The organism is Bradyrhizobium sp. Pha-3 (genome assembly GCF_042258325.1).
Classification (GTDB): Bacteria; Pseudomonadota; Alphaproteobacteria; order Rhizobiales; family Xanthobacteraceae; genus Bradyrhizobium; species Bradyrhizobium elkanii.
The window spans coordinates 3,697,196-3,811,444 of the sequence record NZ_CP170151.1; the positions used below are offsets into that span (position 1 = coordinate 3,697,196).

Annotated in this window: 104 protein-coding genes (2 of these 104 only partly in view); 50 read left to right on the forward strand and 54 right to left on the reverse strand. The window is 62.4% G+C overall.

Features of this window, described 5'->3' with window-relative positions; genetic code table 11:
- The 3 genes from ACE10X_RS17015 to ACE10X_RS17025 all read left to right on the forward strand — a co-directional run.
- Positions 1–1,657: the 3' end of a VCBS domain-containing protein gene (locus ACE10X_RS17015; protein WP_375764329.1), read on the forward strand. Its footprint begins 11,522 nt before the window's first position; only the last 1,657 of its 13,179 coding nucleotides appear in the window; its start codon lies beyond the left edge, outside the window; it ends in the stop codon at positions 1,655–1,657.
- A 193-nt stretch (positions 1,658–1,850) separates the two neighbouring features.
- Positions 1,851–3,584, forward strand: a complete 1,734-nt coding sequence (locus ACE10X_RS17020; protein ID WP_375764330.1) for a type I secretion system permease/ATPase — start codon at positions 1,851–1,853, stop codon at positions 3,582–3,584.
- 8 nt (positions 3,585–3,592) lie between these two features.
- A complete protein-coding gene (locus tag ACE10X_RS17025) occupies positions 3,593–4,963 on the forward strand; it encodes an HlyD family type I secretion periplasmic adaptor subunit (protein ID WP_375764331.1) in 1,371 nt (456 codons plus the stop codon).
- 262 nt (positions 4,964–5,225) lie between these two features.
- On the opposite strand, the gene ACE10X_RS17030 is transcribed toward ACE10X_RS17025, so the two are convergent.
- The 5 genes from ACE10X_RS17030 to ACE10X_RS17050 form a co-directional block, all read right to left on the reverse strand.
- Positions 5,226–5,603, reverse strand: a complete 378-nt coding sequence (locus ACE10X_RS17030) for a TadE/TadG family type IV pilus assembly protein (RefSeq protein WP_375049592.1) — start codon at positions 5,601–5,603, stop codon at positions 5,226–5,228.
- A gap of 2 nt (positions 5,604–5,605) precedes the next feature.
- Positions 5,606–6,184 carry a TadE/TadG family type IV pilus assembly protein gene (locus ACE10X_RS17035; protein ID WP_375048904.1) on the reverse strand — a complete coding sequence of 193 codons (579 nt, stop codon included), beginning with the start codon at positions 6,182–6,184 and terminating at the stop codon, positions 5,606–5,608.
- Positions 6,181–7,506, reverse strand: coding sequence for a TadE/TadG family type IV pilus assembly protein (locus ACE10X_RS17040; protein ID WP_375764332.1), 1,326 nt, complete (start codon positions 7,504–7,506; stop codon positions 6,181–6,183). The genes ACE10X_RS17035 and ACE10X_RS17040 overlap by 4 nt, the downstream gene beginning before the upstream one ends.
- Positions 7,507–10,047: 2,541 nt before the next feature.
- Positions 10,048–11,607: a hypothetical protein gene (locus ACE10X_RS17045; RefSeq protein ID WP_375764333.1), complete on the reverse strand. Its 1,560-nt coding sequence runs from the start codon at positions 11,605–11,607 to the stop codon at positions 10,048–10,050.
- Between the two features lie 613 nt (positions 11,608–12,220).
- The gene (locus ACE10X_RS17050; RefSeq protein WP_375764334.1) at positions 12,221–13,297 is read right to left on the reverse strand and encodes a hypothetical protein; all 1,077 of its coding nucleotides are present in this window, start codon (positions 13,295–13,297) and stop codon (positions 12,221–12,223) included.
- A gap of 359 nt (positions 13,298–13,656) precedes the next feature.
- Between ACE10X_RS17050 and ACE10X_RS17055 the strand changes: the two genes are divergently transcribed.
- The 14 genes from ACE10X_RS17055 to ACE10X_RS17120 all read left to right on the forward strand — a co-directional run bounded on the left by ACE10X_RS17055 (position 13,657) and on the right by ACE10X_RS17120 (position 28,443).
- Positions 13,657–15,159, forward strand: a complete 1,503-nt coding sequence (locus ACE10X_RS17055) for a hypothetical protein (protein ID WP_375764335.1) — start codon at positions 13,657–13,659, stop codon at positions 15,157–15,159.
- Positions 15,160–15,631: 472 nt separating this feature from the next.
- Positions 15,632–15,844, forward strand: a complete 213-nt coding sequence (locus ACE10X_RS17060) for a Flp family type IVb pilin (RefSeq protein ID WP_375764336.1) — start codon at positions 15,632–15,634, stop codon at positions 15,842–15,844.
- Between the two features lie 374 nt (positions 15,845–16,218).
- Positions 16,219–16,725 (forward strand): prepilin peptidase, encoded by a 507-nt coding sequence (locus ACE10X_RS17065; RefSeq protein ID WP_375764337.1) that lies wholly within the window; start codon positions 16,219–16,221, stop codon positions 16,723–16,725.
- 1 nt (position 16,726) lies between these two features.
- Entirely contained in the window at positions 16,727–17,692 is a 966-nt protein-coding gene (gene cpaB, locus ACE10X_RS17070) for a Flp pilus assembly protein CpaB (protein ID WP_375764338.1), read from the forward strand.
- An 11-nt stretch (positions 17,693–17,703) separates the two neighbouring features.
- Positions 17,704–18,894 (forward strand): CpaE family protein, encoded by a 1,191-nt coding sequence (locus ACE10X_RS17075; RefSeq protein ID WP_375764339.1) that lies wholly within the window; start codon positions 17,704–17,706, stop codon positions 18,892–18,894.
- Positions 18,891–20,333 (forward strand): CpaF family protein, encoded by a 1,443-nt coding sequence (locus ACE10X_RS17080; protein WP_375764340.1) that lies wholly within the window; start codon positions 18,891–18,893, stop codon positions 20,331–20,333. The genes ACE10X_RS17075 and ACE10X_RS17080 overlap by 4 nt, the downstream gene beginning before the upstream one ends.
- Entirely contained in the window at positions 20,330–21,262 is a 933-nt protein-coding gene (locus ACE10X_RS17085) for a type II secretion system F family protein (protein WP_375764341.1), read from the forward strand. The genes ACE10X_RS17080 and ACE10X_RS17085 overlap by 4 nt, the downstream gene beginning before the upstream one ends.
- Positions 21,259–22,161: a type II secretion system F family protein gene (locus ACE10X_RS17090; RefSeq protein ID WP_375764342.1), complete on the forward strand. Its 903-nt coding sequence runs from the start codon at positions 21,259–21,261 to the stop codon at positions 22,159–22,161. Before ACE10X_RS17085 ends, ACE10X_RS17090 begins: the two co-directional genes overlap by 4 nt.
- 14 nt (positions 22,162–22,175) lie before the next feature.
- Positions 22,176–23,570: a pilus assembly protein TadG-related protein gene (locus tag ACE10X_RS17095; RefSeq protein ID WP_375764343.1), complete on the forward strand. Its 1,395-nt coding sequence runs from the start codon at positions 22,176–22,178 to the stop codon at positions 23,568–23,570.
- Between the two features lie 422 nt (positions 23,571–23,992).
- Positions 23,993–24,430: a hypothetical protein gene (locus ACE10X_RS17100; protein WP_209909516.1), complete on the forward strand. Its 438-nt coding sequence runs from the start codon at positions 23,993–23,995 to the stop codon at positions 24,428–24,430.
- A 539-nt stretch (positions 24,431–24,969) separates the two neighbouring features.
- A complete protein-coding gene (locus tag ACE10X_RS17105) occupies positions 24,970–26,628 on the forward strand; it encodes a type II and III secretion system protein family protein (RefSeq protein WP_375764344.1) in 1,659 nt (552 codons plus the stop codon).
- Positions 26,629–26,640: 12 nt separating this feature from the next.
- Positions 26,641–27,042, forward strand: coding sequence for a hypothetical protein (locus ACE10X_RS17110; protein WP_375764345.1), 402 nt, complete (start codon positions 26,641–26,643; stop codon positions 27,040–27,042).
- Between the two features lie 173 nt (positions 27,043–27,215).
- Positions 27,216–27,764, forward strand: a complete 549-nt coding sequence (locus ACE10X_RS17115; RefSeq protein WP_375764346.1) for a tetratricopeptide repeat protein — start codon at positions 27,216–27,218, stop codon at positions 27,762–27,764.
- A 136-nt stretch (positions 27,765–27,900) separates the two neighbouring features.
- A complete protein-coding gene (locus ACE10X_RS17120) occupies positions 27,901–28,443 on the forward strand; it encodes a hypothetical protein (protein WP_375764347.1) in 543 nt (180 codons plus the stop codon).
- A 231-nt stretch (positions 28,444–28,674) separates the two neighbouring features.
- Here the strand turns inward: ACE10X_RS17120 and ACE10X_RS17125 are convergent, their stop codons facing one another.
- The 7 genes from ACE10X_RS17125 to ACE10X_RS17155 form a co-directional block, all read right to left on the reverse strand.
- Complete coding sequence (locus ACE10X_RS17125; protein ID WP_375764348.1) at positions 28,675–28,962, reverse strand: DUF5658 family protein; 288 nt, start codon at positions 28,960–28,962, stop codon at positions 28,675–28,677.
- 331 nt (positions 28,963–29,293) lie between these two features.
- Complete coding sequence (locus tag ACE10X_RS17130; RefSeq protein WP_375764349.1) at positions 29,294–30,379, reverse strand: acyltransferase family protein; 1,086 nt, start codon at positions 30,377–30,379, stop codon at positions 29,294–29,296.
- Positions 30,380–30,636: 257 nt separating this feature from the next.
- Positions 30,637–31,035 (reverse strand): hypothetical protein, encoded by a 399-nt coding sequence (locus ACE10X_RS17135; RefSeq protein ID WP_375764350.1) that lies wholly within the window; start codon positions 31,033–31,035, stop codon positions 30,637–30,639.
- Between the two features lie 68 nt (positions 31,036–31,103).
- Positions 31,104–32,003: a phosphatase PAP2 family protein gene (locus tag ACE10X_RS17140; RefSeq protein WP_375764351.1), complete on the reverse strand. Its 900-nt coding sequence runs from the start codon at positions 32,001–32,003 to the stop codon at positions 31,104–31,106.
- A gap of 1,307 nt (positions 32,004–33,310) precedes the next feature.
- Positions 33,311–33,874 carry a hypothetical protein gene (locus ACE10X_RS17145; RefSeq protein WP_375764352.1) on the reverse strand — a complete coding sequence of 188 codons (564 nt, stop codon included), beginning with the start codon at positions 33,872–33,874 and terminating at the stop codon, positions 33,311–33,313.
- Complete coding sequence (locus tag ACE10X_RS17150; RefSeq protein WP_375764353.1) at positions 33,871–35,028, reverse strand: ERF family protein; 1,158 nt, start codon at positions 35,026–35,028, stop codon at positions 33,871–33,873. Before ACE10X_RS17150 ends, ACE10X_RS17145 begins: the two co-directional genes overlap by 4 nt.
- Entirely contained in the window at positions 35,012–35,875 is an 864-nt protein-coding gene (locus ACE10X_RS17155; RefSeq protein WP_375764354.1) for a YqaJ viral recombinase family protein, read from the reverse strand. Before ACE10X_RS17155 ends, ACE10X_RS17150 begins: the two co-directional genes overlap by 17 nt.
- Before the next feature lie 859 nt (positions 35,876–36,734).
- Here ACE10X_RS17155 and ACE10X_RS17160 point away from each other — a divergent pair.
- On the forward strand, positions 36,735–36,953 hold the full coding sequence (locus ACE10X_RS17160) for a hypothetical protein (protein WP_375764355.1): 219 nt from the start codon (positions 36,735–36,737) through the stop codon (positions 36,951–36,953).
- A 57-nt stretch (positions 36,954–37,010) separates the two neighbouring features.
- Here ACE10X_RS17160 and ACE10X_RS17165 read toward each other — a convergent pair whose 3' ends face one another.
- Positions 37,011–37,256 (reverse strand): helix-turn-helix domain-containing protein, encoded by a 246-nt coding sequence (locus tag ACE10X_RS17165; RefSeq protein WP_375764356.1) that lies wholly within the window; start codon positions 37,254–37,256, stop codon positions 37,011–37,013.
- Positions 37,257–37,514: 258 nt separating this feature from the next.
- On the opposite strand from ACE10X_RS17165, the gene ACE10X_RS17170 reads away from it, so the two are divergent.
- Positions 37,515–38,465, forward strand: a complete 951-nt coding sequence (locus tag ACE10X_RS17170) for a restriction endonuclease (protein WP_375764357.1) — start codon at positions 37,515–37,517, stop codon at positions 38,463–38,465.
- Between the two features lie 232 nt (positions 38,466–38,697).
- Positions 38,698–39,852: a peptidase M15 gene (locus tag ACE10X_RS17175; RefSeq protein ID WP_375764358.1), complete on the forward strand. Its 1,155-nt coding sequence runs from the start codon at positions 38,698–38,700 to the stop codon at positions 39,850–39,852.
- Positions 39,853–40,003: 151 nt separating this feature from the next.
- Here ACE10X_RS17175 and ACE10X_RS17180 read toward each other — a convergent pair whose 3' ends face one another.
- From ACE10X_RS17180 to ACE10X_RS17205, 6 genes are all read right to left on the reverse strand, one after another.
- On the reverse strand, positions 40,004–41,332 hold the full coding sequence (locus ACE10X_RS17180; RefSeq protein WP_375764359.1) for a site-specific DNA-methyltransferase: 1,329 nt from the start codon (positions 41,330–41,332) through the stop codon (positions 40,004–40,006).
- 75 nt (positions 41,333–41,407) lie between these two features.
- Positions 41,408–41,857 (reverse strand): hypothetical protein, encoded by a 450-nt coding sequence (locus ACE10X_RS17185; RefSeq protein WP_375764360.1) that lies wholly within the window; start codon positions 41,855–41,857, stop codon positions 41,408–41,410.
- A 23-nt stretch (positions 41,858–41,880) separates the two neighbouring features.
- Positions 41,881–42,369: a DUF5681 domain-containing protein gene (locus ACE10X_RS17190; RefSeq protein ID WP_375764361.1), complete on the reverse strand. Its 489-nt coding sequence runs from the start codon at positions 42,367–42,369 to the stop codon at positions 41,881–41,883.
- The gene (locus tag ACE10X_RS17195) at positions 42,353–42,901 is read right to left on the reverse strand and encodes a hypothetical protein (RefSeq protein WP_375764362.1); all 549 of its coding nucleotides are present in this window, start codon (positions 42,899–42,901) and stop codon (positions 42,353–42,355) included. Before ACE10X_RS17195 ends, ACE10X_RS17190 begins: the two co-directional genes overlap by 17 nt.
- Before the next feature lie 417 nt (positions 42,902–43,318).
- Positions 43,319–44,407: a hypothetical protein gene (locus tag ACE10X_RS17200; protein WP_375764363.1), complete on the reverse strand. Its 1,089-nt coding sequence runs from the start codon at positions 44,405–44,407 to the stop codon at positions 43,319–43,321.
- Between the two features lie 263 nt (positions 44,408–44,670).
- On the reverse strand, positions 44,671–44,937 hold the full coding sequence (locus ACE10X_RS17205; protein ID WP_018270931.1) for a hypothetical protein: 267 nt from the start codon (positions 44,935–44,937) through the stop codon (positions 44,671–44,673).
- 425 nt (positions 44,938–45,362) lie between these two features.
- On the opposite strand from ACE10X_RS17205, the gene dinB reads away from it, so the two are divergent.
- Both dinB and ACE10X_RS17215 read left to right on the forward strand, forming a co-directional pair.
- Positions 45,363–46,610: a DNA polymerase IV gene (gene dinB / locus ACE10X_RS17210; protein WP_375764364.1), complete on the forward strand. Its 1,248-nt coding sequence runs from the start codon at positions 45,363–45,365 to the stop codon at positions 46,608–46,610.
- 216 nt (positions 46,611–46,826) lie between these two features.
- Complete coding sequence (locus tag ACE10X_RS17215; RefSeq protein WP_092084574.1) at positions 46,827–47,036, forward strand: hypothetical protein; 210 nt, start codon at positions 46,827–46,829, stop codon at positions 47,034–47,036.
- An 80-nt stretch (positions 47,037–47,116) separates the two neighbouring features.
- Here the strand turns inward: ACE10X_RS17215 and pyk are convergent, their stop codons facing one another.
- The 6 genes from pyk to ACE10X_RS17245 form a co-directional block, all read right to left on the reverse strand.
- On the reverse strand, positions 47,117–48,532 hold the full coding sequence (gene pyk, locus ACE10X_RS17220) for a pyruvate kinase (protein ID WP_375764365.1): 1,416 nt from the start codon (positions 48,530–48,532) through the stop codon (positions 47,117–47,119).
- A gap of 3 nt (positions 48,533–48,535) precedes the next feature.
- Positions 48,536–49,843: a glycerate kinase gene (locus tag ACE10X_RS17225; RefSeq protein WP_375764366.1), complete on the reverse strand. Its 1,308-nt coding sequence runs from the start codon at positions 49,841–49,843 to the stop codon at positions 48,536–48,538.
- Between the two features lie 30 nt (positions 49,844–49,873).
- Positions 49,874–51,232, reverse strand: coding sequence for an oxalate/formate MFS antiporter (oxlT, locus tag ACE10X_RS17230; RefSeq protein WP_375764367.1), 1,359 nt, complete (start codon positions 51,230–51,232; stop codon positions 49,874–49,876).
- A gap of 65 nt (positions 51,233–51,297) precedes the next feature.
- Complete coding sequence (locus ACE10X_RS17235; protein WP_038381970.1) at positions 51,298–52,080, reverse strand: fumarylacetoacetate hydrolase family protein; 783 nt, start codon at positions 52,078–52,080, stop codon at positions 51,298–51,300.
- Positions 52,080–53,099 (reverse strand): 2-dehydropantoate 2-reductase, encoded by a 1,020-nt coding sequence (locus ACE10X_RS17240; RefSeq protein WP_038381969.1) that lies wholly within the window; start codon positions 53,097–53,099, stop codon positions 52,080–52,082. Before ACE10X_RS17240 ends, ACE10X_RS17235 begins: the two co-directional genes overlap by 1 nt.
- 85 nt (positions 53,100–53,184) lie before the next feature.
- The gene (locus ACE10X_RS17245) at positions 53,185–53,598 is read right to left on the reverse strand and encodes a CBS domain-containing protein (protein ID WP_375764368.1); all 414 of its coding nucleotides are present in this window, start codon (positions 53,596–53,598) and stop codon (positions 53,185–53,187) included.
- A 238-nt stretch (positions 53,599–53,836) separates the two neighbouring features.
- Between ACE10X_RS17245 and ACE10X_RS17250 the strand changes: the two genes are divergently transcribed.
- The 4 genes from ACE10X_RS17250 to ACE10X_RS17265 all read left to right on the forward strand — a co-directional run bounded on the left by ACE10X_RS17250 (position 53,837) and on the right by ACE10X_RS17265 (position 58,489).
- Positions 53,837–54,679, forward strand: a complete 843-nt coding sequence (locus tag ACE10X_RS17250) for an IclR family transcriptional regulator (RefSeq protein ID WP_038381967.1) — start codon at positions 53,837–53,839, stop codon at positions 54,677–54,679.
- 186 nt (positions 54,680–54,865) lie between these two features.
- A complete protein-coding gene (gcl, locus tag ACE10X_RS17255) occupies positions 54,866–56,653 on the forward strand; it encodes a glyoxylate carboligase (RefSeq protein WP_375764369.1) in 1,788 nt (595 codons plus the stop codon).
- Positions 56,654–56,689: 36 nt separating this feature from the next.
- A complete protein-coding gene (gene hyi, locus ACE10X_RS17260; protein WP_375764370.1) occupies positions 56,690–57,475 on the forward strand; it encodes a hydroxypyruvate isomerase in 786 nt (261 codons plus the stop codon).
- A gap of 126 nt (positions 57,476–57,601) precedes the next feature.
- Complete coding sequence (locus tag ACE10X_RS17265) at positions 57,602–58,489, forward strand: 2-hydroxy-3-oxopropionate reductase (protein WP_038381964.1); 888 nt, start codon at positions 57,602–57,604, stop codon at positions 58,487–58,489.
- 145 nt (positions 58,490–58,634) lie between these two features.
- On the opposite strand, the gene ACE10X_RS17270 is transcribed toward ACE10X_RS17265, so the two are convergent.
- The 21 genes from ACE10X_RS17270 to ACE10X_RS17370 all read right to left on the reverse strand — a co-directional run bounded on the left by ACE10X_RS17270 (position 58,635) and on the right by ACE10X_RS17370 (position 82,727).
- A complete protein-coding gene (locus ACE10X_RS17270) occupies positions 58,635–60,995 on the reverse strand; it encodes a xanthine dehydrogenase family protein molybdopterin-binding subunit (protein ID WP_375764371.1) in 2,361 nt (786 codons plus the stop codon).
- 15 nt (positions 60,996–61,010) lie between these two features.
- The gene (locus ACE10X_RS17275; protein WP_375764372.1) at positions 61,011–61,472 is read right to left on the reverse strand and encodes a (2Fe-2S)-binding protein; all 462 of its coding nucleotides are present in this window, start codon (positions 61,470–61,472) and stop codon (positions 61,011–61,013) included.
- Between the two features lie 16 nt (positions 61,473–61,488).
- Positions 61,489–62,382, reverse strand: coding sequence for an FAD binding domain-containing protein (locus ACE10X_RS17280; RefSeq protein ID WP_375764373.1), 894 nt, complete (start codon positions 62,380–62,382; stop codon positions 61,489–61,491).
- Positions 62,379–63,392, reverse strand: coding sequence for an ABC transporter permease (locus ACE10X_RS17285; protein WP_375764374.1), 1,014 nt, complete (start codon positions 63,390–63,392; stop codon positions 62,379–62,381). Before ACE10X_RS17285 ends, ACE10X_RS17280 begins: the two co-directional genes overlap by 4 nt.
- The gene (locus ACE10X_RS17290) at positions 63,385–64,401 is read right to left on the reverse strand and encodes an ABC transporter permease (protein WP_375764375.1); all 1,017 of its coding nucleotides are present in this window, start codon (positions 64,399–64,401) and stop codon (positions 63,385–63,387) included. The genes ACE10X_RS17285 and ACE10X_RS17290 overlap by 8 nt, the downstream gene beginning before the upstream one ends.
- On the reverse strand, positions 64,398–65,936 hold the full coding sequence (locus ACE10X_RS17295; RefSeq protein ID WP_375764376.1) for a sugar ABC transporter ATP-binding protein: 1,539 nt from the start codon (positions 65,934–65,936) through the stop codon (positions 64,398–64,400). The genes ACE10X_RS17290 and ACE10X_RS17295 overlap by 4 nt, the downstream gene beginning before the upstream one ends.
- Before the next feature lie 72 nt (positions 65,937–66,008).
- Positions 66,009–67,109, reverse strand: coding sequence for a TMAO reductase system periplasmic protein TorT (torT, locus tag ACE10X_RS17300; RefSeq protein ID WP_375764377.1), 1,101 nt, complete (start codon positions 67,107–67,109; stop codon positions 66,009–66,011).
- Positions 67,110–67,212: 103 nt separating this feature from the next.
- A complete protein-coding gene (locus tag ACE10X_RS17305; protein ID WP_375764378.1) occupies positions 67,213–69,174 on the reverse strand; it encodes a hydantoinase B/oxoprolinase family protein in 1,962 nt (653 codons plus the stop codon).
- A 3-nt stretch (positions 69,175–69,177) separates the two neighbouring features.
- Entirely contained in the window at positions 69,178–71,205 is a 2,028-nt protein-coding gene (locus ACE10X_RS17310) for a hydantoinase/oxoprolinase family protein (protein ID WP_375764379.1), read from the reverse strand.
- A 166-nt stretch (positions 71,206–71,371) separates the two neighbouring features.
- Positions 71,372–72,331 (reverse strand): helix-turn-helix domain-containing protein, encoded by a 960-nt coding sequence (locus ACE10X_RS17315; RefSeq protein ID WP_038381953.1) that lies wholly within the window; start codon positions 72,329–72,331, stop codon positions 71,372–71,374.
- Between the two features lie 105 nt (positions 72,332–72,436).
- On the reverse strand, positions 72,437–73,402 hold the full coding sequence (locus ACE10X_RS17320; protein ID WP_038381957.1) for a LysR family transcriptional regulator: 966 nt from the start codon (positions 73,400–73,402) through the stop codon (positions 72,437–72,439).
- A gap of 217 nt (positions 73,403–73,619) precedes the next feature.
- Complete coding sequence (locus ACE10X_RS17325) at positions 73,620–74,597, reverse strand: biotin-dependent carboxyltransferase family protein (RefSeq protein WP_304556060.1); 978 nt, start codon at positions 74,595–74,597, stop codon at positions 73,620–73,622.
- Positions 74,587–75,462, reverse strand: coding sequence for an allophanate hydrolase subunit 1 (locus tag ACE10X_RS17330; protein WP_038381949.1), 876 nt, complete (start codon positions 75,460–75,462; stop codon positions 74,587–74,589). Before ACE10X_RS17330 ends, ACE10X_RS17325 begins: the two co-directional genes overlap by 11 nt.
- 42 nt (positions 75,463–75,504) lie before the next feature.
- A complete protein-coding gene (locus ACE10X_RS17335) occupies positions 75,505–76,905 on the reverse strand; it encodes an acetyl-CoA carboxylase biotin carboxylase subunit (RefSeq protein ID WP_375764380.1) in 1,401 nt (466 codons plus the stop codon).
- Positions 76,906–76,921: 16 nt separating this feature from the next.
- Positions 76,922–77,164 (reverse strand): acetyl-CoA carboxylase, encoded by a 243-nt coding sequence (locus ACE10X_RS17340; RefSeq protein WP_018270951.1) that lies wholly within the window; start codon positions 77,162–77,164, stop codon positions 76,922–76,924.
- A gap of 38 nt (positions 77,165–77,202) precedes the next feature.
- Positions 77,203–77,931: a 5-oxoprolinase subunit PxpA gene (gene pxpA, locus ACE10X_RS17345; RefSeq protein ID WP_018270952.1), complete on the reverse strand. Its 729-nt coding sequence runs from the start codon at positions 77,929–77,931 to the stop codon at positions 77,203–77,205.
- Positions 77,932–78,022: 91 nt separating this feature from the next.
- Positions 78,023–79,210, reverse strand: coding sequence for an ABC transporter substrate-binding protein (locus ACE10X_RS17350; protein ID WP_038381947.1), 1,188 nt, complete (start codon positions 79,208–79,210; stop codon positions 78,023–78,025).
- Between the two features lie 31 nt (positions 79,211–79,241).
- The gene (locus tag ACE10X_RS17355; RefSeq protein ID WP_375764381.1) at positions 79,242–80,315 is read right to left on the reverse strand and encodes a branched-chain amino acid ABC transporter permease; all 1,074 of its coding nucleotides are present in this window, start codon (positions 80,313–80,315) and stop codon (positions 79,242–79,244) included.
- A 3-nt stretch (positions 80,316–80,318) separates the two neighbouring features.
- Entirely contained in the window at positions 80,319–81,233 is a 915-nt protein-coding gene (locus ACE10X_RS17360; protein WP_375764382.1) for a branched-chain amino acid ABC transporter permease, read from the reverse strand.
- A 1-nt stretch (position 81,234) separates the two neighbouring features.
- The gene (locus ACE10X_RS17365) at positions 81,235–81,957 is read right to left on the reverse strand and encodes an ABC transporter ATP-binding protein (RefSeq protein ID WP_375764383.1); all 723 of its coding nucleotides are present in this window, start codon (positions 81,955–81,957) and stop codon (positions 81,235–81,237) included.
- Positions 81,954–82,727: an ABC transporter ATP-binding protein gene (locus ACE10X_RS17370; RefSeq protein WP_375764384.1), complete on the reverse strand. Its 774-nt coding sequence runs from the start codon at positions 82,725–82,727 to the stop codon at positions 81,954–81,956. The genes ACE10X_RS17365 and ACE10X_RS17370 overlap by 4 nt, the downstream gene beginning before the upstream one ends.
- A gap of 100 nt (positions 82,728–82,827) precedes the next feature.
- Between ACE10X_RS17370 and ACE10X_RS17375 the strand changes: the two genes are divergently transcribed.
- A complete protein-coding gene (locus ACE10X_RS17375; RefSeq protein ID WP_375764385.1) occupies positions 82,828–83,748 on the forward strand; it encodes a LysR substrate-binding domain-containing protein in 921 nt (306 codons plus the stop codon).
- A gap of 143 nt (positions 83,749–83,891) precedes the next feature.
- Here ACE10X_RS17375 and ACE10X_RS17380 read toward each other — a convergent pair whose 3' ends face one another.
- Together ACE10X_RS17380 and ACE10X_RS17385 are read right to left on the reverse strand one after the other, a co-directional pair.
- Positions 83,892–84,254 (reverse strand): hypothetical protein, encoded by a 363-nt coding sequence (locus tag ACE10X_RS17380; RefSeq protein ID WP_375764386.1) that lies wholly within the window; start codon positions 84,252–84,254, stop codon positions 83,892–83,894.
- Between the two features lie 8 nt (positions 84,255–84,262).
- Complete coding sequence (locus ACE10X_RS17385; RefSeq protein WP_375764387.1) at positions 84,263–84,790, reverse strand: hypothetical protein; 528 nt, start codon at positions 84,788–84,790, stop codon at positions 84,263–84,265.
- A gap of 66 nt (positions 84,791–84,856) precedes the next feature.
- On the opposite strand from ACE10X_RS17385, the gene ACE10X_RS17390 reads away from it, so the two are divergent.
- Positions 84,857–85,468, forward strand: a complete 612-nt coding sequence (locus ACE10X_RS17390) for an exopolysaccharide biosynthesis protein (protein ID WP_038381942.1) — start codon at positions 84,857–84,859, stop codon at positions 85,466–85,468.
- Positions 85,469–85,576: 108 nt separating this feature from the next.
- On the forward strand, positions 85,577–85,849 hold the full coding sequence (locus ACE10X_RS17395; protein WP_016842183.1) for a DUF2312 domain-containing protein: 273 nt from the start codon (positions 85,577–85,579) through the stop codon (positions 85,847–85,849).
- Positions 85,850–86,062: 213 nt separating this feature from the next.
- On the opposite strand, the gene ACE10X_RS17400 is transcribed toward ACE10X_RS17395, so the two are convergent.
- Positions 86,063–86,656, reverse strand: coding sequence for an alpha-ketoglutarate-dependent dioxygenase AlkB (locus tag ACE10X_RS17400; RefSeq protein WP_375764388.1), 594 nt, complete (start codon positions 86,654–86,656; stop codon positions 86,063–86,065).
- A gap of 511 nt (positions 86,657–87,167) precedes the next feature.
- Between ACE10X_RS17400 and ACE10X_RS17405 the strand changes: the two genes are divergently transcribed.
- The 9 genes from ACE10X_RS17405 to ACE10X_RS17445 all read left to right on the forward strand — a co-directional run bounded on the left by ACE10X_RS17405 (position 87,168) and on the right by ACE10X_RS17445 (position 98,372).
- Positions 87,168–88,154 (forward strand): ABC transporter permease, encoded by a 987-nt coding sequence (locus ACE10X_RS17405; RefSeq protein WP_375764389.1) that lies wholly within the window; start codon positions 87,168–87,170, stop codon positions 88,152–88,154.
- Between the two features lie 59 nt (positions 88,155–88,213).
- Positions 88,214–89,236 (forward strand): sugar ABC transporter substrate-binding protein, encoded by a 1,023-nt coding sequence (locus ACE10X_RS17410; RefSeq protein WP_028334112.1) that lies wholly within the window; start codon positions 88,214–88,216, stop codon positions 89,234–89,236.
- Between the two features lie 115 nt (positions 89,237–89,351).
- Positions 89,352–91,463 carry an SMP-30/gluconolactonase/LRE family protein gene (locus ACE10X_RS17415; RefSeq protein WP_038381935.1) on the forward strand — a complete coding sequence of 704 codons (2,112 nt, stop codon included), beginning with the start codon at positions 89,352–89,354 and terminating at the stop codon, positions 91,461–91,463.
- 3 nt (positions 91,464–91,466) lie between these two features.
- Complete coding sequence (locus ACE10X_RS17420) at positions 91,467–92,585, forward strand: SMP-30/gluconolactonase/LRE family protein (RefSeq protein ID WP_375764390.1); 1,119 nt, start codon at positions 91,467–91,469, stop codon at positions 92,583–92,585.
- Complete coding sequence (locus ACE10X_RS17425) at positions 92,582–94,123, forward strand: sugar ABC transporter ATP-binding protein (RefSeq protein ID WP_375764586.1); 1,542 nt, start codon at positions 92,582–92,584, stop codon at positions 94,121–94,123. Before ACE10X_RS17420 ends, ACE10X_RS17425 begins: the two co-directional genes overlap by 4 nt.
- Positions 94,124–94,253: 130 nt before the next feature.
- Positions 94,254–94,928: a GntR family transcriptional regulator gene (locus ACE10X_RS17430; RefSeq protein ID WP_229189506.1), complete on the forward strand. Its 675-nt coding sequence runs from the start codon at positions 94,254–94,256 to the stop codon at positions 94,926–94,928.
- Positions 94,929–95,039: 111 nt separating this feature from the next.
- Positions 95,040–96,719 (forward strand): AMP-binding protein, encoded by a 1,680-nt coding sequence (locus tag ACE10X_RS17435; protein WP_375764391.1) that lies wholly within the window; start codon positions 95,040–95,042, stop codon positions 96,717–96,719.
- Between the two features lie 68 nt (positions 96,720–96,787).
- Positions 96,788–98,035, forward strand: a complete 1,248-nt coding sequence (locus ACE10X_RS17440) for an acyl-CoA dehydrogenase family protein (protein WP_375764587.1) — start codon at positions 96,788–96,790, stop codon at positions 98,033–98,035.
- Between the two features lie 142 nt (positions 98,036–98,177).
- On the forward strand, positions 98,178–98,372 hold the full coding sequence (locus tag ACE10X_RS17445) for a hypothetical protein (protein WP_375764392.1): 195 nt from the start codon (positions 98,178–98,180) through the stop codon (positions 98,370–98,372).
- 126 nt (positions 98,373–98,498) lie between these two features.
- On the opposite strand, the gene ACE10X_RS17450 is transcribed toward ACE10X_RS17445, so the two are convergent.
- Complete coding sequence (locus ACE10X_RS17450) at positions 98,499–98,738, reverse strand: hypothetical protein (protein WP_375764393.1); 240 nt, start codon at positions 98,736–98,738, stop codon at positions 98,499–98,501.
- A 286-nt stretch (positions 98,739–99,024) separates the two neighbouring features.
- Here ACE10X_RS17450 and ACE10X_RS17455 point away from each other — a divergent pair, with 286 nt between their 5' ends.
- On the forward strand, positions 99,025–100,317 hold the full coding sequence (locus tag ACE10X_RS17455; RefSeq protein WP_375764394.1) for a c-type cytochrome: 1,293 nt from the start codon (positions 99,025–99,027) through the stop codon (positions 100,315–100,317).
- Positions 100,318–100,382: 65 nt separating this feature from the next.
- Here ACE10X_RS17455 and ACE10X_RS17460 read toward each other — a convergent pair whose 3' ends face one another.
- Both ACE10X_RS17460 and ACE10X_RS17465 read right to left on the reverse strand, forming a co-directional pair.
- Positions 100,383–100,661, reverse strand: a complete 279-nt coding sequence (locus ACE10X_RS17460; protein WP_375764395.1) for a hypothetical protein — start codon at positions 100,659–100,661, stop codon at positions 100,383–100,385.
- A gap of 16 nt (positions 100,662–100,677) precedes the next feature.
- Positions 100,678–102,648, reverse strand: a complete 1,971-nt coding sequence (locus ACE10X_RS17465; protein ID WP_375764396.1) for a 4Fe-4S binding protein — start codon at positions 102,646–102,648, stop codon at positions 100,678–100,680.
- A 152-nt stretch (positions 102,649–102,800) separates the two neighbouring features.
- Between ACE10X_RS17465 and ACE10X_RS17470 the strand changes: the two genes are divergently transcribed.
- From ACE10X_RS17470 to ACE10X_RS17515, 10 genes are all read left to right on the forward strand, one after another.
- A complete protein-coding gene (locus ACE10X_RS17470) occupies positions 102,801–103,556 on the forward strand; it encodes a biotin/lipoate--protein ligase family protein (RefSeq protein WP_375764397.1) in 756 nt (251 codons plus the stop codon).
- Positions 103,553–104,092, forward strand: a complete 540-nt coding sequence (locus ACE10X_RS17475; protein WP_038381926.1) for a DUF6505 family protein — start codon at positions 103,553–103,555, stop codon at positions 104,090–104,092. The genes ACE10X_RS17470 and ACE10X_RS17475 overlap by 4 nt, the downstream gene beginning before the upstream one ends.
- Positions 104,089–105,096: a DUF6352 family protein gene (locus tag ACE10X_RS17480; RefSeq protein WP_375764398.1), complete on the forward strand. Its 1,008-nt coding sequence runs from the start codon at positions 104,089–104,091 to the stop codon at positions 105,094–105,096. Before ACE10X_RS17475 ends, ACE10X_RS17480 begins: the two co-directional genes overlap by 4 nt.
- Positions 105,093–105,608, forward strand: coding sequence for a DUF3305 domain-containing protein (locus tag ACE10X_RS17485; RefSeq protein ID WP_028345030.1), 516 nt, complete (start codon positions 105,093–105,095; stop codon positions 105,606–105,608). The genes ACE10X_RS17480 and ACE10X_RS17485 overlap by 4 nt, the downstream gene beginning before the upstream one ends.
- A complete protein-coding gene (locus tag ACE10X_RS17490) occupies positions 105,605–106,225 on the forward strand; it encodes a DUF3306 domain-containing protein (RefSeq protein ID WP_375764399.1) in 621 nt (206 codons plus the stop codon). The genes ACE10X_RS17485 and ACE10X_RS17490 overlap by 4 nt, the downstream gene beginning before the upstream one ends.
- 128 nt (positions 106,226–106,353) lie before the next feature.
- Positions 106,354–107,133 (forward strand): Cro/CI family transcriptional regulator, encoded by a 780-nt coding sequence (locus ACE10X_RS17495; protein WP_375764400.1) that lies wholly within the window; start codon positions 106,354–106,356, stop codon positions 107,131–107,133.
- Positions 107,134–107,162: 29 nt separating this feature from the next.
- Complete coding sequence (locus tag ACE10X_RS17500; RefSeq protein WP_028345027.1) at positions 107,163–107,381, forward strand: twin-arginine translocation signal domain-containing protein; 219 nt, start codon at positions 107,163–107,165, stop codon at positions 107,379–107,381.
- A 2-nt stretch (positions 107,382–107,383) separates the two neighbouring features.
- Complete coding sequence (locus ACE10X_RS17505; protein WP_375764401.1) at positions 107,384–110,326, forward strand: formate dehydrogenase subunit alpha; 2,943 nt, start codon at positions 107,384–107,386, stop codon at positions 110,324–110,326.
- A 12-nt stretch (positions 110,327–110,338) separates the two neighbouring features.
- The gene (gene fdh3B / locus ACE10X_RS17510; RefSeq protein WP_375764402.1) at positions 110,339–110,935 is read left to right on the forward strand and encodes a formate dehydrogenase FDH3 subunit beta; all 597 of its coding nucleotides are present in this window, start codon (positions 110,339–110,341) and stop codon (positions 110,933–110,935) included.
- Positions 110,936–110,976: 41 nt separating this feature from the next.
- A complete protein-coding gene (locus ACE10X_RS17515; RefSeq protein ID WP_375764403.1) occupies positions 110,977–111,969 on the forward strand; it encodes a formate dehydrogenase subunit gamma in 993 nt (330 codons plus the stop codon).
- Positions 111,970–112,000: 31 nt separating this feature from the next.
- Here ACE10X_RS17515 and ACE10X_RS17520 read toward each other — a convergent pair whose 3' ends face one another.
- Both ACE10X_RS17520 and ACE10X_RS17525 read right to left on the reverse strand, forming a co-directional pair.
- Positions 112,001–112,123: a hypothetical protein gene (locus tag ACE10X_RS17520; RefSeq protein ID WP_304499659.1), complete on the reverse strand. Its 123-nt coding sequence runs from the start codon at positions 112,121–112,123 to the stop codon at positions 112,001–112,003.
- Positions 112,124–112,303: 180 nt separating this feature from the next.
- Positions 112,304–113,179: a helix-turn-helix transcriptional regulator gene (locus tag ACE10X_RS17525; protein ID WP_375764404.1), complete on the reverse strand. Its 876-nt coding sequence runs from the start codon at positions 113,177–113,179 to the stop codon at positions 112,304–112,306.
- 138 nt (positions 113,180–113,317) lie between these two features.
- Here ACE10X_RS17525 and ACE10X_RS17530 point away from each other — a divergent pair, with 138 nt between their 5' ends.
- On the forward strand, positions 113,318–114,249 hold the 5' portion of the coding sequence (locus tag ACE10X_RS17530) for an MFS transporter (RefSeq protein ID WP_375764405.1). The gene runs 313 nt beyond the window's last position; the window shows 932 of its 1,245 coding nt (coding positions 1–932); its start codon is at positions 113,318–113,320; its stop codon lies off the right edge, out of view.

Genomic DNA, 114,249 nt, shown 5'->3' on the forward strand with positions numbered 1-114,249 from the left:
AACTGTAAGTGCAACGTTCGCCAATCTCAGCAGCGTTGTCACATTCGCGAACAATCCCGGAACTCAGGTCACGGGCAACGGAACTTTTGGCAACGACGGCAATGGTCATGCGACCTACGTTTTTAATGTCGACAAGGGCGGAAACAACGGTTCCTCCTACGACATCACGATTGCAGCTGGCGCGTTCCAAGATACGAACGGCAACACAAACACTTCAGCCACGAAAACCGGTCTGAAGCCCGCTGGGGTGTCTGGCGAGACGATAGACCTTGGACTCACAGGACACGTGGGCAGCGACGATTTTACCATTGCCGGTATTCCGTCTGGCTGGACGCTTTCGGAAGGACAGATGAATGCTGACGGCAGCTGGTCTGTACAGACGCTTCATGCGGAGACTCTTTCGATCACCTCTCCACTCGGATATGTAGGGGCTGTTTCATTACAGATCGTGGATCACTACACCAGCGCGGATGGTGGTGCAGCGACATCCTTCATCTCGAATAACGTTGAGGTCTACGCGAAGAATTCGCCGATCTTCGCGTGGTCGGGCGATGACAATCTGACCGGAGCTCCTGGCCACGACACGTTCGTGTTCTCGCAGCCAATCGGGAACGACGTTGTCCACAGCTTCGAGGTGTCCTCCGACGTGATCGACCTGATTAGCTACGGATGGCAGAGCTTCGCGGACGTCCAGGCCCACACCGTGGACGACGCGAGCGGCAATGCTGTGATCACGTTGGCCGACGGACAGACGATCACACTCGATGGTGTGCATGCATCGGATCTCACCGTGGCGAACTTCGAGTTCGACGTGACGCCGACCGTCGATAATCCGGGCGTGATGACGATCGGGGACGGGGCTATGCTGCCGCTTTCCGGTATCATCAACAACACGGGCGAAATCGACCTGCAGGGCTCGGGCGATGACACCTGGCTGCAACTGATCCAGACCGGCATCAAGCTGGAAGGCGGCGGCCAGGTGACCCTTTCCGACGATGACCACAACATCATCGCTGGCACGGCTCCCAACGTCACGCTCGACAACGTCGACAACGTGATCTCCGGCGCGGGCCAGCTCGGGCAGGGCAGCCTGACGCTGAGCAACGAGGGCACCATCGACGCCACCGGCACCCATGCCTTGGTGATCGACACCGGCACCAATGTGATCGCTAACGCCGGGACGCTGGAGGCGACCGGTGCGGGTGGGCTAGTGCTCGCCAGTGCGGTGACCAACAGCGGACTGATCTGGGCCAATGGCGGCACGGTCACCGCCGCGGGCGAGGTTACCGGTAGCGGCAACGCCTTGATTAGCGGGGCCGGCACCATCGAGTTCGGGTCAGCCTCGGCGGCGGGCGTCACCTTCGACACGACCGCCGCTGGCCACCTGATCCTGGATGATGCGTTCCACTTCTCCGGCACGGTGAGCGGCCTCGATGGCAATGACGACATCGATATCAAGGGCATCAGCTTCGGCGCCGGCACCACGTTGAGCTTTACCGAGAACCAGGCGGGGACCGGCGGCACTCTGACGGTGTCGGATGGCGTCCACACGGCCAACATCGTCCTGCTCGGTCAATACGATCCGACCGGCTTTGCCGAGAAGGCCGACACCACGAACGGCACGGTGATCACCTATGATCCGCACCACATCGCCTGAGGGGTGCGAACTTCACGGGGGAAAGACCGATCGGGGGAGAAGCCAAACCCCGTAAGTTTACCCTCCTGCCGTTTTTGCGTCGGCAGCAGCTTTAGCGCGGCCGCCGGCTATGCTAAGCAGGATAGATTGGATGATTGATTTACTTGGACCTTTTGGCTGCCACCTATTGGCTGTCAGTCATCATTTTTAGGGGATGGCTTCGGCCAGGTTCCGCGTGAGCACCCTACGTAAAAGAGCGGACGAATTGCGGCAGGCACTGCAAGCCTGCCAAGGTTATTTTGTCACTGCAGCCATATTCAGCCTGGCCATCAACCTGCTCTATCTGGCCGGCCCGCTGTACATGCTGCAGGTCTACGACCGCGTGATCTCAAGCGCCAGCGAGGTCACGCTGCTGATGCTGACGCTTGCGCTGTTGCTGGCGTTCATGGCGCTCGCGGGTCTCGATGCGGTACGCGCTCGTGTGCTGACGCGCACCAGCATCCGCCTCGATCGAAAGATCGCGCCGCGGGTGATGACCGCCATCATCGACCATTCGACAAGGATCGGCGGTGCCCGCAGCCAGCTGCTGCGCGATTTCGATACTTTCCGCCAGTTCATCACCGGGTCCGGAATTCACGCGATCTTCGACCTGCCCTGGGCGCCGATCTATATCGCGGTGATTTTCGCTTTGCACCCGTTGCTGGGCGCATTTGCGCTGGGGTGCACGATCATCCTGGTGCTGATGGCCTTCCTCAACGAATGGATCGTCAAGCCTCCGCTTTCCGAATCCAGCGAGGCGGCAAATCGAAATTACAGCTTTACCGAGATGAGCCTGCGCAACACTGAAGTGGTGCGCGCAATGGGGATGACCGCCGGCCTCCTGACGCGCTGGGGTCGGGACCGCGACCGTATGCTCGAGCGCCAGGTCGCCGCAAGCGATCGCGCGGCCACGATGCAGAGCTTGATTCGCTTCCTGCGTCTTTCGATGCAATCCTTAATTCTCGGTCTCGGCGCTTATCTCGTGATCGAGCGGCTCACCACCGCTGGCGCCATGTTTGCCGCTAGCATCTTGCTTGGCCGCGCCCTGCAGCCGGTCGAACAGATCGTTGGGTCATGGCGCAGCCTCAACTCCGCCCGCGGTGCATTCCTGCGAGTGCGCGAGCTGTTGGCCGCCAATCCACCGCGTCAATCGGGACTGATCCTGCCGCGGCCCGAGGGCCGCGTGTTGGTCGAAGGCCTGTCCTTTGCCGCGCCCGGAACCTCGAGGCCCATTCTGCGCGGGGTCACCTTCCAGGTCGAGCCGGGTGAGGTCCTCGGGATCATCGGCCCCTCCGGAGCCGGCAAGTCCACGCTGGCGCGCCATATCGTGGGCGTTCAGGCGCCATCCGCAGGTGCCGTTCGCCTCGATGGATCCGATGTTTCGACCTGGATCAGGTCGTCGCTCGGCCAGCATCTCGGCTATCTGCCGCAGGATATCGAGCTGTTTGCCGATACCGTGGCCGCCAATATCTGCCGGTTCAAGGACGGAGACGACAAGGCCATCATTCTGGCAGCGCAAATGGCCGACGTGCACGAGATGATCCTGCGGCTCGCTGACGGCTACGATACCCAGGTTGGTGAGGGGGGCGCGATCCTGTCAGGCGGCTACCGCCAGCGCATCGGCCTCGCACGCGCGGTCTACGGCCATCCGAGCCTGGTCGTGCTCGATGAGCCGAGTTCCAACCTCGATTCCGAGGGCGATGCGGCGCTCGCCGAGTGCATCACGCAGTTGAAGCGACGCGGGACCACGGTGGTGATCATTTCCCATCGGCCGGCCACCATCGGCGTGGTCGACAAGATACTGGTGTTGCGCGAAGGCACTGTCGAGATGTTCGGACCCCGCCAGGAAATCCTGTCGCGTCTGACCCGGCCCGTGCCGGTTCCGGCAGTTCGGGGCGCGGTGGGCTAGGAGAAATCATGGCATTGCTCGATGTCGCAGACCTGTCGATGCGCCCCGGAGCCGCCCCGCGCGGGACAAGGCATACGAACAAGGATGGCGCGCCGAACGACTCCATTCGCGGCGTCGCCGTAGCGGGGTGGCTGATCATCGCGATCTTCTTCGGCGGCATCGGCACCTGGGCGGTGACCGCGCCGCTCAACGGGGCGGTGGTCGCCAATGCCGTGGTGAAGGTCGATGGCAACCGCAAGAGCGTCCAGCACCTCGATGGCGGTATCGTCAAGGAATTGCACGTCAGGGAAGGCGACAGGGTGCTTGCAGGCGATTTGCTGATCGTCTTGGACGAAACCCAGGCGCGCGCCGAACACGAGGTGCTGACCCAACAATATGCCGTGCTGCGTGCCACGGAAATCCGGCTGCTGACCGAGCTTGACCACGGCTCCCAGCTTGTCATGCCGCCGGATCTGAAAGCGCGCTCTGACGATCCGTACCTCAAAAGCGTCTGGAATGGACAGGTCAGTCAGTTTGATACCCGCAGGGCGTCGCTCGAAGGGCAAAGAAGTGTCGTTCGCGAGAAGATCAATCAGCTGGGCTCGCAGATCGTTGGCGCGGAAGCGCAGGTGAAATCGTTCACCAATCAAATCGACTCAGTGCGCAAGGAGGCCAGGGACGTCGCTCCGCTCGTCGAGCGAGGCCTGATCGCCCGTCCCCGCATCCTGCAGCTGGAGCGGACCGCGTACGGCCTCGAGGGCCAGATCGCCGATGCAAACGCCAGCATAGCCAAGGCGCGCCAGGCGATCGCGGAGCAGGAACAGCAAATCGCCCAGTTCGACAATGACCGGATGACCGACGTCACAAAGGACCTGCGCGACACCCAAGCCAAGCTGCTGGAGGTCATCCCGAAGGCGATGAATGCCAAGGCAGTGCTGGGCCGAATGGAAATCCGCGCTCCCTATACCGGACGCGTGGTCGGGCTCAGCGTGTTTTCGGTGGGCGGTGTGATTCAGCGCGGCGACAAGATCCTGGACATCGTGCCTGACGAGGATTCGCTGACAATCGAAGCTCAAGTGGCGGTCGAGGATATCAGCGATGTGCACCCAGACACGCGCGCTGAGGTGCATCTGACCGCGTACAAGCAGCGGATCGTTCCGATTATCCATGGCGACGTCATCCTGGTCTCGGCAGATCGCCTAACGGATCCCAAGACCAACAATCCCTACTACACGGCCTTCGTTCGGATCGACCAAAACGAGCTCGCGGCCCTGCCCAACATTCATCTTTACCCGGGGATGCCTGCAACGGTGATGATCCCAACGGTTCAGCGTACAGCTTTTGACTACATCGTGGGGCCGCTCGTGATGTCGTTCAATCATGCGTTTCGGCAGAAGTGAGTGTTGGACTGATCCCTTGAGACCAGTCTGGTTTGCTGGCGCTTCATTGTTTTGAAGTCGCTGTTGCGCCCGTGCCACCAAAATGCTGCTGTGCAGGTCGATGCTGCTCGCTGCAACAGGGCGCGCTCTCACGACAGCGAAACTTCGATACAATGTGAAACTCTGACAGCCCGGTTGGGGGTCTCTTTCGTAGGACGCAACGCGTCCAGGTGGAAGCATGCGTTTGTTAGATGCTTACCGGCGACGTCGGAACGATTCAATCTCAGGGAAAGCAGGCCGTCGCCGAGAGCGGAATCACCAATGTCCTGGAGCCCACATTCATTGAATAGTTGACCGACGCGCTGACCGAATTGCCGCAAGCAGCAGCGGTATAGGTGAAGGTAGGTGATACATCTGGGCCGAAATACCGGCTCTTGGTGTAGGCAACCGTTGCCGCGGCATCCGAGCAGACGGTGGTTTTGACCGATGCACACCTGGCGCCGTCTTCTACGGCAAAGTGGAGGCTGCCAATCAGAAAGAGACCGACACATAGCGTGATGGTGCCGACAAGGAGCGCGATCAGAATGGGCGCAATAAGAGCGAATTCGACCGCTGTCGTTCCTCCTTGATCAAGTCGCAAAGTTTTCAGGAGCTTTCGCACGGTCAACCTAATCTGATCATTGCCGTTCCGGTGAGGGAAGTCGGGAGACCGCTGGCGATACTGAGGCCCGGGAATAATGGCGTGTAGGTAAACGTTGTTTGCACAACGATGTAATCACCAGGCTGCAAGGTTGGCATGCCGGCGGCAGAGCAATCAGCAGGCTTTGACGTGACGTCGCTGACGCGCTGCAGCGCGTTCGACGAATCAATGCAGTAATACCCCTCCGACGGCGAACCCGCGATCATTGAGACGCGCGTTCCCAGGGACGTGCTCTGCAGGGCATTCTGCATGGCCGTTGTCAGCCCGGGGCAATTCGTCGTTGCCGGCAGATGGGATAGATCGCAGCTCTTCCAGGCGGCTTGGCCGGCCGCCTGCGTGGCGTTCTCCACCTGCATCCGCTGGTAGATGTAGAGCGATACGTCGGCAACGTTCGCCAGCGCGACCGCGAGGATGATCACGAAAAGACCGAATTCGACGGCCGCAACGCCGCGCTGGTCGGCGGCGATTGCCTTCGTTCGATGAGCGAAACCCAACGCAGCTTTGCGGGGCGAGTTCAGCCAGCTCGAGAGTCCAGGTTTCATAAGACCAACGTCGCTCTGCCAGGTATCGTCGTGGAGGGCATCGACAATCCCGCGGGGATACATTCGCCATTCGGCAGGATCATCCCCGTCCCGTTCACGGTGATGTCCTTGACGACCAGGGCAAAGCAGGACTTTCCGAACCCGGCCTTGTTGACGGCGCCGCTCAATGTGACGCTCGCGTTCGGCAAATAAACGAGGCCGGTGATGTTCCACACTGGGCTATTGCCTGCTGCCGAAATATCTACACCGCTCGTCAGCTTCGGATCCTGATAGATGGCGACGCCTGACCAAGTTCCGGACGTCGGTGCGGCGATGTCGAGCGTGCCTCCCCCGGTAGGACTATGAGTGTATGAAGCCGAATTATCGCCGGAAAAAACCACTGTAAGTCCGGTCCCCTTGGTCGTCGCAAACGAGTATCCGTTGGTGTCCAATTGCCCGTTCTCGATGACCAGGACCGCCCCCGCCGGTGCGTCGATGGAGACGTCTCCGGTGAGTTGGAGGTCACCACAGACCACGAAGGTACCGCCGAGTGACCGGGATCCGGACCATTGGTTACTGGCCGGTAACGCCGGATCTTTCTTTTTGGTAGGTTCCTGCGGATAGGAGCTGCAGGGGTCGGGTGGGATTTTGCTGGCGAGGGCGGCATAGCTATCGGAGACCGCGGGCACATTCGAATACTGCGATACGCCGCAGCCGTTATTGGTGTTGTGTGCCGCACCGATCGGTGCCCCAAGGTTGCCGCCGTTGCATGTCGATCCGGTGTTCGACATCGTGTTGCAGCCCATGCTAGCCTTTGGTGCGCCGTTGGACCGGATCCCTTGAGATCCTAGCGCCAGCAAACAAAAGTCCGTCGGCGTGCTCGGCCGTTTTGCAACCGATGCGGCGCCGATCTGTTTTGCTGGGCCACCATTTAATGTTGCGTCACCTCTGTATCCAACAACCTGCGACAGATACAGCGGCACATAGCCCGAAATGGTCGCGCTATAGCAGTTGTTGCCGCCGCTTGGACATGCTGCCGAGTTGGAAACGGTGACGCGGATGCTGCCCACACCATCTACAAATCCATATCGCGACGCGACCGCCTTGGCTTCGATATCGTAGTTTGAGCTGTTGTTGGTCGCAGCGGCGAGAGCTGCCGCATCGGCAGCGTTTTGCATGCCGCGCGTCCTCATGGACCAGTTCGATACCTCGAAGCCGATGCCTAGGGCTCCGATCAGAGGAACGAGCAGGACACCCATGATCACGTTGACGGCGCCGCACTGATCCGAGCGCAGACGGCGGATATGAAAAAACATCGGACAAACGGCCACGGCAATCCTCATTGATCATTTACGAGGACCGGAAAAGCGCAAATCAATGCTCCAGGCGTTACATAAAACCATTAAGAGAATGCCTATTTTTCCCAGAATAAGCGATGGAACGACTATTCAATTGCAGCCAGAATCGGAGGTGAATCCAGGTTTGTTTGCTAAGATCTTTCCCGTGGAAACCACGGGCGCCGCGAACGTGGTGAAACGCGAAGGGTTGAGGGAGGTATCGTAGGCCGCGGAAAGGCGGCCGCTCTCAGGCGACTCAATCTAGCTCTGGTCGGACCCCGTATTCTTACGGATCAAGGTTAACTCTCGTGCCGCATCCGGCTGGCCTGTTGCGGGGCCGCTCGCTACGCGATCGGGCACGAGGGAGCCTGAGTCCGAGACGGCAAACGGGGGCAACCTGAACGGCGCGCTCGGAATGTCGCAGCGGCTCTCCGGATCAGGTCGCGCAGGCGGTGGCGCGCGCGGCCTACGTCATCAAGGCGACGGAGCTCGGACGGCCGCTGTTGCCGCATCCCGAGCTCCTCGATCGGGAGAACGCCCTGCGCAAGGCGTTGGCAGGGCCGGTTCAGGCAAGGACAATGTCCCTGCTCGCCTGCTCGAGCGCAACATCCAGATCCAGACGCTTCATTCGCAGCTCCTAGAAGAGGAGCAGCAGGCTATCGGCCGCGCCGGCGGACGCGAGCAAGCCGCCGCTGGCAGTCACGCAGTGGCGGCAATCCAACGGGGAGAGTTGCGGTCGGCTCGGAGGGGATTCTGGGATTTGCTATTGAGTGGAACCCGTACGTCCGTCCATTCCGGTGAGACGGCTCGCCCTACGCTGCGCGTCCGAGGGCACTGGCCGTCCGAGCCGATCCTCATACAGTAGGGCGAGCCGCAGCAGATTACTCGGAGGCTTTCTCGGAATCGACGTCGCGAAGCTGAAAAATCCCATCGCGATCGCCTAACAAGCCGGGAAGGAGAGGTTTGCTTTTTCCGTGAGGTCGATGCGTCGGCGCCCGCATGCGTCGAGTCTTTTAACGGATCGCCAGCCGGCTTGTCGGTGTGCATTTCTGTTACGAGGCTGGTCCGACTGGCTACGGCCTTTATCGCCTGACCCCTGTGGCTCGGTCGCGAACGCGACAGTGGGTGTCGTCACCGGTGATCCCGAGGAAGCCGGGCTATGGAGTGAACATCAACCGCCGAGGCGCGCCATCAACTCGATGATGCACGACCCCATAACGTCGTCTGGAGGATCGAGAGCGAGTTTGGCGCACCTACGAACTTTACCTAGGCGCAAACCAAGTGTTCGGCAATGCCGAAGAGCACTTCGAGCCTTACGTCGCTGGCAAATGTGAAGATCCAGCGCAGGATCTGGCCCGGTGCACGGTGATCGACATGCGAGACGTCATCTCGGAGATCCGCAATCGGGTCTAATTAGCGTACCGCGTACCTCCGAGGGCCGCGTCGGCATGCCCGGCGTGCCCTGGGTTTTTCTCGTCAACGCCTGCGGATTGCATGCGTGCCGGTCTCCCAAGGAGACCTTCATATTCGCCCCACGATCCACGGTTCGTCCCAAGCGACCAGTACTGCAACGGTCAATGCGGCAATGACGTAGAGGAGAAATTCGGTTCTCGTGACGTTGAACATCATTTGAATCCTCGTTCGCCCCCGGTCACCTGTGCTGAGGGGCGTGTGTGGTTCTATATTCCACGGACGCATCGTGGGCACGCTAGCCGAAATGACTAATCTGGAGCAAGGACTCGGCTTGGAAGAAACGGAGATTTCGATAGCACAGGCGACGCGCCGATCATGCACTCGGCGATAAGACGGTGGTCCTCTCGGCATCGCCGCCGACCTTCTGTTTTGCTCGTACGCGCAAATACCATTACGCTATTAGCAAAACTGAATCTAAACTTAAACCACTGTCTTGGTGCAACTTTTTGCGCCGGACATCTTTTCAAGATGCGGTTTTTGCGTACCGTCGATTTTCACAGATACGAATTTCGTCCGGAGAGGCTGGCTTCAGCGCGACCCTACGCCCGCAGGCGGCATCGACCTTGCAATGGTTGACCTCAACTCATTGGCAAGTTGGCCTGCGATCCGCCGGCAGATGGCAGTGACCGGGATGGTCGCTCGGTTTCGACGAGCTGCGGCGCGGCATTCCGGATCGGATCGTGCAGGCGGTGCAGCGCACGTCGTACGTGATCAAGGCGACGGAGATGGTCTGGCCGCTGCTGCGGTTTCCTGAACTGCTCGATCGGGAGAACTGCGCAGGGTATTGGCAGACTAGGTCCAGGCAAGAACTATGTCCCTCCTCGAGCGAAACATCAAGATTCAAAAGCTTCATTCGCAGCTGCTCGATGAAGAGCGCAGCCGACAATCGGCAGCGCCGGCCGACGCAGGCAAGCCGCCGCTGGCGGTCACGCAGTGGCGGCAATCGAACCCGGAGAGCTGCGGGAGGCTCGGAGGGGACGCCGCAAACTGTTTTCGAAAAGGGGCTAAGTCCGCCAAGGCTTCTCTTAGGGCCGAGGGGTCGGATCGGGATCGCCATCGTCGTTTCATACTAGACTAATGCAACGCCACAGTTCGATCCCTGGCCTGCTGGATGCCACCGACAAGCGCCTTTGCATATAGCTCGCGTGCCTTTGTCACGTCGCCGCGTGTTCCGTAGGTCTTCCACGCGGAAAGAACGAGCGGATCATAGGTCTCCGCGAGCATGAAGCTCGCCTGTGCGCTACCCGTCCCCTCAGCGTGTTCGAGCACGATCCGCGCTGCACCGATATCCCCTCGGCCGAGCAGGGTGCTGGCGCGCGCCAGCAGCCTGGCCGCTTCCGGACCGCCTTGCGCCTCAGGGACCACTGGCTGCTCTGTCGGAGCTGCCTCCGCGGCATGAGTCAGCGTGGGTTCGCCGGCCGGTGCCGGCGCTTCAGCCCGGTCGCGCTTCTTCTTTAGAGGCTGTCGCAGCTCTCTTGTCGCATGCTTGGCGGCCTTCTTCACCTGCACCGCTTCGTCACCTGCCTTGCTTGATGGCGCCAGGTGGGTCTGGAGGTCCCGCCGTGCCCTCGCAAGCTCGCGAGTCAGCGCTCCGGCCCTGTCGTGCTCCGTCTTCAAAAACTGTCGCAGCTCCGCGATGGCGCTCTCGGCGGCCTTCTTCGCCTGCACTGTCTCGTTACCTGCCGCGCTTGACAGCGCCAGTTGGTTCTCGATGTCGCGCCGCGCTGTCGCAAGCTCGCCAGTCAGCGTCTCAGCTCTGTCGTGCTCCTTCTGCAGAGACCGTCGTAGCTCCGCCATCCCGCTCTTTGCGGCCTGACTAACCTCCGTTGCCTGATCGCGCTCCTTGTTCGCCTGCGCTCCCCGCATCTCAATGATCTGCTGCGCCCTCGCCAGTTCATTTGCCAGGGCCTCTGCTCGGCGCCGCTCCTTTTCGGAAGACTGTTGCTCTTCCAGCTGCGTTGCCTCCGCACCTTGCTTGCCCTGTGCCGTATCCCAAGATGCTGGTGAGATCGCCCGATCAGCTTGCTGATGAAGAGCCGGATCCCGCGCCGATGAATCGGCTTCTTGCAGGTCCTCTCCTGGGACCTGCGTCTCTTGATTGACGGCCTCCACGCTAGCTGCGTCAGGCCTGACATTGTCCTCGTCACCAATGTATCGCGTCACATGGGCGCCGAGCTCAGCGTGGAAATACCAGCCGATGAGCGACGCCCCGACCATCGCCGCGGCGATCGAGCAGATGGCACGCCGCGCGGTCCGTCCGCGCTCCTGTTTGCTCTGCGCGGCCCGCGCTTCAACCAGGACGCCAGCGACTGGGTCCGCGTTCGTAACCAGACGGGTTAATTCCGCCACCCTCGCACGTTCGGCCAGGCCCGAGGGGAAACAAAAGGAGCGGGGCCCTGGCGACGCCGGGGGGACGATTGATCCAGTTTCCTTTGGCGGAATAAATTCATCACCTTCCTTTGGAAGATGCATTGTTTGCCAATGCGTCGGCGTGATCTCGCTTGGCTCGCCATTTTTCCTAACCCACCCATGCCCCTCAGCCGACCATTGAGCAGATTCGAAGCGTCCACTTACGTCATCCTCAAGAATGACGAATGTTCCATCCTTTGGAGCGGTGTCGATCACGTGGCGCATGCAAAGACGCCTATTCGATGCGGTTATCCAATTTTTTAGAAGGACTTCGCCAATGCGCAGATTCTACTCCACCTCACCAAAAGCCTCAAGAAATAGTCATTTAGGTTTTTGGCGGTAGTCCAACCGCAGCACGGCGGCGGGCACTTACCAGGTGCGCGCGTTATGGCCACAGGCCGAACTTGTCCGCCACAGCGGCCGTTTTCAGGCGGCTGAAGGAGTCAAATCCGTATTTTTGCGGGTTAATGTTAACTCACGTGCCAAAGCAGATCACCGTTTATGCGCGTGACGCCGTGTGACTGCGCCAGAGCTCTTTCGGCCTCGGTTATCGCCGCTCCGTTGAGCGGAGCCAACTGTGTTGTCACTGCCGGCGCTGGTGTGCAATTTGGCGATCCGAATGCCAGCGTATCGCCGGCTCCGAGCTCTCGAACGATCGCGTGAGGTGAACGTAGCGGGTAATCGACCGCGCCGGCCGACGCGGCCAAGCCGCCGTTGGCGGTCACTCAGGGGCGGCAATCCAACACGGAGAGCTGCCGGGCGGCTCGGAGGGATTCCGGGTCGTGTTATTGACATGAGCTATTACGCAAAAGGAAATCAACGGCCGGATTCGTTAGTTTCACAGATTGTCTTGTGCAGATGTGTCGGAAAGTTGAGATAGAGCTGAGGGGCGCCGCGGGGCTAATGCATCATATACAGCAGGAATCGACCAGGGGAGCCCGAGCATGAGCAGGGGGGTATAGAGCGCTCCCCAATAATCGTTGAATGGCTTGCCGACTACAGCAAATATGCAGAGGTAGGTCGTCACGGTGACGGCGGCTCTAAGCCCATCGCGCCATGCGAAAAGTCCTAGCAGCGCGGCCGGCAAAAGCGCGGCCGTTATCCATAGTGGCGTCAGATTGAAAAGACCGTTGAAATGCGCGGTCTCAAGGACGAACCTGATCCCGCCAAACCTTATCCATCCATTTGGATCGGCGCGATCGGTGGACGCGATTTGTTGCATAACCTCGATCCAATGCCACGAAAAATATGCAAAGTATGCTGAGAGGCCTAAAGCCCAGCCAACCAGTTCTCTCGCATTCGCTCGATATGCGGCAAAGGCAACGCAGATCAGGATATACGGTGCAGCCAGTTCTCGGATGAATAGTGCAGCCAGCGCAGCTAATAGACCGACAAGCCATTGGCCATTGCCATAGTTCACCACGGACAGCAATATTAGCGCGCCGGTTGCCACTTCTGACATTACGATGCCTCGATCGCGGGCCAAGAGAATAATGCTAAAAAAAATCCCGACGATCGCAGGTATAGCTAGCGCTATGTTGCCCTGTGCGCGGATCATCCGGTAAGCGAGAAGAAGCGTCACTGACGTAAGAACCGACAGCAACTTTTGCGCCCAGACGATCGATGGTAGAAGCGAGAGAAGCTCCATCCAAGCCGGGGTTCGCCAGTTGAACACTGACCGTAGGCCGTAGCCGTGCGCCAAAAGAATTTCGTGAGCGGCTTCATAATAGCCTACCCCACTGTGCATGAGCGCTAAAATATCTAGGTAAGTGTCTGGATCAGTATATTTGTGAACGACTGAACTCGTGATCGGCGCCGTTTCCGCAAGAACGACGAGCCACAACGCTGAAATGAACGCAACTAAAACGATGGTGAGAGCAATTCTTTGCGGCATGCCCGCGAATCGTGTCATCATTAGACCTCTCGGAATTGTTGAGAGAAACCGGGGAGTTCTTTAGCCCCACTTGCGGAACGAGAGTAAAACTCTCCCGAGATTGGTCAATGGAGTGGGAGTTCTGATCGTAGGCGTCCGTGTTTCTCGAGATTGGCGCCGACCAGCGATATGGTTGTGTCGACGCTTCGCTCATCTTGCTACGCGAGGCGCGCAAGCTCGGCCCCATCATCACGCATGATCGTGAGCGACAACGGCGGCGATATTGGCGCGCCCTGGCGAGAGGGACTCGGGATCTAGTAGCACTGCGTCGCGCCCCGGCAAGCCGATGCGGACGGCCACATGTTTTTGGAGACAATAGTCGGCAGCGCGGGATAGAAAGCATGCCCTCAAGCAGTCATTCGCTTCAGGTGGATACGGAAATCGGGCCGAGCGCGGAGCCTGCACCCAGCGATCACCTTCGGCCTTGGCTACCGCTCATATTCGCCGCTACCGCCTATTTGACGCTTATTACCAGGAGCGTCAGCCTATTAAAGGATGCTGACATTTACTGGCATATCGTGGTCGGCCAGTGGATCGTTGATCATCGTGCCGTGCCTCACGTCGATCTGTTCTCCTTCACGATGCGCGGTGCACCCTGGATAACCAGTGAGTGGCTATCGGAAGTCCTTTATTTCGTAACGTACAAACTGGCCGGATGGACGGGGCCCTTAATTCTGGCGGCGCTTTCAGCGTCGGTCGCATTTTACTTGCTAGCGCTCTTGCTTCTGAAGAGACTGCCCAACATACCGGTCATGATCTTGCTGACGGCCGGAATTGCTATGACGTCGTTCCACATATTCACTCGACCACACGTCCTGGTCTTTCCCCTGATGGTGCTGTGGGCTAACGCCCTGGTCGAGGCGAGCGAACAACGACGGGCTCCTTCCTTCGCATATCTCCCGCTCATCACTCTTTGGGCGAATCTCCACGGAAGCTTCACGCTAGGTCTGGCGCTGATGGGGCCGTTTGCGCTGGAGGCGCTTTGGACCGCAGACAAATCGGCCCGCGCGACGGTCGCGGTCCAATGGCTTCGATTTGGAGTACTGGCTCTTGGTGCCGCCTGCATCACCCCATATGGGCCGGAATCGATTTTGGTCACATGGCGCGTTTTGCGTCTCGGAGCGGCTCTTTCAAGGATCGGCGAGTGGCAACCGCTTAACTTCGGCGAGATGAATGCTGTCACACCATGCTTGATGGCCGGCCTTGCCTACCTCCTGTACAGCGGGCTCAAGCTGCCTCCGATCAGGATCGCCGCGCTCGTCGCGGTAGTTTATCAGACGCTCGCCCACGTGCGTTATATCGACGTCTTCGCCCTGGTTTCGCCATTCTTCATTGCCGGCCCATTGGCACAACACCTCTCATGGCCCGCATTGCAGCACAGTCGGAAAGTGGTACCCCCGACTAGGTCCGCGATTCTTGCGGCGATTGGGGCCCTTGTCATGGCTAGTGGCGCAGTCATCGCAGTGATGAATATCACGCCGCCACTTATGCCACGCGCTGCAGTCGAATTGCTCAAGGAGCGAAGGGCCGATCGCGTTCTCAATGATTACTACTTCTCCGGATACCTGATCTTCCAGGGCATTCCGGTGTTCATTGATTCGCGCGCTGAGTTATACGGTCCGAATTTCATCATTCGTTACGTGCGCGCAATTGCGCTCGATGACGTAGCGGATTTCGTCAGGTTGCTCGACGAGTACAAGATCGACGCAACGCTGCTGTTCCCGTCGACTGCGGCGGTGGGCCTGCTCGATCGGTTGCCCGATTGGGAGCGCGCTTATGCAGGTGATGTAGCCGTTGTCCACGTCCGGCGTACTCATAATGCAGGCGGAGACAGCGTGAAGTAGACCTGCTTGCTGTTTTCAAAATCCTCGCGGTCGTGGTACGCACCGCGGCCAGCAATTTGGACGTCGTTCGAAGCTCTGTAATCGGATGCAAGCTAGCTTTTGCGAGTATGTCATCGAGTTCAGGGATTTTGGGCATAACCCACTAGATGCCGGTCGCAGTCCCCGTTGGCTTGAGCAAGGCGAACTGTATTTTCCTTGCCTGCTTTCGAACCGGGAGTGCGCACACCGTATTTGCACGGATCCAGTGCGTCCGGGTGGGAGAGCGCCAGGAAAATCCCAGCTGATTCAAGGTATTCCGTTCAATGCTTGTGCGGTATCCGATCGCCTTGAGTTGGCGGGGGCTGCCCCAGTAGGGTTAATAAACGATTACCCGATGACAGCTATCTCGCGACGGATTATAAACAAATCCGAGTTGGCACCCGATTTGCCCGCCAACTTGTGGCGTAAATTTTCTAACAAGGGATTTTGTCCTATGCTGAAGTATTACATCAAGACCACCGAAGCCTTTAAGCGTCTCCGCGCCGACCAGGATGGCGTTGTGTCGTTCGAGTACGTGATCGTTGCCGCTTGCATCATTGTTGCAGTCGGCGCCGCTTTCGGCCTCAGCGGCGGTGGTGCGCTTTCCAGCGGCCTGTCGTCTGCCATCAGCGCCGTCGTCGCGAAACTCACCGCCGCGCTGGCGTAAGAGGCTCAATACCGGGACATTGGCAAAACCAATGTCCCGGTATTTCCAACGCATCTGTTCGAAGAGTTGGATTGTCGCCCTTCGCGCGAAGGAGGGGGACTACAACGTTTGGGTTTTCTGCCCAAATTGTCGACAGAGCGAAGTCGCTGCGGACGGGCTCCAACCGCATCGTGTCGTTTGAATCCGTCATTGCTGCGTCCTCTGCTATTGCCGCTGTGCGTGCCGTATCCTCGGCCAGTGCAGGTAGTGGCGGCGCTCTCAGTACCGCAGTAGGAGGTTAGTGCAGTCATTCACCTGGTTCGCGCGGCCTCGAGATTTGTTTCTGAAGTGTGCTGATTTTTTATTCTTTGTTCGATTTTTCAGGCGCGTGTTTGATGAGTTGGATTGTTCCCATAGCTTCGGGTTTGGAAATCCTGTTGTTGCTGTATGTGGCAACGATTGACATTGCGACACGACTGATCAGCAACGAGATTTGCCTGGTCTTAGCGTTCCTCGGGATCATCGGTCAATTGCTCACGCCGATGCAGCTTGCCCAATCGCTGATCGTCGGAGCTGTTCTTTTTCTCGTTCTGCTCACCATCTACCAGCGCGGCATGATTGGCGGCGGCGACGTCAAGTTGCTCGTCGCATTAGCGATCGGTCTGCCGCTGTCCGGCGTGATCCAATTGTTGACCGCGACTGCGCTGGCTGGCGGCGTTCTCGCTGCCTTGCATCTCATGATGCGTCGCCTGCCACAACCCCGGCTCGCGCCTGCCGGATCATCTCTGATACGTCGCGTCTATGCAGTCGAGCGGTGGCGCCATTTGCGGCATGCGTCGCTGCCCTACGGGGTCGCCATCGCATGCGGGGGTATCTGGACCATTTTGAGCAAAGGATTTTGACATGTCATCCGCTTTGCGCGTCTCGATCATCATGGTGCTGCTACTGGCGACGACGGCGCTGGGGCTCATCGCCTATGGCATGAACCAATCAAAGGGGCCGGCAGCGGTGGTTGCGGCAACTGCACCAGCTCCGGCCGGGCCTGCCACGGTCGGATATTTTGTTGCGGCGCATCCGCTCTCGAAAGGGACTTTGGCACGTGAGGAGGATTTCACCGTGCGCCAGGCGACGTCGGAGAGCGTCCCGGCGGGCGCGATCCTTGAGACGCCCGACTCTAAGGCGGGACTTCCCGGTTCGCTGGTTCGCAGGTTTGTTGACACGGGCAGTCCCGTGACGTTGCAGGACATCCTGCGGCCGCGTGATCGTGGTTTCCTCGCCAGCGTTCTGGCGCCGGATAGCCGTGCGATTAGCATCAAGGTGGACGAGGAAACCGGCGTCTCTGGTCTGGTTAGGCCCGGAGATTATGTGGACGTGGTGTTGACCCAGGTATTCGAGAAGGCGAATCCCGCGCGTCGGGCGGTCAGCGAAACCGTGCTGGGCAACGTGAGAGTCATCGCCGTCGACCAGGAGATTGCTCAGGGCGGTCGAGCCGCGGCCGCTGTGGTTGGCAAGCAGGCACAAACTGTCTCGCTCGAACTTACGCCAGACCAGGTCAAGAAAGTCACCGTCGCAAAGCAACTTGGAACGCTGTCTCTGGTTGTGCGAGCGGCGGCGGAACAGTGGGCCAAAGCCGACACGAATGCAATGTCAAGCTGCGATGTTTCCCCCGAGCTCGCGCGGCAAAACGCTATCGCCGGCCAGAGCACAACGATCGCAATCTATAGCGCCACCGGCCTGAAGCAATACTCGGTAAGACGACAGGATTCGGACGACGGCGATGCGAGCGTCGGTTGCGATGTAATGTCGGACGCCACCCAGCACGCTGCATCCGCAATGGACGATCCTGGCAAGGTGTCGGAGAAACGTTGATGAGTATGAACATGGCCGTGGTGGAATCACCCGAAGAGACGACGTCCGCCGTCATACGTAACCGTATCGTCTGCTTCGTGAACGATGAGCTTAGCGCCGCGGCGCTGCGCAAGGGTCTCGAGGGTAGCAATCTGGTGATCCGGCGTGGCACCATCCGTCATGCCACTCGTATGCTCGAGACCGACACCGACCTGTACGCGCTGGTGACCGACATCAGCGGGATCGATGATCCCTTCACCGAACTGGAACGTCTGGCGAGCGTCTGCCCGCCCGATGTCAAGGTCTGTCTCATCGGCGAGAACAGGGAGATCACATTCTATCGCGAATTGATGGAGATCGGCCTTACCGAGTACCTCCCAATGCCGATTACCCGCGATATGGTGCTGGACCAGTTTCGTCCAAAGCTGGTTGGCGATGTCGCGCCCGCCCACAACGATCGCGGTGGACATGTGGTGTCGATTTGTGGTGCGCAGGGCGGTGCTGGAGCAACGAGCGTCGCGATCAACCTCGCGCTCCAACTGGCCGAGACCACCAAGGCTAAGGTGGCGCTGCTCGATTTGCATCTGCAGGGTGGCGAGACTGCGGTGATGCTTGGCGTTCGTCCCGGACCCGGCCTCCGCATTGCCCTCGAAAATCCGATGCGGGCCGACACGCTGTTCCTCGAGCGGGCGGCGATCGAGGTGAACGATCGGGTTGTCCTGATTTCCGGCGACGAAGACCTCGATGCCATGCTCGACATCACCGAGGCGGGCGTGCGGCACGTGCTGGGTCTGCTCCGGCAGCGGTTCAATTATGTCGTCGTCGACGTGCCGGTGCCGTTCTCGGCATCGATCTATCCCGTGATCCAGTTGTCGCGTCATGTGCTGGTGCTGCTGGAAGCCGAGGTGACCGGGCTGCGCAACGCGCATGCGTTACGAACCGCTGTCACCAACATCGCCGGCAAGGATCGGGTCTTTACCCTGCTCAATCGTGCCGACCGCGCTGGCGGCCTGCCCAGAGCGACCATCGCCAAGGCGCTTGGTGCTGAGCCGGACATGATCATCCCGGATCTCGGCAAGGGAATGACCCAGGCGGTCAATCTCGGCATTCCGGCGCTGAAGCACGTATCGAGGCTGCGCCGTCATCTCACCCCGATCGTACGGGAGATCACCGGCGTCGGCTCCGTGAAAAGGGCCGGGTGGAAGAGGTGGCTCGGGCTATGAAAAAGTTCGGCAGGCGCGCAGACGAAATGCCAGTGCGGATGCCCGGAGCGGTGCTGGTCGCGCCGCCAGCAGCACCTAGCGCGCATCCGGTCCCGCCGCCCTTGCCGTCGGAGGAGCCAAGCGCAGCGTTACCGGCACCCAGCCTGTTTGCGTCGGCGCCGAAGCATGAAGAGCCTTCGCACCATCCGGTGATGCCGGCGTCGCTGCGCGAGCGGGTGATCGAGCAGATCGAGCCGGCGATCGCCACGACGGTCTCCCGCGACGTCCTGCGTCGGCAGATCGAGGAAATCATCCACGGTATAGCCAACCAGGAGCGCCTCGAGCTGTCGGGCCGCGAGCAGTTGTTCCTCGCGGAGGAAATCGCCGACGACATGACCGGCTACGGACCGCTTCGTCCGCTTCTGCTCGATGAGTCGATCAACGACATCATGATCAACGGACCGAGCAGCGTCTATGTCGAGCGGGCCGGCAAGCTCGAGCGGGTTGCGGTTCGGTTTCGCGACAATGATCACATCGCCTCCGTCGCTCAGAAAATCGCTTCGCAGGTCGGTCGCCGCGTCGACGAGTCCAGCCCGATGGTGGACTGCCGTCTGCCTGACGGCAGCCGCGTCAACATCATTCTGCCGCCGCTGGCGATCCACAGCCCGTGCATCTCGATTCGAAAATTCCCCAGCCGGCGCTTGAACATCGCTGGAATGATCGAAAACGGCACGATGACCCCCGCTCTCGGACAGCTGCTGGAGATTGCCTCTCGCTGCCGGCTCAATGTTCTGGTCTCCGGAGGCACGGGATCGGGCAAGACGACGCTCCTGAATGCTCTTAGCCAGTACATCGACCACAGCGAACGCATCGTCACGATCGAGGACGCCGCGGAGCTGCAACTGCAGCAACCGCACGTGATCAGCCTAGAGACCCGGCCTCCCAGCCTTGAAGGTACGGGCCAGGTGACGCAACGCGATTTGTTGTGGAATGCGCTACGTATGCGACCAGATCGAATCGTGGTGGGCGAGGTGCGCAGCGTGGAAGCGTTCGACATGCTGCAAGCGATGAACACCGGTCATGACGGCTCGATTTCCACCGTGCATGCCAACAGTACCCGCGATGCTCTGACCCGCATCGAAAACATGGTGCAGATGGGACAAGTCAGTCTGCCACCGCGCGCGATTCGAACGCAGATTGTCGCCGCATTGGATCTCATCGTGCAAGTCGAGCGTATGCGTGACGGCCAGCGCCGTATCGTCCAGGTCAGCGAGGTAATCGGCCTGGAAGGCGAGGTCATCACCACCAATGACATCGCTCTGTTCGAGTACAAGGAAGAGGACGTTCACGGCCGGATATCGGGGACCTACCGGTCCACCAACGCGATCCCGAAATTTAAGAGCCGCCTTGTCTATTACGGGCTCGACCGAGCCTGGGCGGAGGCAATGAGGCAGATATGACACTGACGACCTTGACTCTCATTGTGCTGGCGCTCCTGTTGTGCGCAGCGGTCAACACGCTGTGGCTTGATGCGCGGCAACGGCGGATGGATCGTCAGCTCGAGATTGCTCTACCGGCATCTCAACTGGCTGACTTGCCTTCGATACGCCGAGCGGAAACGGCCTCACGTTGGCAGTTTCTCGAATGGTTAGCCAACTATCATCCTGATATCGTTTACGTTCTGCATCCGGTCTATGTGCTGCTTGCCGGTGTCGCCGCCGCTGGAGGCGTCGTCTATGCCAATCGCCTGGTGGGACTTTCCGTGTTCACGGTGTCCGTCGTGGCGGCTGTCGTTGCGGTCCTGGTGGTGCGCGGCCTGTTCGGATGGCAGCGACATCGCTTTACCAATCAGCTTTTCCGTCAATTGCCCGATGCCATCCAGCTCGTGACCAGCACTGTCCGATCGGGTTTGCCCGTCAATGAGGCATTCCGAACCATTGCTCGTGAGATGCCGCAGCCAACATCAGGGCAGTTTGCGATCGTTTGTACTGAGCTGAGTGTAGGGAGAGCGCCGGAGGAGGCGGTGGAAGCTGTCTATCGGCGAACGCAGGTGCCGGAGTATGCGATGTTCGCGGTGACGCTTGCGGTCCAGCTGAAGTCCGGTGGTAGCCTGGCAGAGACCCTCCAGAATTTGGGAGAGACCGTAAGCCAGCGGGTTGCGCTGGCTGCTCGCGCGAAAGCGCTTGCGGGAGAGGTGATTTTCTCTTCGCGCGCACTTTCCGTGTCGCCTATTGTCGTGGGCGGGGTGATGTACCTGGTCAGTCCGACAATGATCGATCAACTGTTCTATGATCCCACCGGAAACGTGCTCCTGGTTTATGCCGTGTGCTCGGTGCTGATGGGGCACTTTGTCATCCGTTGGATGGTCAAGAGGGAAACTACGCTATGACCGGCGGTATCGAGATCGCGGCCCTCGCCATAATCGTCGCGGCGGCGACATTCGTGTTGATCATTCGCGAGATGCATATCCGCGCCCTGGACACGCGAGTGTCGAACGCGGTTCTTGGCATTCCTGACCGATCGAGCCCGTCCAGGGACCTGGTCGGCTGGCTCTCGTCGATCGGCGCACGCTACCGCAGGCTCTACGCCGACGAGGACATCGAGCAATTGCGAGCGGTTCTGCAATCGGCGGGTTTCAATCATCACCGGACGCTTCCGATCTGGATCGGTCTCAAGATTGTTTGCATGGTTGCTTTTCCGATCCTGACCTTCTCTGTCGCTCAGATCCTCGGAGATTCGCTCAGCGGTGCGCTTGTCTTCACGCTGATCGGCGTCGTGATCGGAATCATGGGACCTCGCCTGATCCTGTGGCAGCTCAGGCGGCGGTTCGACAAGTCTGTTCGTGCAGCCACGGCGGATACGATTGATTTGCTGGTCGTGTGCGTTGAAGCTGGCATGGGTCTCGAGAGCGGACTGCAACGTGTCGCAGAAGAAATGAAAGAGGCCAATCCTGAGATCGCTCAGGTGCTACGCGGCCTTCTGGATGACCTCCGCATTTTACCGAATCGCATCGATGCATTCGAGAAGCTAGCAAACACGTCGGAAGGCCTGCGCCGCTTCGGCACCATGGTCAGCCAAAGCCTGCAATACGGAACACCATTGGGCCAGGCGTTACGTAGCATCGCGGTCGACCTCCGGCGGGAGCGGATTACCAAGCTTGAGGAGAGGGCGCACAAGCTCGGCGCCAAGCTGACCATTCCGATGGTGTTGTTCCTGCTTCCGGCAATGTTCGTCATTCTGGGGGCAAGTACGTTCTTGCACCTCATTCATGCGTTCAAGCAAATCTAGCTACGGATAAAGCCATGACCGGAGTTTCCTGTCCGAAAGTTGGTCAATCCATGGTGCAGAACATCTCGCGTTTGATGCGGGATCGGCGCGGTGTAAGTGCGTTGATGTTCGTGGCATCTTCTGTCGGGTTTATGAGTATGGCTGGCTTCGGAATGGAAGTCAGCACGTGGTATCTTGAGCGGCGGCACGGACAAAACACTGCCGATGCAGCGGCCATTGCCGGAGTTTTGGCGATGATCCAAACCACGGGTACCCAAAACTCAGGCACCTACACCAGCGCACAGACCGCGGGCAGCAGCGTCGCGACTGACAACGGATATACGTCGGGATTGACGGACACGACGGTCACGATCCAGCCTGGCAACTATAGCGGCGGGACCTTTAGCGCCGACAGCGGATCTTGTTCGTCAAACTGCGATGCCGTGAAGGCAACCATCGTTCGGGGGATAAAGCGTAGTTTCACTGCTCTCGTCATGGGAAAGGGCTCGACGAATGTCACCGAGGTCGCGATTGCCGCCCGTTCAAACACTGGAGATGCATGTTCGCTAGCCTTGGGCGGCGGGCTTGGATTCAGTGGCAGCGCTGCAGTCACTGCGACAAACTGCTCTTTGGCCTCGAATAAAACCGGCCCGCAGTCCATTTCATTCAACGGCGCCGGCGCTAACAAAACACAGGCGAACGCTGTCCTGGTCGGCGCAGGCGGCTGTACACAAAACGGCTCCGGTAGCCCATGCACTCAGCAGGGCAATCTGATGTACCAGCCGTCCTCACGTGACCCGTATGCAGCGCTGCTAACAGACAATGCCGCGATTCCCTCAACGGTCAATGCCGCGAACTGTAATTCGGCTACGGCAGCCTCTCCGCACGTCATCTCCGCCGGAGTGTACTGTGTGGGAACAAATCTGACGATCAACAATGCTGGAAGCAGCCTGACACTCACTCCGGGAACCTACTTCTTCTATAATTCGTCCATCAGCGTGTCGGGCGGTACGCTCATTTGCAATGGTTGCACGATTATCTTCACCGGCACGAACGCCAACAAGCTTGGGTTGAGCGTCACCGGCGGCACTGTGACGATGAGTGCTACAAAAACACCTAAATACGCGGACGCGAACTATGCGGGCATCCTGTTCTATTTGGATTACAGATATGGAACACAGCAAGCCGGCTCCTGCGGCAACCCGCAGGTCAAGATAACAGGTAGCTCAACCATCACCCTGAACGGCGGGTTGTACTTCCCTAGCTCCAGCGTCTGTGTAACGGGCGGTGCATTCGCTACGTCAGAGAGCTGCTTCTCGCTCGTGGCCTGGTCAATATATTACAACGGGAATGCTACTGAGGCGCTGAGCGGCTGCAGCGCCACCGGCACCCAAACGGCCCAAACCAGGGCCGTAAACCTCGTGCAGTAGGGGTGAAACTATGAGGTGCCGCAGTTTCCTCGAGAACCAGCGTGGAGTCGCTGCATTTGAGTTCATCCTGATTGCTGCGATGGTGTTCACGCTTGCGCTCGCCGGAGTGGGTATTGGCGACGTCGCGCAACGAAACATTGCGATCCACACGGCGGTCAGAGCCGGCGGAGAATACGCTCGTTTTTTCCCCACCGATCAGACTGGCATCCAAAGCGCGATAACGAGTGCTCTCCCCTCGGGATGGACGTTAAGCGGAACGCCCACTGTCACGTGCTCCTGCGTAGGAGTAACGACGTCCTGTAGTGGAATTGCGACAGGTACTACATGCAATCCTCCATTTCTGGTCAAGGTCTCGGCCAGTATGCCTGCTTCAAGCATGAATGCGCTGGTCTGGTTGGGATCATTCAACAATCGTGCAAGCTATGAAGTCCGTATCCAGTAAAGCACTCGACCGGTCTGGAGCCGTCTCCTTTGAGCTCGCGCTCATCTTCATATCGTTTGTCCTGCTCTTTATTACAGTCAGCGACGTGGCGCGGTTCTATGTGACCGCAAACTCAGTCCGCACCCTGTCGAGCGAACTGGTGCGGCAAACCCTGATCTACTGCGCCACCCAGCCGCAAACGAGTGCATGTACGTTGCCGTCGACGGGTACAAACAGTGTCGCTACCGCGGAAGCGGTGGTGCCATTCCTCAAAGCGGCCGGTTTCGTTTCGTCACCCTCTGCTTCGCGAACCGCAATGAATACGACTACCGGCGCGATGAGCATCACGGCGAGCGCGAGCTACAAATTCAGTCTGATGCTACCCGTATGGAAAGGGGCCATCAGTCACGTTGCTCAGAGTACTCAGCTTGGCTACTGAGAACATCGCGGCGCCGTTTAACTAAGACGGGCGGCAATTCGCCTAGCGCGACGATAAATGGTCCCGCTGGGGCAGGGTCATTTGCTGTGTGGTGAGACCGCGCCGGGCATGTTCGCCAGGATTCCGTTCTGAGGAGGCCCGATTCGTTGGGTCTGATTGGAGGACTCAGGGCTGGGCAGGGCGTCAGAAGGGCCTCAGCCTGTTGGGCAGGCCGGCGAATGGCCCGGCGGGCTCCGGAAGTGGTGCGCTGTGGCAACATCGCGGAGTTTTCTCCGACGTTGTCGCAGTCCGGGAAAGCTCTTTCCTTGCAATCGAGGCGCGTGACAGAGGATGATCCAGGAGCCGCCATTTGCGGCCTGGCGTCGGGACGTGCCGGACCGAGTTGGTCTTGTGCTTCGGTTCAGCTTGCCAGGGTAAGTAACTATTTGTAGTTGAACAGGTTGTAAGCTCCATGGCGTGGTGCACGAAGGAGACTAGTCAGAACGCCGGGAGCCGTAAATTTACGGATGGCTGCGACAGCGGCGACGAAGGGGATTCGAATGAGTGGCGGTCGCGTCTGGGGTAGCGCGGAACGGAGCCTTGTCACCTTGGGCGCGATCGCTCTCGGTGCTGCGCTTGCCTTGCTTGGTTCGGCTGGTCACGCGGGGGCAGCAGAGCGGCGGGCACCTTCCGGCGGCGTCTTCGTCAGCGAGATGAACGACGTCCAGCGCGTTAAGGTGACCGTCAACAAGTCACGCACCTTCAGGGTCGAGACGGCGTTCTCTACGATCGTCGCGGGCTCGCCCGAGATCGTCGACGTGAAGTCGCTCAGCGACCACCTGATCTATGTCCAGGGCAAGAAGACCGGCACCACCAACGTCATCCTGTTCGACAGTTCGATGAAGCAGATCGGCATTCTCGATGTCGAAGTCACGCTCGACATCGGCAATCTGCAGCAGAACATCGCGGCCGGCACCGGTACGCGCGGCATTCGCGTGTCTGCATCCGAAGGCCAGGTGGTGCTGAGCGGAATGGCCGCCGATGCGGTCGCCGCGGAGCGGGCGCTGGCGATTGCCAAGGGCAGCGTTCCCGAGGGCGGCATCGTCGTCAATGCCATGAGCGTTGCGGCGCCGCAGCAGGTGATGCTCGAGGTGCGCTTCCTCGAGGTCAACCGGCAGGCGGGACGTGACCTCGGTGTGAACCTGTATGCCGCGAACGCCAACGGCACCAACGTTGCGAATACGGGACGGGGATCGTTGAACACGTCAGCGGGACGGGATCCTATTGGTGGTATCAATACCGCAAATGGCCCCCTGGGCACGGGAGGGGGGCAGGTGGGCGCTCCTCCCACTGGTAGCCTTCCTCTGCTTGCTACGGCAGGCACACTCATAGGTTCCGCCGGCGGCATATCTCCGGCCCCGTTCGGAAGCCTGCTGACCAGCATCTTGAGGACCAGCAACGGCAGTTCGGTCGACCTTCTGATTACTGCACTGGAAACCAAGGGACTTGCTCGCCGGCTGGCCGAGCCGAATTTGACCACGCTTTCCGGAGATGCCGCCCGCTTCCTCGCCGGCGGCGAATTCCCGGTGCCGATTCCGAGCAACACGACAAGTGGCTTTCCCACGGTGACGATCGAATACAAGAAGTTCGGCGTCGAGCTGGCCTTTGTGCCCACCGTGCTCTCGCGCGGCGTGATCAACCTTCGGGTCGAGCCCTCGGTCAGCGAGCTTGATTTCGCCAATGCGATATCGATCCAGGGGACAACGGTACCATCCTTGACCCGCCGCGACGCGCGCACCACGGTCGAATTGCGTGACGGCCAGAGCTTCGCCATCGCCGGCCTGTTGCAGACCCGTAACCGGCAGGACGTCTCACAATTGCCTTGGATCGGCTCGGTGCCTGTGATTGGAACCTTGTTCAGCAGCAAGTCGTACCAGCAGGAGGAAACCGATCTGGTCATCATCGTGACGCCGCGCCTGGTCGCGCCGGCGGCGCCCGGCCAGCAACTGGCGTCGCCGCTCGACTCCCGCCTGCCGGCCAACGACGTCGATTTCTTCCTCAACGGCCAGATGGAAGTCCGCAAGCGCTACGATGACTACGTCAACTCCGGCGGCGAGGTGAAGGGACCCTATGGCCACATCATCGCGCCCGATGCCGTCGTACGCGCTCCGCCACCGGCCGTTGGTGCAAACCAGCCGGTCGTGAAGACCCTGAACTAGAGGAGGCGAGAGATGACCATCCGATATCTGGCTTTGCTCGCACCCGTCCTGCTCGGCGGCTGCTACGGCGTCTACGGGCATGACGAGATGGACCGTTACGTTCAGCGTTCCGACACCATCACGATGAGCGCCGGCAACGCCAAGGAGGTCAACGCCGTCACCCACACGATCCATCCATGGCCGGCATATGTCGGCGATCGCCGGATCGCGTATGACGCGCGGCGCACGGGCGGTGCGGTGACACGCTATGGCAATCAGCAACGCCCGCTGGATCAGCTCCCCAACATGGGCCAGCCGACCGAAGCGATGGGCCAGCCACCACCGGTCACCACAATTCAGAATGTCAACACAACCGGATTGGGAGCGGGGACCGGAGGATCGGTGGCAGTCGGGGTAGGCGGAGGAGGCAGGTAACCAGCTGAAGGTTCAGCCTCTCGGGTACGTCCGTCTGTTGGGACAGAGAGTTTGGAAGTGAGGCTGTGCCGTTGGGTTCTGGCGCGGACAGTGTTCGGTCGCGCCGTCCGTTTTCGTAGGTAGTTTTCACGATGGTTTGTCTGATGACGCAGGGAAGTCGCCGGAGCTGGAGCATGGGACGAGGATTGCGGCGTCTCATTCCGGCGCTCGCCTGCTGCTGGCTGGCTGTGGGCCTCGCGGCCTGCGACTACACGACGCGGGAGGCCGCGATCGTTGCGCCCGTGGATCCGCCGGGCGGCGACCCCGTGCAGGAGCCGACCGACGTCAAATACTATCCCTCCGATGAACCGGTGCGGCTGGGGTTGGAGTTCTACAACCGCGGCAACTACGGGATGGCCCAGCGCTATTTCAAGGACGCCGTCGAGAAGGCGCCGAAGGACGTGACGGCCTGGGTCGGGCTGGCGGCGAGCTATGACCGGATACGCCGCTTCGATCTCGCCGACCAAGCCTATGCGTCAGCGATCCGGCTGGGCGGCGAGACTATCCAGATCCTCAACGATCAGGGCTATTCCTACATGCTGCGCGGCAATCTGAGCGCGGCGCGGAAGAAGTTTGAGAAGGCGTATTCGCTCGATCCGGGCAACCCGGTCATCGCCAACAATCTCGAGCTTCTCAACGGCAGCCGGAAGTTCATCGAGCGGCCACCAAACAATCAGCCATAGATCGCCCCTCGCCGCAGTGGCTTGATTTTAATGATGTTTTTGTCTGCAGACCGGTCTCTGGAAGAGTCCCGTTAAGACAAGTTAAATGCTTTCGACCCAAGATGGGCCAGACGTTTTTTAACGTATGGCCTGTTTCATGAATCGCCTTTTCAAGCTGCAATTTCTGGGTCCCTGTGTGCTGTTCGCCGCTACGCTTTGCGCTGAACTCGCTGCGCGGGCATTGCAATACGCGCCGAGCTCCGAGCTGCTCTGGTTCATCAATCTCAGGATCTTCGGCATCTTTCAGCGTAGCCACGCATTGTTGAGCGGGTACGTCGCGATCGACGGCTTTCAGCTCTTCGGGGTCGCGCTGCCGCTGTTCCTGCTGGCCTGTCTTGCCCTCGCAGCCAAGGCGAGGCCCGCATTCACGGTCGCAACGCACTTGAGCGCCGGCTATGCGGCCTTCCTGGTCTATTCCTGGCGTGCCGGCGTGCCCACCACAGCACAGGCTTCACTCGGTTTGAACGCGATTCCCTCCGGCGCTGGCCTGTACGTGGTGGCAACGATTTTGGGCGCTTGCTCCCTGTCGTTTGCGATCACGCATGTGCTTTATTTCCAGGCCGTCGGAAAGGAAATTGCAGCCTTGGTGCGATGGCTGCGACCAGGCTTGCAACGATCCGCCCTTCGCCCCAGAGCCTAGCCGGACGGTTTGCGGCTGCTGACACTCTTCATGAAACACCTAGTTTTACGCGCGGGGCGCGAAGCGCTGCTCGATTCGCTACGCGGCATCCTGGACAACAATCTGAGGGGCGCTGCGAGCAGGCATTATCACGAGCGCAGAAGATAAGCCGGTTGGCGGCCGGCCGTGCAAGAATTGATCGGGGTGATGAATAGGACTTGTCTAATCCGTGCGGCGAACGGCGGTCATGGTTCAGTTTGCGCCCGCGATGATGAGGAGATTGTTTATTACGGGCGTGGAGCAAAACGCTACCACCATGGTGATGTTGAAGAGGTTCTTGCTGCGCCAAAGCAATGCCATGACGACAAACGTCAAACCGAGTTTAGGGATCAGCCACCAGACACCGAACCATGCCTGAGCCATTTGCATGAACGGGTTCGCCTCGCCGAATCCAAGATCCAGAATCCTATTCGTGGTTACGAGGTCAGCGCATCCGAGTATCAGTACTGTGAACACCAGCAGTCCCTTAACCCAATTCATTTCAGCCTCTCGGTGCCGAACGTCGGAATGGTAAAGACCAAGTTGATAATGCAGATTCGTTAATTGTTTGCGCGAGCGGTGTTGCCACTTCAACGGGCTAGGATACGAAATGGTTCCGAGCTGCGTCGTCCCATCGCTCAGTCAACTTGATCAGACAACCTCGTACTCGAACGCGGCGCCCTGTGGTCGTTCTGCGCAAGCCAAGCCTCTGTCACCTCGACGGTCGCAATGACCCTGAAGTGCTCTGGGTCGCCAACGATTTTGCTCGCGTCGGTATGGATCCAAACTTCATCGCATCAGTCCCACCAGTTCGTTGACCTCGCTCAGGCGTTTATCGGCTTGTGCGTACGAGGTGCATGCACCGAATTCCTCGTACCGCATTACGCGCCGGTCGCTCGATCGCCAAATAACTGCCAATGAACACCGCGAGGGAAATTCCAGCGACAAGCGGATAGATGGACAACGGCCAAGTAGCAGGCAACCCGAACACGGCTACGACGCCGATGAAGAGAGCGAAGTGCGTCATATAGATCGAATACGAGATGACCCCGAGAAAGTACAGTGGCCCGGATCCCAGTAAGCGGGACGCGATAGACCTTTGATCGGTCGCCGCAAGCACCACAAATGGGTACAGGAGCATCAGGGCCTGCGAGTTGATCCGGTCGCAATATGCCAAGGTGGTGAGAAGGACGACGCCCGACCAGAGCAGTGCAGAGGATTTAGTGCAGAAGTTGTAAAGGCCGTCGCGCCTATCGTAGCATGAGAAGACTATCCAGCCCGCGGTGAAGCTGAAAACTCCGCGAAGCAAGTCGACCCAGTAGCTCCATTGGCTTTTCGGCTCATAGAGCTTTGGGATAAAGAGATTGCTGTCGAAGTGGCGCACGAACAAGGAGTAGGACGTCGCCGACAGCAGGACAATGCAGAGCAGTCTGATAGCGGCAGACCGCGGCGCTTTCTGGAAAAGCAGTAATGGAAACAGGAGGACGTAACAGAACCATTCGACGGATACTGACCATGCCGGTGAATTCCAATGAACTCCGGAGCCAATTATCGGCCACGAGTTCAGCATGAGCACCTGAAGTAAGAAGTCCGCGAGTGCGTGTCTGACAGGGTAGGTCGTTGGATCAATTTGCAGCGGCCAGACGATGGCACCTCCAACAATGACTAATGTCACGAGGTAGAGCGGACAGATCCGGGCGATACGCGCGGTCAAATAATGCGAAAACCGGAAGTCCTCGGGGCGATAAACGTACGAGAGCGTGAAGCCACTAAGACAGAAAAATAGATCAACGGCGTTATCCCAGATGAAGGGAGCGTCGGTGGGGTAAAGCTGCTGAAAATGACCTAGAGCAACCGCCATCGCCGCTATTCCGCGCAGCCCAGTCAACGCTCGTAGTTCCGGCCGCGAATCCTTCATTTGGCTGGCTCATTTCAGCTTCGACCTCGCGGCCGCCCCCGCGCGTTCCGTCAGCCTCTCGCAGCCCGCGGTGGAGGACAAGACTGGGTTTCTACGGGGTGACGCTATCCTCGAATATGTCGAGGCCATAGTCCTCTGGCTGGGATCGACGCACCAAGGAAGGCGAGCGATCCACATTCACGCAGAAATGGGTCTATTTCATCGGGCGGGTAGCCTCTGAGCAGGCGCAGCAAAAACAACTGCTGCGCAGGACGACCTCAGAGGCCAGCTAGGCTCGGCGATTCGACGCCCCAGCCATGACCGCCGGCAATTCCGGTCACCATGAGCCGAGAGATTGCTTCGTGACGGGTGAGGTTGAACGTGTTGCGGTCAAACCCTCTCTCAGGGTCGAGGCGCATGGCCGGAATGCCGCTTCGGTGCAGGTGACGAATGTGCAAGCCCCATTCAGATCGTTGCTGCACCAGGCGCGCCTTCACAGATACCAAATTCCTCGATCTCACCGATGATAGACTGGACGGCACAAATTGCTGTTGGTTGCTGCCATACCGTGACAATGAGCCGGTTACCCGCTCTATGGACCGCAAAAGCGTTGTGCGTTGCGGCACTCGCTCAATCGGATCAAGATGATTGCCCCGACTGACACTGTCGATCGTCACGTCCTTACGCCACTCCTGGAAGACGGGGCAGCTCTTTTTCGTTTAGCTGGCAATCAGAGAATGTAGCCTCATGGCGCGCTCGGCTCTGAACGAAGGGTCAGTTGTGCGCGGTCCCATATCGCGACTGCTCTCAGCACGAAGATTACCGCGCATGTGATGGCGGCACCGGCAATTATATCCACGAAATAGTGTCCGCCAATAACTGGCGTCGCACTGATCATGATCACATTCAGTGCGGCCAGTGCCGGGAACAGAAGCGGGATGCCTCTCGCCGTATAGACGAAAATGATTCCGAGCGCGGTATGGAAAGACGGAAAAGTCACAATCCCGTCGATGTTGCTCAGCGAGAGCTGCCGCAGGCTGCCGTCGCGCAGCCCGTTCAGGAGCGGGAGATAACTGAGATAATCCGCCGAAACCGACTGCAGTACTCGGTGGGTCGGCCACGCGCCAGTCGCGGGCAACACGGCCGAAATGATGACCATGATCACCAGCGTCGCAGCGCAGACCGAGATGAATTCTTCTGTTCGATGTACCCGCCTGGTAATGTTCAGCACCAGGAACAGCAGTGCCGTTTGCGCCTCTGTCGAGTTGTAGCCGATCTGCAAAATCCGCTTCAGCCCGGGATTTGACTGCACGTAATCAAACGCCGCAAGCCAGTCGAGGCCGATTGTCGCGTCTGCCTTGGCGAGGTAGCGATCAATCAGCGGGAAATTGAACGCCGCAACTAGGCACGACAATATGGTCAGCGTACAGCCGAGCGCCAGGTATTGCGCGACGCTGCCGCAGAGCCAGGCGAGGCGGGCATCCGGCCGGGCGAAGCGATAGACGATGTAGATTGCCAGCAACCAGCCGACGAGGGCGACAAACCATAGCTCGATCACGACGTGAATTCCGAGAAACCGCGCAATGATGAAGTCCAAAAGCGCAACACACGCGGTCACCGCCCAGCGAAAACCTTCGCCGCTCAATTCTAGCACTCCCAGAATGATTTATAGTTTGAAATGGCAGGAGCTTACACGGCAACCCACGCACGAGCAATGCCAGATACACCCGTGTTCACCCGGAGGGTTAACTGCTAGAGGAGGGGGTATCGTTTTTACTGCGGCGCTAACGTCGATGCGATCGATTCGTTCCTCGTGCCCGAGTTGCTCGCTCGGGCGCATTGGTTTATTCCGCCGTCGCGGTGATGGAAAAGGGCACCTCGACGTCATTGGCTGGGATCGTGGCCACCGGTATCTTCTTGGTTTGGCATAACGCGGCCTCAGCGCCAAGGCCCCGCACGCCAGAGCGTCCATGAACATAGGAGCCGACCATTGGCCACGCATTCCACATGGCGAGCTGCAATGTGAAATCCAAGACCGCGCTGCGGACAGGGGTAGCTGATCGGATTGACAACAATGGCCAGACCTCGAGAGCAGCCGGCTACGATCAAGCGGGCTAAAAGGGCAAATTTGAGCGGCGAGAGCCGTCAGATAGCTCGAAGTCGCATTTGCGCCCGCAGCTCCTGCCGCGGAGCGAGATCTTGAGCGGAATCGCCCTGCTCAATCTGCTGAATTTTCACCGCCGCTGCGTTGTTAGACGACGCCCATAAGCTGAATGCCTTCGATCATATCGCGCGCCGACCGTTCGATGACAATTAGGTGCAAACTGCGTCGGCGAACGTCGCCTCTATTAAGAGCAGGTAGATCGACGCCGACCACGTATCAAGCGAATTGAAGGCTCGGCTGAATGCGACGAAAACATCGAAGTGCGTCATGTAGATCGAATAGGAAATAACGCCAATGCAGCGGTACTGATCCAAGCAGGTGTGATGGAGCCGATGTCTGGTTCGTCGGGGCAAGCACAATGAACGGAAACAGAAACACAAGTGCCTGTGACCTTAGCTCCGGCCGCGAATCTCGCATAGGTGGGCCGCCGCTCCCTCAAGAGGCACGACAACGGTGTGCATGCCGAAAATGAAACTGAGGAAAGCAATTGCCCCAGACTAACCGGCTTATTGTATTCCCTGTAAGGGGAAAGGGCAGGGTATCCCAACTAAGCGGGCAGGGAAGTGCGCGTCGAATCGCGGTCTATCGCTTTCAGCGCAATAGCTCTGGGTTGAGGTGAACCCGCTGTGGAGCGCCACCAGCCTGTTTCGACGGAGAGTTGATTGATCGCTCGGGGGGCTGTCGTTAGTAGGCCCGTTATGCTGTTCGGCGGCAGATGAAGTCGGCGAGGCGGCAGTGCTCTTCGCTTGGCCATGGGTTCATGGTTTGCCCGAAAGATGGAAGCGAGACTAATCTGGAAATCGATACCTTCTGATCTCCCTGATGAGCAGCAGTCGTCTGGCTTGCGCGGTAGTGAGCAGGCCCTCGAACAAGATGAAGACCTCGCGTGCCTGGACGTAGACGTCGGTGTTGATGAAATGCTGATCGAAGCCGTACGACGCCAGACGCGCCTCGATCTCGGTCGTGGCAACAGGGTCGAGCCGCCAACTCAGCGCGTTCTGATGTGTGTAATAGTCGGCCTGGTCTTCGAACTCTGGCGCGATCCCGACTAGGTCGATACTACGTAAGGCGGCCTCAATCGCCTTTTGCCGATAGGTCACAAGCAGCTGGTGGCGCAAGAGGCGGTAACGCTGGATCTCCCAGGAGAGTTCGGCAACATCGATGGCGAGCAACCATTCGATGGCAGATCGCGGTGCCAAATCGGCGAAGATCGCCTGACGTAGCGCGTGGTAGTGATCAAGGCGTTCACCGGGGAGCAGCAGGGGAGGTGGCGCCAACACGTCAAACTCGACCGGCAGCGTTGCTGCGGCTAGCTCATGCGCGGTTTGGACGGTTTGGAATGGCCCGTTCATCGTGGGGAAGCCTCCGATCTCAAGGGCGGTGAGGCGGCCGCGTTGACGACGGCGGTAAGCTGGCCATGGATCGGACTTGCCGCCCACAGGTCATGCGCCACCCGCAGCGGTTCGATCTGCAGGTTCGCCCACCACGCCTTTTCATTGCCATGGCGGTGGAGATCCTGGTGATGCGCGCGGCAGAGCGGCACGGTGAACTCATCGCTGACCTTGCGGCCCAGAGTCCTCGGTTGGGCGAACTTGAGGTGGTGGGCATCGGTCGGGGTTTGTTTGCAGACGAGACAGGGCTGTCCGCGGACGAAGAGCAAATGCGCCTTGCTGCGCTTGCGAGGGGTCTCCTTCGGGAACGCGAGCCCGGCGTCGGGAGCATCGGGCCGGGCTTGCGCTTGACGGGCCGCAGCGTCCTGTGGGGCAGGGGCCGGCGACACCGACGGCTCGCCGCTGGCTTCGCCGAGCGGGGGTGGCGCGGCATCGAGCCGCCGCTGGTAGGCAGCCTCCACGCGCCGGGCGTCGTCCTCGATGAGGGTGTTCTTGAGCGGCAGGTTCGCCTTGGCCCAGGCCAGCAGGTCCTCGGTTGAAGGTGAGGTCTCGAGCTGGGTCAGGAGCCGCGCGCAGAGCGCGGCGGATTGCTCGCGGCCAAGCACCGCCGGCCGGTTGAGGATGCCCTTAGGAGGCCTGGCCTTCGCGCCAGGAAGGCCTTGCGGTTCGGCCGGCGGTGGACCGGCCGTTGCGTCGGGGGCGTCGAGGTCGTCCTCGCCGGCGATCCCGACCAGGGCGAAGAGGGCGTAGCGGCGGGCATAGGTTAAGGCTGCGCCCATGCGGTGCGGCGCCTCGGTGTCCTTGGCGGCGCAGACCGGAAGATCGGAGGAGATCCATTCCCCGGAGGAATGGGCGAGCAGGGTGGTGAGGTGAATCTGCGCGGTGGCCGCCTCCAAGCGGGTGGTCTGGACGGTGGCGATCTCCTGCTGGCTTAGGGCTTTGCGGACGATGTCGAGGCCGGAGGCAAGCGAGGCGTAGCGGAAGGTCCGATCATCCTCCCTGGGGAAGGGCGAGCGAATGGTGGCGGTGAGCGTCTTCTCGGGGTTGACGAGGTCGGCCTGGGCCCGCGCCAGGGCGGCGGCGATGGCGCCGATGCTCTCACTGGACTGCAGCATCGGCATTCTCCACCTCGACGGCGTCGAAGCTGATCGCACCGGATTTCGACCGCTTGGCGCGCACGCCATGGCCGGCCGCCTCCTTGGCATCCTCAGGCACAAGCGCCTTCAGCTCTGCTTTCGCCACCTCGTGGTCGCCATGGGCGGCCCGGGTGCGCAGATAGGTCGCGGCCAGCGGGGCCCAAAGATTGGATCCGCTCATGTCGACGACCTTTACTGCTTCCAGCCGCGGCCGGGGTGCCTCGATGTTGAACGGGACCGGCGGGTCGCCGGTCTTCACGCAGCGCCAGAACTTCTTCTCGGCGGTAAGCAGGAGGTGCTGATAGAGCGGGTCGGCGTGGATGTTGATCTCGACCCATTTGCCGCCGCCGGTGATGATCGACAACACCGCCGATCGCACGGCCACGACCCACATGTTGTGCTGTAGCTGCGCCATGTGTTTTTCGGCGGCGCCCTCCTCGGTGAAAGCCCAGGGCAGCATGAATTTGGCTTCGAATACGGCGCCGGTCTGCTCGACGATGCCGTCCAGCGTTGCCGCCATCCATGCATGGACGGGGTGACGCACCCGCCTTTGGATGTCCTTCAGGGTCTGGCCGCTATTGCGCTGGTACCAGCTCCGATTGAGCTCTTCAGTGACGGTGCCGAGTTGGACAACCAGATTGCCTGATAAGTCCGTGGGCTCGACCTCGCCGCGCTTTTCCTTCCATAGGCGAATGAGGTCGGCCTCATCATTGCCCATGATGACGCGGGCATCCGAGCCGCCGATGAAATGGCGGCGATCGGCGGGGTTAAACTTAACGAGTTGGAAGGGTGGCTCCGTTGTGCCACCGGTCTGAACAGCACTCACCGGTATCTCCTGATCCGAACTGCGCGGCGATGATTGCCGCACTGCCCAAACCCCGCGGGATGCGAGGTGAGAAACCGGGGCCGTTTTTGTGCCCGGCCGACTCAGTAACGCTCCGTTTGCCGCGGAAGGCCAGTGCTTTCTGCAGCAACAATCTTGCTCTTTTGGACGCCAAAGCTTGATGGGGATAGCGGATCGGAGCGAGGTGGTGGCTGTGACCGGCGAAGGAGGAGATAGGCATGGCGTCAGATCGACAAATCGAAGCCAATCGGAGAAATGCCAAGCGCAGCACTGGTCCGAAGACAGAACAAGGGAAGGCCCGATCAAGCCGGAATGCGCTCCGCCACGGGTTGTCACGGCCATGGCCGCATGACAATGCTGGGTGTGCGGCGCTGACACGGGCCATCTTGGAGCTGGAAGAGGCGTCCTCTATCGAACCAACCGACGCTGTACGAACCAAGTTGGAGCTCGCCCGCATCCGCGTCGTCCGTCACGAATTACTCGCTGCCTTCTTAAAGGCTCCCGACGCAAAACTGCGAAAACGGATGCGGGGCCTGGAACGCTACGAGCGTGCGGCCTTTGCTCGGCAGAAGCGGATGATGCGTGGGCGCAGCAGATAACGACTTCGATTTGACATCGAGCAAAGCAAAGCCAAATCCGAATGCCGCCCTTGGTCAAAGGCCAGCGAAGCCATCCGAAGGCGACGAAGACCGTTGGTGCCGTCGCGGACGGTAAGGCTCCGCCGGATCGGCCTCCTCGAACGGGCGACAAAGCAGCCGCAGGATCGGTGCAAATCGACTGGACTTGCGGCGCAAACGGAGCGTTGCTGCAATGCATAGAGAGTAAGGAGGGAGCGCGTGCGATGGACGCCCAATGGATCGAGCCGGCGATCACGGTCTGTCTTCAGGCGATTCATGCCAAGCTCAAGGAGGCTGAGCAGATTGCCAGAGCCGCGGCTGCCTGCGCCGAAACGGGAAGCGTTAGCGAAGGCGTGCGGGTCTCCATGGAGATCGAGCTGATCTATGACGCCGGCCGACTCCAGGACGCCGCCAGCCTGCTCAAAACCTTCCTTCGCCCGTAGATGCGTATCGCGGCATTCCAGGCCCGGGAAGATCGGCAATGACAGGTTGCTTGGTGCCTAGCGGCTCTTGCCGCGTAAAAATAGCCTGAACAGCTTGCCGGGATCAGCGCCGAGGGCTTCAGCAATGGCGATGAACTCGATGACATCGAGCCGCCGTTCGGCGCCCTCATATTTGGCGACAAAAGATTGCGGCTTGCCGAGTTTCTTGGCGAGCGCGTGCTGTCGAATGCCGGCCTTCTGTCGTTCCGCGACGAGGAGCGCAATGAGGCGTTGATATTCGGCTGACTGGAGGGATTTTTGCATCGCCGCCGGGCAGTGGGGATTCGGGCGACAGACAATTTGATCCTGGATTCGGATTATCCCAAAACGGGATATTATTAACCGTAACCTCTTAGATTCGGGACATTCGCTCGACTTTAGGACCGGAACGAGCGAACTGATCGGTCCGCGATGATGCTGTTGGGATTGGCGGAGATGGCGATACAGAGCAGCGGCGTAGGAAGGCCTATCGAGGAGCGGAACCGGAGCCGTTCCGTAGCCATACCGAGCGCGCGCCGATGTGTGAGCCGCGCGGATGAACCGTTCCCGTTCAAAGTTGGCGCGGTGCGCTACATTAAGCTGGGTGAGCGCGGCAAATGGGCCAGAGAGGCGACAAGGGAAGGCATTCTGCCGTTTGGATATCGCGCCGTAGCACATTCGGCGTGCGTGCAGGGCGATTGGGACAGGGTGCGCCAAGAGCTCGCCGCGATGGGCCGAACGAAAGCCGGAGTGGGGCAGGGCCTGCGCGAACTCCAGGCGTTTTATTCGATGGGTGAAGATACGCTATGGGTGACCATTGCGGATGGACATCTTTGGTGGACGTTTGCGGACGCGCGTGTGATTGCGGGCGATCCAGACGATGAGGCGGCGCCGGCCCGATTTCGTCGCACGCGCGGCGGCTGGCGGTGCACTAGCCTGAGCGGGAAGGCGCTGACGTCGCGCAGCTTAAGCTCGGCGTTGACCAGCACCGCGAATTACCAGATGACGATCTGCGCGGTCCGGCAGGCGGACTATTTGTTGCGACGGATCCGCGGCGAAGCCGAGCCGCTGCGCGTCAAGGCCGATCAATTGCTATCGGAGATGACCGCGGCCGTTGCCGCCATGGTGCGTCGGCTCGACTGGCGGGATTTCGAGACGCTGATCGATTTGATCTTCTCCCGCGGTGGTTGGCAGCGAACCAGCTCACTTGGTGGCAACCAGGCCGACGTCGATTTGATTTTGAGGCAACCGATCACCGGCGAAACCGCTTGGGTGCAGACCAAATCCCGAACCTCGCAGGCCGAATTCGACGACTACCTTGGCCGGTTTGAACGCGAGGCGAGCTGCGATTTCTTCTTCTTTATCTATCACAGCGCGCCTCGCCCGATTGATGGGCCTGCCCGTATGAAGGTCCGTCTTTGGCCGGCCGACCAAATAGCGAGCGCGGCGATCGACGCCGGTCTGGCGCGCTGGCTGTCCGACCGCTCGACGTGACGTGGTCAACTCTTGATCCAATCCTCTCTAAGCCGGCAGAGGTAACCTTTCGCGCCGTACCAATTTTAACGGTGTCGAAAAGTGCCATCGGGGCAACGAGTTGCATTCTAGCAACATGGTTCGGAAAGGTGCGTCGTTAACCTTCTTCGGCCATTGCGCGACCGCGCCTTGAGCCGACAATCGGCCTCGTCACATGCAGCAATCTGGGTCCCGAGGACCGGTGGAGGCTGGGATGATGAACTCGCGGCGGGTGCGGGCCGCGGCGTTGGGCGGGGCGGTCGTTCTGTCGGGCTGTATTGTCTCGTGCTTTGCGGCGTTCGGTTCGGCTGGCATCGAGAAGATCGGTGCGTCAGTCACCGGTGCGTCAGTTGATGAGTCCCGCGCACGTGGTGTCGTCGCCGATGCCGTGGCCGTGACATCACCGGCAAATGCCACGTCGAACGCTGCCGTCGATGGCCCTAATGCCGTGACCATGAGCGAACAGGAAGCAGCGGCGACCACCAATGCTGCGCCGACCGTGCACGAGACGGAACCTATCGTCGCGGCCGCGTTGACCGATCCGGCGCTGCCGCCGGACACCCAACTGGTAGAGGCGCCGGCAGCGAACACGCCGGATTCGGCGTCCCGCGCGATCAAGTCGGTGGTGGATTCCGTCGAAATCCTCGACGAGTGCTGGGACGTCAGCGCCTGCATCGACCGCTATCTGTGGGCGCTCTATCAAAGGACGCCCAAGGAAGACACCATCAAGGTGCCGGAGCAGACGCAAGTGACGGTCAAGAGAAGGAAGAAGACGGTGACGGTCACCAGAACCTTCATCAGGCTTGTCGATGAGGATTTCGCCTGGAAGGACGCCAAGGCGGCCGAACGAGCCGGCATGCCCATGATGGACTACGTCATGGGCGGCGTCGATCGAAGCTTCAAGCTAAAGCTCTTTCATGCGCTGCTCGCGGCGGAACGGGCCGGCCTGTCACCCGGTATCACCAGCGCCTTCCGCGATGACTACCGCCAGTCGATTGCAAGCGGGCTGAAGGCCGCCAGCAACAGGTCGTATCACGGCGGCAGCCTTCGTGGCGGCTACGGCCATGGGCTCGCGGCCGACATCGTCAGCATCGACGGCGCGACACGCGACGACCGCTTTAGATCATCGGAAAAGCTCTGGAAATGGGTCGACGCGCACGGCAGGGAGTTTGGCGTCGCGCGCCCCTATCTCGATTTTGACCCGGCCCATCTGGCGCCGATCGATGGCCGAGAATATGCTGCCCACCGCGGCGGCGTCAAAACGCGCCATGTGGCGCTGGACGCGAGGACGCGCCGCGCGGCGCACGATAATCGCGCCGCGGTGAAACGGGCGAAGACCGCGAAGTCATCAAAGCTGCGAACGATCTGAGCGGGGATCACGATGGCCCCTATGGTGGGGTTAGCCCACCGGGTCCGCGCAAAAGCGCGGCCCGACGGCTCCGGCGTAACTTAAAACAAAATATCGAGTTCATGGACGCGATGTCCCGGCCATTGCACTTTGCTTTTGAGAGAACCATTCATCAATCGCGCTCGTTTTCAACAGCGACGGTGCGTGCTTGGAACGGCTCGCCCGTTGCCTTAAGGACGGCGTCGAGGCCGCAGGCGGTTTGCATGCGCCGCACGGCGATGTCGCAATATTGCGAGTCAAGCTCGATGCCATAGCCGACCCGTCCGGTTCGCTCGGCTGCGATCAGGGTGGTTCCTGAACCGACAAAGGGATCGAGGATGATACCGTTGCGATGGGAGCAATCACGGATCGCGTCGGCGACTAAGGCAACGGGCTTGACGGTTGGATGCAGCACAAGGTCCTCGCGGCCATCGCCGAAGCCGCTTGCGCCGGCGTAGGTCCAGACATTGCTGCGGTTGCGGCCATACTTGCCAAGCCCGATGTTGTTGAGGTGCGGCGCCGTTCCTGCCTTGAAGACCAAAACGAGCTCATGCTGTGAGCGGTAGAGCGAGCCCATACCGGCGTTGCTCTTGACCCAGACGCAGATATTTTTGAGCTCGGTATAAGCCGCCTGGCCGGCGCTCATCATATGCACGATATGGCGCCAATCGATGCATTGAAAATGGATGGCGCCATCGTCGGAGTAGGCGACGAGGTGGGCGAAGACCTCGGACAGAAAGTTTGTGAATTCGCCGTCCGACATCTCGCCCGAGGCCATGGCAAATTCGCGATGTTGAATCTGGCCAAGCCCGCCGACATGGCCTGCGATCGGAACATTGTAGGGCGGATCGGAGAACACCATTTGGGCGCGCGCATTGCCGAGCAGGGCCAGGTAGGTCTCGCGCTTTGTTGCATCGCCGCAGATCAACCGGTGCGGCCCGATGCACCAGATGTCACCGGTTTGGCTGATCGCTGGCCCCTCGGGCGGTGGGATCGGCAGGTCCGCGGCATCCTGCTGGGTGTTTGTCGCCTCGCTGATTAAGATGTCTATCTCCGGGAGCTCAAAGCCGGTGATCGTAACGTCCAGATCGATCTCAAGATCTGAGAGGTACTGCAGCTCAAGGCCGAGCAGTTTCCGATCCCAGCCGGCATTCTCGGCAAGCTTGTTGTCGGCAATGACATAGGCACGGATCTCGCTCTCGCTCATCTGCGAGAGGCGGACGGTCGGTACCTCGGCAAGGCCGATGGTCTTTGCAGCCTCAAGGCGGCCGTGCCCTGCGATCACACCATTGTCGTCATCGACCAGAACCGGGTTGGTGAATCCGAATCGTTGGATCGCCTTTGCAATTTGGGCGATCTGCTGCCTTGAATGGGTGCGGGGATTGTTCTTACGCGGGTTAAGATCGCAGATGCTTTGGTAGGTGAGGTCGAGTTTTCTGGTCCAGCGTGGATTATCTAACATGGTGGTCTCCCGTTGTGGTTCGCAGGAGAGACCTACAGATTCAGGACGGCGGCATCATTCAGGATAATACGCGGACTATTTGTCTGAAGAGACCCGGTTAAGCAACGACCGCCAACTGATGGGCAGGCGCCACTTCCTGGCGACGATTTTTGCAGCCCGCTCATGCGGCGGCCCCGACCACCAATCTTGGCGGCGCAGGATCGACCAGCCCCGAAGGCCCGAGCTTCGGTCTCGCTTGGTTAACCAGCCGAGGTAAGCCCGATAATCCGCGGTGGCCGCGGCAAATCGAATTTGCTGGATTGGGCGCTCTTTTGGTCGACCGGCCCTTCGTTTCAACTCGCCCCGGAGGCTCTTTGCGACCAGATCCAAAAACCAGGCGGGCAAGGGTTGATGTGCGTTAGCCGACAGGATATCGGCGAGCTGCTCTGGGCTGGGGATTTCGCCCGCATCGAGGCGCCGCTTGCAGTTTTGCAGGCTGCTAGCCTCGAACAGATCGTAGAGCGTGGGTTTGGATACATCGTCCATCGGATCACCAAGTGGCAGATCGGTTAGATCGAATACTTCTCATGAAAAGCCAGCAACGCCTCGCCTAAAGGCGACGGTTCGCCGCGAACGGCCTTGAGAAATTCGTCGGCCTCCACATTGATTTCGGTACCCGGCTCGATCTTGTGCCTATTGGCTTCCTCCTCCCGTTTTATCCACTCGTCCTCTGTTAGGGCTTCCGGCGTCAGGAGTACGGGACCTTTATTTTCTGGCTGTTCCCTGGCGGTAAGGCCGCGCAATTGATCGATTAGGACGGCGGCCGCGGGGTGTCCGGTTGCTGCGACCGCCTTGAGCTTGAGGATCGCGATCTCAAGCCGGCTCATCGATTGCGTCTTGCCTGAGATCGCGACCGGTTGGGTTTTGAGCGCGAATTCGCGCGTCAGCCGCTCGATGCTGACCGCACCCCTGGGCCGGCCCTTAGGATTGCCCGAGGTCCCTTTGCGGAATCGTGTCGCCGCCGGCGGCGGAACGCGGCCGTTAGATGTCTTGGTCATGATGCACGACTCGCTGCGACGTGGCCTTGGCTTGCTTCTTCAGTTCTTCAATGTGCGCGAGATCCCGCTCAAATTCGGCTTTGAATTTGTCGAAGAGCTCGGCGTCCCAAGGCGGGGGACCGGCGTGTTCAACGAGCCGCTTGCCAAGTAACATCGGAACGCCATTCGGTACCTCGATGACGGCCCGGTTTACGACCTCGGACGACCGGTCGAGGAGCCCAGCCCGCTTGCATTCTTCGAAGAACAGTTTGATGGCGCGAATTTCACCGGCTACGACGCGCTTGAACAGCCCGTGCAGCACCGCCTCATGCGGATGCAGTTTGATCTTTTTGCCACCGATGCGGGCCTCGATCGGCCGCTCCAGCAGCGCGGCAAGATCGGGGGTGGGGTGTTTCGCTAGCGGCCGATTTGGTCGCACCGGTTGCGGCCGCGTCCCAAAACGGGTTGCCTTGGGCGGTTTGCCATAACCGACCTCGTAGGTCTCGTGCGGCTCGTTTTCGCCGCCGGAAAGCTCGTCGTCATCCTTGTTCATCGCGCCGCTCCATCTTTCGCACCGCGGACGCGCGCGGCCCTTGGAGCACAGCCCAAAAGCCAATGCACGCCGAAGCGCGGTTAACCGCGTCCAGTCATTATCGTTCGGGTTTCTGGAGGTTTCTGCGCGGCTCATCGACCGAGCCAGCCAAGATAAAGATATAGGCCCGGATTCTTGATCGTCAAACATATTTGGCAATGAGGTTAACCTGCAGAGCGGCAGGAGTCTTGGGGAGGAGTTTTGCCGCGCGCGGACCGGAATTTCCCGTTCGACGAAGGCCGATTTCCCGTCACGGGTTTGTCGGGAATTGGTCGGGATTCGCGCGAAAAACTCCTAAGCTTTCAGGGGCTTGGTGCAAGGGATTGCGAGCCAACGGGGCATATTCTTCGTATTTGCCCTGTTAATTCCCGTAAAGCCCTAGTTCGGCATCAGCACGGCATCGATGCGGCGGCTGTTTCGTGTGCTGATGATGATGGCACCGTTGCGAGTCGCAAATCTCGCGCCGACAAGGCGCGGCAGCTTTTCCGTGAGCGATGAAGGCAGCGGAATCATTCCGCCGGTGATGGGATCGCCGACATTGATCGGCGCGACAGCTGCGCCGGCCGAAGGCGCTGCCTTGATGTACTCCCTTATCAACTGAATCTCTTCACGCGAGAGGCTGAGGCCGGCCTGTTCGCCTGCGCCGTCAGCCAGCCTCTTTTCCGCCTCGGCCTTGTTCTGCGCATCTTCCTGCTGGGCGGCATCGCGTTTTGCGACTTCGACCTGTTCGAGTCTGGCGAGGCGTTCCCTCAGCGGCGCGAGTTCCCGTCGCAAGACGGCAATGTCCGACTTCAGCGAAGAGAGCTGACCAAGCGCGATCGCGGCGGCAACGCAAGCGACGACCGAGATCAGGCTGAGGCAGGCCACCGCCAGCCCCGTCAATCCGCCTCGACGATCGGCACGACGATCCCGGACATCCTCCGCGGATCGCCGTCGCCGCGCGGCGGCGAATTTGGGCATGGTCGTGCCGAGCAAGCTGACCAGACCGGACAGCCGCGAAGCCACCATGCGGTTCGTCTCCTGAAACGAGCCGAATGCAGGCGCAGGGATGATCGGAGAGTCCCCCAAGGGGATGTCGGCAGCAGTGGTCGAACGGTCCGCGCCGGATGGCTGGCGGTCGTCGCGCGTCATGCCGGGGAGCTCAACGTCGTCGGGACGGTCGATCGCGGTGTCCGCACCTGAATGGCGCGTGTCGGCTGCAACAGTGCCCAATCGTTCCGTTTCCTGTTGATCGAGTCTTTGCTCGATGCGGGAGGCTTCAAGCGAACGCCACAACGAGAGCCCCGAATCGGTGATCTGCAGGCCCGCATCGTTGATCGATGCCCATCCCGATTGGAAGACGTCGGCGTCGCCAAGCTCGGACGGCCGCTTCGACTGCGTGGCTTCATCGCCGGCCGCGATCATGCGCTTGACCTCGCGGCTGACCTCGTCGATCGCGATCCGTTCCCCGGGCCTTGCGGCCAGCACACTCAGGATCGCCAGATTGAACCTCATGCGGCGCCTCGCGATGCCCGATCAACCGGCCCCTGCGGCCGTTTCTCTCCCGTGCAGGCGACGTGTGAGCCTCAGCGGGGTCGAAGCGGATCAATCATGCCGGCACGGACGTCGGTCAGTCAGGGAGTCGAGCAAGTGTACTGGCTCCTCAAGGGGCAAACAATCCGGCACCAGACCTACGACAGATGGTAAGTCGCTCCGCAAACGCGACGCGTCGGGATCACGTTGGCTGCGCCTCAGAGAAACTCGCGAAGCCTGGAGAGCTCGATCACGTGCTCGGGTGACAACACGTCGGGGACGAGGGGAGGCTGCGACTTGGTCCGGATCTCGTAGAGATGTCGCGTCTTCTCGGGCTTGCCCATGAAATCCCGAATGCATTGGTCGAGCGTTCCGTTGACGACCATATAGGGCGCGCGATCCTCTCGCCTCGCGTTGTTGAGAGAAGGCCATTTGTAGAGGTGGGCCGCAGCTTGGAAGTCCACCTGATGAGATTGGTCGGTCATTGCAAAATATCTAGCCGAAAAAGCCCAGCGCGGCAAAGTCAGCCGGCTGATGGGTGAGCTGGTGCGGCAATACGCGCAAGCTGCGTGCGGTCGTCCATCGCAGAAGCCGCCGTCATGCATCTCGAACGATCCGCCGACGTGCCTCGCGTTTGATGCCTCGCAGCAACTCCCGCTTCGATCTCCCGCGGCCGAGATCACGGGCGATGGGGCGAGGCCGGCTGAAGGAAGAGCCGGCAGACCCCCTCGCGCGGCACGCGCGCGCAGTGGCAAGCGCGCGTTGACGACCTGGCTCGCTCGTGGCGCCAGCGGCCGCGACGACGGGTGTCGGATTGACTCGATTCCAGAATGTTCCTATTTTGTTCTATTGTCAATTTCCGCGTCCGGGGACGGGCGGCTTCGGTCAGGTCAGGGATGAACGGGTCGAGATGGCAGCCGCAGCCACCATCCTTCATGCGGACCTCGATGCATTTTACGCATCGGTCGAGCAACTGCTCGAGCCGTCGCTGCGCGGCAAGCCGATCGCCGTCGGGGGCGGGGTTGTGCTGGCGGCGTCCTATGAGGCCAAGGCCTTCGGGGTGCATGGCGGCATGTCGGGGCGGGAAGCGCGCCAACTGTGCCCGCAGCTCGTTTTCGTCGGCGGCCATTTCAGCGATTACCAGCGGCTGGGCGACGCGGCCATCAAGGTGATCGGCGACTTCACGCCGCTGGTCGAGCGAATTTCGATCGACGAGGCGTTTGCGGATGTTGCCGGCTGCACGCACCTGTTCGGGACGCCAGCCGAGATAGCCGCGTCGATCCGGTGGCGCGTGCGCACCGAGCTCGGCCTTCCGATCTCGATCGGCGTCGCCCGCACCAAGCATCTGGCGAAGATCGCCTCGCAGGTCGCAAAGCCCGACGGACTTGTCGTCGTTGATCCCGACGCCGAGCTAAGCTTCCTTCACGAATTGCCGGTTGAGTTGATGTGGGGGGTAGGGCCGGTCACCAGGACCCGGTTGGACGCGATCGGCGTTGCGACGATCGGTCAGCTCGCCAAGTTGTCGGAACGGTCGCTGACGGGCTTGCTCGGTCCTGCAGCGGGCGAGAAACTCGCCGCGCTGGCCTGGAATCGCGATCCGCGACAGCTCAAGGCACACCGGCGCGCGCGATCGGCAGGAGCACAATCGGCACTCGGCCGAAAGCCTGCGATCGAACGAGTCATCCGGCCAACGTTGCTTCATCTCGCCGACCGCGTCGCCACGCGGCTTCGGGCGAAGTCACGACCTGGACGAACCGTGACGGTGCGCGTCCGCTTCGCCGACCTGAAGTCGGTGACGCGCTCGATGACGCTCGATGCGCCGGTGTGCACGACCATCGTCCTGGCCCGGCTCGCCGAGAATCTCGTACGCGCTGCCCTTGCCGACCATCCCGGCGAGAAGATCATCTCGCTGCTGGCGATCTCGGTGTCGCATCTCGAGGAGCATTGGGATCTTGCGCTGGAGCTTCCACTCGGACTGGCGGATGAAGCGCTTCGCCCTGGAAGCCCGACAGGGATGGCCCGCTGGGCGGCGGACCGTGCGATCGACAAGATCCGCGAGCGCTTTGGCTGGGAGGCGATCGGATATGGTTCAGCCGCGCTGGAGGCGGTTCATTCGGTGCCCGATGCGTTTCGCAAGCTTGCCGAGAGAGAGCTCTAGAGCGTTTTCGAGCGAAGTGGATACCGGTTCGCGTGAAGAAAACGCGTCAAAACAAGAATCTAGAGCCCCGTTCCGATTCAATCGGAACGGGATAGGCTCTAGCGCTCGCCGGTTCACGTACCTGTCACTGCATTAAGAAAAGGCAATTTGGAATCGCGGGCTTGTGAGTGGCGCCCCCGCACCGCCGGCTTATTTTGAGCCTGCGGAGGGACAGCCATGAAGCACAGCGCCGAACTGATCCAGACGATGCGCGATGCGTTGGATGCGGTCATGGCAAGCGTGCCGGCGGATCAATCCGTGTTCGGTCTCAAGGCCGCTGTTGCGGAATGCATCCTGCGAGCCGCAGCTCACGGCCAGACATCGTTCGACGGGCTCGTGACGTCCGCATCCGATCAGCTTCAGTCGATCATCTCGATGCTGACCTAGGCGATCGGGATGCGCGCGCCATCGCTCACACTTTGCCGCGCGGAGCGCTGATGATGCAATCGCTCGGGCCGACGGTTCTCTCAGGGCAGCGATACGACCCGTAGATTGTTGGTCGTTCCCGCTTGTCCAAAGGGAATGCCGGCGACCACGACCAGCAGATCGCGGCTCGATGCAAACTGCTCTGCATGCGCGAATGCAGTTGCGCGCTCGACCATCTCCTCATAGCTCTGAACGTCGCCGGAAAGCACGCTGTGAGCGCCCCAAAGCAGGCACAAGCGGCGGGACACTTCGCGGCTTGGGGTGATCGCGAGGATCGGGCGGCTCGGCCGCTTGCGCGCGACGCGTGCCGCCGTGGTGCCGCTCGACGTGTAGGCCACAATGGCTGCGGCGTGAACGACGGAGGCGAGATCGGCCGCTGCCGTTGCCACGGCATGCGGTGGCGTCTGCTCTTCGCCGGGCTGGGTCGCCTCGACGATCGAGCGGTACATCTTGTGTTGCTCGGTGCTGCGGATGATGCGGTCCATCATCTCGACCGCCTCGCGCGGATATCGGCCTGTCGCGGACTCCGCCGACAGCATCACTGCATCTGCGCCATCATAGATGGCGGTCGCAACGTCGGAAACTTCCGCGCGCGTCGGCGTAGGGGCGGCGACCATGGAGTCGAGCATTTGCGTGGCGACGATCACGGGCTTCACCGCGAGACGGCAGGCCCGCACCAGCTCCTTCTGGCGCCCCGGCACGTCCTCATGCGGGATTTCGACGCCGAGATCGCCCCGCGCAACCATGATGGCGTCGCACAACTGGATGATATCGTCGATCCGCTCGAGCGCTGCCGGCTTTTCGATCTTGGCCATCAGACCGGCGCGGTCCCCAATGAGGCCTCTCGCCTCGATGATATCCGAGGGCTTCTGCACGAACGACAGAGCAACCCAATCCACGCCAAGTTTCAGGCCGAACTCCAGATCGAGGCGATCCTTCGCGGTCAGCGGTGAAAGATCGAGGACCGTGCCCGGCAGATTGACGCCCTTGTGATTCGAGATCGTGCCGCCGACGATCACCTTGGCTTCGATGAAATCGTCACCGAGCCCGGTAACGCGAACGCGAACCCTGCCGTCGTCGATCAGAAGGTCATGGCCAGGGGCAACGGCGGCAAAGATCTCCCGATGCGGGAGGGGGATTGCGGTTCGGTCACCTTCCGATCCGGACAAAACGAACCGAATGGCCTCTCCGGCCACTGCTGCGATCTTTCCATCGCGCAAGGTGCCGACGCGGATCTTCGGACCCTGGAGGTCCATCAGGATGCCGATCGGCCGGCCGACCTCCTGTTCCAACTTCCGGATCGCCGCGTGAATGCGTGCGTGATCGCTCTGCGTTCCGTGACTGAAGTTCAGGCGGAATGTATCGACGCCAGCCAGCAGCAGCGCCTCGAGCATCTCGGGGGAACTGCTGGCGGGACCGACGGTTGCGACGATCTTGGCGCGTCGATGGCGGCGCATGGGTCACCTCATTGCTGGCTTGATTCCCGGCTTGCCGGCTGCAATCAGCACGGCGCGGATATCGTTGACATTGGTAAGCGTTGGCCCGGTGCGCACGAGGTCTCCAAGGCGGTCGAAGAACGTATAGCTGTCATGGGCAGCCAGGTACGCCCGTGCGTCAAGCAGATTCGCGGCGGCGCGCCGCAGCGTATCCGGACCGATCAAAGCGCCAGCCGCATCTTCCGTTCCATCAATTCCATCGCTGTCGCCCGCAATGGCCCAGATATCGGACGCGCCGGACAGGGCGACGGCAAGCCCCAGCAGGAATTCGGTGTTGCGGCCGCCGCGTCCCGCCGGCCCGCGCCCGATCGTCACCGTCGTTTCTCCTCCGGACAGCAGCACCGTGGGGGCGGGGCCTGGCTGCGCATGCCTCGCGACTGATAGGGCGATGCCGGCCATCACGGTTCCGAGTTCCCGTGCCTCGCCCTCGATCGCGTCGCCAAGGATGATCGGCGTCAGGCCTTCGTCCCGGGCGGCGTTGGCCGCAGCGTCAAGCGCATGGAATGGAGCGGCAAGGATGCGGACATCAGCATCGATCTCGCCGGGTTTGGGCGTCTCGTCCGCCTGTTCAAGCACAAGCCGCGCCGCTTCCGGCAGGTCGATGGCAAACCGGCCAACGATCTCCAGCGCATCGGCTTTGGTGCTGCTGTCCGGCAGCGACGGACCGGAGGCAATCGCCGCGGGATCGTCGCCGGGAATGTCTGAGATCACAAGGGTCGTGACGCGGGCGGGACGGGCGGCCAGCGCCAGCCGGCCGCCCTTGATCGCGGACAGATGTTTGCGGACAACGTTCATCTCGGCAATTGTCGCGCCGCTTGCAAGGAGTGCCCGGTTGACCGCCTGCTTGTCGGCGAGAGTCATCGGAGATGCCGGAAGGGTCATCAGCGCCGAGCCACCGCCGGACATCAGGGCGATGACGAGATCGTCTGCTGAAAGCCCCTCGACGGCGCGCAGCATGCGAAGGGCAGCGGCCTTGCTCGTGTCATCCGGCACGGGGTGAGACGCTTCGAGCACTTCGATGCGGCCGGCCGGGACCGAATGGCCGTGGCGCGTGACGACGACACCCGAAAGCTCGACGTCAGGCCATGCCGCGTCGAGGCCCGCCGCCATGGCCGCCGACGCCTTACCCGCGCCGACGACGATGCATCTGCCCTTCGGCTTTGCCGGCAGGGCGTTGGCGATCGTGATCCTCGGATCGGCGCTCGCGATGGCGGCGCCGAAGATTCGCCGCAGGGCGGTCCGAGCTCGCACATCCGTCCATTTGTCGCTCAATCGTTTGCGCTCCGGCCGATAGGTCTCTTGTTATGGCGCCTTCTCGAGACGGTCGTAAGACGCGGGTGCCTCCAGTCGACCGCCTTCACCGGGAAAGGCCTTTGCGCGAGCGATTGCGGCACTTGCCGTCGCTTCACTGCCGAGAATGAACGCGCGCCGCATCGGCTTGATCAACAACAAGGCAGTGAGGGCCGCGGTGGCATTGAGTCCAACCGCGACGATGAACACGGCCTGCCAGCCGAGCTGGGAAGAGATGATGCTCGCGAGCGGCACGAGCAGCGCCGCCGTGCCCTTCGCCGTGTAGAGCATGCCGTTGTTGGTGGTTGCGTATTTGGCGCCGAACGTGTCGCCCGACGTCGCGGGAAACAGGCTGTAGATTTCGCCGAAGACGCCGAAATAGATCGCCGTGGCCAGCACGAAGACAACCGGAATGTGACCGTAGGTGGACAGCGTCAGCAACATCAGCGCCGCAGTCGCGAACGCGATGAACATCGTGTGCTCGCGGCCGATATTGTCGGAGACCCAGCCAAAGAGCGGACGGCCGAGACCATCGAAGACGCGATCGAGCGAGATGGCAAAGGTCAGCGCCGCCATCTGGAAGCCTGCCAGGGTGACCGGCGTGTCCGCGATCTTGAAGTCATGGGCGATCGGCCCGATTTGCGCGGCGGTCATCAACCCGCCGGAAGCCACCATGACGAACACCAGGTACATGACCCAGAAGATCGGGGTGCGCAGCACCTGGGGCGGGGTGTAGTCGATCGCGCTCTGCGGCAGATTGAGGCGCTTCTTCCTGGGCGCCTCGACGCCATCCGGCGGGCGGACGAACCAGGCCAGCAGGATGACGATCAGGCCTTGCCCGATCCCGAAGGTCAGGAAGGTGCTCTGGTAGCCGCTGGCGGCAATCATGTTGGCAATCGGTACGACGGTGAGGGCCGCACCGGCGCCAAACCCGGCGGCGGTTGCCCCTGCGGCCAGGCCGCGCCGGTCCGGAAACCATTTCAGCGCATTGCCGACGCAAGCGCCGTAGACGGCGCCGGCGCCAATGCCCGCGACGATTGCTGCCGCGTAAAGCGTGACGAGAGATGAGGCGTATGAGTTCATGACCCAGGCCAACCCGATCATCAGCCCGCCGAACGTGATGACGATGCGGGGGCCGTATTTGTCCACGAACCAGGCCTCCACCGGCACGAGCCATGTCTCCGTCATCACAAAAATCGTGAAGGCGAGCTGGATGGCTGGACGACCCCAGTGAAACTTCGCGTCGATCGGGTCAACGAACAGCGTCCACCCATATTGCAGGTTGGCGATCATCGCCATGCAGACGATGCCGATCGCCAGCTGCAGCCAGCGGAAGCCGCCGGGCGATGATGCCGGTTTCGTGGAGATCATGTGTGCTCCTGAGGCAGATAATCGTCGTTTGCGCCGGCTGCGTCGGGCTATCGCCCCGCCGCCGCCTACTGACGGAATTCGTTGGTCAACTCGCCGATTCCGTCGATCGCGACGGTGACCGTGTTGACGGGCTCCTTCATCACCCCGACGCCTATCGATGTCCCGCAGCAGATCAGGTCGCCCGGCAACAGCGTCATGTCGTGCGAGATCTTGCTGACCAGCGTCTGTGCGCTGAAGATCATGTCCGCGATCGGGTAGTTCTGGCGCTCGACGCCGTTCAGGATGGTGCGCACCACAAGGCGTGCGGGGTCGAGGCCTGAGGCAATGACGGGACCGAAGGGTCCATATCCATCGAAGCCCTTGGCCCGTGCCCATTGCGGGAAGGTCGGGTCGCGATTGAGGATGTCTGCCGCGGTGACGTCGTTGGTGCAGGTGTAGCCGAAGATGAAGGCGTCGGCCTGCTCGGGCGCGACCGCAGTGCAGCTCCTGCCGATGACGATGCCAAGCTCGCCTTCGTAGGTCGTCTTGCCATCATAGCCCAAGGGGCGCCTGATGACGGCGCCAGGCGTGGTGACGCTGGTTGGCGCCTTCAACAGGTACAACGGTTCTGCAGGCTCAGGTGATTTCAGCTTCTCCGCAAGCGCGTGAAAATTGTTCCAGAGCGCGATGATCTTGCTCGGTTGCGTCGGGGCGAGCAGCTCGACGTTGTCCAGCGCCAGCGTTTGTCCAATCGGTCGCGTGTCGCCGAACATGTCCCCTTCGTGCACGGAGATTCCGGACGGGGTGAGTTGCCCGAAGCCGATTTCGGCATGGTGGCGGAAGCGGACCCAGCGCGTAACATTGGCCATCACGCCACCGCCAGCGTTTCTGCTGCTGCGGCGCCGGCCGCCCCGTCATAGAGGCCGGCCAGCCTGGTGCGCTGCGCGACCAGGGCCAGCACCGCATCGAGGGCGGGCGTCGCGATATCAGTCATCCGGCCCATCTCCTGCACCACGGTGATCAGCGGATCGATCTCCACCGGACGTCCACGTTCGAGATCCTGCAGCATCGAGGTCTTGTGCGCGCCGACCTTGCGCGCACCTTCGATGCGGCGTTCGACATCGACCCGAAACTTGACGCCGAGGCTTTCCGCGATCGCCTGGGCCTCCAGCATGATCGCCCGGGACAGCGCGCGCGTGCCCGGATTGCTGCAGATCACGTCGAGCGTCGCGTGGGTGAGGGCGCTGATCGGGTTGAAACAGACGTTGCCCCACAGCTTGAGCCAGATCTCGTCGCGGATACGGTCGAGGACCGGCGCTTTCATGCCCGCGGCCACGAACAGCTCGGAAAGTTTCTGGACGTCGGATGTGATCTCGCCGGAGGGCTCGCCCAGTGGAAAGTTGTTGCCGTAGACGTGGCGGATCACGCCGGGCGCCTCGATTTCGGTGGCGGGGTACACCACGCAGCCGATGGCGCGTTCGGCGCCCAACTCGTTCCACTGCCGACCGCCAGGATCGATGCTCTCGAGCGTCGATCCTTCGTGGCGACCACCGTGCTTGTGGAAATACCAATAGGGAATGCCGTTGACGGCAGTGACGATGCGTGTGCGCTGACCCAGCAGGGGCTGCATGGGTTCGATGACGCCGGTGATCGAATGCGCCTTGAGGCAAATGATGACGTAATCCTGCTCGCCGAGTTCGGCGGGGTTATCGGTACAACGAGGATGCACGACGCGCTCCTCGTCGCCGATCAGGAGCTTCAGGCCGTTCTGCCGCATCGCGGCGAGATGCGCGCCCCGCGCGATCAGGCTGACATCGGCACCAGCGCGCATCAATTCGACACCGAGATAGCCGCCGATTGCGCCGGCGCCGTAGATGCAGATTCTCATGAGATCCTCGCAAGCAGAATGGGGACACAGCAGGAGCCGCAGCGGGCTCGAACCGAGTAGTGTGGCAATGGACTTGGGTAACCTGTCAGGCCGCGCAGGCGGCTTCCTCGTAAGCAAGGGTGATGTCCCGCATGCTCACGACGCCGACGAGCCGGCCGTTGTCGATGACGGGGATATGGCGGATTCCGTGACGGGCCATGAGGCGCTCGACATCCGTAAGCGCATCTTGCGAATTGCAGGACAGCAGCGGCCGCGGCGAAATGAACTGCGCGACTTTCATCGCAAGACCATTGGTGCCGCGCTCGGCGATCACGGCAACGATGTCGCGCTCGCTGAACATTCCGACCACGGCGGCGTCCTTGCTGCGCGAGGCGCTTCTGACCACGAGGGCGCCGACATTGCTCGCGTACATCAGGTTCGCCGCTATGCTCACGGTTTCGTTCGAGCCGATCGCCACCAGGTGCGGACTGTTGTTGCGAAGGATGTCCCCGACGTACATGGCAGCGTTCTCCCGGTTGCGTGATTAGGCTGTTTCGAAATAATCGTGGTATACATTATCCCAGAAGTCAAACAAAAGAATCGAGCCGTTTTAAAAGAAAAATGGCAAAAATACTGACCTATTCGCAGATTTCGTTCCCTTGACTCCGGGGCGTTATGGTATGCCATATGCCAATTCTGGCGCTCGTTCTTGGCGAGCAATTTCGTTCTGAACCGCAACCGGTTAGGGGCAGGTCGTGATGAAAAGAGAGCCGATCAGGCGCAAGCCATCCGATCCCGATCTTCGCGCGCAGCCGGAGCAGGACGTACGCGACGGCGGTGTTCAGTCCGTCGATCGCGCCATGCAAATCCTGGAGACACTTGCAGAGGATGATGAAGGCTATCGGCTGACCGATCTGGCAATCCGCACCGGCCTGTCGCCCTCGACCGTACATCGGCTGCTGACCACGCTCGAGAACCGCAGGTTCGTGCAGTTCGACCGCGAGGAGTCCAAGTGGCACATCGGCGCGCAAAGTTTCGTGGTCGGCTCGACCTTCGTGCGCCGGCGGAATTTTGCCGCCCAGGCGCTGCCTTATCTGCGCAAGCTGCGCGACCAGACCAGGGAAACGGCCAACCTTGCGGTGGTCGATGATGAATCCATCATAGTCGTGTCCCGCATCGAGAGCCGGGAGATCATGCGCTCGCTGACCAAGGTCGGCGGGCGCGTCGCGATGATCGCCTCGGGAGTGGGCAAGGCGGTGCTGGCTACCTATTCCGATGCCGACGTCAACGCGATCATTCGCCGTCAGGGCATGCCGCGGCTGACGGAAAAATCGATCGTGCGGCCCGGCGAGTTGTTCAAGGAATTGGAAAGCGTGCGGCGTCAGGGTTATGCGGTGGATGACGAAGAGGCGCGCCTCGGCCTGCGCTGCGTAGCTGCGGTCGTCTTCAACGACTGCAACGAGCCATATGCAGCGATCTCGGTATCGGGCATGGCGGACAGGCTGACGAACGAACGCTTGCCGGAGATCGGTACGATCGTGCACCAGATCGCAGCCGAACTCACGGCCGAACTTCGCGGGAACCGCACGCAGCAAGCGTAGGCGTAAGGCGGCTGCAATTTCGTCCTTAACGATTTCCACTTCTTCGCTGGCGCTAATCAATTGAAGAGGCGCAAGAAATCGCGAGCCTTGCCACAGCGCGGAAATTCCAATCGATTGCGTTGAGATCAATGCTCGCGGGCCTGATGATCCTGCTCAGGTCAACTCATAGCGAGGCGGGATCATCACATGAAGATGCGAGCGGTGGATGCAGCGGTCCGCATACTGGAACGCGAGGGGATCACTTGCGCTTTTGGCGTTCCCGGCGCGGCGATCAATCCGCTTTACTCTGCACTGAAGCGCAACGGCTCGATCGGTCATATTCTGGCGCGGCACGTCGAAGGCGCCTCGCATATGGCGGAGGGTTACACCAGAGCGAAGGCGGGCAATATCGGCGTTTGCATCGGCACATCGGGCCCCGCCGGCACCGACATGATCACCGGGCTCTATTCGGCGATCGCGGATTCGATTCCGATCCTCTGCATCACCGGTCAGGCGCCGCGGGCGCGGCTCTACAAGGAGGATTTCCAGGCCGTCGACATCGAGTCGATCGCAAAGCCGGTGACGAAATGGGCCGTGACCGTGCGCGAGCCGGCGCTGGTGCCGCGCGTGTTCAGCCAGGCTTTCCATGTCATGCGGTCGGGGCGGCCGGGACCGGTGCTGATCGATCTTCCGCTCGATGTGCAATTGGCCGAGATCGAGTTCGACGACGAGACCTATTCACCGCTGCCGGTCTACAAGCCGACGGCGACGCGGAAGCAGATCGAGAAGGCGCTCGAGATGCTGAACGCCGCGGAGCGGCCGCTGATCGTGGCCGGCGGCGGCGTGATCAACGCCGATGCTTCCGAGCTGCTGGTCGCCTTCGCCGAAGCGGTCAACGTTCCCGTGGTCCCGACGCTGATGGCGTGGGGCGCCATTCCGGACGATCACGCGCTGATGGCAGGGATGGTCGGCCTGCAGACCAGCCATCGCTATGCCAACGCCACGATGCTCGAATCCGACTTCGTGCTCGGCATCGGAAATCGCTGGGCCAACCGCCATACCGGTTCGATCGAGACCTACACGAAGGGCCGCAAATTCGTCCATGTCGACATCGAGCCGACGCAGATCGGACGGGTTTTCAATCCGGACCTCGGCATCGTCTCGGACGCCAAGGCCGCGCTGGAAATGTTCGTGAGCGTCGCCAGGGAGTGGCGGAAGTCCGGGAGGCTGCGCGATCGGCAGGCCTGGCCCGCCGCCTGCCGCGACCGCAAGCGTTCGATGCTGCGCAGGAGCCACTTCGACAACATCCCGATCAAGCCGCAGCGCGTGTACGAGGAAATGAACAAGGCCTTCGGCCGCGACACGTGCTACGTGACCGTGATTGGATTGTCGCAGATCGCCGGCGCCCAGTTCCTCAACGTCTACAATCCACGCAACTGGATCAACGCTGGCCAAGCCGGCCCTCTCGGCTGGACGCTGCCGGCCGCGCTCGGTGTGCGCGCCGCCGATCCCGACCGCGACATTGTCGCGCTGTCGGGTGACTACGACTTCCAGTTCCTGATCGAGGAGCTCGCGGTCGGAGCGCAGTTCAATCTGCCCTACATCCACGTCGTCGTGAACAATTCATATCTCGGGCTGATCCGGCAGGCGCAGCGCGGCTTCGACATGGACTATCACGTCCAGCTCTCGTTCGAGAACATCAACGCGCCCGAGATCGGCGGTTACGGCGTCGACCATGTGGCCGTTGCGGAAGGGTTGGGCTGCAAGGCGATCCGGGTCACTGATCCGAACGACGCGCAGGCAGCGTTCGCGACCGCACGCGAGCTGATGGCGAAGCATCGCGTGCCCGTGGTGGTGGAGTTCATTCTCGAGCGGGTGACCAATATCGCCATGGGAACGGAGATCGACAACATCGTCGAGTTCGAGGAGGTGCTGGATCTTCCGCTCGATGACGTGCCGAGCGCGTCACGATCCGGCACGCTGTTGCCGGCCTGACGACATCTTTCAGCGCATCAAGCGGAGATACGACCCGTGCCCCAATTTGCCGCCAACCTCACCATGCTCTTCAACGAGCTGCCGTTCCTCGATCGGTTCGCGGCCGCCAAGGCTGCCGGCTTCAACGCAGTCGAGTATCTTTTTCCTTATGACTTCGAAAAGGGCGCGTTGCGGGAGGAGTTGACGCGCTCTGGGCTGACCCAGGTGCTGCACAATCTTCCGGCTGGCAACTGGGCCGCCGGCGAGCGGGGCATTGCGATCCTGCGCAATCGGGTCGATGAATTTCGCGACGGCGTGGTGCGCGCGATCGACTACGCCAAGGCGCTGGATTGCCGGCAGCTGAACTGCCTGGTCGGCATCGCCCCCGCCGGAGCGGATACGGCAGTCCTGCGCGAGACCCTCGTGTCCAACCTGCGCTTCGCTGCCGGCGCGCTCGGCCAGCATGGCATCAAGCTCCTGGTCGAACCGATCAACACGCTCGATATTCCCGGCTTCTTCCTGAATCGTACGGAACAGGCGGTGCAGCTCATTTCCGAGGTGGGCTCGTCCAACCTGTTCATCCAGTACGACATCTATCACATGCAGATCATGGAAGGTGATATCGCGCGGACCCTGCAGAAGCATCTCGGCCGGATCGCGCATGTCCAGCTCGCCGACAATCCGGGGCGTTATGAGCCGGGAACCGGCGAGATCAACTACTCCTATCTGTTCAAGCATCTCGACAGCATCGGGTATCGGGGCTGGATCGGATGCGAATACAAGCCGCGGACGACCACGCTCGAGAGCCTCGGCTGGCACGCCGCGCAGACTTTCGTGACCTAGACCTTTCTTCTTTCCGATTGAATCGGGACGAAGCTCTGGAATTTTTGTTTTGACGCGTTTTCTTCACGCGAGCCGAGAGTCGCTCGTTGGAAAGCGTCTTCATCCGGCTGACAGGGAGCAACGACAATGAAAGACATCGGATTCATCGGACTTGGCACCATGGGACGTCCGATGGCCAGCCACCTCCTGGCTGCCGGCTATCGCCTGTTCCTGCACGACGTCGTACCGCTTGCGCCTGAGCTGATTGCAGCCGGCGGCATCGCTTGTGAGTCCGCCAAGCAGGTGACGCAGGAAGCGGACGCCGTGATCATCATGGTGCCGGACACTCCGCATGTCGAGGCCGTGCTGTTCGGTCAAGGCGGCGTCGCGGAGGGCATCTCCAAAGGCATGATCGTGACGGATATGAGCTCGATCTCTCCGCTAGCGACGAAGGAGTTTGCGCGCAAGATCGATGCGCTCGGGGCCGATTATCTCGACGCGCCGGTCTCCGGCGGCGAAGTTGGCGCAAAGGCGGCCAGCCTGACCATCATGGTTGGCGGGCGGGAGCGGGCGTTCAACGCGATGAAGCCCCTGTTTGAAACGATGGGGAAGAATGTCACGCATGTCGGCGGCAACGGCGACGGCCAGACCACCAAGGTTGCGAACCAGATCATCGTGGCGCTGACCATCGAGGCGGTGAGCGAGGCGTTGCTGTTCGCCTCAAAGGCGGGGGCCGACCCCGCGCTGGTGCGCCAGGCGTTGATGGGTGGCTTCGCGTCGTCCCGGATCCTCGAAGTACACGGCGATCGCATGCTGAAGCGCAATTTTGATCCGGGATTCCGCATTGAGCTGCATCAGAAGGATCTCAACCTCGCGCTGGAAGGTGCGCGCGCGCTTGGCTTGTCGCTGCCAGGCACTGCCGCAGCCCAGCAGCTGTTCAACGCCTGTACCGCCCTCGGCGGCAAAAGCTGGGACCATTCCGCTATTCTGAGGGCGTTGGAAGTCATGGCAGGCCACGAGGTCGCCGCTGCCTGAGCTTTATGCAAGGAATGGACGAGAATATCGCGGGCTTGGTCGGTGCGGGGAAGATGGTAACGCTTACCCGCCACGGATCAGGCGCCTTGCGCGCCAAGTCGGTCGCTCATCGTTCGTATCGTTTGCTGGGCATTTTCTGGTGTCCCTAGCGCGCCCCGTGAGGACGAACAAGGTTGTCCGCCCACACCTCGGCAATGTGAGACAGTGCCAGACCCGGCTTGCGCTCGAGCAGAAGTTCGAGCACGCGCGGCGGCGTCAGAGGTAATTCCTGCACCCGCTTTCCTGTCGCGTTGGCGACGGCGCAGGCGACGGCGGCCCCAACATTGAGGATCGGCACCTCGCCGGCGCCCTTGGTGCCGAGCGGCCCCATCGACGGCGCGCCCTCATAGAGGCTGATCTCCACCGGTACGACGTCGAGCGCAAGCGGTACGCGGTAGGTCTCAAAGCCGCTTTGACTGACACGGCCATTGCTGCCGATCGTCACCTCTTCGTGCAGGGCGTAGCCCAGACCCTGCACGACGCCACCCTGGATTTGGCCGTGGATTGCGCGTGGATTCAGCGCACGGCCGACGTCCTGGACCACGCGATAGCTTAGCACCTCGACATGCCCGGTATCGGGATCGACGGCGACCTCGCAGTCGTGGACGGCGAAGACGGGGATGTCGATCGCGTCGATGAAATGACCGGCAACGCAACCGGGCATCGCCGGCACCCCGGCGCCGGTGAAGGCGCCGGTGCCGGCGACCGGTCCGCCCAGCGCTTGAGCCCGGGTCGCGACCTCAGCGACGGTGCGGCCGGAGCCCGGCGCGCCCGCGATCTCGATCCGACCATCGCGCATGACGAGATCGCCGGGTGCGGCCTCGATCATCTCGGAGGCGATCCTCAAAAGCTTCGTGCGGACCTCCTGTGCCGCCGACAGGCTGGCGGCGCCGAGCGAGACGGTGGTGCGGCCGCCACCGACGCCGACATCGTAACCGGCCGCATCGGTATCGGCGGCGCAGACGATCACTTGCTCGGGCGCGATGCCGAGGGTGCTGGCAACGATCTGCGGTAGGCTCTGCATCATCGAGCCGGATCCGATCTCGACACCCGACGTGACCAGGGTCGCCGTGCCGTCGGCGTTCATGTTCACCGTCGCGGCCGACGGGCCGACCAAGACGAACCAGGTGCCGACGGTGGTCGCACGTCCAAGGAGCTTGCCGTCGGTGCGCGCCGGCAGCGGCGCTGCTGCGTCGCGCAACGTATCCATCCGGTCGAGCATCGGGCCGAGCACATCGCCCTCGAATACCTGGCCGGTGGCGCCGAGGTCCTTGTCGCCGAGGACATTGCGACGCCGGAAAGCAAGTGGATCCATTCCGATCCGCGCTGCGATCTCGTCGGTGTGCCGCTCGAGCGCAAAGGTGTTGTAGACGCCGTTGCAGCAGCGGAACGCCCCGTTCGGCGCCGTGTTGGTATAGACCGCGCGCGAGACCATGCGCACGCTGCCAAGCCTGTAGTTTCCGCCGAGCGTGTGTGCGGTCATGGTGGTCAGGAAGATCTGTTCGCCGCCATAGGCGCCGCAGTCCATCAGCACGACCGCCTCGCGGCCCACGATTTCTCCCTCGCGCGTCACCGCCGAGCGGATGCGGATATCGGCGTTCTCGCGGAACAGGCAGGTCAGCATCTCGTCCTCGCGGGAATTGACGAGGCGAACCGGCCGGCCGCTGGCGCGGGCGAGGAGGGCGGCGAAGGGCTCAACCGCCAGATCGAACTTGAGACCGAAGCCACCGCCGACCGGCGGCACAGTGACGCGCACCTGCGACGCCGGCACGCCCAACACGCGCGCGGTTGCATTGCGGATGCTCCAGGGAACCTGCGTCGACGTCTCGATATGGAAGCGGCCGTCCTCATAGCTTGCGACGACCGCGCGCGGCTCGAAGGCCACGTGGTTCTGCCGGCCGACGCGATAGAGACTGTCGACGATCTCGACGTCAGGCCGCGCAAAGGCGGCGTCGACGTCGCCGCGAACGACGGTCGCCTCCCAGGCGACATTGCCCGCACGCGCGCCGCCTTCGAGCAGCACCTCATAGCTGCGCCAGTCCGGATGAACCAGCCGCGCATCTGGTGCCAGCGCATCCGCCATGGTCAATATTGCGGGGAGTTGCTCGATTTCCACGTCGATCGCCGCGAGCGCGGCTTGCGCCTGCGCCAACGTGACGGCTGCGACCGCGGCAAGCGGTTCGCCGTCGTAGCGAATGACATCGCGGGCGAACAGCGGGTGATCAGCGATGCCGATGCCGATCATGCCAGGCGCGTCTGCCGCTGTCACGATTGCACGTACCCCCGGCATTCGGGCAGCCCTCGACGTGTCGAGGCGAATGATCCGGCCCGAGGGCACGCCGGCACGCAGCACCGCGGCGTGCAGCATGCCCGGCAGATATCGATCGATGGTGTAGCGCGTGCGGCCACGCAGCTTGTCGGCGGCGTCCCGCCGGCGCAAATCCATCGTCGCGGAAACGTCGGACATGCTTGCGCCTCCCGATTATGCGTTGGCCAAGGCGAGCAGCGTCGCCTCGACGATGCGTTCGTATCCCGTGCAGCGGCAGATGTTCCCGGTGAGTGCCGCCCGGATATCGTCACGGGTGGCGTCAGGCCGGGTCGTCAAGAGATGCGTCAGGCTCACCACCATGCCGGGAAAGCACATGCCGCATTGGACCGCATCGCTGGCCTCGAGGGCCGCCTGGATGCGGTTCAGTTCGCCGTGAGGCGCAAGGCCTTCGACGGTGTGGATCTCGCGGCCATCGGCCAGCGCGGCGGGCAACAGGCACGATGGCGTCGGCTCGCCATCGACCAGCACCATGCAGGCACCGCAAAAGCCCTCGCGACAGACCGGTTTCGCGCCGGTCAGATGCATCTCCTCGCGCAGAACGTCGATCAGCGGCGTGGCGGGATCGGCCGCGGAGGAAAAAAGATGATCGCCGTTCACGGTCAAGTTGAATACCATGTCGATCCCCGCCAGTTCAGGAGCCAAGCGCTGCGATCGCAGCGCGGCGGACGAGACCGGGTAGCACGCTGACCCGATACCAGGCCGGGGCATCAACGCTGTCGCGGCCGACGAACTCGTCCGCCAACGCGGCCGCGGTCTGCGCGGCCTCCGCCGCATCGAGCGGACGTCCGATGAGCGCTGCCTCGAGCCGCTCCCAGCGGCGCGCCACCGGCTCGACTGAACCGACCGCGACGCGCGCCGCCTGGATACGGCCTGCTGCATCGATGCTGACCGACAGGCTGACAATGGCGACCGGGTAGTCACCCGATTTGCGCAGCGGCAGGCGGGCATGGGCGCTTCTGCGCGCCGCCCGCGGCAAGATGATCCGTGTCACCAGATGACCAGGGGGAAGGGACGATCGGATCTTCAGGAAATGCGCCAGGCCGATGCGCTCGCGGCTGCCGCGTGCGGACATTTCGACTCGGGCATCGAGGCAGAGCAGCGCCGGCACGCAATCCGCTGCGGCGAATTCCGACGTCGCGAGGTTGCCGCCGATCGTCGCCAGCGCGCGGATCGCGGGATTGGCGGAGCGGCCGGCGGCGTCGAACAGGACCGCGAATTCCGGAAGATCGGCCAGGGCCGCCGCGAGTGCCGCATGCGTAACCGCGGCGCCGATCTCGATTGCATCGCTGTCGATACGGACCGTGGTCAGCTCGGCGATCTTGCCGATCGCGACATAGTGTGGCTTCAACCGTTCGTGGCGGATCGGCGACCGCATGATCCATGTGCCGCCCGCAAAGGCGGCGCCGGCCGCGCCGAATTCGCTCAGTGCGTCGAGTGCGGAAGCGAGCGAGGGCGCGACGTAGATCGACGCAGGTGCCTCGTGCGTTTCGCCAGCGACGCTCTGCATGGGAGAACCCGTCGTCATTGGCGCCGCTCCAGTCGCAGGCGATCGAGCAGAACGCCGACGATGACGATCGCGCCGAGCACGACCATCTGGACGTATCCGTCGATCCGGGTGAGGTTCATGCCGTTGGACAGAATGGTGATGAACAGGGCGCCGAGCACTGCGGTGCCGACTCCACCGCGCCCGCCGGCCAGGCTCGTTCCGCCGACCACGGCGCCGGCAATCGCCTGCAGTGAAAGCGCTCCGCCGAGGTTCGGCTCGCCCGATCCGGTCCGCGCCGTCATCATGATCGCTCCGAGCGCCGCAAGTCCGGAACACAGCACATAGGTCGCGATCAGGGTGCGCTTGACCGGCAGGCCGGCGACCGCCGCTGCGCGCGGGTTGGTGCCGATGAGGTAAAGCGAACGGCCGAACACCGTCCGCGTCAGGGTCCAATGGAGCACGGCGCCGACGCCGACCGTGATCGCGATGGCCGCCGGGATACCGAAGACGCTGCCGCCGTAGAATATCTGCGAGAACGGCGCCGGCACGCCTTGCACGGGCCGTCCGGACGACAGCGTGGTCGCAACTCCGATCGCGATATTGTAGCTGCCGAGCGTTGCGACGAAGGGGTTGACCCCGAGCAGCGCAATAACCACGCCGTTGAAGAGGCCGCACGCGGTGCCGAGCAGGAAACCGGCACCGAGCCCGGCGAGCAGCACGGCGCCTGTACCATGGCCCGACGCCGTGGCGCCGGCCATCGCCAGCGCGGTGCCGACGCTCACCATCGATACGGTCGGGCCGAGTGCGAGGTCGAAGCCGCGCGTCAGGATCACCACGGTCTGGGCCATCGCGAACAGGGCCAGATAGCTGGTCTGCTGCGCGATGTTGAGCAGGTTGGCCGGCGACAACACGCCGCGGTCGACCGCCGCGAAGCCGAGCAACAGGGCCACCAATGCGACCGGCAGCACTGCGCTCCAGAGCCAGCGACCTGGCGCCAATTTCGGGCGATCCGCGTTCTTGGCGGCGACGGACAATTCGAGGTCAGACACGAGCCTTGCTCCGTCGGCTGAGTTCGTCCAGCGCCACGGCTGCGACCATGATGACGCCGAGGAAGACCGGCTGCAGCCGGGAGTCGACGTGCAAGAGGTTGAGGGCATTGCCCAGGATGGTCAGGAACAGGGCGCTGATGGCAACGATTTCGATGCGCCCGACACCGCCGCGCAAGCTCACGCCGCCGATCACGGCGGCCGCGATCGATTGCAGCATCATCCGGTCGCCGCCGAAGCTGGCCTGGCCTGAGCCGACCTGCGCGGTCAGCAGGATGCCGGTCAGTGCCGCGAGCATGCTCGAGACAACGTAGGTGCCGACGACGTGGCGCTGGATCGATACGCCCGACACGATGGCCGCATCGACATTGCCGCCGATCGCGTAGACGTAACGGCCGAACAGTGTGCGCCGCTGCGCAAGCACCATCACGATGATGATGACCAACGCGACGTGGACCGCGGTCGGCAGGCCGAGCGCCTGGGCGCGCCCAAAGCCCTTCACGAAGATATCGGGCATGCCGTAAACCGGGATTCCGTTGGTGATCATCAGGCCGACGCCCGCAGTCGCCGACATCGTGCCCAGGGTCACTACGAAGCCGGATACTTTGAGCTTCGCCACGCAGAATCCGTTGACGAGCCCGACCACGGCCCCGGAGCCGAGTCCGGCCGCTATCCCGCTGGCAATGACGAGGGCGTTGTTGCCGGGAAACGCGGTGGCTGCGGCGGCCATGGTCTTGGCGGTGACGACGCTCGCAAGCGCCACGACGGCGCCGACTGAAAGATCGAAGCCGCCGGCGATGATGACCAGCGCCTGACCGCAGGCGACGATCGCGAGCAGCGACGCGTTGCGCAGGATGTTGAGGATGTTGATGATGCCGTAGAACTGCGGATCGACCGCCGACATACCGGCGACGAGCAAGACCAGCAGGGCCGGCAGGAACCCGACACGGCCTGCGATCGATCGCAGGCCGATCGCGCCTTGCGGGTTTGCGGTGACCAGTGCGGTGTTCACGCGACCTCCGCGGCGAGATGGTCGCGGAAGAAGCTCGACAGCACGTTCTGCTCGGTCTTCTCGGCGCCCTTCAGCTCGGCGGCGATGCGGCCGTGATGCATGACGTAGAGCCGGTTCGACAGCGCCAGGACCTCCGGCAATTCCGACGACACCACGATCACGGCGGCGCCGGCCTCGACCAGGCGCTTCATGAACTGGTAGACCTCGAGCTTGGCGCCGACGTCGATCCCGACGCTCGGCTCGTCGAACAGGAACACGGTCAGCTCACGCGTGAGCGCGCGTGCCAGCATCACTTTTTGACGGTTGCCGCCGGACAGCGCGCCGGCGCTCCTTTCGATGTTCGGCGGCCTCAGCTGCAACCGCTCCATGATGTCCGCGATCGTGGCGCGTTCGACGGCCTGCCGCAGCACGCCGAAGCGCGCGAACGCGGGCAGGTCGAGCACCGTCATCGATGCGTTCTCGCGGATCGGACGGGACAGCGCGAGCCCTTCGGCAACTCGGTTGGCAGGAAAATAGGCGATGCCGCGCTTGAGGCTTTGCCTGGGGCTCGGGAATTCGTAAGGCAGACCGTCGATCCGGATCACGCCTGATGCCGTCGGCTCGATGCCGTAGACCGCGCGGATCAGCTCCGATTTGCCGCAGCCGACGAGACCTGCGATGCCGGTGATCTCGCCGGCGCGGGCATGGAAATTCACCTCCTGAACGCTGCCGTCCGCGAGCGTCAGGTTTTCGATGTCGACCATCATTTTGTCAGGCCGGTGGGCGATGGTCGGGAACAGCAGGTCGATCCTGCGGCCGGTCATCAGTTCCACCAGCTCGCCGTCGGTCGAGCCGGCGGCGTCGAGGGTCTGGATGTGGCGTCCGTCGCGCAGCACCGTCACACGGTCGGCAAGGGCGCGGATTTCGCGCATGCGATGCGAGACATAGATCAGCCCGACATTCTGGCTCTTCAGGCGCGCGATCAGCTCGAACAGCCGTCCGGTCTCGCGCTCGGTCAACGAGGCGGTCGGCTCGTCAAGGATCAAAAGGCGGACGCGGCCGAGCAGGGCCTTGGCGATTTCGGCCATCTGCTGGTGCGCGCGGGAAAGGTCGTCGATCCGTTGCGCCGGATCGAGATCGAAGCCGAGCTCGTCGATCAGCGCCCTGGCGCGCTTGCGCATCTCGCGTGAGCGCAGCACGCCGCCATGCGTGACCTCGCGGCCAAGGAACAGGTTCTCTTCCACCGTGAGGCTCGGGATAAGCGAGAACTCCTGAAAGACCGGGCTGATGCCGATCGCGCGGGCCCGCTGCGGCGTGAGATGATGGATCTCCTCGTCGCCAAAATGGAACGTGCCTTCGTCCGGCGGAAACGTTCCGGAGACGACATTGATCAGGGTCGATTTGCCGGCGCCGTTCTCGCCGAACAGGACGTGAAGCTCGCCGGCACGAACGTCGAGGTCGACCCGGTCGAGCGCGCGAACGCCGGTGAAACGCTTCGATATCCCCCGCAATCGAAGCAGAGGCTCGGCAGGCTTCGGGGCGATCTCGACATCCATTCGCGTCTCCGTTGGGCCGTGAGCAGGACGGGTGGGAGCAGGTGCTCCCACCCGTCACCATTTGCGAGCGGCTTATTTGGCCTTGACCGAATAGACCGGTGTCCAGCTCGCCGGCGCCAGCACGAGGTCCATCTGCAATTTCGGTACGGTGGTCTTGTCGATGACCGCGGCGATCGGCTGGACAAGGCTCATGACCGGCTTCTTCTCGATGAGACGCACCGCCTGATCGATCGCGACGGCGCCTTCGCCGACCGGATACTGGGTTGCGAAGGCGAGAATATCGCCGCGGTTGAGCGCGTCGAGCATGGCCTGGTTTTCGTAAGACGATACGATCTTCAGGTCGCTTCGGCCGGCCTCGGCAACGGCGCCGATGGCAGCTTCAGCGGTAGGGGCGGTGCCCCAGATCACGTTCATGCCGGGATAGGCCTGCAAGGCGTCCTGAATGAGCTGAAGCTGCACGGCGACGCCGGAGTCGCCGAATTTCTCGGCCAGAATCTTGGCGTTCGGGTTCTTGGCAACGGCCTTCTTGAAGCCTTCGTTGAACGACTCCGCCCAGCCAGAGCCGGCCGGACCGGGGAATGTCACGATGTTGAGCTTGTCGCCAGGCTTGGATTGCGCCAGCAGGCCGGCGCCGGTGACTTCGCCCATGGCGACGAAGTCGACGTAGTTGGCCGCGGGCAACGCGTTCGGCGGCAGCGGGTTGGTGACGCCGACGACCGGCACGCCCTTGGCCTTGGCTTCCTCGAACTTCTTGCTGAGGCCTGCGCCGGAGATGGCGCCGACGATGATGGCGTCCGGTCCGCTCGCCATGCAGTCATCGAATTGCGACAGCTGTTTCGGCAGGTTCTCGTAACCTCCGGCCTCGTAGAGGTTCATGTTGACGTTCATCGCCTCGGCCTGTTTGACGATGCCATAGGCAACGGCGACCCAGAAACTGTCCTTCATGTGCGGAAACAGCACGCAGAGCCTGTAGGGCTTCTCGGCCTTCGGCAGCGGCGTGTACTCGGCCGGCTTCGGTGTGCCGGACGACGCGTCGTAGACCTTCATCGGAAACCACGGCGTCTCGGCCGCGGCCGGCGCGACCGCGGCGGCAAGGGTGAGGCTTGCGGCAAGGCCGAGCGCGCGGCGGATCGGCCAAACTCGATTGGGGGAAAGGCACGTCGTACTCGTCATAGCACAATCCTCATGGCTCGAATGAAAGTGGAGGGGCGATGTCGGATCCAGTTTCTCGTGAACGCTCTGTGCCGCCGGCCGGCGGTGCGGCCGGCGATGGCAATCAACCCGCTTTCCACATTGCGACCGAGCGCCGTTCAAACACTTCGCGGAACTGGCGCGTGGATTCGGGAAGCAAGGCGCCGGTGCCCCAATCGAGGATCACCGCGTGCTTGCGGATCGCGTCGAGCGCGTCGATTACCCCGCTGCGATAGCGTTGCGCCACCAGCTCCGGATCGAGCCGGACGTTGGCAACGCGCTCGGAGCGGATCTTCGCGCGGAGCGCCCCGGTCGCGACCTTGTCGACCTCGTAGTTGCAGAGCTCGGCGTCGATAGCGTGCACCACGACGCCATAGTCCTTGGCGGCACGCTCGACCGAGACATAGTCGTCCTTGATATCCTCGACGACGAGGTTCGGATCGCGCTCCAGCGGATCGCCAAACCCGCCGCCGCCGGCGGTCGGACGCGAGAAAGTGTCGCCTTCGCCGATCGGGACGTCCGAGAAGATCGAGCCGAGCCGCTCCTCGGCCGCGGCGCCGGCGCGCCTTAAGGTCAGGCCGTGCGGCATGGATGGCAAGCCACCCTCGATGCCCCACACAATGGCGCGTTCGCGGTCGCAGATATAGGAGATCACGGTCTTCTCGGCCTGAAGCATCCGCGACGTCTTCACCACGCCGGCGCCGCCGCGCCACTTGCCGGGGCCGGGAGAGTCCTTGAGGATCTCGCATTCCGTGGTCAGGATCGGGTTGGCGCGCTCCTGGCCTTCGACCGGCTGCGACATCAGGCCGGTGCCGAAGCAGGCGGTCGTGACATTGCTGCCATCCTTGCCGTTCCGCCCGCCCCAGCCGCCGGGCAGCCAGTCATAGAACATGAAGATCGGCTTGTCGGAGTTGCGGGCATCGAGCCCGCCGGTGAGCAGATATTCGAGATTGAACGCGCAAGCGAGCGCGCGCGACGGCATCAGCTTCGACCACATTTCGTAGATCGAGTTCATGATCTTCTCGAACGGCATCAGAAAGCCGGTGACCGCGATCGGCCATTTGGCATCGACGATCGAGCCTTCGGGGGCGATGATCTCGAAGCAGCGGTAGAAACCGGAATTGAGCGGCAGGTCGGGGAAGAATGTCTTCATGCCGGCGGCGACGGCGGAAAAGGTCGCGCCGAACGCCGAATTGTAGATGGAGCCGATGGTCGGATGGCTGCCGGTGAAGTCGTAGATCGCGCGGTCGCCCTTGATTGTCATCTTGATGCGGATCGGGATCATGCCTTCGCCGCCGGCTGGATCGCGGTCGATGAAATCGACCGTCTCCCATTCGCCGTCAGGAAGCGCTGCGATGCGTTGGCGTGCCGAGCGTTCGACATAATCCTGCACGGCGGCAAGCCCGGTCTCGACGGTATCACGGCCATATTTGCCGACCAGGCGCAGGATTTCGCGTTCGCAGACGGCCGTCGCTTCGGCCTGTGCCTGGATATCGCCGATGATCGAGGCCGGATCGCGCGTATTCGAGGCGATCAGATGCGCGACGTCCTTGCGCAGGCCGTTCTTGTCGAACAGCCGGACCGGCGTGATGCGCAGGCCCTCGCGGAACATCTCGCGGGCGGCGACGTCGAACGATCCCGGCACGCTGCCGCCGACGTCGGACCAATGTCCGTTGGACTGGCTGAAGGCGATGATCTTGCCGTCGGCGAAGATCGGACGGATCAGGCGGACGTCCGAGAAGTGCGTGCCGCCGGCATAGGGATCGTTGATGGCGAAGACGTCGCCCTCATGCATGTCGCCTTCGAAATGGCGCATGACATCCTTGCAGGTGAAATGCAGCGTGCCGACGTGGACGGCGATATCCTGGTTGCCCTGCGCCGCGCATTCGCCGTTGGCGTCATGCAGCGCGCTCGAGAAATCGCGATTGTAGATGACGAAGGAGTAGCAGGTCCTCAAGACCTGCTCGCCCATCTGGTCGACGCTGGTGATGAAGGAGTTCTTCAGAACCTCGAAGGTCACGGGGTCGAGCGGGAGAGCTCCGGCCATGGTTCACTCCTTCACGCGGATGATGATGTTGAGATATTTGTCGACCTCGGCGCTGGCGCCGGGCGGAACGACAGTGGTGGCATCGACCTGCTCGATGATCGCGGGGCCTTGAAAAGAGAAGCCGCAGGGCAGGTCGTCGCGCCGATAGACGGGTGTATCGAGCCCGCTGCCCTCGAACCAGACCCTGCGGCGGCTGACCGGCTCGGGGCTAGCGCCGGTCGGCTCGTGAACGGCAAACTCGGCCTTGGGGACCACCCCCACTGCCTTCAGATTGAGACGGAAGAAGCTGACCGGTGCGCTGTCGCGGCGGAAATTGTATTCGCGCTGATGCTCGGCATGGAAGCTCTGCACCAGATCGGCGATCGCGCCGATCGGCCGCGGCGCGTTGACGGAAAGCGAACGCCACTGGCCGCGATACATCATGTCGATCGAGCGCTGCAGCACGATGTCCTGCTGCGCGACGCCCTCATGGGTCAACCGCGTGAGCGCGGCTTTCTCGAGCTCGGCGAACTGTGCCTCGATCTCGGTGGCGTCGGCCTCGGCGGCGTCGGCCATGCAGCTTTGCGAAAAATCGTGCTGCATGTCGACGAGCAGGCAACCGAGCGCTGAGGTCACGCCAGGATTGGGCGGTACGATCACGACGGGAATCGCCAGCTCACGTGCGACGTCGACCCCATGCAGGGCACCGGCGCCGCCGAACGCCACCAGCGCAAAATCGCGTGGATCGTAGCCGCGACTGATCGAGATCAGCCGCACCGCATCCGACATGTTGGCGTTGGCGACCTTGACGATTGCATCTGCGGCTTCATGCAGGCCGAGGCCGAACGGCTTGGCAACGCCGCCCTCGACCGCTTGCCGCGCCAGCTCGGGGTCGAGCTTGACCTTGCCACCGGCGAGATCGGTGCCAAGCCGGCCGAGCGTCACGTTGGCATCGGTGTTGGTCGGTTGTGTATTGCCGTTGCTATAGCAGGCCGGTCCCGGATAGGCGCCGGCCGATTGCGGGCCGTTGCGCAGCGAGCCGGCCGGATCGGTCCAGGCCAGCGAGCCGCCGCCGGCACCGATGGTGAGCACCTCGATCGATGCGAAGCGGATCGGATAGCCGAACTCGATATGCCAGTCCTTGGTGATCCGCGACTGGCCCTCATAGGCCAGCGACACGTCGGTCGATGTGCCGCCCATGTCGAGGCCGATCGAATTGGGGAAACCGCAAAGACCGGCGATATGGCGGCTGGCTATGGCGCCGGCGGCGATGCCGGAGCCGGCAAGGCGCGCCGCAAAATCCTTCACGCTCGCCGGCGTCATCACGCCGCCGCCGGTGTGCAGCAGCAGAAGGTCGCGGGTGTAGCCCTCGTCTGAGAGGCGCTCGCCGAGCCGGCTCGTGTAGTTGACGACGACCGGGCTCACCACGGCATTGGCGACCGTCGTCGAGAACCGCTCGTGCTCGAAGATTTCGGGAAGCACTTGCGAGGAGATCGAAACCGGAATGTCGGGCATCTCGGCCAGCAGAATATCGCGCATCGCGCGCTCATTGGCGCCGTTGAGATAGGCGTTCATGAAGCACACCGCGACTGCGGCGACGCCGCGACGTTTGAGGATGCGTGCGACGCTGCGCGCGGCTTCGACGTCGAGCGGTTCGATCACCGTGCCGGCAGCATCGACGCGTTCGGGCACGGTGAGGCGGTCGCGCCGTGGCACATAGGGCCGGACCACGTCCTTGTAGGTGTCCCACAGGTCTTCCTTGTTGGCGCGCCGGATCTCGATGACGTCGCGGAACCCCTTGGTCGTGACCACGGCGGTGCGCGGCAGGCGGCGCGTGATCAGCGCGTTGGTGGCAATCGTGGTGCCGTGCGAGAACAACGCCACCTTCGACAGGTCGATGCCGGCCTTGGATACGCCGCCCATGATCCCTTCGATCGGGTCGCGCGTGGAGGAGGTCTTCTCGATGCGCACGAGACCGGTCGTCTCGTCCATGATGCAGATGTCGGTGAAGGTGCCTCCGACGTCGACGGCCACACGAAGGTTCTGCGCCATGCCTCTTCCTTTCGAACGAGCGTTTCGCCGATTTTAGGCAGAGCGGCGGCTTCCGTTCTTGACGCTGAGCGCAGGAAGATTTGTGCGAGAGAGCGAACCGTGCCGGTGCCCATACATGCCCAGACCGGCGGCGGTGTGCCTAAGAATCGATCAGTAGGGCCAGTCTTCAGGAGTTGGCTGTGCGCGAAATGGCGCGCGCCTCGCTCGGGGTGCATCCGAACCGGCCGCGATAGTTGCGGCTAAACTGCGCCTGGTCGGCAAAGCCCCATTGATAGGCGATTTCCGAAATGCTCTTGCGGCAGTTCGCATCGCGCAGCAGGGCGTCGCACATTGAAAGGCGCTGGTTGCGGATATAGGCGCAGACGGTCAGACCTTCGCCCTCGAAAATCTGGTGCAAATAGCGCAGCGAGATGCCGCAGCCGTCGGCAATCATCTGCGGTGTGAGCCGCATATCGTCGAGGCGGGCACGGATGAATTGCTCGCATCGCAGCAAATGGCCGTTGCGCACGGAGGACGAGTGACCGGTCAACACACGGTCGTCGGATTCAATGGCCATCGCAAGCAGCTCGATCAGGTGCTTGCCCATCATCGTGCGCGCCGTCTCGTCCATTTCTTCGATCCGCTCACTGGACAGGCGCAACGTGTCGACGAACAGCGCACCGACGCTGCGGCTGGCGTCGAATTGCAGCGTCGCGAGGCGCTCGGGCCGGGAAATGCGGGCGCGCAGCACTGCGCTCGGGATCTTCAGACACCACAGCGCCGTCGGATCCTGATGGCTGAACTCGTAGGGTAGGTGGCTGCGTTCGATCAGGAACGCGCCCGGCCGGCAATGCACCACCTTGCCGTCCTGCTCGAAACGGATTTCGGCGAGCTCGGGCACCGTGATCAGGAATGACTCCTCCCGCTCGCTCAGGAGATGCCGCTCATGCCGCTTGTACAGCAGGCCGTTGGCAATGTTGCGGGACACCGAGACAGGGCCCATCGACCAGGCGCCGAGGCGCGCATTGAAGTCGCGCGTGCTCGGGAAGCGCAGGTCGAGCGAGTAATAGGTCTTCGAGACGACATCCTGCCAGTACTGGCGGCGGGTCTGCGACGGAATGTCGTTGGTCGTGTACGTGACTTGCATGTCTCACTCCCGCCGCCGGCTGTGCCTCCGGTCGTCGTGTCCCCGGGCAAAGTTTGGCGAGGACAGCCGGACGGCGTCAAGTCGAATAAAACGGAAACTGATATTCTAGATTTCGATGGCCTCCTCGGCCTGGTGCCGGTGATCGACGCTGACGGGGGGCCGGGCCGGCCCGACGCCGGCAACCGCAAAGCGCATGAAATCGCGGAAAGCCATCGCAGCCTCCGATGGCTTGGTGTCGCGACGCCAGGCAAGACCGATGTCCATGCTGGGCACCTCGTCCTCGATGACGCGGGTCTCGATCCGCTGCCCCTCCAGCGACCAGGGCCGGTAGATCAGGTCGGACAGAATGGCGATCCCCATGCCGCCGGCGACCATGGAGCGGACGGCTTCGACCGAGGAGGTGCGGAACACCGTCTTCGGTTCGAGCGAGGCGTTGTTCCAATAGCGCATCGAGGTGTGCTTGGCCTCGTCGACCGTGAGCATAACGTAGGGATAGGTCGCGACGTCAGCGAGATGGACCCGCTCGGCACGGGTCAGGGGATGCTCGGGGGCAAGCCACAGCCGGCGCGGCGATCGCAGCAAGGTCTCGCTGGTGAGCATGGCGTTGTCGCGCAGGTTCGAGACCAGCATCACCGCGAGGTCGAGCGCACCATCGACGAGTGCGCGCTCGAGCACGTCGCGCGGCGCCTCGAACAGCTCGATCGTGATTCCGGGGAAACTCGCCTTGAAGCGCATCTGATGACGCGGCAGGAAGTAGCCCGACACGGTGTAGGTGACGCCGACGCGGATCGTCCCGAACAGGGGGCCGGCGGACATCTGCGTGTCGCGCACCGCCTCGGCGACGGCGGCGAGGATTTGACGGCCCTGGGAGAGGAAGCGGCTGCCCTCCATGGTGACGGTTACGCCGTTCGGCGCGCGCTCCAGTAAGCGGGCGCAGACGGTGGCCTCGAGCTGCTGGATCGCCGCGGTGACCGCGGATTGCGAGACGTTGAGATCGATGGCCGCCTGGCTGATCCGCCCGGTCTCGGCGGCGGCGACGAAGTAGCGGATCTGTTTCAGAGAAACGGACATCGCGGTTGTTCCGATGTTTGCATAACTCATGAGCAGTGTTTCTCAGCCCGAATGTGTCCGCTGCAACTCTCGTGCCGCCCGACGGAAAGCACGCCGTGGCACAGACCTCAGATGTGCGAGCGCGCAACCGATAGCCACAGGTTTAGACGTGACCATGTGCGATCGCGTCGGCGCCGGCGGCCGAGGTCCGTTGGCAGATGCGGCGAGCTCCTGGCGATTACGCCATGGCGCTGCGAAGCTTGCCCAGCAGCTCGGTCCGGCTCTTGCGTGCCGCAAGCGCCTGATCCATGTCGACCTTGACGAACTTCACCGGCGTGTTGGGTTGCAGCTGACCGATCAGATCCATGTCCGCGGCGATCACGGTGCCGACCATGAAGTAGCCGCCGCCGGATACGGCGTCGCGATGCAGCACGATCGGCTCAGTGCCGCCGGGAACCTGGATCGAGCCGTAGGGATAGCAGGCATCGGTGATGTTGGATGGATCGGAGCCGGCGCCGAACGGCGGTTCGCGCGGAACGAATTCGAGCGGCTTGCCGCCCTTGAAGCGGTAGCCGATCCGGTCGGCCTCCGGCGCGACCTTCCAGGTGTCGGAGAAGAACCCGTTGCCGGCGGCCTCGGTGATGCGGTGCCAATAGAGGCCGGGCATGGCGCGCAGCTCTGTCGGCATTCCCGCCGGTTGCCCGCGCAATTCGTTGGCGACGGTGCGGCCGTCCTTGACCGGCACGCTGGCATGGCCGACCGGCAATTCGTCGCCGGCCTCGAGCTTGCGGCCCTTGAAGCCGCCGAGCGCGCCGAGTGCGTAGGTCGATCGCGAGCCGAGCACCACGGGCACATCGATGCCACCGGCGACCGCGATGTAGCCGCGCGCGCCTCGCTTGAGGAAGTCGAAGGAGAGAATCTGGCCGCGCTTCACCTTGAAGCTCGTCCAGGTCTCGCGCGGGTCGCCGTCGAGTTTCGGCGGCAGCTCCGCGCCGGTGACGGCGACCGTGGCGTCCTCGGTGAATTCGAGCTCGGGCCCCATGAACACCGCTTCAAGCACCGCTGCGCCTGCATCATTGCCGACGAGCAGATTTGCGGCGACCAGCGCGTGACGGTCCATGCCGCCGGAGAGCGGAATGCCGATGTGATAATAGCCGGGACGTCCGAGGTCCTGGACGGTGGTCGCAAGACCCGGCTTCAAAACCCTAACGGCCATGGAGAACTCCATCGAGCTTGCTGTTGTAGCCATCAATGTCGCGGTTGAACTCGGTCAGCGAGAACGAGACGTCGCGGATCACGGGCGCAAATCGGCCGGCGTCGACGTCGGCGACCGCCGAGTCATAGGCTGCCCGGTCGATCGGTTTCCATTTCACGATGTCGCCCGGTTTGAACAGGCACATGAAGTCGCGCAAATAGCTGATGGTCTGGTTGGGATCATAGATCGGCATCGGCGTGATGCCGAACATCTGGTAACCGCCGGCGCCGCGCACCGAATAGATGCAGCTGAAACAGCCGCCATGCCCGACGGTGAGCTTCGGCGTATCCGTGCGCGGGCGCAGATATTTCGGGGCCTGAAGCTGCCGCTTGCGCTCGACCATCTGGTAGAGGAAGGGCAGGCCGGCGACGAAGCCGACCATCGAGACGAACCAGGGCGCGCTGGAATGCGCCTTGATGAAGGCCTCGACGCTGTCGAGGCCGTTGATCCGCGCGGCGTATTCGAGGTCGGTGCCGTCAGGATCCTGGTGACGCTCGCGGAAGCGCATCAAGGTCTCATGGGTCCAGGGATCGTTGTAGAGCACGGGAATCTCGATGATCCGCGTCTTGATTACCGGTTCAGATTTCTCGGATGCGGAATCCAGCCGCTTCAGCTCGGCGAGCAGATCGTCCGGCTTGATCTGATCCGGGTCGAACTTGACCTGATAGGACGCGTTCGCCGGGCAGATCTCGGTGACGCCCTTGATCCTGGCATCGCGCACCGCATTGGTGATGAACAGGCTCTTGAAAAAGGCCTCGAGCGACATCGCTTCGCCGACCTCGGCGAAAATGTGCTCATCGCCGCCGAAGGAAAATCGAGTTTGCATGCTAGCGGCCTCCTGTTGCTGACGGGGCGGATTTTCTCGACATCATGAGGCGATCTTCGCGGCTGATGGCGGCTGAGCGGTGGCAAGCGCGTCGGCATGAGACTCAAGCCATGGTTCGAGCCATGCCGTATGGAAGCGTCCAGCCTGGACGTCGGCGTCGCGCGCCAGCGCCTGGTGCAGGGGCTTGGTCGTGAAAATGCCTTCCACGCTGAGCTCGGCAAGCGCGCGCTCGAGTTTCTTCATGGCGCTCGGCCGATCCTTGTCGTGCACGATCAGCTTGCCGAGCAGGCTGTCGTAGAAGGGAGGCACCGTGTAGCCCTGATAGAGCATGCTGTCGAAGCGAACGCCGTCGCCGACGGGCAGGCTGAGCGCGCTCACCGTGCCCGGGTTCGGCAGGAAGTTTCTGGCGGGATCCTCGGCGTTGATACGGACCTCGATCGAATGGCCGCTGACGCGCATCTCGTTCTGGCTAATGCGCAAGCGTTCGCCGCCGGCGATCTGGATCATCTCGCGGACGAGGTCGATGCCCGTGATCATTTCCGTGACCGGATGCTCGACCTGGATGCGGGTGTTCATCTCCAGGAAGTAGAATTCGCCGGTGGCGTCGTCGTAGAGATATTCGAGCGTCCCGGCGCCGCGATAATTGACCGCTCTGGCGAGTGCCACGGCCGAGGTGCAGAGCCTCTCCCGCACGGCCTGGGTGAGCGAGGGCGAGGGGGCTTCTTCCCACACCTTCTGGCGGCGGCGCTGCAACGAGCATTCGCGCTCGAAGCAATGGATCACGTCGTGTCCGTCGCCGAGCACCTGCACCTCGATATGCCGCGCGCCTTCGATCAGCTTTTCGACGTAGAGCCCGCCGTCGCCAAAGGCCGCGAGCGCCTCGGCCTGTGCCTGTGGCATCAGATGCTGAAACTCCTCTGGCGACCGCGCAATGCGGATTCCGCGTCCGCCACCTCCGGCGGCGGCCTTGATCATCACGGGGAAGCCGGTTTTCTCGACCAGCGCGAAGGCCGCTTCCGCCGACTCCAGCCGCCCCTGGCTGCCGGGGACGGTCGGCACGCCGGCCGCGGCGGCGGCCTCGCGTGCCGCGACCTTGTCGCCCATCAGCCGGATCGATTGCGCGGTCGGGCCGACAAAGATCAATCCCGCCGCTTCGACAGCTGCGGCGAACTCGGCGTTCTCGGCCAGGAAGCCGTAGCCGGGATGGATGGCGTCGGCGCCGGTGCTCCGCGCCGCGGCAAGGATGGCCGCCTGGTTGAGATAGGATTTCGACGCCTGCGGCGGACCGATATCGACCGCTTCGTCGGCGAGCCTGACCGCAAGCGAGTCCTGGTCGGCCTTGCTGTAGACCTGCACGGTTGCAATGCCGAGATCGCGCGCTGCGCGGATGATGCGCACCGCGATCTCGCCGCGATTGGCTATGAGGAGCTTCTTGATCGCCATGGCTGGTCGGAGAGCCCTAAACATCGATTTCGGCGATCGGCTGGCCGGCCATCACGGCATCTTCATTCTCGGCCAGGAAGCGGACGATCTTGCCGGCGATGCCGGCTTTCACCTCGTTGAACGATTTCATCACCTCGATAAGCCCGATCGTGTCGCTCTCGGCGACGGCGTCGCCGTCGTTCTTGTAGACCGGCTTGTCGGGCGCGGGCTTGCGATAAAAGATGCCTGGGAGCGGCGAGAAGATCTGCTGCGTTGCCATTGTTTCCTCGTGGTGTATTGGTTCGTTGCCGCGACGGTTCAGCGCGCGGTGAGATAGGGGCGCACCGCCTCGCGGACGGCCTCGGCGATGGCGACGGCGTTCGGCGTGTCGGAGTGGATGCAGATCGAATCGGAGCCGACCACGATGTCGTTTCCGGCCACCGTGCGCGTCTTGCCTTCATTGACCGCCCTTGCGCATCGGGTGGCGGCGTCGGCCGGATCCTTCGCCTCGTGTTCGCGGGTGATGATCAGGCTGCCGTCGGCATTGTAGTCGAGGTCTGCATAGTATTCGGCGACGAAGGCATGACCGCGCCGCTCGTAGACCTTCTGGTGCAGCGTTCCCTTCATGCCGAGCAGCGGCACCTTGTAGACGTCAGCGGCATCAGCCACGGCTTCGGCGATCTCCTCGCTACGCGATGCCATGCCGTAAAGTGCGCCGTGCGGCTTGATGTGATTGAGCGCCATGCCTTCGGCATCCAGGAAGGCCTTGAGTGCGCCGATCTGATAGAGCAGGCAATTGGCCAGCTCCTCGCGGTCGATCTTCATCTCCCGGCGACCAAATCCCTGCAGATCGGGCAGCGACGGGTGCGCCCCGACCTTGACGCCAAATTGCTTGGCGAGCTGCACGGTCTTGCGCATGTGATTGAAGTCGGAGGCATGAAAGCCGCAGGCGACGTTCGCGACGTCGATATGAGGCATCAATGCCTTGTCGTCGCCCATCTTGTAGAGACCGTAGGCCTCGCCCATGTCGCAGTTGATCACGACCATCTCCTGATTTCCTTCCAACTGGCTTTGCATATGACCGGCGAAGGCCGCCCCGGGGTATGACTGGCGCACCCAGGGCGGCGCATTTACCGGGTTACTTGGACACCAGATAGTCGAGCGGGATCTTTTCCGAGATCGTCCACTGGTCGATCACCTGCGGCTTGCCGGCCTCGGTGTCGACGATCAGGTAGCGACCCTGGTTCTGGTGGTGGATGTCCTTGGTGAAGGTGCGCGGCCCGAACAGCGTGGACTCGTTGTTCATCTTCTCGAGCTCGGCCACGACGGCCGCCGCATCGGTCGATTTGGCGCGTTCGACCGCCCTGGCCCAGACGTCGATCAGGACGTAGCCCGGATAGACGTACTGGCTGGAGGGGTCACCGCCGGTGACCTCCTTGTACTTCTTGTTGAACTCGTTGACCTTCGGGTTCGGATCGTCGCCATAGACCGAGCCCTGCACCGGGACGTAAAAGTTCGAGAGGTCAGGAACTGCGTTCATCCAGTAGCTGCCGTCGACACCCGACCCGTTGAGGATCATCGACTTGATGCCGGCGGCACGGATCTGCTTGATGGCGGAGACCGCGCCCGGCATCATCGTGCAGAGCATGATGGCGTCAGGCTCCTTCGGCAGGCTCTTGATGCGCGTGATCTGCGAGGCGATCGAGGCATCGTCGTTCTTGAAGGTGTCGCTGCCGACCAGCTTGGCCTCCTTCAGGCGCGGCAGCATCCAGTCGAAGCCGTCGCAGATGCCCTTGTTGTAGACGGTCCAGCTGTCGAGCAGCCGATAGAAGCTGCGTGCGTTCTTCTTGGTGTAAGCCCATTCCGACATGGTCGCTCCCTGCACCGGTGCCAGCACCGAGGCCGAGAACGAGAACGGGCCGACGCCGGGGATGCCGGCCTTGATCGATTCGGCGCAGAGGAAGAAGGAAACCTTGCCGGCAGCCTGCGCCTGCAGCGCCGCGGGCGCGCCGAAATCGTAGTCGCACGAGACGATGACGAGGTCGGCACCCTGGTCGAGCACCGCAAGGCCGGCTTTGGCACCCTCGGCCTGATCGGTCTTGGTGTCGGCAAAGACGGGCTTGATCTTCTTGCCGAGCAGGCCGCCGGCCTTGTTGATCTCCTCGATCCGGATCAGCGCCGCGTCCTGCGCCGGCTTGTCATAGGCCTGCATGAATCCGGATGCAGCGGTCGCAAATCCAACAACGATCTCGTTGGCTGCCCGGGCCGGTGTGAACCAGAGCGCGGATGCTCCGGCCAAGATGCTGAGTAATGTCGTAAAGCGCATAACCCCACTCCTCCAATTGTACAAACGAGCGTCAGTGCAGTTCCTTCAGCGCGGTCTGGACCGGTGGCGTCAGGCGGCGCTGCAACGGCCATCGACGCCAGGAGAATTCCTGGTTGCGGGTCAGTCCCGTCGGCAAGTACATCAGGATCGCGATGGTGATGATGCCGATCGCGATCTCCTGGACACCGTTCGGCAGGCCGACGGTGTGACCGCCGAGGCTGATGCCCTTCTCGAGATTGCGGAACAGCTCGATCAGCACGGATATCGCGACCACGCCCGAGACGGCTCCGCTGAGGCTGTACATGCCGCCGACCACCAGCATCGACAGCGTGATGAACGTCGTCCGCAGATAGAATGCGCCGGGATTGACGATGCTCAGGAAATGCGCGTACAGCGCGCCGGCGAGCCCAATGATGAAGGCGCTGACGACGAAGGCGATCAGCCGTTCGCGAACGATATCGATGCCGGAGGCGCTGGCCGCGACAGCTTCGTCTCGTGTGGCGCGAAGTGCCAGTCCGGAGCGCGAGATCGAGTAGAGATAGGCGATCGCGATGGCCACGGCGCCGCCGATCCAGCCGGTCCAGACATTCGTGGTGGGCGGAATGCCGACGATCGAACCCTGTCCGCCCGTCACCGAATCCCAGTTCGAATAGACATTGTTGATGACGCCGAGCAGGCCGAAGGTCGCAATCGAGGCGGCGATGCCCGACAGGCGCATGATGACGCGCCCGACGATCAGCGCGAACAGTGCCGCAAACAGTCCGGATATCGGCGTCGCCACCCACATCGGCAGTTGCGCGTGGAGCAGCCACGCCGGCAGGCCCTTGAGCGTGATCGACTTCATCACCGGCGGAATCGTGAGCCAGGCGGTCATGTAGGCGCCGAGGCACATGAAGCTGATATGGCCGAACGACAGCAGGCCCGAATTGCCGACGAAGACGTAGAGCCCGACCACCACCATGATGTTGATGAACATCTCGACCACGGTGCGGTTGAAGGCCCGGCTGCCGAATTGATAGGAGAGGGCGGCCATGATGAGCAGCGCCACGATCAGCACGATCGGCGTGATGATCGTTTGCCGGATGACGGACGGCCGCTGCGACATCGATCAGACCCTCTGCTTGGCGGATTTCGGTGCGAACAGGCCCTGCGGCCGCACCAGAAGGACGACGATGACGGCGCCGTAGACGAAGGCGTCGCGGAATACCCTGGCGTCGTGTGGCAGGGTCGCCTGGAACACGACGCTGGCCGCACCGATCAGGAAGCCGGCGGCAACGGCGCCGGGAATGCTGCCGAGGCCGCCGATCACGGTCGCGATGAACGCGATCAGCATCACGTTGGCGCCCATGCCGATGTCGGCGGTGCCGGAATTGGTCGCCAGGATCAGGCCGATCGCCGCCGCCAGCATGCCGCTGATGGCGAAGGCCAGCAGGATCACGCCGTTGGCGCGGACCCCGAGCATGCGCGCCATGGTGAAATTGTCGGCGGCCGCGCGCATCTCGAGCCCGTAGCGCGTGCGCTTGAGGAACAGGACGAGGACGACCAGCACGGCCAGCGTGATGATGATGGTCACGACCTGGAGCATCGGGATGTGAGCGCCCAGGAGTTCGACCGGCAGGCCGAGGCTCGGCCACCGCGTGATCGACTTCGGCCGGCTGGAAAACAGCATCAGCAGGAGATGCCGGATCACGAAGCCGAGCGCGAAGGAAGCGATCATCATCGTCGCCGGATTGGCATTGCGGAAGCGGCGGAAGACGACGATCTCCGACAGGATCGACAGCGCGGCTCCGATCAAGAGCAGCAGCGGGATCAACAGATAGAACGGCAGCTGCCCGGCAAAGACGATCGCCGCCGCATCGATCGACGGCCACAGCATGGCGAAGACGCAAAACGCGATGAAATCGCCGTGGGCGAAGTTGACGAGCCGCATCACGCCGAAGATCAGGGCGATGCCGAGCGCACCAAGGGCGTAGAGGCTGCCGAGGCTGAGGGCATCGAAGATGATCTGGAGCAGCTCGCGCATCTCAATGATCTCCGAAGCCGAAATAGGACTGCTTCAGACGATCATCCTTGACCATATCGGCCGCAGGGCCCTCGAGCACGATGCGGCCGCCGCGGATCAGGACCATCCGTCCGCCCGTCATCATGGCGCGTGTCGAGCTCTGCTCGACGATCAGGAGGGTGAGCTTGCGCTGCGTCCGCAGCCGCACCAGGATCTCATAGACCTGGTCGATGATCTTTGGCGCAAGGCCGAGCGACGGCTCGTCGATCGCCATGATGCGGGGCGCGGCCATCAAGGCGCGGCCAATGACGAGCATCTGCTGCTGGCCGCCGGAGAGCATGCCCGCCGAGGTGTGGCGACGCTCGGCCAGCATCGGGAATTCCTCGTAGACCTGATCCAGATCGTCGGCGATCTTCTTGCGGTCGGCGCGCATCCCGGTCCCGACCTTCAGATTCTCCTCGATCGTCAGCGCGCCAAAGACGTTGCGTCCCTCCGGAACCAGGGAGAATCCACGCCGGGCGATGTCTTCGGGCGCGGCACCCGTGATCTTTGCGCGATCGATCATGATGGACCCGGAGCCCGGTGGCACGACGCCCGCGATGGCGTTGAGCAAGGTCGACTTGCCGGCGCCGTTCGGGCCGGTCACGAACAGGATTTCGCCTTCATCGATCTTCAGCGTCAGGCCGCGGAGAGCCGTCAGGCGCCCATAGCTGACGGTGATGTCGTCGACGGCAAGCAGCGTCATGACGCGACGGCCTCTTCGGCGGCGACCGGCGGAAGCGGCTCGTCGCGCTGCGTACCCATATAGGCGTGCCGCACCGCATCGCTGTCACGGATCTGAGCGGGCGGGCCGGCTTCGATGACCTCGCCGGAATCGAGGACGTAGATCCGCTCGCCGAGCTCGAGCACGAGGCCGATATTGTGCTCGATCAGCAGCACCCCGACATTGAGCTCGCCGGCGATCCGCCGGATGATGGCGGCAAGTTCGTGGCTCTCATGCTCCGACATTCCAGCCGCCGGTTCGTCGAGCAGCAGATAGCGCGGTGTGCACATGATGGCGCGGCCGATCGCGACGCGGCGCTCGTCGGTATAGGGCAGCGCGCCGGCGATCGTGTTGGACAGATGCGAAATGCCGAGCCAGGCCATGACGCGCTCGGCTTCACCGATCGCCTCCGGACGGGATTGGCCCAGGCCGACGCCGGTCACCTCAAGGTTGTCCATCACCGGCAGGTCGCGGAAAAGTCGACCCGACTGGAAGGTTCGCGCCACTCCTTTGCGGCGCAGCTTGTGCGCTGCAATGCCACTTAGCGTCTCGCCCTCCAGTTCCACGGTTCCGGCGCCAACCGGCTGGAAACCCGTCAGCACATTAATAAGGGTGGTCTTGCCGGCTCCATTCGGACCGATCAGTCCGACGATACGTCCCCGCGGTACGGTCAAGGTCACGTTGGACAGCGCCTTCAGGCCTTCGAATTGGACGCTGATATCGCGCGCGACCAATTCCAAACCATCGGACATGACCTCAATGCCTCTCACTCGCGAACCGACGGATTGATTTTTCCGTTCCCCCGGGGGATTGTAAAATTCGAAATATCGTTCGCTGATATCGGAAATTTTTATGTCTCTGACGTTCCGTCAGGTTCGGCATTTCATCGCAACCGCCGAGACCGGGCGCGTTTCGGCCGCCGCGGCGGCGCTCAGCGTGACGCAGTCTGCGGTCACCGCGTCCATCAAGGCGCTCGAGGCTGAGCTTGGCCACAAGCTGTTCGACCGTCATTCGAACGGCGTGACGCTGACCTTTGACGGACGGGAGTTCTTGCAGCGTGCCCGCGCCATCGAGGCCAGCGTGTCGGATGCCATACGCGGGCCGCATCGCTGGGGAATGCAGGTCGACGGCACCGTCGATGTCGCCGTCAGCTACACCATCGCCGGCTATTTCCTGCCGCCCTTGTTGTCGCGCTTCTGGCGATCATTCCCGGGCATCACGGTGCGTCTCCACGAGTTTCCGCGTGACGCGATCGAGCAGAGCTTGATCAGCGGTAGCGTCGATGCGGCCATCATGCTGGTCGCGAACCTGCATGACCGGCACTCCATTCGCTCGCGGCTCTTGTTGCGCTCGCCGCGTCGCTTGTGGACCTGCGTCAATCATCCGCTGCTGCGCAAGGACAGCATCAAGCTGGCGGACCTGGCAAGCGAGCCCTATCTGATGTTGACCGTCGATGAAGCCGAACGCTCCGCGATGCGTTACTGGCAGCATACGGCGCACGTGCCGAACGTCATCTTCCGGACTCTGTCGGTCGAAGCGGTTCGCAGCATGGTCGCAACCGGCATGGGAATTACCATTCTGTCCGACATGGTCTACCGTCCCTGGTCGCTGGAAGGACATCGCATCGATCTCAAGACGCTCGATGACGATGTCCACACCATGGATGTCGGGCTTGCCTGGAAGGACAAGGCGAAGCTTTCTCCGGCGGCTCGCGCGTTCTGCGAGTTCGTTGCTCATTCCTATCCCGGATCCGAGCCGATCCAATTTGAATAGCGGACTTGCCCCTGCCAAGGGCAGGCTTGCGCAGCGTCTTTCCCTGGCCGGAGCCTGGTCAAACTGCTCATGATGGATTGGACCGAAGGTTGCCGACACGTGCCTCTGCCCCAACGTCGAACAGGCAAAGGCGGCGCAGGATGTCAGGGGTTACCTGTAGGCTTGGACATCGCTGAACGCGCGCGTCTCAGGGCAGTGGCGGCGACAACGCCTGCGCAACAGCCGGCGCCTTTGACGAATATGTCTTTTATGTAGCCATGCCTGCCGGCGAGCAGCTTTTGAATGAGTTCGAAGCCGACAATGACGGCGAGAAGCGCCAGCAGGATTGGCAGGACATGCTTCGGATAGGCGAACGAAAAGACGGCACCGACAACGAAGAGCGCGGCAAAGCGATCGGCGTTTGGCGATATCAACGTGTGGGGACGAAATGCCAGCGTTGTATCGGTGACGATGAAGAGGCCCAGGATCAAACCCCAAGCCAAATATCGGAATACGGTTTGGGGCATTTCTGAGCTCAACGGGCCATGTTGGGCGCGACATTGAGCGGTGCGCCCCCAATCGAAACGGGACCCGAGGACCTGGCGGCCCGAGGCGGCGGCTTTCTCAGCTGCGGGGCGGTTGGCGCGATCGGGGGGCGCGGCACCTCGGCCGCAACAGGTGGCGGCGGCGCCGCCGGCGGGGGCAGATGCTGCAACTCGTCGACCTTCGAGGTCAGGGCCGCCAGCTGGTCGGTAATGGCCTTCAATTGCGCCTGCCCGTCGGCTACCGACCGATCGAGTGCGGCGAGGTCTTCCTCGAGCTTCTGCTGGGCCGCGAGGAGAGTTGGCAATGCCTCCTTGTCGCTCGTCGTCATCGCCTCGCCGGACGATTCGTGGCTTATGGCGGGGACCAATGCCGCGACTTCGGGCCAAGCGTAGACGCCGCCGGCGCCGACAAGGGCGAGGACGACGATCAGAAGGAACCACGGCCAGCGGCGGCGACCGGCGGGCAGGGGGCTTTTCGGCGCATAGCCGTGCCACGCCTGGTCGGAATCGTTGTCCATCAATGCTTCCTAGGCGCCTCTGGCATTCGTTGCAATCGATACGGAGTTCGACCATGTTACCGGGTAATGCTCCATTTGCCCGTTTCCCCCTCAGCGCCTACCCGTACTTCCCAACTCCTCGAAGAACTCGTCGCGCAAGCACCTGACGGCCCCGTCGACCTTGAATGGCTCCTCAGCCATCTCGACAGGCGCTCGTTCGGGCTGCTCCTGCTGTTGCTGGGGCTACTCGTGATCGTCCCTGGCGTGGCCACGGTTGCGACGCTGGCCCTCCTGTTTCCGGCGGTCGAGATGATGTTGGGGCACAGTGCTCCATCCTTTCCCCGCTTTCTGTCGAAGCGGCCGTTCGACTTCAAGCGATTCAAGCGGTTTACCGTCAGGGCGGGTCCGCTGCTGCGCGCGATCGAGAACATCAGCCGGCCGCGCTGGAACGCGCGCCATGACGTGACTGACCGGCTTGTTGGCTTGGTCGTGTTCCTGTTGGGTCTGTTGGCGGGCTGGCCCCTGCCTCTGGTCAACGTCATTCCCGGGATTGTGGTTGTCCTGATCGCGATCGCTTACCTGCAGGAAGATGGTCTGCTGTTGGCCGTGGCAATGGCGGCCGCGGTGATGTCCTTGCTTGGCCTTGGATGGACGCTCTGGACGTCGGCCGCGGCCGTAATCAGCTGGATCGCGGTCTGAAATACCGCGGCAAGCCGCGGGGTAGATGCGCTACAGGACTGCTGAAGTTTAAGACATTGGTTATCACTTTGCTTTCATTTTCACTGCCTCATTCAACAAAGAGGCACCATGTCTGACATCACTATTCCCGGCGGAAAAATTCGTTCCTTCATCGAGCGGATCGAGAATCTGGACGCTGAACTGCAGGAACTGAACGAGCAGAAGAAGGAAGTGTTTTCGGAAGCCAAGGGTGAGGGTTTCGACGTGAAGATCCTCAAGGAGATCGTCAAGCTGCGAAAGCAGGATCAGGATGAGCGCGACGAGCGCGAATCGCTGCTCGACCTCTACATGCGCGCCATGGAAACGGCACCGGCGGACAAGGCTGCTGCGAAAGCGGCGTGAGAAGCCCGGTGCGTTCCCCGCGATCGATTCCGGGGGCGCGCGATCTCTCGGCGGACGAACTTCCCAAGCTCGTCCGCCCCGTCCCATCAACCATTCGCGCGGCGTTGGTCGCACCTTCCGCTCATGATTGCGTCTTCCGATCGGATCGGAGTAGCGCTCGATCAGGGTTGATGCGGCGATGCGCAGCGGAGCGCTGGAACCGGCAATCCAAGGTCATCCCGACACTTTGGCGCCCCGCGCCGTTTCGACCATGGTTCGAAAGGTGATCGAGTATCTGGGGGCCTCGACCGGCGGAATGCTGTGCTCCCATATCTGCCGTGCATCACCGGCCATCAGGTAGAGTGATCGGGGCGCCGCATCGAGCGTGAACCGCTCCCATCCGTTTTCCGTCCGGCGACGAAAGCGGAACTTGCATGCGGATCCCAGGGACAGTCCAAAGATCCGGTCGAAATGCGGCTTGTCGCGGTGCCAGCCGATGCCGACGCCGCGATCACACTCGGTGCACAGGATCTGCCCGATCTCGGTCGACGCGCCGCCGAAGGATTGGATCGCGGCGACGATGCCGCTTAACCAGGAGGGGATCGGTTCGGCACATTCCAGTCGGCGCGATGCATAGTCGTACCGGCAACCGAACGAAGCCACGCGGCGCTTGCCTTCGAACTGTCCGAACTGGAAGGGGGCAAGCGGAAGTGCCCGGATGTGGTGGATGAGTTCGCCCTCGGTCGCTTTGGAGATGAAATCCGGCGCGTAGTGCAGACCCGCCGGTTCTGCGGCGGGCGCATCGAACATCGACAATTGTTCGGACAATCTGGTGCCGTCAGTGTTTGCGAACCTTTCACGAATATGGGCGCGCCGAGACAGAATTTAAACCGGCCGTCAGGTCGCTCGGGTTTCCACCTGGCGCGGCTTTGATGGGCGAAAGGCGGCGTCAACGCTCGGTCCCGGCATTCTCTTTCGCCACGATCTTCAGGCCTTGGCCACGAAGCGATTGCCGCAACGTCGTCGGCTTCGTTCCGTCGCCGCGGGTGACGGCGCTATGAGGACCAGTTGACCTTAGGGACAGGCTCCCAGGCCGAATGTATCCAATATCGCAATGTCGGCTTCAAAAAGACCGATCGAACTCGGAAAATGCGCTTCGATTGCGGGTCCACTCACCAATACAGATATAAACATAATTACAGATAGTTATGAGAGTTTAAGGCGCGAATATATCCTTGGGTCAAGCCAGTTGCTGTCCAAATCTTGGATACGGACGTTGACTTCTGGATACATTCTGTTCAATTTCCGCCCACAATAAAATCAATCCTGGGAGGACCCGGTGACCGGCAGTTCGGGCGCGCGCGGGGCGAAATTGACGCAGACGACGGCCGTGCTGATGATGTGCGCGGTCCTGATCGTCATTTTTTCGATCTTCCTGAAGGGCTTCCTGACGCTGGGCAATCTGTTCGCGCTGGCGCGCAACATTTCGATACTCGGCATTCTCGCGCTCGGCATGGCCGTGGTCGTGATCGGGCGTGGACTGGATCTGTCGCAAGTCGCCTCCTTTGCCGCCTCCACCGCGATCGCGATCATCCTGATGAATTCGGGCTACGCGACGCCGGTCGCGCTGCTGATCGGCTTCGTGATGGCGATCGTCATCGGCATCCTGAACGGGTTTCTGATCTCGGTGATCGAGATGCCGCCACTGCTGACGACGCTGGCGTCGAGCCTTGCGGTGCTGGGAATCGTACGCACCACAGCCGTGCAGCACTATGTCGTCTATCTTTCCAAGGGGCATGACGAATTCCTGCGGCTCGGCGGAAACATCTGGGGCGGCGTTCCGATCTCGATCCTGATCTTCGCGGCCACCGCGGTCGTGGTGCATCTTTTCCTGTCGCGCACCGTGATCGGGCGCTTCGTCTATGCCCATGGCGACAATCCCGACGCCGCGCGTCAGACCGGTCTGCCGACCCGCCCGCTGACCATGATCGAGTACGCGCTGTGCGCCGCGATCGGGTATGTCGGCGGTGTCGTGATGGTCGCGCAGACGGCGCTGATGCATCTCCAGGTCGCGGAATCCACGATCATTTTCGACGTCATCATGGTTGTGGTGCTCGGCGGCGTCAGCCTCGTCGGCGGCCGCGGCAACGTGATGAGCGTCATCGCCGGAACGCTGCTGATCGGCGTGCTGCTGAACGGCATGACCATCATGGACATGGATGTGCAGACCCAGAACATCGTCAAGGGAGTCGTGCTGCTGATCGCGATCCTGCTCGATTCCCGGCTGCATCCGCGCGACGAGGAGACGTCGAAGCAGGGCGATTAAAGCTCTGCATCAACCAACGGGCCGCAACAGTCGGCCGACATAACAGGGGAGGAATTGACATGACGAAAGCTGTGCACAGAAGGGCGTTTGCCGGCATCGGACTGGCGGCGATGGTGGCAACCGCCGCGCTGGTGGCGGCGCCGTCGCAGGCGGCCGGGCCGCGCGACCAGCTGCGCGAGAAATTCGACAAGTCGCTCAAGGGCAAGACGGTGGCCTGGTCGCCGGTCTGGATGGGCGTTCTGGAATCCGAATGGACGCGCGTGATGAAAGATCGCTTCGACGATTACGGCATCAAGCTCGTCACCCGCGATGCCAACATGAAGTCCGATATCCAGCTTCAGACCGTCAGCGACTATATCAACGACAAGCCCGACGTGATCGTGGTGCAAAATCCGAACGTCACGCTGCTCGCCAAGGAGCTGAAGCGTGCGATGGACGCGGGCATCTATGTCGTGCAGGTCAACATGGCATCGAATACCCTGACCGATGCCTATGTCGGCGTCGATGCCAAGGATCTCGGCACCAAGATCGCACGCGAGGTCATCAATCAGTGTGGCGGCGGCAAGGGCTCCGGCGAGGTTGCGATCCTCGAAGGTGAGGCGACCGCGGCCTATTCGCTCGACATGAAGAATGGCGCGATGGAGGTGTTCAAGACCGATCCGTCGATCAAGGTCGTGTCGTCGCAGCCGACAAGCTGGGACGCCAACAAGGCCGGCGACATCACGACCACGGTGTTGCAGCAGCATCCCAAGCTGTGCGGGATCCTCAGCGTCTGGGGACCGCAAACCGCGGGCGCGGCGCAGGCGATCAAGGCGGCCAACATGGGCGACAAGGTGAAGGTGTTCGTCGCCAGCGACGGCCAGCCTGCCGACTGCGATCTGCTCGAGCAAGGCGCGTTCTCCGCGAACCTGTCGTATCGCGCCGACGTGCAGGGCCAGACCATCGCCGACGCGGTGATTGCGCTGTTGCAGAGCGGCGACAAGCCGGGCGCGAAGAACATCGCCTATTACACGACCCCCGCCTGGGTGAAGTCGAAGGACGATCGCATGTACTGCTTCAGCATCCCGAAGGGCGCGAAGTAAGTCGTTCCGGCGCCCGCGCCCACTGCGGCGCGGGCAGGCCGGAGCTGTCGATCCCATTCCCCTGCGTCGTCCCGCCGTTCGGCCGCTGCTGCGCCGAGCCCGCCGGAGTCTGTTGATGAAGAGCCTGCAACGAGCCTGGCACCGCCATTCGCCCCAGTTGTTCCTGGGCGAACTGCTTGAGAAGCGCTGGATGGAGCCGATCATTCCGTTCACGCTGACGATCGCGGTTTTCCTGGCCTTCGCGATCATGATCCCGCGCTACCTGACGGCGGGCAGCCTGCAGGAATTGATGCGGAATTTCGCGGAGCAGGGGATGGTCGCGGTCGCGATGGCCTTCTCCGTGCTGTCGGGCGGCATCGACCTGTCGGTCGGCGCGGTGTTCGCGATGTCGAATTTCCTCGCGCTCTATCTGTATCTCATCCTCGGGCTGCCGCTGCCCGTGACCATCGTGCTTGTCGTCCTGTTCGGCGCGGCGATGGGCGCGATCAACGGAGGCCTGATTGCCTACGGCAAGACCCGGCCGTTCCTGACGACCCTCGTCGTCCTCATCATTGTCCGCGCCGCCTACAACAAGGTGACGGTCGCGTTCACGAACGAGCTCGCCAGCATCGACAGCGGGTCCAGTACGTGGGACTTCATGGGATCGGGGAGGGTTCTCGGCATTCCCTTCAACATGCTGGTGTTGATCCTGCTTGCGGTCGGAACGCACTTCTTCCTCACCCGCGTCAAGCCCGGCGTCCACATCATGGCGGTCGGGTCGAGCCGCAAGGCGGCCCGCCACGCCGGCGTCAACGTCAAGCGCGTCCTGTTCTCGGCCTATGTGATGTCGGGCGCGATCGCGGCGCTGGCGGGAATCCTCTATGCCGCGCGGCAGAGCAGCTCGGGCACCGACACCGGCGTCGGCTGGGAGATCAACGCGCTGGCCGCGGTGGTTCTCGGCGGCATCAGCCTGTCCGGCGGCCGCGGCACCATCGCGCGCGCCGTCATGGGCGCGGCGATCATCTTCATGCTCACCAGCGGCATGGTCCGGCTCGGCATCTCCGGCAACCTGACGACCGCCATCATCGGCATCATCCTGCTGCTCGCGGTCGGCTTCAACGTGAAGTGGGTCAAGAACAAGGGCAAGGTGCTGCAAAAGGTCTATGTCACCCCAAGCTGGGTTGATTTCGCGCCGCCGCCGTCGGTCGAGCGGGGCAGCGGCACGCCGTTCGCGGAGAATGATCGCCTGAAGAACGCGGAAGCGATCGCGCTCAACATGATCGAGGGCCCGGAAGACATCATCCTTGACCGCAAGGACAACCTCTACACCGTCAACCGCAACGGCTCGATCATCCGCTTTCTTGCGCCTGATTATACCGTCCGCGAGGAATTCGCGCGCATCGGCGGCCGGCCACTCGGGTTGGCGTTCGATCGGGATCAGAACCTCCTCGTCTGCATCGCTGGCATGGGCGTTTACGGTGTGAAGCCCGATCGTTCGGTCTTCAAGGTCACCGACCGCACCACGCGCACGCGTACACGCCTCAAGGACGATTCGCGGCTCTATCTCGCTGACGATCTCGACGTCGCGCCCGACGGCAAGATCTATTTCAGCGAGGCCTCGACCCGCTATGAACTGACCGACTGGGCGCTCGACGGCTTTGAGGGGCGCGGCAACGGCCGGCTGATCTGCCACGATCCGAAAACCGGGATCACCAGGACGGTCCTCAAGAACCTGACGTTCCCCAACGGCATCTGCATTTCGCATGACGGTCAGTCGGTGCTGTGGGCCAGCACCTGGCTGTGCCAGATCAACCGCTTCTGGATCGCCGGCCCGAAGGCGGGCACCAGCGAGATCCTGATCGACAACCTTCCGGGCTATTGCGACAACATCAACCGCGCCTCCGACGGCAAGTATTGGCTCGCCTTTGTCGGCCTGCGCACGCCGGTCTATGACCTTGCGATGCGCAACCCTGTTTTCCGCACCCGCATGGTCAAGCAAATCCCGCCGGACGAGTGGCTGTGCCCTGGCATCAACTACGGCTGCGTGGTCAAGTTCGACGACAACGGCGTGGTGACGGAATCGCTGTGGGATCCAGGCGGGCTTTCGCATCCGACCATCACCTCGATCCGCGAGCACAAGGGCCATCTCTATATCGGCGGTCTGGAGAACAATCGCATCGGCCGTATCCGCCTGCAGGACGCCGACCCGACCTGGGAGGCGCACAAGTCCTATTGGGGAGGGGCCTGAGCCATGTCTCTGCTTGGCGATATCATCGATCGCGTGCTGTCACCGAACCGAGAAGTTCACGGCATTCCGGTGCTCGACGGCGCCTTCTCCCCGAACCAGCGGCTCGATCAGGCCCGACAGCTCGGCGATGAGATCGAGCGACCGGACGACATCGCGCTCGGGCAGGACGGCGCGCTCTACGTCTCGACCGGCAACCGCGTCCTGCGTTGCACGGGGGACGATTTCAACAGGCGCACGGCGTTCGCGACGCTCGACGGCGCGGTCGGCGGGCTGGCCTGCACGCCGGACGGCCGGCTGTTCGCCTGCGTCTCCGGCGTGGGGCTGGTGGCGCTTTCGCAGGCTGGCGAGATCATCGGCAAGCTCGAAAGCGTCGGCGGTGAGAAGATTGCCTGTCCGTTGTCGGTGACGGTCGCGCCGGACGGGGCGATCTACCTGACCGACGGCTCGCGAAACAATCGGCCGGAGCATTGGCTGACCGACCTGATGCAGAACCGCGCCCCGTCGGGCCGGCTCATCGCCTGCAATTCCTCGCTCGGCAGTGCGAGCGTGCGTGCGGACAAGCTCGCATGGCCGCTCGGCTTGGTCGTATCCGGTGACGGCAAGGAGGTCTGGGTCGCCGAATCCTGGGCCCACCGCTTGACCGCTTTTTCACGCGCGGGTGACGACAAGCGCGTGATCGTCAAGAATCATACCGGCTATCCGGCGCGTCTTGCCCGAGGCGCGAATGGTGAGGTCTGGATGGCCTTCCTCGCGCTGCGCACGCAATTGACCGAATTCGTGCTGCGCGAGCGGGCATTCTGCGAAGAGATGATGCGGACGGTACCACCGGAGCTTTGGATCGGGCCGGCACTGGATGGTCGCCTCAATCCGCGCGAACCGACCCAGATCGGCCGCATCAAGAAACTCGGCATCCAGAAGCCGTGGGCGCCGCCGCGTTCCTATGGCCTCGTCGCCCGGCTCGACGCCAGGGGCGTGGCGACGGAGACGCTGCACAGCCGCGTCGATGGTCGGGTTCATGGAATAACCGCCGTGCGCCCGATCGGCTCGCGTGTGCTGGCGGTGTCCAAGGGACGCGATTGCCTCGTCGAACTGCCGCCTGGCCGCGGCATGCAAGAAGGATGAACGCCATGCCGGCCGAACAACAGGCAGGGACCCCGCTGCTGCAGATCGTCAATGGCAGCAAGGTCTATGGCGGTCTGCACGCGATCGATGCTGTCAATTTCGATCTGCGGCCGGGCGAAATCCACGCGTTGCTCGGGGAAAACGGCGCGGGGAAATCGACGCTCTGCAAGGCGATCGCCGGTGCGATCGTGCTGACCTCCGGCGACTACCTGATCCAGGGGCGCAAGGTTTCGTTCGCGTCGCCAAAGGAAGCGCTCGAGGGTGGGGTCGCGATGGTCTACCAGGAATCCAGCCTGGTCCCCTCCATGACGGTGGCGCAGAACCTTGAACTCGGCATGGAGAAATGGGTCACGGTCTACAGCAAGATCAACATCGCGGCGACCCAGTCATTGCAATCGATGAACTTCAACGTCGACCCGCTGGTGCTGGTGGAGAATCTCGGAACGGCCAAGCGGCAGATGGTCGAGATCGTGCGTGCGGTTCGCCACAACGCCCAGGTCTTCATCTTCGATGAGCCGACCGCATCGCTGACCCCTGAAGAGACCCAACATCTGTTCCACCTTCTCAACACCCTGAAAGAGAAGGGCGCCGGGATTATCTTCATATCGCATGCGTTGGAAGAGGCATTGAACATCGCGGATCGCATCACCGTGCTTCGCGACGGCAAGCTGGTCGCCACCGTGCCGGCGAAGGACGTCACGCGTGACGCGCTGGTGCGGATGATGGTTGGCCGTGACGAAACGGCGGCGCAGTACGCGACCCACGGGGCTGATCCGGATGCGCCGAAGCCGCATGCCTCCCGCGGTGAGAAGGTACTTTCGGTCGAGAACGTGACGATGGGCAGCATCGTCAAGAACATGTCGTTCTCGGTATTCAACGGAGAAGTCGTCGGCATCTTCGGGCTAGTCGGGGCAGGACGCTCCGAGATCGCGCAGATCGTCAGCGGCGCGCGCAAGCGCAACTTCCTGCGCGGCGGGATGATCTATCTGCGGGACAAGCCGGTCCGCTACCGGGTGCCGCGGCAGGCGGTGCGCGACGGAATCGCCTATATCACCGAGGACCGCAAGGTCGACGGCTTCTTCGAAACGATGACGGTGGATCAGAATATCTATCTTGGCTATCTGTCGTCGCCGCGCGTCAAGCGGTTCCTTTACTCTACGCGCGAGATGAAGCGGATCGCCGATCAATGGATCTCGGCGCTCTCGATCTCCGCATTGAAGCGGACGCTGAAAATTGTCGAATATTCTGGCGGCAACCAGCAGAAGGTCGTGGTGGGAAAGTCTCTGGCCCAGGAGCCTACGGTGGTTATCTTCGACGAACCGACGCGCGGTGTCGATGTGAGCGCCATTCCACAAATTCACGAGGCGATTCGCAGGCTGGCGCGCGAGAACAAGGCGGTTGTCGTTATTTCTTCCTATCTGCCGGAGATTCTGGCTATCTCGGATCGGATCCTGGTCGCTCGCGGCGGACGTATCGTCGAGGAAATGGCTCGGGCTGATGCGACCGAGGACAAGATCATGTACGCGGCCATTCATTGAAGGAGGGCCTTTCATGAGTCCTTATCAGCGGCCTCCCCATTGGAAGGACATGACGCGGGACGGCAATGAGGACGATCCGGAGTCCCGTCGCCTGATGAGCGAGAGGATCGCAAGCGAGATTCGCAGCGCGGTGCTGAGCGGCGAGATGCGGCCAGGCACGCGGATTCGGCAGGAGCTCCTTGCGGCCCATTTCGGAGCAAGCCGCATTCCCGTGCGCGAGGCGCTGAAGCAGCTCGAGAACGAGGGGCTCGTCGTGATGGCGCCGAACCGTGGCGCCTGGATTGCGGACGTCAATTCGGAAGAATCGATCGAGATCTACAAGATCCGTGAAGCGGTCGAGCCGCTCGCCATCGGCGAAAGCGTGCCAAACTTGACCGACGAGGATATCGAGACGCTTGATCGCATTGTGCGCGAACTTGAGCAGGTCACCACGCTCGAGGAATACATCCAGCTTGATCGGGAGTTTCATCTACGGACCTATTCGCGGGCGCGGATGCCGCAACTGCTCGCGATGGTCGAACGCTTCTGGAACAGCACGCAGCATTTCCGGCGGCAATTTGTGAGCGAGACCTACGCCAAGGACGGATTTCCGTTCTCCGATCCCCAGCATGTCCTGATCATGGACGCGATCCGGGCGCGCGATGTCGAAGCTGCGCAGGTGCTGGTGCGCCTCCACATCCGGCGCACGCGCGTTGTGATTCAAGCAAAAGAGAGTGGGGCGGCCCAACCGCCCCTTGCAAGCCGTGCCGCGCTACCGCATGCGCGTCTCGGCTCGGTCTATCGAGGAAAAAGTGCCAATGAGTAGTGGCGGCGAACGTCTTTTGCCACGGTTCCTGCTGCGCCAGGTGGCGGCGGGCTATAGCGGCCGCCGGGCCGGACGGGGCTGCCATCGTTGCGACACTGGTGGCAAGCGGCCATGACCGTCGACCTGGATTCCGTGCCGCGTGCGCGCGCCTACGAGGAAGCTGCGGGCCGGCTGCGAGCGCGGCTCGGGGAAGCGTCGGTCGCTCCGCCCGATCCCGGAAGGCGGACGGCGCTTGATCTGTTTCGTGCCGCGCCGCGCGAGGCGCCGGCGGTGTTCTATTTCGATGCGACGCAGACCTATGCCGATATCGATCGGCTCAGCGACCGGCTCGCTGCGCGTTTCGCGCAAAAAGGAGTCGGGCGCGGCGATCGGGTGGCCGTCATTCTTCAGAATGTGCCGCAGTTCGTCATCGTCAGCGTGGCGGCCTGGAAGGTCGGGGCCATCGTCGTCAGCCTCAATCCGATGTACCGCACGCCGGAGCTTCGCAAGCTGTTCGGAGATTGCGATCCGAAGGCTGTGATCTGCCACGACGATCAATGGGAGAATGTTTTCCCGGCCGCCGGTTCGGTCGATTCCGAGCTTGTGTTCTGGACCGGCGCTGGCGAATTCCAGACGCGAAACGATGTCCGGGTGTTGCCGGTGCCGGGCGCAGCTCCGCCGGCCCAGGCGCTGGCGACGGTTTTCGCCGAAAATGCTCCCGCTCCACCGGCACCGGTTCTGACGTCCGACGACATCGCCCTTCTCTTGTATACCTCCGGAACTACGGGCGTTCCAAAGGGCGCCATGCTCACGCATCGCAATCTGGTGGCGACCGCGTTGATCTGTTGCGATCATTTCGAATTGACTGGCATGTCGCGCATCTTTGGCGTCGCGCCGCTGTTCCACATCACCGGCTTTGAGATCCAGATGGTCGCGGCGTTTGCCGCGCGTGCGGCGATGGTGCTGACCTATCGTTTCCAGCCCCAGGTCGCGCTCGATGCCTTCCTTGAATGGCGGCCGACATTCATCGTCGGTGCCATCACCGCGTACATTGCTCTGATGAACCAGGCTGACGCGACGAGCCGGCATTTCGAAAGCTTCATACATATCTATTCCGGCGGCGCACCTATCGCGCCGTCGGTCATCGATGCCTTTGCGAGACGGTTTGGACGGGCGATCCGCAGTTCCTATGGAATGACCGAACTGACCTCTGCAAGCCATCTTGCGCCCAACGAAGGTCGGATTCCGGTCGATCCTGACTCAGGCGCGCTGTCGATCGGCAGGCCGACTTCGGGCGTCGATGCAATCGTCGTTGACGACGAGCGCCGCCCGCTCGGACCCGGCGCGCATGGCGAGGTGGTTGTGCGTGGCTCAGGTGTGATGGCCGGCTACTGGAGGAAGCCGGCGGAAACCGATGAGGTGCTGACCAACGGCTGGCTGCATAGCGGCGACGTCGGCTTCTTTGATGAGAGCGGCTGGTTCTACCTCGTGGATCGCAAGAAGGACATGATCTCCGCCTCCGGCTTCAAGGTCTGGCCGCGTGAAGTCGAAGACGTGATCTATGGCTTTCCGGGCGTGCGCGAAGCAGCCGTCGTCGGCGCCGCGGATCCCTATCGCGGCGAGACGGTGGTCGCCTTCGTCTCCGCTCAACCCGGCACCGTGATCGACGTCGCCGCGCTCTCGCGCTTTTGCCGCGAGCGACTGGCGGCCTACAAGTGCCCGGTCGACATTCGCATGCTGGACGATCTGCCGAAGACGGAATCCGGAAAAATCACCCGAAACACGCTCAGGGACGGCCTGCGCGGCCGGTAAGGAGAATTTACGTGGATATCACCCAAAGCGAACGCAGCCAGCAACTGGCCGCGCGTCTCCAGCGCTTCATGATGGAGCACATCTACCCGAATGAGCGCCGATACTATCAGGAGGCCGAGCGGCTTGGGCCCTGGGCTGTGCACCCGGTTGTCGAGGAACTGAAGCCGCTCGCACAACAGGCCGGCCTGTGGAACCTGTTTCTGCCCGCGCACGAGGACGGGCTGACCAATCTCGAATATGCCCCGCTATGCGAGATCATGGGACGTTCGCATCTTGCTCCCGAGGTCTTCAATTGCAGTGCCCCTGACACGGGCAACATGGAGACCATCCTGCGCTATGGTACGGAGGCGCAGAAGGAACGCTGGCTGAAGCCCTTGCTGGCCGGCGAGATCCGTTCTTCCTTTGCGATGACGGAGCCCGACGTTGCCTCGTCCGATGCGACCAATGTGGCCAGCTCGATCGTCCGTGATGGCGACGATTACGTGATCAACGGTCGCAAATGGTACACCACCGGCGCCACCGATCCGCGATGCAAGATCATCATCTTCATGGGGCAGACCGATCCGGACAATCCGGATCGTCACAAGCGTCAGTCGATGATCCTCTTGCCGAAGGAGACGCCCGGCGTGCATGTCGTCCGTTCGCTGCCTGTGCTCGGCTTCTACGGCGTACCGGATCGTGCATCCGAGGTGATATTCACCGATGTACGCGTGCCGGCCGCCAACATGCTGCTCGGTGAGGGGCGTGGATTCGAGATCGCGCAGGGGCGGCTGGGACCCGGACGCATTCATCACTGCATGCGGCTGATCGGCCTCTCCGAGCGCGTGCTCGAGCGCATGTGCCGGCGCGCGCTGAAACGTGTCGCCTTTGGCAAGCCGCTTGCCGAGCAAACCGTGACGCTCGAGCGCGTGGCCGAGGCGCGCATGAAGATCGATCAGGCGCGGCTGCTGACGCTCAGAGCGGCCTACATGATGGACACGGTCGGCAACAAGGCGGCGCGGCAGGAAATCGCGATGATCAAGGTCGTCGCGCCGAACATGGCGCAGACCATCGTCGACTGGGCGATACAGGCGTTCGGGGGAGGCGGCACCAACAACGACCATTTCCTTTCGGCAGCACTCGCGACGACTCGCTTGTTGCGACTGGCCGACGGCCCCGACGAGGTCCACCGCAACCAGATCGGCAAGCTCGAATTGCGCCGATGGCTCAATGTCGATCCCGCACGAACCGGCGGTGGCGCGGATCCGCTGTCGCCCGATGAATCTGAATCCTGGTCCGAAGGCGGCTTGTGGCCGCGCCCGAAAGATCTGCCATAGGCGCGTTGGGAAGGGGCTGGAGCCGGAGGTCATCGGCTCCAGCGCTGATCAACAAAAGGAGAGATGTGAGCGGTCTCACAGGAGGACTGCGAGTTCTGCACTAGTCAGGGATCGGACTCGCTTAGAACCAACGGAGGTTCGCATGAAGCTCCTGATGATCGCCGGCCTGACCGCCCTCGCGCTTGTTGTGGCCGCGACGAATGTCCCGAGATCGCATCCATCGTCCGTGAGCCGCACGCCGGTGGCGGGGATGCCCACTGTGCAAGAACCAGACAAACTGCCGGTCGAAGATTTCGAAGATCGATCGCTGGTGTTTCCGAGGGGAGCACAGCAGTAGAGAGACGAGTGCCGCCGCATCTGAACGAGTCCAGATCAACGGGTCGGGAAATTCGTCCCGCGTCGAACAGTTCGACGCTTCGGATGGTTTGTCCGCGTGCACAACCGTCCCCTGGCGGGCTGTGTTTCAAAAACTCATGAAGATCGGGTTGATCCCAGCGGGATCGCCGACATCTCCCGGGAATTGAAACGACGCACGGTGGCGATCGACTATCAGGATCGCCAGAAGGAGCGCTAAGACGGCAACGATGTAGATCAGCAGTGGCGACGCGTCCCGGCTGGCGGGATTGCGATCTCGCGGCGGTAATACGCGAAAGTGCCAAAAGCGCGAGATGAACTGCAGATATGCTTTCGGATGTATTTGCATGTTCGACCTCGATTGTGAGGCGCCTTTGCCAAGACTGCGACCGCGTGGACCGTCTTTCAAGGCGCCGCTTGTCGCACCTGGAACCGAGTATGAGCTCCCCTCATTGAGCTGGATCAATGAATCAAATGGGGGCGTTCTTGCCAGAGGCCAGATCTGTCGGCCACGAACACGTTCGATCCGCAGAACGATTGCCGGCGGGAGCCGATGGACGCCAGGGGGCATTTGGCTGTGCCGCAAGAACCGGGCAGAATGGCACCGGGCTTCGCTGCGAGTGTCGCCGACGGCTATGGATTTGACCTTGCGTCTCGCCACGTTCCTTGTGACGGCATCGTTGCTTCTTGCGCTGCAACCCGCGCAGGCGCAATTGGCCGGACACGGCGGACCCGTCCGCGCGATCGCCGTTTCAGGCGATGGCAAGACGGTTCTGTCGGGCAGCTTCGACACTGCGGCGATCCGATGGTCGCTGGCAACCGAGTCTGCGGAGCAGGTCCTTCGCTTCCATTCGGGTGCGGTGAACGCAGTTGCCTTCCTCACAGATGGAAGGATGGTAACGGCTGGTGCGGACGGTCAGATTGCGATCTGGACGTCCGGCCGGCCCCAGCCGGACCGGGTTTTCGCGGACCATACCGGACCCATCGTCGGGCTCGCCGTTTCGCCCGATGCATCGCGGCTCGCATCGGCCTCGTGGGACCAGACCGTGCGGATTTCGTCGTTGTCCGACGGGGGCACGCGGGTGCTGCAAGGCCACTCGCAAAACGTGAATGGCGTGGCCTTTGCCGCCGACGGACAATCGCTGGTGAGCGTGGGCTACGATCTGACGGTGCGGATCTGGCGCCTGCCGGACGGCAGCGCCGAGATCGTCACGGTGCCGTCGCCCCTGAATGCCGTGGCGATCTCGCCTGATGGCGAAATCGTCACCGGCGCAGCGGACGGCAAGCTGCGCATGATGTCCGCCGATGGCAAGGCAGGCGCCGAGGTCATGGCCGGTACCACGCCGATCGTCGCCTTGGCGGTCTCGCATGACGGCGCCTTGATCGCCGCGGCGGCAATTGACGGCACCGTGGCGATCGTCGACCGCAAGGCGCGCAGCGTGCTGCGCACGCTTGCCGGGCTGGGCGGGCCGGTTTGGTCGGTTGCATTCCTGCCCGATGGCGTGACGCTCCTGACCGGCGGCGCCGACGGCAAGATCAGGCGCTGGAATGCACTGACCGGCGCGGCGATCGGATCGAACCTGATGGGCACGCCGGCGGATCCGCTCGCCGCCTATGCCGGCGATCACGGCGCCGAAATCTTCAGGGCCTGCGTTGCCTGCCACACATTGTCGGAGACGGAGCTGCAGCGTGCCGGTCCGACGCTTGCCGGACTGTTCGGCCGGAAGATCGCCTCGCTGCCTGGCTATCGCTTCTCCGACGCACTCAAGACGATGGACATCGTCTGGACGCCGGAGACCGTCTCAAAACTGTTCGAGATCGGGCCGAACGCCTATACGCCCGGCACGAAGATGCCGGAGCAGCACATCGGCTCGGCCGAGGATCGCCGCGCGCTCACGGACTTCCTGGCGCGTGCGACGTCGAAATAGCTCGATTTGGCGGCAGCCGCCTTGCGGCGTCCTCAAGCGAAGGCGTCAAGCCGCGATATGAGGCTCTAATACCCCGGCCATTGCTCCACCGGGATCTTCGTCAGCTCCGGGTTCTCCTTGAGCATGCGGGCGATATTGATGCTGGGATGTTCCTTGAGCGCTGTCACGACGCATTGGTTGACGTATTTGCGGCGTGACAGCCACTTGATCTTCTTGCCCTTCGCCTCGGCCTTGCAGGCGACGACCGCCTGCTTGAGGGCAACCTTTTCCGCCTTCGTAAGAGCTGCCTCGACGGCCGTGCCGGAGAGGACCGTGGTGACAAGGCACGTCGACAGAACCATCATGAATCGAGGTATGCGGCTAGTCCTTGTTCTCGCGTTGACGCAGGTAGTCATCCGTCGTCCGTGGTGGCGCGCGTTCCGGCACGTCCTGGATCGGATCGAACTGTTGTTCGCTCATGACAATGACCCGGCAATCGGCGCACATCCGCAAGGTCTCGGTCCGGCGGTCCCCGGCAGGGTACATCCAATGCCGTCCCTCGAGTTTGGTCGCGATCCGATCGATCGTGCTCTTGACGCCGAAGGGCGTGCCACAGCGAACACACAGCGCCGGTTCTTCTTCCTTGAGCACCCGCGCCGGCGCGCGTCTTGCCCGGAAGTCGATCTGCGGGGTGAGCTTGATGACTTTTTCAGGACAGGTGCTCTGACACAGACCGCACTGCACGCAGGCATCTTCCACGAATTTGAGGACGGGGCGGTCCGGATCGGCGCGGAGCGCGCCGGTTGGGCAGGCCGAAACACAGGACAGGCATAGCGTGCAACCGCCGACATCGACGGTGATCGCACCGATAGGTGCACCCTCGGGCAAGGCGATCACGTCGACCGGCTTGGGGGCGAGGCGATGCAGTTCGCTCAAGCCGAAGCGAAGCAGATCGCCGCGCTTGCCGACCGTCAGGAAAGTCGCGGGATTGTCGAGGCCGGCGAGGGGGCCAATCCCTGTCAGTTGCTCGGCCAGGGTGTCGGGGTCGTCGGTTTCGATCGTGCTCACGCGGCGACCGTCAAATCCGAGTCCGGAAAGAATGGTCTCAGCCATCCGGATCGTCTGCAACGATCCGGTCACGTCGTGTCGTGGCTTGGCGCGCAGCAGGAGCCGCACGGCAGCCGCGCCATATGCGAAGGCGCCGATGATGGCTTCCAGGCCGATCTGCGTCAGCTCGTTGACGGCGAGGGGAAGCACATTGGCCGGCAATCCGTCGCCATGGCGGGCGAGCGCATCGATCAGCGGCGTGCCGTGCTGGCTGTCGTGCAGCAGCAGGACCGGATGCGTTCCGCCGGCCTCGCGATAGGCGCGCAACATGGCGCGGAGGATCTGCAACTGGGTATCGGCGGGTGGCAGCGCGTAGGATGCCGCTCCCGTGGGGCAGGCGGCCGCGCATTGCCCGCAACCCGCGCACACCTCCGAATTGACTGCGACATGGTCGCCGTCTGGCGTGATCGCGCCGGTCGGGCACAAATCGAGGCAGCGATGGCATCCGGTCAGCTTCGAGCGCGAATGCGCGCAGAGGCTGGGTGTGAAGTCGACATATCTCGGCTTGTCGAAGCTTCCGACGAGATCGCGGGCCGCAAGCACCGCTCGCAGCATGGCCGCGGGATCCCTCGGATCCGCACGGAGATAGCCGTCCCGCAGATCGTGTGCCGGGAACAGAGGCGGCTCGCCGGAGAGGTCGAGCACGAGGTCACAGCGCGAGATCGCGCCGTTGCGCGGGGCTTCGAACTCGAAGCGGGCGCGCGAGGAGGGGCGTGGCTGCGCGTAGTCGTCGATCGTGAGCTCGAAGCCGCCAAAATGCCCGCGCGCGATGCGGATCGTGCCCTTCACGATCGGGAACACCGCCGCGGCAGGCGGCACGACGTCTGCCGGCTTCCTGAGCATGACCGTGACGTCGAGATGGTCCGCCAGCAGCCGGCCGGCCTCGATCGCGGTCTCGTCGCGCCCATAGATCAGGATGATGCCGTCGCTCGACAATGTGACCAGCGGATAGTCGGGTGCGGGAATCGCCGCCGCCGCAAGCAGCGCCGCCATCTTCGGGCCCGCATTCGCGCCGTCGCGCGACCAGCCTGCCGTCTCGCGGATGTTGACGAAGCTGATCGGGCCAGGGCGTTCGCCCATCTCATTGGTGAACTGGCCGGCCTGCTGCGTGCAGGCGACGATCAGCGGGCCGTCGACTTTTGCGGCGGCGCGGAAATGTTCGAGCTCCGCGCCGCAAAGATGACGATGGCTCCTGATCTCGCAGTTGGGACAGCCCTGCTGGATCGCGGCCACGTCAGGGCGCATCGTGTCTTCACACGAGCAGATCAGAACGGTCTTCGCTGGCTGCTCCAGGTCGATCCCTCCGCGGGTGCGGCGCCGTCTTGCGGACTCGCGCCATTCCTTCACCTCGTATAGATATTCACTATCGGAAGGAAAAGGAAAGTGGAGGACGGCCCTTGCGGTCGACCCCGACCAGCCGCGTCTCCGTGGCGGAAGCGATCCATCTGCCGCCGCCATTCACGCTCGTCCGGTTGCGTGAGAGCGGAGACGCCTTTGCTCACGCTTGCCGCATTGCACCTAAAAGCGGTGCCGGCACGCTGGTCTGCGTCGGGCGGTTCGATCTTGCCGAATTCGCCGTGGTGCTCGAGCCGGGCGAGCCTTTGGGCACCGCGCGGCGCGTCTTCTATGCGGGCATGGTCGCGCTCACCGACGCTCTGCGCGCCTATGCGCCGCCGCACAAGACGGTCGCGATCGGCTGGCCCGACGCCGTCGTGATCGACGGTGGGCTGGTCGGCGGCGGACGGATGGGATGGCCGACGTCCGCGCGCGAGGACGAGCCGCCTGCCTGGCTGGTGTTCGGTGCCATGATCCGGACGGTCGCAATGGCCGATCAGGGACCGGGCGTCCATCCGCTCGCGTCCGCACTGGATGAAGAGGGGTTTGGCGAAGCGGGAGCCGTGCAGGTGACCGAGAGCTTTGCGCGGCACCTGATGCGGGCGATCGATAGCTGGCAGACCGATGGCTTTGGCAGCCTCGCGCGGGATTATCTCAGCCGGGTTCCCCGCGAGCGGCGAACCGTGCTGCGGATCGATGACGGCGGCGATCTCCTCACGCGCCGCGTCGGAGCCGACAGGATTGAACGCAGCGTGCTCGTCAAGGCGCTCGGAACGCCGTCCTGGTTCGATCCGAAGCTCGGAGGGCCGCGACTATGAAACTGCTCCGCAGCATCGCGCTCGACCCCTCCGACACCTTCGTATTCGATGTGGCGGCCGAGCCGGGCGAATGGGCCGTTTCCGGTGCCTTCCGCTTCTGCGATCAGGATCCGACGAAGTTGACCGGCAAGGCGCGCGTCGCGTTCCGCAGTGGCTTCCTCGGGGTGCAATCCTGGGGCTGGTCGACGCTGGTACAGATTGTGCCTGCGACCGAGAACGATTGCAGCGCGCTGATCGACCGCCTCGCGAGGCAACTGATCGATCGTTTCGGTGCGCCGGATCTGGCAACCGCGCGGACGGCCGCGGAGGAGGAGGTCGCCTTCGCGCGGTCGCTCTGCAACCATCCGGTCAGCTCGCTCATTGCCGTTCACCGTTCGGTGAGCGACAGCGAAGTCCGGGAATCGTTCCGCAGGCTGCAACTGCGCCAGGGTCAGGGACACAGCAAGGCGTTCTCGTTCATGGAAGTCGAGGACGATGTCGAGCCCGACGCTGATCTCAAGCTTGCCGATATGCGCGGGGAGTCGCAGCACCGATGAATGATTTCTGGATCGCGTGCGGCCACCATCTGCTCGATCGCGACGAGAACGGCAGGCTTTGCGTCACCGACGAGTTCCTGAAGGCCTATTTCGTTCGTCCGGAGCTGATTCCGCCGGACGAAGCATGCCCGGTCGAGCGGCGGCTGCACCGCGCGCTGCTCGCTTCTCCCCGCAAGCCGGTCGGCACGGAAGAGATTGAAGCGATTGTCGATGCGGATGCCCGGGAGAACTGGCGGCTCGTGCTTGCCTTCCGCGATCTCCTTGTGCGGCATCCGACGCTGGAGCAGGCCTATCTTGCAACCGTCCGGTCCGGGACGAACGACTTGCCGCCCCTGTTCGTCAATCAGCTTGTGCATGTGATCCTGCGCAATGCGCTCGATGGCTGCGATGATCCGTTCGTGCTGCGCGCAGCCGAGCTGTTCTTCCGCCCGCAGCGCATCCTGCCGCAGGAGCAGGCCCTGCTGCTTGGCGATGAAGAGGTCGTCGGTGGACAGACTCCGACCCCGGTGCTCTCGCTGATGTCGATGCTGGGGGCGGTGACCGATGCCGAGCTCGACGTCTTGCGCGAGGACAATGCCGGCGATTACTGGCGCCGGAGCGACCATTTCGATATGGCATTCGACCTCACCGCAGGCGGCCGCGGGCCGGCAGCGCTGGCGCAGGCGATGGTGCGCTGGATCTCCCATCTGCTCGGGATCGACGTCAGTATTGAGCCGCTGCGCGAGCTGCGTGATGCACGTCTCACCTGGTATGTCGGGCTCGACGCCGACGCGACCAGGCTCGGCGACCGTCTCTGGCACGGCGAGCAACTCGACGAGCGCAGCGCCGGACGCGTGCTCTCATTGTTCCGTCTGACATTTGCGGACACGAGCGCGGCCGCAGACGAGATGCGGGGCGAGCCGGTTTATCTCATTCTGTCAATGAACGCCGATCAGAAGCTCCGGATGAAGCCGCAGAATTTGTTGACGGGGCTGCCGGTCAAACATCTGGAGATGGCGACATGAGCCCGGCTGCGCTGCCGCTTGTGCGCGTTCCCGTCGGCGTCGTGGTTGAGCGGCACCAGGCGGATTCGCCGTGGACCGACTTTGTCTGGCGTGCGGTTGCCGTGCTGCCTGACGAACCGGATACCAAACCCTGGACCGTGCTTCGCGAAGAGAACGGGACGACGCTGTTTTATGCCGGCAGCGCCACGGTCGATCTCTATGGTTCCGAGACGGCGCGCTACCGCGACAATCTCGCCTCGGGCAGTCCGGGCATCTGGACCGTATTGTCGCCGGCGGAAGGCGCCTGGCCCTATTCGGTGGCTGCCGCGACCGCCGATCCTTCGGAAGGGGAGGCGTTCACGGAGGCCGGTGCGAATCTGGTCGAGGCCGTCCCCATGCCGGAGATGCTGCGTGAGCAGATTGAAAGCTTCATTGCCGAGCACCACGTCGAACGTGAGTTCTTCAAGCGCAAGCGACGGCAGGCCGATCCGGAGGCGCTCGCGCGCCGGCAGCATGAAGGCGGACACGAATGAGTGAGGACAAGTTCCTGGCGCGCTGGTCCCGTCGCAAGCAGGAGGCAAAGGCGAACGCCACGCAGCCGGACCCGGCCATGCGCGACGACATGCAGTCGATGCCGCCGCCTGTCGTGAACGACGACGACGCGGAATTCGACCTTTCGAGCCTGCCTTCGATCGACTCGATCACGTCGGCGACCGACATCACGGCATTCCTGCGCAAGGGAATTCCGCAGGAGTTGACGCGTGCGGCGCTTCGTCGCGCCTGGAGCGCCGATCCCGTCATCCGCGATTTTGTCGGGCTTGCCGAGAATGCGTGGGACTTCAACGACCCGACCGCGATGCCGGGTTTTGGCCCCCTGGATTGCTCCGAGCCAGAGTTGGCCGCGCTCATCGACAGGATCGTCGGCGGCCTCAGCAAGCCGGTCGAGGCGCTGCCTGAGCCTCCGGTTGAAGTCGCGGATTCTTCGCAGGAATTGTGCGAGGTCGAGTTGCCGGGCATCGCGGCCGAAGAAGCCGCGACCACGGGATCCGCACCTGATCCTGTTGCAACGCAACGAACGGTCGCCGACAGCACCGAAAGCGAACGGCCGTCGGTTGAGCGCCGCACGCACGGCAGTGCGCTGCCCCGCTAGGGACCGCGACGAAAGGCCATAGCCTCAGACTATGGCGCCGATTGACCCCCTGTTGGGCCGGGACTAGGCTTCGTTAGCGCTTTGTAACAAAAGCAAAATCAGCAGACGGGACTTGGATGGAGGTCCACGTGCGTGATGCTGGCCTTGAGCGAGCCATTGACGCCGCTGGCGGCGTTGCGGAGCTTGCGCGCAAAATCGGCATCAGCCAGCCCTCTGTTTCGAACTGGAGCAAGGTGCCCGCGCAACGGGTGATCGCTGTCGAAGCCGCCACCGGCATATCGCGCGGTAATTTGCGGCCTGATCTGTACGGCGAGCCGCTCCTCTCCGAAGAGCCGATCGATTCTGTCGATGCCGCACGTGCGCAGGAATATCTGCTGCTCGCGGCGCTGTTGTCCGCCGCACCATCGAAGAAACTGCTCGATCAACTGGCTGCATTGACCGTCGATGCGACCCCGCTCGGGCGCGCGCATGCCGCGCTGGCTGAATCCGCCGCCAATGCAGTCGCGGCCAAGGTCGAACGCGAATATTTCGATCTGTTCACGGGTCTTGGCCGCGGCGAGCTCTTGCCCTACGCCTCCTACTATCTGACCGGCTTTCTCAACGAGCGGCCGCTGTCGCGTCTGCGTGCCGATCTCGCTGCGTCCGGCATCGAGCGCATCGCGAATAATTCCGAGCCGGAGGATCACGCGGCGATCCTGTGCGAGATCATGGCAGGCTTCGCGGGAGGCCGTTTCCCGACGCCCTTCGACACGCAGCGCGCCTTCTTCGGCAAACACGTCGCGTCCTGGATGGGGCGGCTGTTCGCCGACATCGAGCGCGCGGAGAGCGCCGTCTTCTATCGTACGGTCGGTGCGCTTGGTCGCGCCTTTATCGAGATCGAGACAGAAGCATTCACGTTCGCGAACTGACCTGCATCCGCAGGTCCAGGAGAGATGCGATGAGTGAAGACAGGACTACCACAGTCGGGCGCCGCGATTTCCTGCGCAAGGTCGGCGTCGGCACGGTGGGCGCCGGCGCGACACTCGCAACGCCGCTGGTCGGGGCGGCGCAAGCCGACAGCGAAACCAACGATGAGAAGCGCAAGGCGCGCTACAAGGAAACCGATCACGTCAAGGCCTTCTACCGCGTCAATCGTTATCCGGCCAAGGGAGGTTGACCGTGCTGATCAAGCGAACAAACCAGCGTTCCCTGCGCCAAGGCTCTGCCGCCAGTTTCCCCGCAGATCGGGCCGGTGGCCTCGACCGCCGCAGCTTCCTGCGCAAATCCGGTCTAGCCGGCGGCGCGCTCGCCGCGTTCGGCACCTTGCCGCTCGGCAGCGTGCGCAAGGCGGAAGCCGCGGTGGCCGGTCCGCTTACGGCGGGCGCGACCGTCCGCAAGAGTATCTGCACGCATTGTTCGGTTGGGTGCACGGTGACGGCCGAGGTCCTGAACGGGGTATGGATCGGCCAGGAGCCGAGCTGGGATTCGCCGATCAATCGCGGCTCGCATTGCGCCAAGGGCGCTTCCGTGCGTGAGCTCGTGCACAGCGAGCGGCGGCTGCGCTATCCGATGAAGCTGGTGGGCGGGCAGTGGACCCGCGTCTCCTGGGACACCGCGATCAACGAGATCGGCGACAAGTTTCAGGCTGTACGTGAGAAGTCGGGTCCCGATTCCGTCTATTGGCTCGGCTCGGCCAAGATGACCAACGAAGGCGCCTACCTGTTCCGCAAGCTCGGTGCGTTCTGGGGCACCAACAATACCGATCACCAGGCCCGCATCTGCCATTCAACCACCGTCACCGGCGTCGCCAACACCTGGGGCTACGGCGCGATGACCAACAGCTACAATGACATCCGCAATGCGAAGACGCAGGTCATCCTGGGCGGCAATCCGGCCGAGGCGCATCCCGTCTCGCTGCAGCATCTGCTCGAGGGCAAGGAGCTGCAAAAGGCCAACTTCATCGTTATCGACCCGCGCCTGACGCGCACCGCCGCGCACGCGACCGAATATGTGCGGATGCGGCCGGGTACCGACATTCCGGTGCTCTACGGCATGATGTGGCACATCCTCCAGAATGGCTGGGAGGACAAGGAGTTTATCCGGCAGCGCGTCTACGGTTTCGACGACCTCAAGAAGGAGGTCGAGAAATGGCCTCCTGAGGAAGTCGAGCGCGTCACCGGGATTCCCGGCGAGCAGCTCAAGCGCGTCGCCAAGATGTTCGCCACCGAGAAGCCGGCAACGTTGATCTGGGCCATGGGCCAGACGCAGAAGACCGTCGGCACCGCCAATGTGCGGGCGAGCTGCATCGCGCTGCTGATGACCGGAAATGTCGGCAAGGCCGGCGCCGGCGCCAACATCTTCCGAGGCCACGACAACGTGCAGGGCGCGACCGATGTCGGGCTCGATATCGTCACGCTGCCGTTCTACTACGGCCTCGCCGAGGGCGCCTGGAAGCACTGGTCGCGGGTCTGGGAGGTCGACTATGACTTCCTGAAGTCGCGGTTCGATTCCAAGCAGATCATGGAAACCCCCGGCATTCCGCTGACCCGCTGGTTCGAAGCGGTGACGTTGCCGAAGGAGCAGGTTGCCCAGAAGGACAACGTGAAGGCGGTGTTCGTGCAGGGACACGCCTCCAACAGCATCACCCGTATCCCTGAATCCCTTAACGGCCTGAAGGCGCTCGAGCTGCTCGTCATCGCCGATCCGCATCCGACGACCTGGGCCTCGCTCGCGGTCGAGGCGGGACGCACGGATGGCGTCTACATTCTCCCGGTCGCCACGCAGTTCGAGTGCAAGGGCTCGCGCGTCGCTTCCAACCGCTCGCTGCAATGGGGCGAGCAGATCGTGAAGCCGATCTTCGAGTCGAAGGACGATCTTGAGATCATCTATCTGATGGCGAAGAGGCTCGGCTTCGCCGACCAGATGTTCAAGAAGATCAAGGTCGAGAACAACCTGCCGGAGGCCGAGGACGTGCTGCGCGAGATGAACCGCGGCAGCTGGTCGACCGGCTATTGCGGACAATCGCCCGAGCGCCTCAAGGCGCACATGAAGAACCAGGCGAAGTTCGACATGCTGACGATGCGGGCGCCGAAGGACGATCCCGAGGTTGGCGGCGACTATTACGGCCTGCCTTGGCCGTGCTGGGGATCACCCGAGGTCAAGCACCCCGGCACGCCGCTGCTCTACAACACCAATCTGCACGTGATGGACGGCGGCGGCACGTTCCGGCCGCGGTTCGGCGTCGAGCGCGAGGAGAAGCTGCCGGACGGTACGACGCGGAAGGTGAGCCTGCTCGCGGACGGCTCTTATTCATTGGGGTCGGGAATCCAGGATGGCTATCCGGAATTCACGCTGGCGAGCCTGAAGAAGCTCGGCTGGGACAGCGAGCTCACCGAAGCGGAAATGGCCGTGATCAACAAGATCAATCCGGCCAATCCGGACACGGTGTCGTGGTCGCTCGATCTGTCGGGCGGCATTCAGCGCGTCGCGCTGGCGCATGGCTGCGTGCCCTACGGCAACGGCAAGGCGCGCATGAATGCCTTCGGCTTGCCGGATCCGATCCCGGTTCACCGCGAGCCGATCTATACGCCACGCGTCGATCTCGTCGCCAAATACCCGACGCTGCCCGACGCCAAGCAGTTCCGGGTGCCCAATATCGGATTCTCCGTGCAGAAGGCCGCGGTGGAGAAGGGTATTGCAAAGCAGTTCCCGCTGATCCTCTCGTCCGGCCGGCTGGTCGAATATGAGGGCGGCGGCGAGGAGACGCGCACAAATCCGTGGCTCGCCGAGTTGCAGCAGGACATGTTCATCGAGATCAATCCTGCCGATGCCGCCGATCGCGGGGTCAAGGACGGCGGCTGGGTCTGGGTCACCGGCGCCGAGAACAATTCCAGGGCAAGGATGAAGGCGCTTGTCACCGAGCGCGTCGGCAAGGGCGTTGCCTGGATGCCCTTCCATTTCGGCGGCTGGCTTGCGGGCAAGGATCTTCGCGGCAACTACCCGAAGGGCACCGATCCGATCGTGCTCGGCGAAAGCGCGAACACGATCACCACCTACGGATACGATCCCGCGACGGGCATGCAGGAGCCCAAGGTCACTCTCTGCCAGATCGCGGCGGCATAAGGAGCAACGACGATGGCACGTATGAAATTTCTCTGCGACGCCGACCGTTGCATCGAGTGCAACGCCTGCGTCACGGCCTGCAAGAACGAGCACGAGGTCCCCTGGGGCATCAACCGCCGCCGGGTCGTCACCATCGCCGACGGCAAGCCGGGCGAACGCTCGGTCTCGATGGCCTGCATGCACTGCACGGATGCGCCCTGTGCGGCGGTGTGCCCGGTGAACTGTTTCTATACCACCGCCGACGGCGTGGTTCTGCACTCCAAGGATCTCTGCATCGGCTGCGGCTACTGCTTCTACGCCTGTCCGTTCGGCGCGCCGCAATATCCGAAGGTCGGCAATTTCGGCTCGCGCGGAAAAATGGACAAGTGCACCTATTGCGCCGGCGGCCCCGAGGTCGATGGCAGCAAGGAAGAATACGAGAAATACGGTGCGAACCGGCTTGCCGAAGGCAAGCTGCCGCTGTGCGCGGAAATGTGCTCGACCAAGTCGCTGCTCGCCGGCGACGGCGAGATCATTGCGCAGATCTATAAGGAGCGCGTGCTGAAGCGCGGCTACGGCTCGGGCGCATGGGGCTGGAAGACCGCCTATCGCGAGACGATCGAGTCCTGACGACGACCTGGCGCGGGTCGCGTCGATATCGGGAGGACCTTATGGCGTGTTTTGCACGATTTGTTCGGCTCGTCATTGGCGTGGCTGGACTCCTGCTGCTCGTCTCCGCGGCTTCCCCGTCCATGGCCCAGCAGGTCAACCCGACCGCGAGCGCGGTCAAGGAGCAGCAGCTGCTGCAGGAACTGAACCGGGTGCAGGGACGCGTCAGCATTCCCGACCAGCGCTCGGGGGTTCTCGAGCAGCCGGCGGGCCGCGAATGGCGCGAGTTCCGGAACGTGACGCTGCGCTGGATCGGCGGCATCGCGATCCTTGGCATGCTCGCGGCGCTGGTCATCTTCTATCTCAGCCGCGGGATGGTGCGGTTGCAGAGCGGGCGTTCGGGCCGGACCATCGTGCGCTTTAGTGCGTTCGAGCGCTTCGTGCACTGGATGACGGCGACTTGCTTCATCATTCTGGCGATCTCGGGATTGAACGTCACTTTTGGACGTCCATTGCTTCTGCCGTTGATCGGCCACGAGGCGTTTTCCGAATGGTCGCAATGGGCAAAGTATGTTCATAACTATCTCAGCTTCCCGTTCACCATTGGCGTCGTGCTGATCTTCCTGATGTGGATCGCCGGCAATATCCCGAACAGGGCGGATGTCAATTGGATCAAGCGCGGCGGCGGCATCGTCGGGCACGATCACCCGCCGGCCTATCGTTTCAACGCCGGCCAGAAGGCGGTCTACTGGATCGTGGTCATCGGCGGAGGTCTGGTGGCAGCGACGGGATATGCGCTGATGTTCCCGTTCTACCTGTCGGGCATCGAAGGGATGCAGCTCGCGCAGATCGTCCACTCCATCGTCGCAGTGCTCTTCACGGCAGTGATGCTGGCGCACATCTATATCGGCACGATCGGCATGGAAGGCGCGTTCGAGGCGATGGGAAGCGGCACCGTCGATGTCAATTGGGCCAGGGAGCACCACAGCCTCTGGCTTGAGGAGGAGAATGCGCGCGACGCCCGACCCCAGCCCTCCGTCACCGCGGCGGAGTAGGCGGGGCGCGCGGCCGTTCGACGCGGACGCGCTACAGCCGTACGCCCGTCGTCGCAAAGGCCTGTGCGACGGGCTCTTGCACGCGGTTTAGCGCCAACGCCCCGATCGCCGCCATGACGATGGCGACGACACAGGCGAGCAAGAAGACTTTCATTGTCGTTCTCCCAAACTGATCGGGATGCCGTGAAAGTCTACACAAGATGGCGCGTCGCGAACAGCGCTGTCCGTGTGCAAACTGCGGACAAAAAATAGCGTCGGGTTCGAGTCGCTCTCCGCCGCTCATTTCCACTTCCGCTGAACTACGGTTTTCCAGCGAGTCCCTGGGGCTGAAGGGTCAGCGCGACCGGTGGGGCGCATCTTGAGGTCCGGGTCGACGCCTTGATGAAGTCGCTCTGCTGGCCGCGTGGCCTAGATTGCGTCGATGTTGCAAGGGACTAATGCGCAATTCAGAGCGAAACATGAATATGAATGCTGAGGCCGATGAGTAACCCAGCCGCAACGCGATCTCCGTGATCGGCAGGTCGCTGCCTAGCAACTCGATAGCCTTGAAGAGGCGGAGACGCTGACGCCATGCGCGCAAGCTCATGCCGACTTCGCGCTCGAAGTGCCGCGTCAAGGTTCGCGGCGACATGCCTATCTCACGCCCCCATCTCTCGGCGTGGCGAGGATTCGCGGGATCGGCGTAGAGGGTTTCACAGAGTGCCAGCAAGCCCGGGTGGGTGGGCCAAGGTAACGCTGCCGAGATCGGCGTCGCCCGCCGCAACTGATCGAGGATGAGCGCGATGACGCGAGCGGCGTAGTGACGATCCTCGCTTTTCAGCGACGCGGCTTCCACGATGAGAGTCCGCAGGAGCGGGGACACATGGATGACCGTCGTGCCGGAAGTCATACCTTGGCTGGCAGCATTGGCGACCCAGAGGCTGCGGAATTCCGCTCCCATCAGGGAGTCGACCGAATGCTTCGTACCGGTCGGCAGCCAGACGGCCTGTTCTGGAGAAATGACGACGCTCCGTCCATCCGCGTTCACGGTGAGCGCGCCTGAGATCGTGTAGACGAGCTGATTCCAGCTGTGACTGTGCTCGGCGAAGTAGCTCCTCGCGGGAAGGGACTGCACCCGAACGATCAAGGGTTTCGGCGATCCGAGGCCGTGCGGGGCATCGACCGTCTTCCAGCCGGCGTTCCCTGGCGAAAGGTGACGTTTCATCGACATAAATTGGCAATCTGTAGAAGGAAAAGTCCAGCGATTTCTCCTTAACTCCGACGTCGTGATCCACGGCCCGGTGGACCGCCACCGGTCTGATCAGCGACGTCTCGTCGACGGACATCTAACGGCGGAGCAAGCCGCAGCGTGAATTTCAATTTTTCCGCTCCCAGCCATGAGGCGCCGACCGCTATTCGCCGAGAGCGCAGCAATGTCGCAAGGCTTGCCGTCGCCCAGGCCCTCGCAGGCGCCAATTCCACGGTCGTCTATGCAACCGGTGCCGTGGTCGGCGACATGCTGGCGCCCACCAAGGCACTTGCGACGCTGCCGGTCTCGGTTTTTGTCGTGGGCATGGCTCTGTGCACGCTGCCGGCGGGCGTTGTCGCGCAGCGCTATGGCCGGCGCACGACATTCCTGCTCGGTGCAGGCAGCGGCGTCCTCGCGGGCTTGATTGCGCTCCTCGCGGTACTCAACGCGTCGTTCCCGCTCTTCTGCGCAGGGACCTTCTTTGGCGGCGTCTACGCGGCCGTGGTGCTCTCTTTCCGCTTTGCAGCGGCCGATTGCGCAGCACCTGAACGGCGTCCGCGCGCGCTCTCGGCCGTGATGGCCGGCGGTATGTTCGCCGGTGTGATCGGTCCACAGCTTGTGACGCACACCATGAACCTGTGGGCGCCGTACCTTTTTGCTGCGACGTTTGTCGGCCAGGCGGCGGTTGCCGCGCTCTCCGCGGTTATTCTGGCGGGCGTTGCGCTTCCTCCGCTGACTGCAACGCATCTCAACGCCGGAAGGCCGCTCGCTGTCATTGCCCGGCAGCCGCGCTTTATCCTGGCCGTGATCTGCGGGGTCGTCTCCTACCTGCTCATGAATTTCCTCATGACCTCAGCCCCGCTGGCGATGAAGCTCTGCGGGCTGCCTCAGGAATCGGCCAATCTCGGTCTGCAGTGGCACGTCATCGCGATGTACGCCCCGAGTTTCTGGACGGGCCGCCTCATCACGCGCTTTGGCGCATCCGCGATCGTCGCGGTCGGGCTGGTGCTGATTGCGGCCGCTTCGTCGATGGGTCTGCTCGGGATCGATGT

What these genes read in the sequence shown, in the direction of transcription:
- ACE10X_RS17020 (WP_375764330.1), top strand. Translation starts at nt 1,851, where the DNA reads ATGGCTTCGGCCAGGTTCCGCGTGAGCACCCTACGTAAAAGAGCGGAC.
- ACE10X_RS17025 (WP_375764331.1), top strand. Translation starts at nt 3,593, where the DNA reads ATGGCATTGCTCGATGTCGCAGACCTGTCGATGCGCCCCGGAGCCGCC.
- ACE10X_RS17035 (WP_375048904.1), bottom strand. Translation starts at nt 6,184, where the DNA reads ATGAAACCTGGACTCTCGAGCTGGCTGAACTCGCCCCGCAAAGCTGCG.
- ACE10X_RS17040 (WP_375764332.1), bottom strand. Translation starts at nt 7,506, where the DNA reads ATGAGGATTGCCGTGGCCGTTTGTCCGATGTTTTTTCATATCCGCCGT.
- ACE10X_RS17045 (WP_375764333.1), bottom strand. Translation starts at nt 11,607, where the DNA reads ATGCGCCACGTGATCGACACCGCTCCAAAGGATGGAACATTCGTCATT.
- ACE10X_RS17050 (WP_375764334.1), bottom strand. Translation starts at nt 13,297, where the DNA reads ATGATGACACGATTCGCGGGCATGCCGCAAAGAATTGCTCTCACCATC.
- ACE10X_RS17055 (WP_375764335.1), top strand. Translation starts at nt 13,657, where the DNA reads ATGCCCTCAAGCAGTCATTCGCTTCAGGTGGATACGGAAATCGGGCCG.
- ACE10X_RS17060 (WP_375764336.1), top strand. Translation starts at nt 15,632, where the DNA reads ATGCTGAAGTATTACATCAAGACCACCGAAGCCTTTAAGCGTCTCCGC.
- ACE10X_RS17065 (WP_375764337.1), top strand. Translation starts at nt 16,219, where the DNA reads ATGAGTTGGATTGTTCCCATAGCTTCGGGTTTGGAAATCCTGTTGTTG.
- cpaB (WP_375764338.1), top strand. Translation starts at nt 16,727, where the DNA reads ATGTCATCCGCTTTGCGCGTCTCGATCATCATGGTGCTGCTACTGGCG.
- ACE10X_RS17075 (WP_375764339.1), top strand. Translation starts at nt 17,704, where the DNA reads ATGGCCGTGGTGGAATCACCCGAAGAGACGACGTCCGCCGTCATACGT.
- ACE10X_RS17080 (WP_375764340.1), top strand. Translation starts at nt 18,891, where the DNA reads ATGAAAAAGTTCGGCAGGCGCGCAGACGAAATGCCAGTGCGGATGCCC.
- ACE10X_RS17085 (WP_375764341.1), top strand. Translation starts at nt 20,330, where the DNA reads ATGACACTGACGACCTTGACTCTCATTGTGCTGGCGCTCCTGTTGTGC.
- ACE10X_RS17090 (WP_375764342.1), top strand. Translation starts at nt 21,259, where the DNA reads ATGACCGGCGGTATCGAGATCGCGGCCCTCGCCATAATCGTCGCGGCG.
- ACE10X_RS17095 (WP_375764343.1), top strand. Translation starts at nt 22,176, where the DNA reads ATGACCGGAGTTTCCTGTCCGAAAGTTGGTCAATCCATGGTGCAGAAC.
- ACE10X_RS17100 (WP_209909516.1), top strand. Translation starts at nt 23,993, where the DNA reads ATGAAGTCCGTATCCAGTAAAGCACTCGACCGGTCTGGAGCCGTCTCC.
- ACE10X_RS17105 (WP_375764344.1), top strand. Translation starts at nt 24,970, where the DNA reads ATGAGTGGCGGTCGCGTCTGGGGTAGCGCGGAACGGAGCCTTGTCACC.
- ACE10X_RS17110 (WP_375764345.1), top strand. Translation starts at nt 26,641, where the DNA reads ATGACCATCCGATATCTGGCTTTGCTCGCACCCGTCCTGCTCGGCGGC.
- ACE10X_RS17115 (WP_375764346.1), top strand. Translation starts at nt 27,216, where the DNA reads ATGGGACGAGGATTGCGGCGTCTCATTCCGGCGCTCGCCTGCTGCTGG.
- ACE10X_RS17120 (WP_375764347.1), top strand. Translation starts at nt 27,901, where the DNA reads ATGAATCGCCTTTTCAAGCTGCAATTTCTGGGTCCCTGTGTGCTGTTC.
- ACE10X_RS17125 (WP_375764348.1), bottom strand. Translation starts at nt 28,962, where the DNA reads ATGAATTGGGTTAAGGGACTGCTGGTGTTCACAGTACTGATACTCGGA.
- ACE10X_RS17130 (WP_375764349.1), bottom strand. Translation starts at nt 30,379, where the DNA reads ATGAAGGATTCGCGGCCGGAACTACGAGCGTTGACTGGGCTGCGCGGA.
- ACE10X_RS17145 (WP_375764352.1), bottom strand. Translation starts at nt 33,874, where the DNA reads ATGAACGGGCCATTCCAAACCGTCCAAACCGCGCATGAGCTAGCCGCA.
- ACE10X_RS17150 (WP_375764353.1), bottom strand. Translation starts at nt 35,028, where the DNA reads ATGCTGCAGTCCAGTGAGAGCATCGGCGCCATCGCCGCCGCCCTGGCG.
- ACE10X_RS17160 (WP_375764355.1), top strand. Translation starts at nt 36,735, where the DNA reads ATGGACGCCCAATGGATCGAGCCGGCGATCACGGTCTGTCTTCAGGCG.
- ACE10X_RS17165 (WP_375764356.1), bottom strand. Translation starts at nt 37,256, where the DNA reads ATGCAAAAATCCCTCCAGTCAGCCGAATATCAACGCCTCATTGCGCTC.
- ACE10X_RS17175 (WP_375764358.1), top strand. Translation starts at nt 38,698, where the DNA reads ATGATGAACTCGCGGCGGGTGCGGGCCGCGGCGTTGGGCGGGGCGGTC.
- ACE10X_RS17180 (WP_375764359.1), bottom strand. Translation starts at nt 41,332, where the DNA reads ATGTTAGATAATCCACGCTGGACCAGAAAACTCGACCTCACCTACCAA.
- ACE10X_RS17185 (WP_375764360.1), bottom strand. Translation starts at nt 41,857, where the DNA reads ATGGACGATGTATCCAAACCCACGCTCTACGATCTGTTCGAGGCTAGC.
- ACE10X_RS17190 (WP_375764361.1), bottom strand. Translation starts at nt 42,369, where the DNA reads ATGACCAAGACATCTAACGGCCGCGTTCCGCCGCCGGCGGCGACACGA.
- ACE10X_RS17195 (WP_375764362.1), bottom strand. Translation starts at nt 42,901, where the DNA reads ATGAACAAGGATGACGACGAGCTTTCCGGCGGCGAAAACGAGCCGCAC.
- ACE10X_RS17205 (WP_018270931.1), bottom strand. Translation starts at nt 44,937, where the DNA reads ATGACCGACCAATCTCATCAGGTGGACTTCCAAGCTGCGGCCCACCTC.
- dinB (WP_375764364.1), top strand. Translation starts at nt 45,363, where the DNA reads ATGGCAGCCGCAGCCACCATCCTTCATGCGGACCTCGATGCATTTTAC.
- ACE10X_RS17215 (WP_092084574.1), top strand. Translation starts at nt 46,827, where the DNA reads ATGAAGCACAGCGCCGAACTGATCCAGACGATGCGCGATGCGTTGGAT.
- pyk (WP_375764365.1), bottom strand. Translation starts at nt 48,532, where the DNA reads ATGCGCCGCCATCGACGCGCCAAGATCGTCGCAACCGTCGGTCCCGCC.
- oxlT (WP_375764367.1), bottom strand. Translation starts at nt 51,232, where the DNA reads ATGATCTCCACGAAACCGGCATCATCGCCCGGCGGCTTCCGCTGGCTG.
- ACE10X_RS17235 (WP_038381970.1), bottom strand. Translation starts at nt 52,080, where the DNA reads ATGGCCAATGTTACGCGCTGGGTCCGCTTCCGCCACCATGCCGAAATC.
- ACE10X_RS17240 (WP_038381969.1), bottom strand. Translation starts at nt 53,099, where the DNA reads ATGAGAATCTGCATCTACGGCGCCGGCGCAATCGGCGGCTATCTCGGT.
- ACE10X_RS17245 (WP_375764368.1), bottom strand. Translation starts at nt 53,598, where the DNA reads ATGTACGTCGGGGACATCCTTCGCAACAACAGTCCGCACCTGGTGGCG.
- ACE10X_RS17250 (WP_038381967.1), top strand. Translation starts at nt 53,837, where the DNA reads ATGAAAAGAGAGCCGATCAGGCGCAAGCCATCCGATCCCGATCTTCGC.
- gcl (WP_375764369.1), top strand. Translation starts at nt 54,866, where the DNA reads ATGAAGATGCGAGCGGTGGATGCAGCGGTCCGCATACTGGAACGCGAG.
- ACE10X_RS17265 (WP_038381964.1), top strand. Translation starts at nt 57,602, where the DNA reads ATGAAAGACATCGGATTCATCGGACTTGGCACCATGGGACGTCCGATG.
- ACE10X_RS17270 (WP_375764371.1), bottom strand. Translation starts at nt 60,995, where the DNA reads ATGTCCGACGTTTCCGCGACGATGGATTTGCGCCGGCGGGACGCCGCC.
- ACE10X_RS17275 (WP_375764372.1), bottom strand. Translation starts at nt 61,472, where the DNA reads ATGGTATTCAACTTGACCGTGAACGGCGATCATCTTTTTTCCTCCGCG.
- ACE10X_RS17280 (WP_375764373.1), bottom strand. Translation starts at nt 62,382, where the DNA reads ATGACGACGGGTTCTCCCATGCAGAGCGTCGCTGGCGAAACGCACGAG.
- ACE10X_RS17295 (WP_375764376.1), bottom strand. Translation starts at nt 65,936, where the DNA reads ATGGATGTCGAGATCGCCCCGAAGCCTGCCGAGCCTCTGCTTCGATTG.
- torT (WP_375764377.1), bottom strand. Translation starts at nt 67,109, where the DNA reads ATGACGAGTACGACGTGCCTTTCCCCCAATCGAGTTTGGCCGATCCGC.
- ACE10X_RS17305 (WP_375764378.1), bottom strand. Translation starts at nt 69,174, where the DNA reads ATGGCCGGAGCTCTCCCGCTCGACCCCGTGACCTTCGAGGTTCTGAAG.
- ACE10X_RS17310 (WP_375764379.1), bottom strand. Translation starts at nt 71,205, where the DNA reads ATGGCGCAGAACCTTCGTGTGGCCGTCGACGTCGGAGGCACCTTCACC.
- ACE10X_RS17315 (WP_038381953.1), bottom strand. Translation starts at nt 72,331, where the DNA reads ATGCAAGTCACGTACACGACCAACGACATTCCGTCGCAGACCCGCCGC.
- ACE10X_RS17320 (WP_038381957.1), bottom strand. Translation starts at nt 73,402, where the DNA reads ATGTCCGTTTCTCTGAAACAGATCCGCTACTTCGTCGCCGCCGCCGAG.
- ACE10X_RS17325 (WP_304556060.1), bottom strand. Translation starts at nt 74,597, where the DNA reads ATGGCCGTTAGGGTTTTGAAGCCGGGTCTTGCGACCACCGTCCAGGAC.
- ACE10X_RS17330 (WP_038381949.1), bottom strand. Translation starts at nt 75,462, where the DNA reads ATGCAAACTCGATTTTCCTTCGGCGGCGATGAGCACATTTTCGCCGAG.
- ACE10X_RS17335 (WP_375764380.1), bottom strand. Translation starts at nt 76,905, where the DNA reads ATGGCGATCAAGAAGCTCCTCATAGCCAATCGCGGCGAGATCGCGGTG.
- ACE10X_RS17340 (WP_018270951.1), bottom strand. Translation starts at nt 77,164, where the DNA reads ATGGCAACGCAGCAGATCTTCTCGCCGCTCCCAGGCATCTTTTATCGC.
- pxpA (WP_018270952.1), bottom strand. Translation starts at nt 77,931, where the DNA reads ATGGTCGTGATCAACTGCGACATGGGCGAGGCCTACGGTCTCTACAAG.
- ACE10X_RS17350 (WP_038381947.1), bottom strand. Translation starts at nt 79,210, where the DNA reads ATGCGCTTTACGACATTACTCAGCATCTTGGCCGGAGCATCCGCGCTC.
- ACE10X_RS17355 (WP_375764381.1), bottom strand. Translation starts at nt 80,315, where the DNA reads ATGTCGCAGCGGCCGTCCGTCATCCGGCAAACGATCATCACGCCGATC.
- ACE10X_RS17360 (WP_375764382.1), bottom strand. Translation starts at nt 81,233, where the DNA reads ATGCGCGAGCTGCTCCAGATCATCTTCGATGCCCTCAGCCTCGGCAGC.
- ACE10X_RS17365 (WP_375764383.1), bottom strand. Translation starts at nt 81,957, where the DNA reads ATGACGCTGCTTGCCGTCGACGACATCACCGTCAGCTATGGGCGCCTG.
- ACE10X_RS17370 (WP_375764384.1), bottom strand. Translation starts at nt 82,727, where the DNA reads ATGTCCGATGGTTTGGAATTGGTCGCGCGCGATATCAGCGTCCAATTC.
- ACE10X_RS17375 (WP_375764385.1), top strand. Translation starts at nt 82,828, where the DNA reads ATGTCTCTGACGTTCCGTCAGGTTCGGCATTTCATCGCAACCGCCGAG.
- ACE10X_RS17380 (WP_375764386.1), bottom strand. Translation starts at nt 84,254, where the DNA reads ATGCCCCAAACCGTATTCCGATATTTGGCTTGGGGTTTGATCCTGGGC.
- ACE10X_RS17385 (WP_375764387.1), bottom strand. Translation starts at nt 84,790, where the DNA reads ATGGACAACGATTCCGACCAGGCGTGGCACGGCTATGCGCCGAAAAGC.
- ACE10X_RS17390 (WP_038381942.1), top strand. Translation starts at nt 84,857, where the DNA reads ATGCTCCATTTGCCCGTTTCCCCCTCAGCGCCTACCCGTACTTCCCAA.
- ACE10X_RS17395 (WP_016842183.1), top strand. Translation starts at nt 85,577, where the DNA reads ATGTCTGACATCACTATTCCCGGCGGAAAAATTCGTTCCTTCATCGAG.
- ACE10X_RS17410 (WP_028334112.1), top strand. Translation starts at nt 88,214, where the DNA reads ATGACGAAAGCTGTGCACAGAAGGGCGTTTGCCGGCATCGGACTGGCG.
- ACE10X_RS17415 (WP_038381935.1), top strand. Translation starts at nt 89,352, where the DNA reads ATGAAGAGCCTGCAACGAGCCTGGCACCGCCATTCGCCCCAGTTGTTC.
- ACE10X_RS17420 (WP_375764390.1), top strand. Translation starts at nt 91,467, where the DNA reads ATGTCTCTGCTTGGCGATATCATCGATCGCGTGCTGTCACCGAACCGA.
- ACE10X_RS17425 (WP_375764586.1), top strand. Translation starts at nt 92,582, where the DNA reads ATGAACGCCATGCCGGCCGAACAACAGGCAGGGACCCCGCTGCTGCAG.
- ACE10X_RS17435 (WP_375764391.1), top strand. Translation starts at nt 95,040, where the DNA reads ATGACCGTCGACCTGGATTCCGTGCCGCGTGCGCGCGCCTACGAGGAA.
- ACE10X_RS17440 (WP_375764587.1), top strand. Translation starts at nt 96,788, where the DNA reads ATGATGGAGCACATCTACCCGAATGAGCGCCGATACTATCAGGAGGCC.
- ACE10X_RS17445 (WP_375764392.1), top strand. Translation starts at nt 98,178, where the DNA reads ATGAAGCTCCTGATGATCGCCGGCCTGACCGCCCTCGCGCTTGTTGTG.
- ACE10X_RS17450 (WP_375764393.1), bottom strand. Translation starts at nt 98,738, where the DNA reads ATGCAAATACATCCGAAAGCATATCTGCAGTTCATCTCGCGCTTTTGG.
- ACE10X_RS17455 (WP_375764394.1), top strand. Translation starts at nt 99,025, where the DNA reads ATGGATTTGACCTTGCGTCTCGCCACGTTCCTTGTGACGGCATCGTTG.
- ACE10X_RS17460 (WP_375764395.1), bottom strand. Translation starts at nt 100,661, where the DNA reads ATGATGGTTCTGTCGACGTGCCTTGTCACCACGGTCCTCTCCGGCACG.
- ACE10X_RS17465 (WP_375764396.1), bottom strand. Translation starts at nt 102,648, where the DNA reads ATGCGCCCTGACGTGGCCGCGATCCAGCAGGGCTGTCCCAACTGCGAG.
- ACE10X_RS17475 (WP_038381926.1), top strand. Translation starts at nt 103,553, where the DNA reads ATGAAACTGCTCCGCAGCATCGCGCTCGACCCCTCCGACACCTTCGTA.
- ACE10X_RS17480 (WP_375764398.1), top strand. Translation starts at nt 104,089, where the DNA reads ATGAATGATTTCTGGATCGCGTGCGGCCACCATCTGCTCGATCGCGAC.
- ACE10X_RS17485 (WP_028345030.1), top strand. Translation starts at nt 105,093, where the DNA reads ATGAGCCCGGCTGCGCTGCCGCTTGTGCGCGTTCCCGTCGGCGTCGTG.
- ACE10X_RS17490 (WP_375764399.1), top strand. Translation starts at nt 105,605, where the DNA reads ATGAGTGAGGACAAGTTCCTGGCGCGCTGGTCCCGTCGCAAGCAGGAG.
- ACE10X_RS17500 (WP_028345027.1), top strand. Translation starts at nt 107,163, where the DNA reads ATGAGTGAAGACAGGACTACCACAGTCGGGCGCCGCGATTTCCTGCGC.
- fdh3B (WP_375764402.1), top strand. Translation starts at nt 110,339, where the DNA reads ATGGCACGTATGAAATTTCTCTGCGACGCCGACCGTTGCATCGAGTGC.
- ACE10X_RS17515 (WP_375764403.1), top strand. Translation starts at nt 110,977, where the DNA reads ATGGCGTGTTTTGCACGATTTGTTCGGCTCGTCATTGGCGTGGCTGGA.
- ACE10X_RS17520 (WP_304499659.1), bottom strand. Translation starts at nt 112,123, where the DNA reads ATGAAAGTCTTCTTGCTCGCCTGTGTCGTCGCCATCGTCATGGCGGCG.
- ACE10X_RS17525 (WP_375764404.1), bottom strand. Translation starts at nt 113,179, where the DNA reads ATGTCGATGAAACGTCACCTTTCGCCAGGGAACGCCGGCTGGAAGACG.